110 protein-coding genes and 3 tRNA genes (2 of these 113 running past the window's edge) are annotated in these 113,470 nt (G+C 57.5%); 61 read left to right on the top strand and 52 right to left on the bottom strand.

Features of this window, described 5'->3' with window-relative positions; all coding sequences use genetic code 11:
• From D777_RS10950 to ribA, 6 genes are all read left to right on the top strand, one after another.
• On the top strand, window positions 1-422 hold the 3' end of the coding sequence (locus tag D777_RS10950) for a M23 family metallopeptidase (RefSeq protein ID WP_227501743.1). The gene continues 514 nt to the left of window position 1, outside the view; 422 of the gene's 936 nt are visible here — the last part of the coding sequence; the start codon falls outside the window, past its left edge; its stop codon occupies window positions 420-422.
• Between the two features lie 193 nt (window positions 423-615).
• A complete protein-coding gene (gene secA, locus D777_RS10945) occupies window positions 616-3,372 on the top strand; it encodes a preprotein translocase subunit SecA (protein WP_036131921.1) in 2,757 nt (918 codons plus the stop codon).
• Between the two features lie 109 nt (window positions 3,373-3,481).
• Window positions 3,482-4,699: a bifunctional glutamate N-acetyltransferase/amino-acid acetyltransferase ArgJ gene (argJ, locus tag D777_RS10940; protein WP_036131919.1), complete on the top strand. Its 1,218-nt coding sequence runs from the start codon at window positions 3,482-3,484 to the stop codon at window positions 4,697-4,699.
• Window positions 4,700-4,701: 2 nt separating this feature from the next.
• Complete coding sequence (locus D777_RS10935; protein WP_036131917.1) at window positions 4,702-5,673, top strand: Nudix family hydrolase; 972 nt, start codon at window positions 4,702-4,704, stop codon at window positions 5,671-5,673.
• Between the two features lie 88 nt (window positions 5,674-5,761).
• On the top strand, window positions 5,762-6,250 hold the full coding sequence (gene moaC, locus D777_RS10930) for a cyclic pyranopterin monophosphate synthase MoaC (protein ID WP_036131916.1): 489 nt from the start codon (window positions 5,762-5,764) through the stop codon (window positions 6,248-6,250).
• A gap of 51 nt (window positions 6,251-6,301) precedes the next feature.
• Window positions 6,302-6,916 (top strand): GTP cyclohydrolase II, encoded by a 615-nt coding sequence (gene ribA, locus D777_RS10925; RefSeq protein ID WP_036131913.1) that lies wholly within the window; start codon window positions 6,302-6,304, stop codon window positions 6,914-6,916.
• 66 nt (window positions 6,917-6,982) lie between these two features.
• Here ribA and dxs read toward each other — a convergent pair whose 3' ends face one another.
• From dxs to D777_RS10905, 4 genes are all read right to left on the bottom strand, one after another.
• Window positions 6,983-8,914, bottom strand: a complete 1,932-nt coding sequence (gene dxs, locus D777_RS10920; protein ID WP_036131910.1) for a 1-deoxy-D-xylulose-5-phosphate synthase — start codon at window positions 8,912-8,914, stop codon at window positions 6,983-6,985.
• A gap of 132 nt (window positions 8,915-9,046) precedes the next feature.
• Window positions 9,047-9,940 (bottom strand): (2E,6E)-farnesyl diphosphate synthase, encoded by an 894-nt coding sequence (gene ispA / locus D777_RS10915; protein ID WP_036131908.1) that lies wholly within the window; start codon window positions 9,938-9,940, stop codon window positions 9,047-9,049.
• Window positions 9,940-10,194 carry an exodeoxyribonuclease VII small subunit gene (locus D777_RS10910; RefSeq protein ID WP_036131906.1) on the bottom strand — a complete coding sequence of 85 codons (255 nt, stop codon included), beginning with the start codon at window positions 10,192-10,194 and terminating at the stop codon, window positions 9,940-9,942. The genes ispA and D777_RS10910 overlap by 1 nt, the downstream gene beginning before the upstream one ends.
• A 55-nt stretch (window positions 10,195-10,249) precedes the next feature.
• Window positions 10,250-11,023 (bottom strand): NRDE family protein, encoded by a 774-nt coding sequence (locus D777_RS10905; protein ID WP_036131903.1) that lies wholly within the window; start codon window positions 11,021-11,023, stop codon window positions 10,250-10,252.
• 88 nt (window positions 11,024-11,111) lie between these two features.
• On the opposite strand from D777_RS10905, the gene D777_RS10900 reads away from it, so the two are divergent.
• The 4 genes from D777_RS10900 (at window position 11,112) to D777_RS10885 (ending at window position 14,305) form a co-directional block, all read left to right on the top strand.
• Complete coding sequence (locus D777_RS10900; protein ID WP_036131901.1) at window positions 11,112-11,909, top strand: sulfite exporter TauE/SafE family protein; 798 nt, start codon at window positions 11,112-11,114, stop codon at window positions 11,907-11,909.
• Window positions 11,910-11,919: 10 nt separating this feature from the next.
• On the top strand, window positions 11,920-12,708 hold the full coding sequence (gene lgt / locus D777_RS10895; RefSeq protein WP_036131900.1) for a prolipoprotein diacylglyceryl transferase: 789 nt from the start codon (window positions 11,920-11,922) through the stop codon (window positions 12,706-12,708).
• Window positions 12,705-13,544 (top strand): thymidylate synthase, encoded by an 840-nt coding sequence (locus D777_RS10890; RefSeq protein WP_036131898.1) that lies wholly within the window; start codon window positions 12,705-12,707, stop codon window positions 13,542-13,544. Before lgt ends, D777_RS10890 begins: the two co-directional genes overlap by 4 nt.
• A 245-nt stretch (window positions 13,545-13,789) precedes the next feature.
• Window positions 13,790-14,305, top strand: a complete 516-nt coding sequence (locus tag D777_RS10885; protein WP_036131896.1) for a dihydrofolate reductase — start codon at window positions 13,790-13,792, stop codon at window positions 14,303-14,305.
• Here D777_RS10885 and D777_RS10880 read toward each other — a convergent pair.
• The gene (locus D777_RS10880) at window positions 14,302-15,816 is read right to left on the bottom strand and encodes a DEAD/DEAH box helicase (RefSeq protein ID WP_051669067.1); all 1,515 of its coding nucleotides are present in this window, start codon (window positions 15,814-15,816) and stop codon (window positions 14,302-14,304) included. The genes D777_RS10885 and D777_RS10880 overlap by 4 nt on opposite strands.
• A 196-nt stretch (window positions 15,817-16,012) precedes the next feature.
• Between D777_RS10880 and D777_RS10875 the strand changes: the two genes are divergently transcribed.
• A complete protein-coding gene (locus D777_RS10875; protein ID WP_036131895.1) occupies window positions 16,013-16,801 on the top strand; it encodes an acyl-CoA thioesterase in 789 nt (262 codons plus the stop codon).
• Window positions 16,802-16,833: 32 nt separating this feature from the next.
• Here the strand turns inward: D777_RS10875 and D777_RS10870 are convergent, their stop codons facing one another.
• The 3 genes from D777_RS10870 to D777_RS10860 all read right to left on the bottom strand — a co-directional run bounded on the left by D777_RS10870 (window position 16,834) and on the right by D777_RS10860 (window position 18,537).
• Window positions 16,834-17,733: a haloalkane dehalogenase gene (locus D777_RS10870; protein WP_036131892.1), complete on the bottom strand. Its 900-nt coding sequence runs from the start codon at window positions 17,731-17,733 to the stop codon at window positions 16,834-16,836.
• Window positions 17,734-17,870: 137 nt separating this feature from the next.
• On the bottom strand, window positions 17,871-18,125 hold the full coding sequence (locus D777_RS10865) for a hypothetical protein (RefSeq protein ID WP_036131890.1): 255 nt from the start codon (window positions 18,123-18,125) through the stop codon (window positions 17,871-17,873).
• Window positions 18,126-18,198: 73 nt separating this feature from the next.
• Complete coding sequence (locus D777_RS10860; RefSeq protein ID WP_036131888.1) at window positions 18,199-18,537, bottom strand: hypothetical protein; 339 nt, start codon at window positions 18,535-18,537, stop codon at window positions 18,199-18,201.
• Window positions 18,538-18,659: 122 nt separating this feature from the next.
• On the opposite strand from D777_RS10860, the gene D777_RS10855 reads away from it, so the two are divergent.
• Together D777_RS10855 and D777_RS10850 are read left to right on the top strand one after the other, a co-directional pair.
• Complete coding sequence (locus D777_RS10855; protein ID WP_036131886.1) at window positions 18,660-19,757, top strand: AI-2E family transporter; 1,098 nt, start codon at window positions 18,660-18,662, stop codon at window positions 19,755-19,757.
• Window positions 19,758-19,884: 127 nt separating this feature from the next.
• On the top strand, window positions 19,885-20,289 hold the full coding sequence (locus tag D777_RS10850; protein ID WP_036132055.1) for a peptidoglycan-binding domain-containing protein: 405 nt from the start codon (window positions 19,885-19,887) through the stop codon (window positions 20,287-20,289).
• 66 nt (window positions 20,290-20,355) lie between these two features.
• Here the strand turns inward: D777_RS10850 and ilvD are convergent, their stop codons facing one another.
• A complete protein-coding gene (gene ilvD, locus D777_RS10845) occupies window positions 20,356-22,191 on the bottom strand; it encodes a dihydroxy-acid dehydratase (RefSeq protein ID WP_036132052.1) in 1,836 nt (611 codons plus the stop codon).
• 170 nt (window positions 22,192-22,361) lie between these two features.
• Between ilvD and D777_RS10840 the strand changes: the two genes are divergently transcribed.
• Together D777_RS10840 and D777_RS10835 are read left to right on the top strand one after the other, a co-directional pair.
• On the top strand, window positions 22,362-23,618 hold the full coding sequence (locus tag D777_RS10840; RefSeq protein WP_036131883.1) for an HDOD domain-containing protein: 1,257 nt from the start codon (window positions 22,362-22,364) through the stop codon (window positions 23,616-23,618).
• Window positions 23,619-23,671: 53 nt separating this feature from the next.
• The gene (locus D777_RS10835; RefSeq protein WP_081849531.1) at window positions 23,672-24,250 is read left to right on the top strand and encodes an LON peptidase substrate-binding domain-containing protein; all 579 of its coding nucleotides are present in this window, start codon (window positions 23,672-23,674) and stop codon (window positions 24,248-24,250) included.
• On the opposite strand, the gene D777_RS10830 is transcribed toward D777_RS10835, so the two are convergent.
• Genes D777_RS10830 through D777_RS10820 form a run of 3 tightly spaced genes read right to left on the bottom strand, consistent with a single transcriptional unit; the run spans window position 24,247 to window position 27,703 of the window.
• Window positions 24,247-25,695 (bottom strand): bifunctional DedA family/phosphatase PAP2 family protein, encoded by a 1,449-nt coding sequence (locus D777_RS10830; protein WP_036131881.1) that lies wholly within the window; start codon window positions 25,693-25,695, stop codon window positions 24,247-24,249. The two genes, D777_RS10835 and D777_RS10830, sit on opposite strands and share 4 nt — an antisense overlap.
• The gene (locus D777_RS10825) at window positions 25,692-26,690 is read right to left on the bottom strand and encodes a GGDEF domain-containing protein (protein ID WP_036131880.1); all 999 of its coding nucleotides are present in this window, start codon (window positions 26,688-26,690) and stop codon (window positions 25,692-25,694) included. The genes D777_RS10830 and D777_RS10825 overlap by 4 nt, the downstream gene beginning before the upstream one ends.
• The gene (locus D777_RS10820; protein WP_036131879.1) at window positions 26,687-27,703 is read right to left on the bottom strand and encodes a GGDEF domain-containing protein; all 1,017 of its coding nucleotides are present in this window, start codon (window positions 27,701-27,703) and stop codon (window positions 26,687-26,689) included. The genes D777_RS10825 and D777_RS10820 overlap by 4 nt, the downstream gene beginning before the upstream one ends.
• Window positions 27,704-27,840: 137 nt before the next feature.
• On the opposite strand from D777_RS10820, the gene D777_RS10815 reads away from it, so the two are divergent.
• The 10 genes from D777_RS10815 to lipB all read left to right on the top strand — a co-directional run bounded on the left by D777_RS10815 (window position 27,841) and on the right by lipB (window position 36,857).
• Entirely contained in the window at window positions 27,841-29,094 is a 1,254-nt protein-coding gene (locus tag D777_RS10815; RefSeq protein ID WP_036131878.1) for a glutamate-5-semialdehyde dehydrogenase, read from the top strand.
• A 5-nt stretch (window positions 29,095-29,099) separates the two neighbouring features.
• Window positions 29,100-29,750: a nicotinate-nucleotide adenylyltransferase gene (gene nadD, locus D777_RS10810; protein WP_036131875.1), complete on the top strand. Its 651-nt coding sequence runs from the start codon at window positions 29,100-29,102 to the stop codon at window positions 29,748-29,750.
• A gap of 70 nt (window positions 29,751-29,820) precedes the next feature.
• On the top strand, window positions 29,821-30,171 hold the full coding sequence (gene rsfS / locus D777_RS10805; RefSeq protein ID WP_036131873.1) for a ribosome silencing factor: 351 nt from the start codon (window positions 29,821-29,823) through the stop codon (window positions 30,169-30,171).
• Window positions 30,172-30,173: 2 nt separating this feature from the next.
• Window positions 30,174-30,644 (top strand): 23S rRNA (pseudouridine(1915)-N(3))-methyltransferase RlmH, encoded by a 471-nt coding sequence (gene rlmH / locus D777_RS10800; protein ID WP_036131871.1) that lies wholly within the window; start codon window positions 30,174-30,176, stop codon window positions 30,642-30,644.
• Window positions 30,645-30,653: 9 nt separating this feature from the next.
• Entirely contained in the window at window positions 30,654-32,549 is a 1,896-nt protein-coding gene (mrdA, locus tag D777_RS10795; RefSeq protein WP_036131868.1) for a penicillin-binding protein 2, read from the top strand.
• Window positions 32,549-33,691 carry a rod shape-determining protein RodA gene (gene rodA / locus D777_RS10790; RefSeq protein ID WP_036131866.1) on the top strand — a complete coding sequence of 381 codons (1,143 nt, stop codon included), beginning with the start codon at window positions 32,549-32,551 and terminating at the stop codon, window positions 33,689-33,691. Before mrdA ends, rodA begins: the two co-directional genes overlap by 1 nt.
• Before the next feature lie 121 nt (window positions 33,692-33,812).
• Window positions 33,813-34,694, top strand: coding sequence for a septal ring lytic transglycosylase RlpA family protein (locus tag D777_RS10785; protein ID WP_036131864.1), 882 nt, complete (start codon window positions 33,813-33,815; stop codon window positions 34,692-34,694).
• Between the two features lie 52 nt (window positions 34,695-34,746).
• Window positions 34,747-35,913, top strand: a complete 1,167-nt coding sequence (locus tag D777_RS10780; protein ID WP_036131862.1) for a D-alanyl-D-alanine carboxypeptidase family protein — start codon at window positions 34,747-34,749, stop codon at window positions 35,911-35,913.
• A 31-nt stretch (window positions 35,914-35,944) separates the two neighbouring features.
• Complete coding sequence (locus tag D777_RS10775) at window positions 35,945-36,214, top strand: HP0495 family protein (RefSeq protein WP_036131861.1); 270 nt, start codon at window positions 35,945-35,947, stop codon at window positions 36,212-36,214.
• A 4-nt stretch (window positions 36,215-36,218) separates the two neighbouring features.
• Complete coding sequence (gene lipB, locus D777_RS10770) at window positions 36,219-36,857, top strand: lipoyl(octanoyl) transferase LipB (RefSeq protein ID WP_036131859.1); 639 nt, start codon at window positions 36,219-36,221, stop codon at window positions 36,855-36,857.
• Window positions 36,858-36,862: 5 nt separating this feature from the next.
• Here lipB and D777_RS10765 read toward each other — a convergent pair whose 3' ends face one another.
• Window positions 36,863-37,960, bottom strand: a complete 1,098-nt coding sequence (locus D777_RS10765) for a GGDEF domain-containing protein (protein WP_036131857.1) — start codon at window positions 37,958-37,960, stop codon at window positions 36,863-36,865.
• A gap of 248 nt (window positions 37,961-38,208) precedes the next feature.
• On the opposite strand from D777_RS10765, the gene D777_RS10760 reads away from it, so the two are divergent.
• The gene (locus D777_RS10760; RefSeq protein WP_036131855.1) at window positions 38,209-39,648 is read left to right on the top strand and encodes an ABC1 kinase family protein; all 1,440 of its coding nucleotides are present in this window, start codon (window positions 38,209-38,211) and stop codon (window positions 39,646-39,648) included.
• Here D777_RS10760 and D777_RS10755 read toward each other — a convergent pair.
• Window positions 39,594-40,031: a YqaA family protein gene (locus D777_RS10755; RefSeq protein ID WP_036131854.1), complete on the bottom strand. Its 438-nt coding sequence runs from the start codon at window positions 40,029-40,031 to the stop codon at window positions 39,594-39,596. The genes D777_RS10760 and D777_RS10755 overlap by 55 nt on opposite strands.
• Before the next feature lie 57 nt (window positions 40,032-40,088).
• Here D777_RS10755 and D777_RS10750 point away from each other — a divergent pair, with 57 nt between their 5' ends.
• Window positions 40,089-42,215: a methyl-accepting chemotaxis protein gene (locus tag D777_RS10750; RefSeq protein ID WP_036131852.1), complete on the top strand. Its 2,127-nt coding sequence runs from the start codon at window positions 40,089-40,091 to the stop codon at window positions 42,213-42,215.
• A 113-nt stretch (window positions 42,216-42,328) separates the two neighbouring features.
• Entirely contained in the window at window positions 42,329-42,583 is a 255-nt protein-coding gene (locus D777_RS10745; RefSeq protein ID WP_036131850.1) for a GrxA family glutaredoxin, read from the top strand.
• 79 nt (window positions 42,584-42,662) lie between these two features.
• Here D777_RS10745 and D777_RS10740 read toward each other — a convergent pair whose 3' ends face one another.
• On the bottom strand, window positions 42,663-43,925 hold the full coding sequence (locus tag D777_RS10740) for a 6-phosphofructokinase (protein WP_036131849.1): 1,263 nt from the start codon (window positions 43,923-43,925) through the stop codon (window positions 42,663-42,665).
• Window positions 43,926-44,079: 154 nt separating this feature from the next.
• Between D777_RS10740 and mpl the strand changes: the two genes are divergently transcribed.
• From mpl to D777_RS10720, 4 genes are all read left to right on the top strand, one after another.
• Entirely contained in the window at window positions 44,080-45,474 is a 1,395-nt protein-coding gene (gene mpl, locus D777_RS10735; protein ID WP_036131848.1) for a UDP-N-acetylmuramate:L-alanyl-gamma-D-glutamyl-meso-diaminopimelate ligase, read from the top strand.
• Window positions 45,475-45,510: 36 nt separating this feature from the next.
• Window positions 45,511-46,149 (top strand): flavin prenyltransferase UbiX, encoded by a 639-nt coding sequence (locus D777_RS10730; RefSeq protein WP_036131847.1) that lies wholly within the window; start codon window positions 45,511-45,513, stop codon window positions 46,147-46,149.
• Between the two features lie 117 nt (window positions 46,150-46,266).
• Complete coding sequence (locus D777_RS10725; RefSeq protein WP_036131845.1) at window positions 46,267-47,406, top strand: acyl-CoA dehydrogenase family protein; 1,140 nt, start codon at window positions 46,267-46,269, stop codon at window positions 47,404-47,406.
• A gap of 162 nt (window positions 47,407-47,568) precedes the next feature.
• The gene (locus D777_RS10720; protein WP_036131843.1) at window positions 47,569-49,461 is read left to right on the top strand and encodes a hypothetical protein; all 1,893 of its coding nucleotides are present in this window, start codon (window positions 47,569-47,571) and stop codon (window positions 49,459-49,461) included.
• 110 nt (window positions 49,462-49,571) lie between these two features.
• Here the strand turns inward: D777_RS10720 and D777_RS10715 are convergent.
• Window positions 49,572-49,658, bottom strand: a tRNA-Leu gene (locus D777_RS10715).
• 256 nt (window positions 49,659-49,914) lie between these two features.
• Between D777_RS10715 and rnr the strand changes: the two genes are divergently transcribed.
• The 8 genes from rnr (at window position 49,915) to alr (ending at window position 58,153) form a co-directional block, all read left to right on the top strand.
• A complete protein-coding gene (gene rnr, locus D777_RS10710) occupies window positions 49,915-52,449 on the top strand; it encodes a ribonuclease R (protein WP_036131841.1) in 2,535 nt (844 codons plus the stop codon).
• Window positions 52,450-52,463: 14 nt separating this feature from the next.
• Entirely contained in the window at window positions 52,464-53,201 is a 738-nt protein-coding gene (gene rlmB, locus D777_RS10705; RefSeq protein WP_036131839.1) for a 23S rRNA (guanosine(2251)-2'-O)-methyltransferase RlmB, read from the top strand.
• A 243-nt stretch (window positions 53,202-53,444) separates the two neighbouring features.
• A complete protein-coding gene (gene rpsF / locus D777_RS10700; RefSeq protein WP_036131837.1) occupies window positions 53,445-53,861 on the top strand; it encodes a 30S ribosomal protein S6 in 417 nt (138 codons plus the stop codon).
• Window positions 53,862-53,885: 24 nt separating this feature from the next.
• Complete coding sequence (gene rpsR, locus D777_RS10695; RefSeq protein ID WP_036131835.1) at window positions 53,886-54,116, top strand: 30S ribosomal protein S18; 231 nt, start codon at window positions 53,886-53,888, stop codon at window positions 54,114-54,116.
• 26 nt (window positions 54,117-54,142) lie between these two features.
• Entirely contained in the window at window positions 54,143-55,009 is an 867-nt protein-coding gene (locus D777_RS10690; RefSeq protein ID WP_036131833.1) for a hypothetical protein, read from the top strand.
• A gap of 20 nt (window positions 55,010-55,029) precedes the next feature.
• On the top strand, window positions 55,030-55,476 hold the full coding sequence (gene rplI / locus D777_RS10685) for a 50S ribosomal protein L9 (protein ID WP_036131832.1): 447 nt from the start codon (window positions 55,030-55,032) through the stop codon (window positions 55,474-55,476).
• A 179-nt stretch (window positions 55,477-55,655) separates the two neighbouring features.
• Window positions 55,656-57,062 (top strand): replicative DNA helicase, encoded by a 1,407-nt coding sequence (gene dnaB / locus D777_RS10680; protein ID WP_036131830.1) that lies wholly within the window; start codon window positions 55,656-55,658, stop codon window positions 57,060-57,062.
• Entirely contained in the window at window positions 57,062-58,153 is a 1,092-nt protein-coding gene (gene alr, locus D777_RS10675; RefSeq protein ID WP_036131829.1) for an alanine racemase, read from the top strand. The genes dnaB and alr overlap by 1 nt, the downstream gene beginning before the upstream one ends.
• A 7-nt stretch (window positions 58,154-58,160) precedes the next feature.
• On the opposite strand, the gene D777_RS10670 is transcribed toward alr, so the two are convergent.
• Window positions 58,161-58,517 (bottom strand): hypothetical protein, encoded by a 357-nt coding sequence (locus D777_RS10670; protein ID WP_036131827.1) that lies wholly within the window; start codon window positions 58,515-58,517, stop codon window positions 58,161-58,163.
• Window positions 58,518-58,677: 160 nt separating this feature from the next.
• Between D777_RS10670 and D777_RS10665 the strand changes: the two genes are divergently transcribed.
• Window positions 58,678-59,556 (top strand): SDR family oxidoreductase, encoded by an 879-nt coding sequence (locus D777_RS10665; protein ID WP_036131825.1) that lies wholly within the window; start codon window positions 58,678-58,680, stop codon window positions 59,554-59,556.
• Between the two features lie 32 nt (window positions 59,557-59,588).
• Here D777_RS10665 and fnr read toward each other — a convergent pair whose 3' ends face one another.
• The 3 genes from fnr to ylqF form a co-directional block, all read right to left on the bottom strand.
• The gene (gene fnr / locus D777_RS10660) at window positions 59,589-60,341 is read right to left on the bottom strand and encodes a fumarate/nitrate reduction transcriptional regulator Fnr (RefSeq protein ID WP_036131824.1); all 753 of its coding nucleotides are present in this window, start codon (window positions 60,339-60,341) and stop codon (window positions 59,589-59,591) included.
• A gap of 140 nt (window positions 60,342-60,481) precedes the next feature.
• Complete coding sequence (gene fabB / locus D777_RS10655; protein WP_081849530.1) at window positions 60,482-61,693, bottom strand: beta-ketoacyl-ACP synthase I; 1,212 nt, start codon at window positions 61,691-61,693, stop codon at window positions 60,482-60,484.
• A 117-nt stretch (window positions 61,694-61,810) separates the two neighbouring features.
• Window positions 61,811-62,725, bottom strand: a complete 915-nt coding sequence (gene ylqF / locus D777_RS10650; protein ID WP_036131821.1) for a ribosome biogenesis GTPase YlqF — start codon at window positions 62,723-62,725, stop codon at window positions 61,811-61,813.
• 241 nt (window positions 62,726-62,966) lie between these two features.
• Here ylqF and D777_RS10645 point away from each other — a divergent pair, with 241 nt between their 5' ends.
• Window positions 62,967-63,428: a Spy/CpxP family protein refolding chaperone gene (locus D777_RS10645; RefSeq protein WP_051669066.1), complete on the top strand. Its 462-nt coding sequence runs from the start codon at window positions 62,967-62,969 to the stop codon at window positions 63,426-63,428.
• Between the two features lie 406 nt (window positions 63,429-63,834).
• Here the strand turns inward: D777_RS10645 and D777_RS10640 are convergent, their stop codons facing one another.
• The 4 genes from D777_RS10640 to D777_RS10625 form a co-directional block, all read right to left on the bottom strand.
• A complete protein-coding gene (locus D777_RS10640) occupies window positions 63,835-66,330 on the bottom strand; it encodes an efflux RND transporter permease subunit (RefSeq protein ID WP_036131818.1) in 2,496 nt (831 codons plus the stop codon).
• A 46-nt stretch (window positions 66,331-66,376) separates the two neighbouring features.
• Window positions 66,377-67,597: a methyl-accepting chemotaxis protein gene (locus tag D777_RS10635; protein ID WP_036131816.1), complete on the bottom strand. Its 1,221-nt coding sequence runs from the start codon at window positions 67,595-67,597 to the stop codon at window positions 66,377-66,379.
• Window positions 67,598-67,605: 8 nt separating this feature from the next.
• On the bottom strand, window positions 67,606-68,652 hold the full coding sequence (gene lipA, locus D777_RS10630; RefSeq protein WP_036131814.1) for a lipoyl synthase: 1,047 nt from the start codon (window positions 68,650-68,652) through the stop codon (window positions 67,606-67,608).
• Between the two features lie 131 nt (window positions 68,653-68,783).
• Complete coding sequence (locus D777_RS10625; RefSeq protein ID WP_036131813.1) at window positions 68,784-70,061, bottom strand: O-acetylhomoserine aminocarboxypropyltransferase/cysteine synthase family protein; 1,278 nt, start codon at window positions 70,059-70,061, stop codon at window positions 68,784-68,786.
• Window positions 70,062-70,213: 152 nt separating this feature from the next.
• Here D777_RS10625 and D777_RS10620 point away from each other — a divergent pair, with 152 nt between their 5' ends.
• Window positions 70,214-70,645 (top strand): hypothetical protein, encoded by a 432-nt coding sequence (locus tag D777_RS10620; RefSeq protein ID WP_036131811.1) that lies wholly within the window; start codon window positions 70,214-70,216, stop codon window positions 70,643-70,645.
• A 47-nt stretch (window positions 70,646-70,692) separates the two neighbouring features.
• On the opposite strand, the gene D777_RS10615 is transcribed toward D777_RS10620, so the two are convergent.
• The 3 genes from D777_RS10615 to D777_RS10610 form a co-directional block, all read right to left on the bottom strand.
• Complete coding sequence (locus D777_RS10615) at window positions 70,693-71,907, bottom strand: serine hydrolase domain-containing protein (protein ID WP_036131809.1); 1,215 nt, start codon at window positions 71,905-71,907, stop codon at window positions 70,693-70,695.
• A 66-nt stretch (window positions 71,908-71,973) separates the two neighbouring features.
• Window positions 71,974-72,141: a hypothetical protein gene (locus D777_RS18010; RefSeq protein WP_160171437.1), complete on the bottom strand. Its 168-nt coding sequence runs from the start codon at window positions 72,139-72,141 to the stop codon at window positions 71,974-71,976.
• A gap of 99 nt (window positions 72,142-72,240) precedes the next feature.
• Window positions 72,241-72,429, bottom strand: coding sequence for a hypothetical protein (locus D777_RS10610; RefSeq protein ID WP_051669065.1), 189 nt, complete (start codon window positions 72,427-72,429; stop codon window positions 72,241-72,243).
• Window positions 72,430-72,786: 357 nt separating this feature from the next.
• On the opposite strand from D777_RS10610, the gene D777_RS10605 reads away from it, so the two are divergent.
• The gene (locus tag D777_RS10605) at window positions 72,787-73,398 is read left to right on the top strand and encodes a type 2 periplasmic-binding domain-containing protein (RefSeq protein ID WP_051669064.1); all 612 of its coding nucleotides are present in this window, start codon (window positions 72,787-72,789) and stop codon (window positions 73,396-73,398) included.
• A 72-nt stretch (window positions 73,399-73,470) separates the two neighbouring features.
• On the opposite strand, the gene D777_RS10600 is transcribed toward D777_RS10605, so the two are convergent.
• Window positions 73,471-73,547, bottom strand: a tRNA-Met gene (locus D777_RS10600).
• 161 nt (window positions 73,548-73,708) lie between these two features.
• Here D777_RS10600 and D777_RS17670 point away from each other — a divergent pair.
• Window positions 73,709-75,286 (top strand): metallophosphoesterase family protein, encoded by a 1,578-nt coding sequence (locus D777_RS17670; protein WP_051669063.1) that lies wholly within the window; start codon window positions 73,709-73,711, stop codon window positions 75,284-75,286.
• Window positions 75,287-75,334: 48 nt separating this feature from the next.
• On the opposite strand, the gene D777_RS10590 is transcribed toward D777_RS17670, so the two are convergent.
• The 13 genes from D777_RS10590 to D777_RS10530 all read right to left on the bottom strand — a co-directional run bounded on the left by D777_RS10590 (window position 75,335) and on the right by D777_RS10530 (window position 85,223).
• Entirely contained in the window at window positions 75,335-75,742 is a 408-nt protein-coding gene (locus tag D777_RS10590) for a hypothetical protein (RefSeq protein WP_036131807.1), read from the bottom strand.
• Window positions 75,743-75,775: 33 nt separating this feature from the next.
• On the bottom strand, window positions 75,776-76,165 hold the full coding sequence (locus D777_RS10585; RefSeq protein ID WP_051669062.1) for a roadblock/LC7 domain-containing protein: 390 nt from the start codon (window positions 76,163-76,165) through the stop codon (window positions 75,776-75,778).
• A gap of 15 nt (window positions 76,166-76,180) precedes the next feature.
• A complete protein-coding gene (locus D777_RS10580; protein ID WP_036131805.1) occupies window positions 76,181-76,711 on the bottom strand; it encodes a GTP-binding protein in 531 nt (176 codons plus the stop codon).
• 10 nt (window positions 76,712-76,721) lie between these two features.
• Entirely contained in the window at window positions 76,722-77,663 is a 942-nt protein-coding gene (locus D777_RS10575) for a hypothetical protein (protein WP_036131803.1), read from the bottom strand.
• A gap of 73 nt (window positions 77,664-77,736) precedes the next feature.
• Window positions 77,737-78,096 carry a hypothetical protein gene (locus D777_RS10570; RefSeq protein WP_036131801.1) on the bottom strand — a complete coding sequence of 120 codons (360 nt, stop codon included), beginning with the start codon at window positions 78,094-78,096 and terminating at the stop codon, window positions 77,737-77,739.
• 197 nt (window positions 78,097-78,293) lie between these two features.
• On the bottom strand, window positions 78,294-79,385 hold the full coding sequence (gene ychF / locus D777_RS10565; protein WP_036131800.1) for a redox-regulated ATPase YchF: 1,092 nt from the start codon (window positions 79,383-79,385) through the stop codon (window positions 78,294-78,296).
• Window positions 79,386-79,468: 83 nt separating this feature from the next.
• Window positions 79,469-80,059, bottom strand: a complete 591-nt coding sequence (gene pth / locus D777_RS10560) for an aminoacyl-tRNA hydrolase (protein WP_036131798.1) — start codon at window positions 80,057-80,059, stop codon at window positions 79,469-79,471.
• 21 nt (window positions 80,060-80,080) lie between these two features.
• Complete coding sequence (locus tag D777_RS10555) at window positions 80,081-80,719, bottom strand: 50S ribosomal protein L25/general stress protein Ctc (protein ID WP_036131797.1); 639 nt, start codon at window positions 80,717-80,719, stop codon at window positions 80,081-80,083.
• 166 nt (window positions 80,720-80,885) lie between these two features.
• Window positions 80,886-81,836 carry a ribose-phosphate pyrophosphokinase gene (locus D777_RS10550; RefSeq protein WP_036132037.1) on the bottom strand — a complete coding sequence of 317 codons (951 nt, stop codon included), beginning with the start codon at window positions 81,834-81,836 and terminating at the stop codon, window positions 80,886-80,888.
• A gap of 52 nt (window positions 81,837-81,888) precedes the next feature.
• Window positions 81,889-81,963 (bottom strand) — tRNA-Gln (locus tag D777_RS10545).
• A gap of 19 nt (window positions 81,964-81,982) precedes the next feature.
• Window positions 81,983-82,843, bottom strand: coding sequence for a 4-(cytidine 5'-diphospho)-2-C-methyl-D-erythritol kinase (gene ispE / locus D777_RS10540; protein ID WP_036131795.1), 861 nt, complete (start codon window positions 82,841-82,843; stop codon window positions 81,983-81,985).
• The gene (gene lolB / locus D777_RS10535) at window positions 82,843-83,481 is read right to left on the bottom strand and encodes a lipoprotein insertase outer membrane protein LolB (protein ID WP_036131794.1); all 639 of its coding nucleotides are present in this window, start codon (window positions 83,479-83,481) and stop codon (window positions 82,843-82,845) included. Before lolB ends, ispE begins: the two co-directional genes overlap by 1 nt.
• Window positions 83,481-85,223: a tetratricopeptide repeat protein gene (locus D777_RS10530; protein ID WP_036131792.1), complete on the bottom strand. Its 1,743-nt coding sequence runs from the start codon at window positions 85,221-85,223 to the stop codon at window positions 83,481-83,483. Before D777_RS10530 ends, lolB begins: the two co-directional genes overlap by 1 nt.
• A gap of 237 nt (window positions 85,224-85,460) precedes the next feature.
• On the opposite strand from D777_RS10530, the gene hemA reads away from it, so the two are divergent.
• From hemA to D777_RS10510, 4 genes are read left to right on the top strand one after another with little or no spacing between them, the layout of a single operon-like run.
• On the top strand, window positions 85,461-86,750 hold the full coding sequence (gene hemA / locus D777_RS10525) for a glutamyl-tRNA reductase (protein WP_036132034.1): 1,290 nt from the start codon (window positions 85,461-85,463) through the stop codon (window positions 86,748-86,750).
• On the top strand, window positions 86,747-87,835 hold the full coding sequence (prfA, locus tag D777_RS10520; RefSeq protein ID WP_036131791.1) for a peptide chain release factor 1: 1,089 nt from the start codon (window positions 86,747-86,749) through the stop codon (window positions 87,833-87,835). Before hemA ends, prfA begins: the two co-directional genes overlap by 4 nt.
• Window positions 87,825-88,676 carry a peptide chain release factor N(5)-glutamine methyltransferase gene (gene prmC / locus D777_RS10515; RefSeq protein ID WP_036131790.1) on the top strand — a complete coding sequence of 284 codons (852 nt, stop codon included), beginning with the start codon at window positions 87,825-87,827 and terminating at the stop codon, window positions 88,674-88,676. The genes prfA and prmC overlap by 11 nt, the downstream gene beginning before the upstream one ends.
• Window positions 88,677-88,691: 15 nt before the next feature.
• A complete protein-coding gene (locus tag D777_RS10510) occupies window positions 88,692-89,444 on the top strand; it encodes a molybdopterin-synthase adenylyltransferase MoeB (protein WP_036131788.1) in 753 nt (250 codons plus the stop codon).
• Between the two features lie 219 nt (window positions 89,445-89,663).
• Here the strand turns inward: D777_RS10510 and phrB are convergent, their stop codons facing one another.
• The gene (phrB, locus tag D777_RS10505; protein WP_036131785.1) at window positions 89,664-91,070 is read right to left on the bottom strand and encodes a deoxyribodipyrimidine photo-lyase; all 1,407 of its coding nucleotides are present in this window, start codon (window positions 91,068-91,070) and stop codon (window positions 89,664-89,666) included.
• A gap of 154 nt (window positions 91,071-91,224) precedes the next feature.
• Between phrB and D777_RS10500 the strand changes: the two genes are divergently transcribed.
• The 10 genes from D777_RS10500 (at window position 91,225) to D777_RS10455 (ending at window position 102,570) form a co-directional block, all read left to right on the top strand.
• Entirely contained in the window at window positions 91,225-92,034 is an 810-nt protein-coding gene (locus D777_RS10500; protein WP_036132032.1) for a hypothetical protein, read from the top strand.
• A 51-nt stretch (window positions 92,035-92,085) separates the two neighbouring features.
• Window positions 92,086-92,946, top strand: coding sequence for a mechanosensitive ion channel family protein (locus D777_RS10495; RefSeq protein WP_036132030.1), 861 nt, complete (start codon window positions 92,086-92,088; stop codon window positions 92,944-92,946).
• On the top strand, window positions 92,933-93,424 hold the full coding sequence (locus tag D777_RS10490) for an ATP-dependent zinc protease family protein (protein WP_201443366.1): 492 nt from the start codon (window positions 92,933-92,935) through the stop codon (window positions 93,422-93,424). Before D777_RS10495 ends, D777_RS10490 begins: the two co-directional genes overlap by 14 nt.
• Window positions 93,421-94,326 (top strand): 30S ribosomal protein S6--L-glutamate ligase, encoded by a 906-nt coding sequence (rimK, locus tag D777_RS10485; protein ID WP_036131782.1) that lies wholly within the window; start codon window positions 93,421-93,423, stop codon window positions 94,324-94,326. The genes D777_RS10490 and rimK overlap by 4 nt, the downstream gene beginning before the upstream one ends.
• 3 nt (window positions 94,327-94,329) lie before the next feature.
• A complete protein-coding gene (locus D777_RS10480) occupies window positions 94,330-95,394 on the top strand; it encodes a succinylglutamate desuccinylase/aspartoacylase family protein (RefSeq protein WP_036131780.1) in 1,065 nt (354 codons plus the stop codon).
• A gap of 21 nt (window positions 95,395-95,415) precedes the next feature.
• Window positions 95,416-95,841, top strand: a complete 426-nt coding sequence (locus D777_RS10475) for a secondary thiamine-phosphate synthase enzyme YjbQ (RefSeq protein ID WP_036131779.1) — start codon at window positions 95,416-95,418, stop codon at window positions 95,839-95,841.
• A gap of 223 nt (window positions 95,842-96,064) precedes the next feature.
• Entirely contained in the window at window positions 96,065-97,045 is a 981-nt protein-coding gene (locus tag D777_RS10470; protein WP_036131778.1) for a TAXI family TRAP transporter solute-binding subunit, read from the top strand.
• A gap of 103 nt (window positions 97,046-97,148) precedes the next feature.
• Window positions 97,149-99,305: a TRAP transporter permease gene (locus tag D777_RS10465; RefSeq protein ID WP_036131776.1), complete on the top strand. Its 2,157-nt coding sequence runs from the start codon at window positions 97,149-97,151 to the stop codon at window positions 99,303-99,305.
• Between the two features lie 101 nt (window positions 99,306-99,406).
• On the top strand, window positions 99,407-101,221 hold the full coding sequence (locus D777_RS10460) for a sensor histidine kinase (RefSeq protein WP_036131774.1): 1,815 nt from the start codon (window positions 99,407-99,409) through the stop codon (window positions 101,219-101,221).
• Window positions 101,218-102,570 carry a sigma-54-dependent transcriptional regulator gene (locus tag D777_RS10455; RefSeq protein ID WP_036131772.1) on the top strand — a complete coding sequence of 451 codons (1,353 nt, stop codon included), beginning with the start codon at window positions 101,218-101,220 and terminating at the stop codon, window positions 102,568-102,570. Before D777_RS10460 ends, D777_RS10455 begins: the two co-directional genes overlap by 4 nt.
• A 21-nt stretch (window positions 102,571-102,591) precedes the next feature.
• Here D777_RS10455 and D777_RS10450 read toward each other — a convergent pair whose 3' ends face one another.
• A complete protein-coding gene (locus D777_RS10450) occupies window positions 102,592-104,250 on the bottom strand; it encodes an acetolactate synthase large subunit (RefSeq protein ID WP_036131770.1) in 1,659 nt (552 codons plus the stop codon).
• 47 nt (window positions 104,251-104,297) lie between these two features.
• The gene (locus tag D777_RS10445; RefSeq protein WP_036131768.1) at window positions 104,298-105,911 is read right to left on the bottom strand and encodes an FAD-dependent oxidoreductase; all 1,614 of its coding nucleotides are present in this window, start codon (window positions 105,909-105,911) and stop codon (window positions 104,298-104,300) included.
• A 93-nt stretch (window positions 105,912-106,004) separates the two neighbouring features.
• On the opposite strand from D777_RS10445, the gene D777_RS10440 reads away from it, so the two are divergent.
• Window positions 106,005-107,018: an AraC family transcriptional regulator gene (locus tag D777_RS10440; RefSeq protein WP_036131766.1), complete on the top strand. Its 1,014-nt coding sequence runs from the start codon at window positions 106,005-106,007 to the stop codon at window positions 107,016-107,018.
• Between the two features lie 17 nt (window positions 107,019-107,035).
• Here the strand turns inward: D777_RS10440 and D777_RS10435 are convergent, their stop codons facing one another.
• The 3 genes from D777_RS10435 to D777_RS10425 all read right to left on the bottom strand — a co-directional run bounded on the left by D777_RS10435 (window position 107,036) and on the right by D777_RS10425 (window position 109,745).
• Window positions 107,036-108,421, bottom strand: coding sequence for a PhoH family protein (locus tag D777_RS10435; RefSeq protein WP_036131765.1), 1,386 nt, complete (start codon window positions 108,419-108,421; stop codon window positions 107,036-107,038).
• Window positions 108,422-108,445: 24 nt separating this feature from the next.
• Window positions 108,446-108,937: a CBS domain-containing protein gene (locus D777_RS10430; protein ID WP_036131764.1), complete on the bottom strand. Its 492-nt coding sequence runs from the start codon at window positions 108,935-108,937 to the stop codon at window positions 108,446-108,448.
• Between the two features lie 70 nt (window positions 108,938-109,007).
• Window positions 109,008-109,745: an START domain-containing protein gene (locus tag D777_RS10425; protein WP_036131761.1), complete on the bottom strand. Its 738-nt coding sequence runs from the start codon at window positions 109,743-109,745 to the stop codon at window positions 109,008-109,010.
• A 137-nt stretch (window positions 109,746-109,882) separates the two neighbouring features.
• Here D777_RS10425 and D777_RS10420 point away from each other — a divergent pair, with 137 nt between their 5' ends.
• Window positions 109,883-110,890 carry a DUF2804 domain-containing protein gene (locus D777_RS10420; protein ID WP_036132027.1) on the top strand — a complete coding sequence of 336 codons (1,008 nt, stop codon included), beginning with the start codon at window positions 109,883-109,885 and terminating at the stop codon, window positions 110,888-110,890.
• An 18-nt stretch (window positions 110,891-110,908) separates the two neighbouring features.
• Here the strand turns inward: D777_RS10420 and minE are convergent, their stop codons facing one another.
• The 5 genes from minE to D777_RS10395 all read right to left on the bottom strand — a co-directional run.
• The gene (gene minE / locus D777_RS10415) at window positions 110,909-111,160 is read right to left on the bottom strand and encodes a cell division topological specificity factor MinE (RefSeq protein ID WP_036131760.1); all 252 of its coding nucleotides are present in this window, start codon (window positions 111,158-111,160) and stop codon (window positions 110,909-110,911) included.
• Between the two features lie 3 nt (window positions 111,161-111,163).
• The gene (minD, locus tag D777_RS10410; RefSeq protein ID WP_036131758.1) at window positions 111,164-111,976 is read right to left on the bottom strand and encodes a septum site-determining protein MinD; all 813 of its coding nucleotides are present in this window, start codon (window positions 111,974-111,976) and stop codon (window positions 111,164-111,166) included.
• A gap of 69 nt (window positions 111,977-112,045) precedes the next feature.
• Window positions 112,046-112,822, bottom strand: coding sequence for a septum site-determining protein MinC (gene minC, locus D777_RS10405; RefSeq protein WP_036131756.1), 777 nt, complete (start codon window positions 112,820-112,822; stop codon window positions 112,046-112,048).
• The gene (locus tag D777_RS10400; protein ID WP_036131754.1) at window positions 112,819-113,199 is read right to left on the bottom strand and encodes a HopJ type III effector protein; all 381 of its coding nucleotides are present in this window, start codon (window positions 113,197-113,199) and stop codon (window positions 112,819-112,821) included. Before D777_RS10400 ends, minC begins: the two co-directional genes overlap by 4 nt.
• Window positions 113,199-113,470: the 3' portion of a DUF1244 domain-containing protein gene (locus D777_RS10395; RefSeq protein WP_036131751.1), read on the bottom strand. It continues 7 nt past the right edge of the window; only the last 272 of its 279 coding nucleotides appear in the window; the start codon falls outside the window, past its right edge; its stop codon occupies window positions 113,199-113,201. The genes D777_RS10400 and D777_RS10395 overlap by 1 nt, the downstream gene beginning before the upstream one ends.

The following is a 113,470-nucleotide window of genomic DNA, read 5'->3' as shown; positions in this document are numbered from 1 at the left end:
AGAAAAAACTCGAGGAAGAAATGTACGTCGAAGGACGTCCGATCACCTGGGGGTGGTTGTCTTCCAAATACGGTTACCGCTCAGACCCGTTTACCGGCAAGCGCACCTGGCATGATGGTGTGGATTTGGCGGGTAAAGAGGGCAGCGATATTATTTCTGTTGCTGGCGGCGTTGTGACCTGGGCGGGAGAGCGGTACGGGTACGGTAACCTGGTCGAGATTGACCATGGTGATGGTCTCGTGACCCGTTATGGTCACTGCAAGACCGTAAAGGTCAAGGTTGGTGACATTGTTCAGAAAGGTCAGGTGGTTGCTCTTATGGGCAGCACCGGGCGTTCTACCGGGCCTCATGTCCACTTTGAGGTTAAAAAAGACGGTCGCTCCAAGGATCCCGTAAAGTACATCGCACGCTCCAGCCGTTAACCGCTCGTTCCCGACTTCAGTCCGATTTCCGGTCCAGTTATCTGCGTCAGTGCACAGGCCTTGTGCGCTGATGGCGGATCGTCACATCAACAGGTTATCGTAAATCCGGTCGCTGTGACCCCTGCCTTTTGTCCTGTCGCTAAATAAGGTTAGAATGCCTTCCTCCTCCTTTTAACCAAAGAAGCAGTGGTCTATGTTCACAAAGCTTGCAACCAAGATGTTCGGCAGTAAGAACGCCAGAGAAATCAAGCGAATGCGCAAAGTCGTATTGCGTGTTAATGAGCTCGAAGAGCAGTTTGGAAATCTGTCCGACACTGAGTTGCAAGGCAAGACCGCTGAATTCCGTCGCCGTCTCGATGAGGGTGAAACCCTGGATGCCATCCTGCCTGAAGCCTTTGCGACGGTGCGAGAGGCCGGTCGCCGGGTCATGGGTATGCGGCATTACGACGTCCAGCTGATCGGTGGTATCACCCTGCACGAAGGCCGGATCGCGGAAATGAAAACCGGTGAGGGGAAAACACTGGTTGCAACGGCGGCGGTGTACCTCAATGCGCTTTCCGGTAAGGGCGTGCACGTTGTTACTGTCAACGACTACCTGGCTCGCCGGGACGCAGACTGGATGGGCAAACTCTATCGGTTCCTTGGTCTTCAGGTTGGCGTGGTTGCGTCTGGCCAGCCTCCGGAAGAGAAGCGGGCGGCTTATCAGGCTGACATCACCTACGGCACTAACAACGAGTTCGGGTTCGATTACCTGCGGGACAATATGGCGTTCAGTACCGAGGACAAGGTACAGCGCGGCCTGAACTTCGCGATTGTCGATGAGGTGGATTCCATCCTGATCGATGAAGCGCGGACACCGCTGATCATTTCCGGCGCAGCTGAGGACAGCTCGAAGCTCTATCAGGCCATCAACGGCCTGATCCCGAATCTGGAAAAGGGCGAAGTGCCGGAAGAGGGCGAACCGACGGGCGACTTCACCATTGACGAGAAATCGCGTCAGGTAGAACTCACGGAAGCTGGTCACGAGAAAGTTGAGGAGTTACTGCTTGGCCAGGGGCTGCTTGGCGAAGGCGAGAGCCTGTACTCCGCAACTAACCTGAGCCTGCTTCATCACGTGCATTCTGCGCTGCGGGCCCATCACCTGTTCCAGAAAGATGTGGATTACATCGTTCAGGGCGGCCAGGTTGTCATTGTCGACGAACATACCGGCCGTACCATGCCCGGGCGTCGCTGGAGCGAAGGGCTGCACCAGGCGGTGGAAGCAAAAGAAGGCGTCAAGATCCAGGCCGAGAGCCAGACTCTGGCTTCCACGACATTCCAGAATTATTTCCGTCTGTATGAGAAACTGGCCGGCATGACCGGTACTGCCGATACCGAAGCGTTCGAATTTCGTCAGATCTATGCCCTGGACGTCGTTGTTATTCCGCCGAACAAGCCGATCCAGCGCATCGATTACAACGACCTGGTATATCTGACCCAGGAAGAGAAGTTCCACGCGATCATAGACGAAATCAAGGATGTGACGACCGAAGGGCGTCCGATTCTGGTGGGTACTGCATCCATTGAAGCCTCCGAGTTGCTGTCTATGCTGCTCAAGAAGGCCCGCATCGATCATAAGATTCTGAACGCCAAGCAGCATGAATCCGAAGCACTGATCATCGCCCAGGCAGGGCGGCCAGGCGCTGTCACTATCGCGACCAACATGGCGGGCCGTGGTACCGATATAGTGCTCGGTGGTAACTGGGAATACGAAGTGGCTGCCATGGAGAATCCTTCCGAGGAAGAAGTGGCGCGCATCAAGGCGGAGTGGACGGAACGCCACAATCAGGTGCTTGAAAACGGTGGTCTTCACATCATTGGTACCGAGCGCCATGAATCCCGACGGATTGATAACCAGCTACGTGGGCGTGCCGGTCGTCAGGGGGATCCGGGGTCTTCGCGCTTCTTCCTGTCGCTGGAAGATAATCTGATGCGGATCTTTGCGCCTGAGCGGGTCAAGAACCTGATGCAGGCCATGGGGATGAAGAAGGGGGAGGCCATTGAGCACCGCATGGTCACCAACGCCATCGAAAAGTCCCAGCGCAAGGTTGAAGGTCGTAACTTCGATATGCGTAAGACGTTGCTTGAGTACGACGACGTTGCCAACGATCAGCGTACCGTCATCTACGATCAGCGTAACGAAGTCATGGCGTCTGAGGACGTTTCCGAGATGGTCGACACTATCCGTGCCGATGTCGTAGAGAACCTCGTCAGCGAGTACATCCCGCCTCAGAGCATGCCGGAGCAGTGGGATGTTGCCGGCCTTGAATCTCAGCTGCAGTCGGAGATGGCCATTGATCTACCGATTCAGCAATGGCTGGATGAGGACAAGAATCTTTACGAAGAGAGCCTGCGCGAAAAGATTCTTGAGGCTATCGTCTCTACTTACCGCAGTAAGGAAGAGATTGCCGGTGCTGAGTCCATGCGCAAGTTCGAAAAGCAGGTCTTCCTGCAGGTGCTGGATACACTCTGGAAAGAGCACCTGTCGAATATGGATCATCTTCGCCGCGGTATTCACCTGCGTGGTTATGCCCAGAAGAACCCGAAGCAGGAATACAAGCGTGAGGCCTTCAATCTGTTTGAAGACATGCTGGATGCCATGAAGCGTGATGTCACTCGCATCCTGTGCCACGTTCGCGTCCAGAGCCAGGAAGAAATGGAAGAGGTGGAGCGCCGCCGCAAGCAGGCCCTTGAGCAGGAGCTGTCCCGTGCCCGTATGCGTCACGACGAAACCAGTGCCACAGCCCAGAGTCAGGGTGAAGGTGGTTCTGGGCAGGGTGAGGGCCAGGGAGGTCAGCAACAGGCTACCCCGGAAACCTTTGTTCGACAGGAGCGAAAGGTTGGCCGGAACGAACCCTGTCCTTGCGGGTCTGGCAAGAAGTATAAGCAGTGTCATGGCAAGGTCTCCTGATCACCTGACACTGCCCTGACATTCAAGACCCGCAACCCGTTTATATGGGCTGCGGGTTTTTCCGTTCTAGAATCGCCATATTCTGGCGTTGTTATTGAGGAGTCGCAGCATGGCGGTAGGTCCTGGAACCTTACCTGAGTTTTTCCCGGTTGCTGGCGTACGGTTAGGCATTGCCAGTGCTGGCATCAAGAAACCGGGTCGCAAGGACATCGTGATATTCGAGTTGGCCCCGGAAAGCCGGGTTGCCGGTATTTTTACCCGCAACCAGTTTTGTGCGGCGCCGGTTACTTTGAGTCGCAAACATCTGTCGGTATGTGCACCGCGTTATTTGCTGGTCAACACCGGCAATGCCAACGCCGGTACCGGTCAGCAGGGCATGGCCGATGCCGTGAGCTGTTGTCAGGCGCTGGCGGAGAAAGCCGGTGTTGCCGCCGAAGCCATTCTGCCATTTTCAACGGGTGTGATCGGTGAGCCGTTGCCAGTCGGTAAGATCGTTGCCGCTTTGCCCGACGCATTGGAGAGCACCTCTGAAGTGCGCTGGGCGGAAGCCGCAAGCGGTATCATGACCACGGATACTCGGCCCAAGGGGGCGACGTGTCAGCTGGATCTGGACGGGCACACCGTGACCATTTCCGGCATCAGCAAGGGCGCAGGCATGATTCGCCCGAATATGGCGACGATGCTCGGATTTATTGCGACCGATGCCTGTATTGAACCTGAACTTCTGCAGACCCTGGCCTCCGAGCTGGGTGAGGGATCCTTCAATCGCATTACCATCGACGGAGATACCTCCACCAACGATGCTTGCATGCTGATTGCCAGTGGCCAGTACAATGGCCCGGAGATCACTGCCACTAGCCCGGCGCTGCCGAAATTGCGGGAGGCGTTGCGGGCGATCTATCTGGAACTGGCCCATGCCATTGTTCGCGATGGCGAGGGTGCTACCAAGTTCGTCACCATTGAAGTGATCGGTGCCAGGGATCAGCAGGAAGCTCTTGATGTGGCGTACACCGTTGCCCATTCACCACTGGTCAAAACCGCGCTTTATGCCTCGGACCCCAACTGGGGGCGGATTCTCGCCGCTGTTGGCCGGGCTGGTGTACCGGATCTTGATCTGGCCGCGCTGGAAATCTTCCTTGGCGACGTGTGCCTGGTGCGCAATGGTGGTCGCGCAGAGGACTACTCCGAAGAACGCGGACAGGCGGTGATGGACGGTGAGGAAATTACCATCGCCATCGATCTGAAGCGTGGGGATGTTGCCGAGACGGTCTGGACCTGTGATTTCTCCCACGACTACGTCACCATCAACGCTGAGTACCGAACCTGATCATGGCCATAGGCGAAACAACTGTGCCGGAGGTTCACGTTGCGGTTGCAGTGATTGTCCGCGAGGGGCGTATCCTGATTGCCCGGCGTCCGGATCATGTGCACCAAGGCGGTTTGCTGGAGTTCCCTGGGGGCAAGGTTGAGCCTGGAGAGACGGTGCAACAGGCTCTTGTCCGCGAGATTGCCGAGGAAACCGGTCTGGAGGTCCCTGAGGCCTCCCTGGCGCCGGTTATCGGCATCCGGCATGACTATGGTGATAAGCGGGTTTTCCTGGATGTCTGGCGCACCTCAGGCGCTCAGGGGGAGGCTCACGGACGCGAAGGTCAGCCGATTGACTGGTTGCTGCCTGAGTGTCTCGAGGATTCCGCATTCCCGGCCGCCAATCGGCCGATCATCCGGGCTATCCGGTTGCCCAGGGTGATGCCGGTGACCGGAGCCATGAGTAGTGTGAGCGAAGGCCTGAGCTTGTTCGCCGGAGCGCTGGACGCCGAGGCTCACCCGCTTGTTGTTTTGCGGGCGCCTCATTTGCCCGCGTCTGACTATCGGGATCTGGCCAGCGGGGCCTTATCCGCCGCAGGGTCATGTGGTGTGGGTGTCATCGTGCATGGCAGCCCCGATGTGTTCTCTGGGACTCCCGGTGCTGCGGGCCTACACCTGCCCTGGCGCGAAGCGGAAATGCTCGAGGCTCGCCCGGTGCCTTCTGAGGCATGGTTCGGAGTCTCGTGTCATGATTCGTCCGAGGTGGCCCATGCTGTGGCGATTGGTGCGGACTACGTGACCCTCGGGCCGGTGGCGCGAACCCGGTCGCACCCGGGAGTGGCTGGGATGGGGTGGTCAGAGTTTTCTGATATCGTCGCCTGGGCGCCGATCCCCGTGTATGGCTTGGGCGGTCTTGGTCCTGATGATGTGGCCGATGCCATCGAAGCGGGCGGACAGGGTATCGCCGGCATCAGCTTCTGGTGGCCGGCAAACTGATGATTGTCAGCGTCTCGGGATGCCCCCATCTGGTATGCTTACGACGCTGTTACAGTGTGTTTTCAATGCTGAGAAACCAGGAGACGCCGTGAGCAAGCTGACTCATCTGGATGACAAGGGCGAGGCCCGGATGGTGGACGTGACGGACAAAGACGTCACGGAGCGGGAAGCGCGCGCCGAAGCGACGATTCGTATGGCGCCCGCGACCCTGAAGATGATCATTGAAGGGGAGCATCCGAAAGGCGACGTGCTGGCGGTTGCCCGAATTGCCGGGATTATGGCCGCCAAGAAAACCCACGAGCTGATTCCTTTGTGCCATTCCCTGAATCTGACGTCTGTAAAAGTGGAGCTGTCCGCGGGGGAAGATGACGCCTCCGTACATATCCTGACACGGTGCAAGTTGTCTGGTCAGACGGGCGTCGAGATGGAGGCCCTGACGGCGGCCAGTGTTGCGGCTCTGACGCTCTATGACATGTGCAAGGCGGTTGATCGTGGCATGGAGATTGACGGTGTCCGTCTGTTGGAGAAGAAGGGCGGTCGGAGTGGTCATTGGGTTGCCGGGACTACGCCTGAATGACGGCCTCGTGCTAGAATGCGCGCCCGATAGATTGAACCTCGAGGAATCACTGTGGCTGTTCGTTACATCCAGACCTGCCGGTTGCCGACCCCGTTCGGGGTGTTTGACATGCACGGTTTTGAAGAGCCGGATACCGGGAAGGAGCATGTAGCCCTTACTCTGGGAGATCTGGACAGTAACGAGCCGATACTTGCTCGAACCCATTCCGAGTGCCTCACCGGCGATGCGCTCTACAGCATGCGCTGCGATTGTGGCTATCAGTTGGAGGAAGCATTGCGCAGCATAGCCCGTGAAGGCCGGGGTATTCTCATGTACCTTCGCCAGGAAGGGCGGGGCATCGGGCTGCTGAACAAGATTCGCGCCTATCACCTCCAGGATCAGGGGGCGGACACGGTGGAAGCTAATGAGCGTCTTGGATTCGCGGCCGATTTGCGGGACTACAGCATGTGCAAGGATATGCTGGACCACCTCGGCATCAAAAGCCTACGGCTGATGACCAATAATCCCCGCAAGGTCAAAGCACTGTCCTCCTATGGCATTGATATCGCAGAGCGTGTACCGCTCCATGTCGGACGTAACCCTCATAATGAGCATTACCTCAATACCAAGCAAAGCAAGCTTGGTCACTGGCTGGAAACGCATCAGGACGATGATCCGGCAGAGTGAGTGCCCCGGAGAATGAAAAAAGCCCGCTTCCAGGCGGGCTTTTTTTATCGCTGAGCCAGACTATGGTTATTTGACAGCTTTCAGTGTCTGGTGCCGAAGGCGCTCCAGTCTGGACTTTATGGAATGCCGGATTCCGCCGGCGTCCAGTCCGCAGTCATGGAGCAGTTCTGCGTGCTTGCCGTGGTCGACAAAAGCATCCGGCAGTCCCAGCTGCAGTACCGGCATGCTCACACCGCGGGCGTTCAGGAATTCGGTTACCGCACTGCCTGCGCCTCCGGCGATGGTGTTTTCTTCCAGAGTGACCAGCAGATCGTGTCCCTCTGCCATGGCCAGCACCAGTTCTTCATCGAGTGGTTTGACGAAGCGCATATCAACCACCGTTGCACCCAGGGCTTCAGCGGCCTCGAGGGCCGGAGTCAGCAAAGTGCCGAAATTCAGAATGACGGTCTCGCTGCCATCCCTCACTTTGCGCCCCTTGCCGATCGGCAGCGGGGTAAGCTCTTTGATGATTTCTGATCCTGGCCCGGTGCCACGGGGGTAGCGCACAGCGGCTGGCCCATCGAACATCATGCCGGTATGCAGCAGCTGACGGGTTTCGTTTTCGTCAGAGGGCGTCATGATGACCATATTTGGAATGCAGCGCAGATAGCTGATATCGAACGCGCCGGCATGGGTGGGGCCGTCTTCGCCCACCAGGCCTGCCCGGTCGATGGCAAATAGAACATCGAGATCCTGAATCGCCACATCGTGTATCAGTTGATCGTAGCCGCGCTGCAGGAACGTGGAATAAATCGCGACGACCGGTTTGGCACCGTCGCAGGCAAGGCCGGCCGCAAGGGTAACCGAATGTTGCTCTGCAATGGCGACATCAAAATAGCGGTCCGGGAAACGTTCCGAGAACGCCAGCAGGTCCGATCCCTCACACATGGCCGGGGTGATGCCCACGACGCGGTCGTCCAGCTCCGCTGCGTCACAGAGCCACTGACCAAAGACATTGGCATACTTGGGCTTGGCTGGTGGTGGGCTGACTGGTTCGGGCTTGCTCGGCGGAACCGGTTCAATCTTGTTGATGGCGTGGTAGCCGATCGGATCCGCCTCTGCCGGCGCAAAGCCCTTGCCCTTGGTGGTGACAACGTGCAGGAACTGGGGACCTTCCAATTCGCGGATGTTCTCCAGCGTTTCTACCAACAACGGCAGGTCGTGGCCGTCAATGGGCCCGATGTAGTTGAATCCGAGCTCCTCGAACAGTGTTCCCGGGGCAATCATGCCCTTGAAGTGTTCTTCCGTTTTCTTGGCCAGGGCCATTAGGTGGGGTTTGCCCTGAAGCACCTTCTTGCTGCTGTCGCGCACCTGGTTGTACGTGCGGCTGGAAAGCAGTTTGGCGAAGTAGTTCGAGAGGCCGCCGACGTTGCGCGAGATCGACATGTCGTTATCGTTCAGAACCACCAGCATATTGGCGTGCAGATGGCCGGCGTGATTGAGTGCCTCAAAGGCCATGCCCGCAGTCATGGCGCCGTCACCGATCACCGCAATGCTGTTGCGGTCGCTGTTCTGCATTCGGGCTGCGAGGGCCATGCCGAGGGCGGCACTGATGGAGGTGCTTGAGTGACCAACGCCAAAGGTGTCGTATTCGCTCTCGGCCCGTTTCGGGAAACCGGCCAGGCCCCCTTTGCGGCGGATGCTGCCCATTTTCTCACGGCGCCCGGTAAGGATCTTGTGCGGGTAGGCCTGGTGGCCCACGTCCCAGATCAGGCGATCTTCCGGGGTGTTGAAGACATAGTGCAGGGCGATGGTCAGCTCGAGGACGCCGAGGCCGGCACCGAAGTGCCCGCCGGTCTGGCCGACGGACCATAGCAGAAACGACCGAAGCTCCCGTGCCAGTTGAGTAAGCTGCTCTGCAGGCAGCTCTCTAAGCTGGGCCGGTGAATCAATCCGGTCCAGCAACGGGGTATTTGGCCGTTGGGACGGGATTTCCTTGAATATATAAGTGTCCTGCATTGACTCGGGTCTTTTCCGGAAAGTTCGATAATCTGCTGGCATTATAAGGGAACAGGCAAGGCTGTTTCACACTCAATGGGCCAGTTGTTGCAAGATTGTAAAGGCCAGTGTGCGCCCTTACGGCGTGGTGGTTCAATGGGTTCGTTCTACGACATAGTCCGCCATGGCGCGCAAGGGGCCGGCTTCAGGGCCAAACCCGGCAAGGCTTTCGTGGGCGCTGGCCAGCAGCTGCTTCAGGTGAGCTCTGGCGCCGTCGATTCCGAGCAGCGCCGGGTAGGTCGGTTTGTCACGAGCCGCGTCCGAGCCCTGGGGCTTGCCGATGACCTCGGTGTCGCCCTCAATGTCCAGCAGATCATCCTGAACCTGGAAGGCCAGTCCCAGTGCCCGGGCGTAATTGCTCAAAGCAGCGAGGGTGGTTTCGCTCACGTTCGGTGATGTCAAAGCGCCCATGCGGACCGAGGCTTCGATCAGAGCACCGGTTTTATGACGGTGCATGGTTTCGAGTTCCGAGAGCGTTAGTGTCTTGCCGACGGATTCCAGGTCGATCGCCTGGCCGCCAACCATGCCGGCGTGGCCGCTCGCCATGGCCAATTCCCGGACCATGGCAAGACGGGCGCTTTCGGTGACCGATGCATTGTCGGCCAGGCAATGGAAGGCGAGCGCTTGCAGGGCATCTCCGGCCAGAATGGCAGTAGCTTCATCGAAGGCGATGTGCGCCGTTGGGCGGCCTCGGCGAAGGTCGTCATCGTCCATCGCCGGAAGATCATCGTGGATCAGTGAATAGGCGTGTACAAGCTCCACCGAACACGCTGGTGCCAACGCTGCGTCGCTGCTGCCGACCACCTTTGCGGCGGCCATGCACAGTGCCGGGCGGATGCGTTTGCCGCCCCCAAGGACGCTGTATCTCATGGCTTCCTGCAAGCGATCTGATGCGGAAGTCTGGTCAATACAACGGTCGAGCTCGGCATCGACCTGAGCCCTGCAGTGTTCCAGAAAGTCTAGGGCCTGTTGGTGCTGTTCGGTCATCAGTCGGCATCGTCCGGAGAAAACGGGCGGGTTTCCAGGGAGCCGTCGCTGGTCTTGATCAGTTCCTCGACTCGTTGTTCTGCACTCTTGAGTGCCTGCTGGCACTCCCGGGTCAGTTTGACGCCCCGCTCGAATGCAGACAGAGACTGTTCGAGGGAGAGCTCACCCTGTTCGAGGTCCCGAACCAGCTTTTCCAGCTCATCGAGCGACTTCTCAAAATCGGCAATGGATGTCGTGCCTTGTTCGCCGGCCATCTGGCGTCCTCCGATCAGGTGGCAGAATTTCGCGGATTATACCAGAGCTTCCCGGCTATCGCTGCCAGTGAAAGTGTTGGCAGTCACCCTTTTGCGCATTCGGTCCCCAACTCTGTTCGCTGACCTGAATATCACCGATTCGGGAAACTGTGACGATAGTGGTGGCCCGAGTGCCATAGTGCTCGCCGGTAATGAACGGTGACGAGAGGAAGCGTTCGGTCTCGAGGCCGACACCGGTATCGGGGAGCATGCGATCCGGTGCTGGCGTGGTGTCCTGAAGCAGCTGTATCAAACTCTGGTGGAGATCGTTCGCGTCCGTACCTGCGGCCTGCACAGCCTCGCCTACGTGTGCCCTGAGGCGGAGAAGCTTGGGCCAGGGTGTCTGAAGCAGGTGGTTGCTGAGCCCATATAGCCCCCGGTGAATGTGTCGTCCGGGGTGCGCATCCCGGTTGCTGTAGTACCAGCCGTCGGTTTCCTCGAGGCGAACAAGGTTGAAGCCCGAATACTCTCCTGCATCCGCGGAAAACTCTGCCGAAAGGTTTTCAGGTTGCTGTTGCAGGGCTCTGAGCGGAAGTTCGCCGCGGCTGCGCGAGCCGGCCTCCGGGGTGCCTTCCCGAACGTTAGTCACCGCGCTGACAATGCCTTCCCGGGAAACCGCTAACCAGGTACCACCAGACAGAAGATCTCTGCCCGCAAGAATGTCCTGCCCGTTGTCTAATCTCCACCAATCCATGCTGGCAGTCGGTCGCTTGAAAAATTCATCGCGGTTGGCAGCCACCACCAGGGGGAAATGTGGACTCTGTCCCAGAGAAAAAGCGATCAGGCACATGGGTGGTCGGGGGCTCCGGCAGTTAATGAAGTTGGCGATCTCGGTGTGTATCATACCAGCCTTGTTTTACTCGGGGTGTGGCTCGGCTATGACACTGATCTACGTATTTGCTTCCTACCTGGCATTGGGCGCCCTGGCTGGCACCGTCGCTGGACTGTTCGGGATAGGCGGTGGCCTGATTATTGTCCCGGTGTTGATTTTCAGCTTCGCTCTGCAGGGTGTGAGTCCGGAAGTTGCGGCTCACGTCGCGGTTGGAACGTCGCTGGCAACCATTGTCTTTACGTCGATCAGCTCGATTCGTTCACATAACGCTCGCGGTGCCGTGCGCTGGGAACTGTTCCGGCCGATGACGGTCGGTATTGTCGTGGGTGCGGTGCTGGGTGCCTGGTCTGCGTCGCTGATGAGCGGGCAGACCCTGAAGCTGGTCATCGGTGTATTTGCCATCCTGGTGGCATTGAAGATGATTACCGGGGCCAACCCGAAACCGGGGCGCGATGTGCCCGGGGGTGCGGGTCTCACCGCTGCGGGTGGTGGCATCGGCTGGGCATCGGCCATATTCGGAATCGGGGGCGGAACCATCACGGTGCCTTATCTCAGCTGGTGTAACGTGCGTATGCAGGAGGCGGTGGCCACCTCGGCGGCTTGCGGCCTTCCGATCGCCATTGCGGGTGCTCTGGGTAATATGTGGACTGGCTGGGGGCACGCGAACCTCCCCGAATACAGTCTGGGCTTTATCTACCTCCCGGCACTTCTGGGCATCATCCTGACCAGCGTTCCGTTTGCCAAAGTTGGCGCGGCATTAGCTCACCGGTTGGACGCCATCGTGTTGAAACGAACATTCGCTATCATTCTGATCATCGTGGGACTCCGTTTCCTTTTGAGCTGAGAGGTTATTGATGCTGCAGCATCCGCAGATTGATCCCGTGGCCATATCCGTCGGGCCACTGAAAATACACTGGTATGGACTCACGTATTTGGTGGGCTTTGTTGCCGGCTGGTGGCTGGGGCGGGTTCGGGCCCGAAAACCGGGTTCCCCGATTACCGAGGAACAGATGGGAGACTTGCTCTTCTATCTGGCCCTGGGCGTGATTCTTGGTGGCCGTTTTGGCTACGTCGTGTTTTATAATTTTGGTACCTTCCTGGCCGACCCGCTCTGGCTGTTCCGGGTATGGGAGGGTGGTATGTCGTTTCACGGGGGCCTGCTCGGTGTCATGTTTGCCATGTGGTGGTATGGCCGCAAACTCAATGTCGGGTTCTGGCGCATTGCCGACTTCGTCGCCCCACTGGTACCGGTGGGGCTCGGCGCGGGGCGTATCGGAAACTTTATTAACGGTGAACTTTGGGGCAAACCAACCGATGTCCCGTGGGCCATGGTGTTCCCCCAGGCTCCGGATGCGCTGGCACGACATCCCTCTCAGCTCTATCAGTTTGCCCTTGAGGGCGTGGCCCTGTTTGCGATCCTGTGGTGGTTCTCGTCAAAACCCCGGCCCCGCATGGCGGTGTCTGGTTTGTTCCTGATCGCCTACGGTATCTTCCGGTTTTTGGTGGAATTCGTTCGTCAGCCTGATGCCCAGCTCGGATACCTCGCTTTCGATTGGCTCACCATGGGGCAGGTGCTGTCTGCCCCCATGATTCTGGCCGGCGTGGCCCTTATGTTTATTGCTTACCGGAGAAATGCGGCATGAAAGCCTATCTCGATCTGATGCGGGACGTTGTCGACAACGGATTCGATAAAGGCGACCGGACGGGCGTGGGCACCCGATCGGTCTTTGGTCGTCAGGTTCGCTTCAACCTGCAGGATGGCTTCCCCCTCGTCACCACCAAGAAAGTGCACCTGCGAAGTATTATTTACGAACTGCTATGGTTCCTTCGAGGATCAACCGATAACAATTGGCTGAAAGAGCGCAAGGTGTCGATCTGGAACGAATGGGCACTGGAGGATGGTGACCTGGGGCCGATCTATGGCAAACAGTGGCGAAGCTGGCAGTGCCAGGACGGACGAGTGGTTGATCAGATTTCAGAAGTTGTCGATCAGATCCGCAACAAGCCGAACTCCCGTCGCCTTATCGTTTCCGCCTGGAATCCTGCGGAGTTGCCGGACGAGTCGATCAGCCCCCAGGACAATGTGAGGGATGGTAGGATGGCCCTGGCGCCCTGCCACTGCCTGTTCCAGTTCTACGTTGCGGATGGCAAACTTTCCTGTCAGCTGTATCAGCGGAGCGCGGATCTGTTTCTGGGCGTGCCTTTCAATATTGCATCCTACGCATTGTTGACTCACATGATTGCGCAGCAATGCGATCTGGATGTGGGCGAGTTTGTTCACACCTTTGGCGACTGCCACCTGTACCAGAACCACCTCACCGATGACATCGTGTTCGAGCAGCTCAAGCGCGAGCCGAGGGCTTTGCCTAAACTCGTTATCCAGCGTAAGCCGGCATCGATATTCGAGTACGAGCTGGAAGATTTCGAGTTCGAAGGGTATGAACCTTACCCTGTGATCAAGGCGCCTATCGCTATTTGATCTCAGTGTTCGGGGGGCGGAGAGGTGACGCAGGGGTTCGAATGCCTAAGATGAGAGTGTTCGTTGGCTCTGGAGCTCTTTTGGAGCAGCGGACTGCAGAAGATTATTAGCGAGGGGTGGGGCGCACTTTCAAAACTGTGCGTAGCCATGGATGGCGAAGCTCAAGCGTCACATGGACGTGCCGAAGGAGCGGGTTTTGAAAGTGCGCCCCACCTCTCGCCAACTCCAGAGCTAAAGGCCTAGAAATGAGGAAAGCACTGATCGTAGCCATGTCCCGGAACCGGGTCATCGGTCGGAACAACAAGCTCCCATGGTATCTCCCGGGAGACCTGCGGTATTTCAAGCAAGCCACCATGGGTAAACCCATCATCATGGGCAGAAAAACCTGGGACTCCATCGGGCGCCCCTTGCCGGGCCGTATGAACGTGGTGATTTCCCGCAATCCGGAATGGGATGCGCCAGCCGGCACGGTTGCAGCTAAGTCCCTGGACGAGGCGTTAATCAAAGCCCAGGCTCAGGCCGAGCTGGAAGGTGGGGATGAGGTGATGGTGATCGGCGGTGGGCAGATCTACTCAGAGGTCCTGCCAATTGTGGATCGCATGTACATCACCCAGGTTCACGCGGAAGTGGATGGGGATGCGTATTTCCCGGAAGTGAACTGGGATGAGTGGGAGGAAATCGGACGGGAGGATTTCTCCGCGTCCGATAATAATCCATACGACTACAGCTTTGTCGTTTACCAGCGTGCCGGCACCGCTTAGCGGGCCGGACGCTTACTGGGGGGCTTTCCGCCTTTATTGGCCGGACGGCCACCTTTCGGGCCCTTCCTGGGGCCTCCTTTTCCGTCTTTCCTGAACCCGCCCTTGCCGGGGGGGCCTTTGCGGAAATTTTTCTTGCCCGGAGGCCCACGGCGATCCCGATTGGGACGGGTAGAGAGTTCCGGCAGAGCCTCTGGTGTTTCCAGGGGCAGGGATCCCGGCTGAGCCGTTTCAAGCCAGCAAGCCAGGGCGCCGGCGATCATCGCCATGTCCATGTCGTTACGTTCAGCGACCTCATCCAGAAGGGACATCGCTTTGGCTAGCTTGCGATCCTCGGCAAATCCCATCAGTTGTGTTTCGAACTGTTCCACCCGGAGCTTCTGGAGGTCGGCCGGTGAGGGCAGTTGGTACGGCTCCATCGGCGAATTGGTAGCTCGCTCAAGGGTCCGAAGCCAGCTGCGCTCGCGCGGGGTAACCAGAAGAATTGCTTTGCCGGTCCGGCCTGCACGGCCTGTGCGGCCAACCCGGTGGATGTAGGCTTCGGTGTCGTAGGGTACGTCGTAGTTAATGACGTGGGTGATTCTCGGAACGTCCAGGCCTCGAGCGGCAACATCCGTGGCGATCACGATGTCTTTTTTGCCCTGCTTCAGGTCTTCAACGGTCTGTTCCCGCTGGCGCTGGTTCAGGTCGCCATTCAGCGGAGCAACGGCATGGCCGCGGGCAGACAGTTTTTCGGCCAGCAGGGTCGTTTCAGCCTTGGTGCGCACAAAGATGATGGACGCGTCAAACGGTTCCACTTCCAGGATGCGGGTCAGGGCATCCAGTTTGCGTTCCGCGTAAACCGGTAATACAAACTGGGAGATGCGCTCTACCGTGCGGGTCTCGCTCTCGATTTTGACTTCGGTGGCGTCCTTAAGGTAGGTCTGGGCAACCTTCTTGATTTGCGGAGGCATGGTGGCCGAGAACAGGGCACGTTGGCAGTTCTCCGGGGTTTTCGCCAGGATGGCTTCCACGTCGTCAATAAAGCCCATGCGCAACATCTCATCGGCTTCATCAAGAACCAGTGCTTTCAGGTTGTTGAGCTTCAGTGTGCCTTTGCGCAGGTGATCCAGCATGCGGCCCGGGGTGCCGACAATGACCTGAGCACCGCGTTTGAGGCCGCGGATCTGTGGGCCGAAGTCCTGACCGCCGTAGATGGGCAGAACGTGGAACTGAGAGAACTTTGCGGCGTAACTGGTGAAAGCTTCAGCGACCTGGATTGCCAGTTCCCGTGTGGGCGCAAGCACCAGAATCTGGGGCTCGCGGGCAGAGGCGTCTATCCGGCTCAGCAGGGGCAGGGCAAAAGCGGCTGTTTTACCGGTACCGGTCTGTGCAACGCCCAGCAAGTGGTTGCCATCCAGCAGTGCGGGGATGGATTTGGCCTGTATAGGGGACGGTTTTTCGTAGCCAATCGCGGTAACGGCTTCCAGGACGGACGAATCCAGCCCCAGCTCGGCAAAGGAAAGTTCTGACATTGATTCACTCGGAATTCGGGGGGTAATGCACTGCCAGGCAATGCGTGATAACGGGTATTATAGCCATTTTATTGCTGCTTTAATATGCAAAATCCAGTCAGTGCTGTAGGTAGTTGCCGGTGAATCAGAATTGCACTGTCGGGATTTCTGGGGCAGGCTTTGGTGTTTCGCATAGGTTGCTAACAGGAAATCAGAGATGACCTTCGATCAGTTGTTGTCCGTAGTGCGGTCAGGCGAGCCGGTTAACATTCCAGGTACATGGGGGCAGGGGCGTGCCAGCTTTGGTGGGCTGGTGGCTGGCCTCGCGTTCGAGAAAATGGCCGCTCTCGTCGCGCCTGGCAGGCCCATGCGCTCCCTGCAGGTTTCGTTTGTCGGCCCAGTTGAGCCGGACGTTCCGGCGACGCTTGAAGCCGAGATTCTACGGGAGGGTAAGGCCGTCAGTCAGGTGCAGGGGCGAATTATCCAGAATGGGGAGCCCCGGCTGGTGTGTCTCGGAAGTTTTGGTGGTGATCGCGAGTCAGCGGTTATGGTTGACCCCCTGCCGGCCCCCGAGGCACAAGCGGTTGAGGTCTGTCAGGAGCTGCCTTACATCAAGGGAATGACACCGGAGTTTACCCAGCATATTGAAATGCGTTGGGCCTTTGGCCACTTTCCCTTCAGTGGTAAAGGGGGGCGCGAGATGGGGGGCTGGATGCAGTTTCGTGAGGTGCCGGAAGCGTTCACCGATTCTCATATCGTAGCCCTGATTGATGCCTGGCCTCCGGCAGTCCTGCCGCACCTTAAAGACCGTGCGCCAGCCAGTTCTCTGAGCTGGGCTCTGGATATCGTGCACCCAAGGCCGAAGCTGGAGCCGGGGGACTGGCTACTTTACAGGGCATCGATTGATCAGGCTGGCGCCGGGTATGGGCATACCCAAGCGGGTATCTGGACGGCCAGTGGTGAGCTGGTGGCACTGAGCCGGCAGACCGTGACTGTATTCGGATAGGGGTGATCAGGTCCGAAACGAAATGGCGGCCTTCAGGCCGCCATTTCTGTTTTCAGGGCATCAATAATGGTTCGGGCAAATGCCTCGGGCGAATCTTCCTGAAGGAAGTGGCCTCCACGTAACGTAATGTGCGGTTGGCCATGAGCTCCGGGAATGCGCCTTTGCATATAGCGATCACCACCACGGGTAATCGGGTCCCCGGCACTGAAGCAGGTGATGAAAGGCTTTCTCCACTTTTCAAGAACCCGCCATGCCGCTTTGTTGGCCTCGCTTGCCGGATCTTCCGGAGAGACCGGAACCAACTTTGGAAAGGCCCGGGCTCCTGCTTTGTATTCGGCGGTCGGGAACGGCGCTTCGTAGGCCGCGAGCTCGGCTTTGGATAACGTTCGCTCGGTGCCGATCTGAACGATGCGGCCGACCGGAAACCAGGGGCTATGAGTGGCGAAGGCCTTCCATAACGAGAAGACGGTTGGAACCCGTGTCTCACCCGTGGGAAGCATTCCGTTACCGACGATAATCCGACTGAAACGTTGGGGGTGCTCTGCGGCCAGACGGAGCCCCAGCAGGGATCCCCAGTTCTGGCAAACCAGCGTGATGTTGCGCAGATCCAACGTCTCCAGCCAGTGTGCCAGCCAGGTCAAATGACGATCATAGCTGTAGTCGTCGACGGAGGCTGGCTTGTCGGATTTTCCGAAGCCGATGAGATCGGGAGCCAGAACACGGTAACCTGCCTGGCTGACGAGCGGGATCATATGCCGGTATAGATAGGACCAGGAGGGCTCGCCATGCAGCATGAGCACCGGAGTACCCGTTGCTGGCCCCTCGTCCACGTAATGCATCCTCAGGTTGGGGGCAACGTCCAGATAATTGGGTGCAAAGGGGTAATCCGGTAGACCGGTAAAGCGGGCTTCATCGGTTCTCAGAATACGCATGCCATCGACTGTCCTGACTGATTGGTTGCGTGATTGTCGGGGAAGAGTGTTCCCCTGATGCAATCGTCAAGTGTCAGGATAAATCAGATGGAAATCTGCTGTGTTTGAGTTGCGTAACAGAGCGTAGTCGCTTTGAATCAGGACGCGATTTCGAACAGTCTTTCGGGGTTTTCAATGCGTGACATGGCATTATCGCAGCAATTGACGGCACCGCAGTCGTCGGCAGAGCAGAGACCGATGGTCTGACATTCGATGTCCTGATGTTGGTCACCGGTATTACGGAAAATCCGGGTTCTCGAGAGAATTGACTGGCAATGCCCACACAGCAGTGTTGGTACGGCACTGCCTTCAGCCAATTGGGCGACGTAGTATTGTTGTTGGGTCTTGGTCATAAGCATCCTCCTTGTTGATCCAACATAAGGGCCGACTATGACAATTCAAAGTCGGGACAGTTCCCTATACGGACTATTGATCCGGATCGACCACTGGACGACGGTTTGAGCGTTTGTCATCCCAGTCGAGTTCTTTCGGGTCATACCATCCAATGGCATCGAGAACCCGTTCCCGGGTCCTCGGTGAAAGTGTTGGCCAGAGCTCCTGGAAGTCCTCCAGGCCGAGATCACGGAGCCTCTGTTGTTTGCTCCGCAAGCGATTGATGGTTCGAGGCAATTGCAATGCCTCACCGAGTTGGCCTGGCACAAGTACGTCCTGCCCCATGACTTTGCGCCGATGGGTGCGGGCAGCCAGAACCTTTTGTAATTCAATGGCTGCGTCGAGCGCTGTGTCTTCGGTAAAGGTTTCCACTTGCGTACGTGTGACCTAGTTTATCGCTGATCAATAACCCACCACTATAACCTGAACAAGGCTACAGAGGCCATGTCGTCGTGTTAGGCTAGCAGCCTCTCTGTTTGAACTGTCGGGATCTTATGTACGCAAAACTTGAAACACGGACTTTTCTTGCAATGCTGGTCGGGGTTTCGCTGGCGTTTATTTTGCTCATGAAGCCATTTTTTGGCCCGATTTTCTGGGCTGTTGCCATTGCACTTATCTTTCATCCGGTGCAACAGCTGCTGGTGCGTAAGCTTGGGGAGCGGCCGAACATCAACGCTCTGATTACCCTGTTCATCTGCATGGTGATTGTCGTGGTTCCGGTTTTGATACTGGTGACATCGCTGATTGCCGAGGGCGTTGCACTGTACCAGCAGATTCAGGATGGGGAGCTTAGGCCTGGGGAGTACATTGATCGGGTCAACCAGTCTTTTCCTGCCATCCAGTCGTTCCTTTCCCAGTTTGATATTAACTTTGCCGAACTCCGCGACAAGGCGGTGAGTTTCTTTGTGGGAGGCAGTCAGTTCCTCGCCAAAAAAGCCGTTGGCGTTGGTCAGAACACCTTCCAGTTTTTTCTGGGGCTTGCCCTGATGGTTTACCTGGCGTTTTTCCTGCTACGAGATGGCAGCAAGCTGGTGGATTTGTTGATCAAGGCGTTGCCCCTTGGCGATGAGAGGGAGCGACTGCTGTTTGCGAAATTTGCCGAAGTGACTCGCGCAACGGTAAAGGGCAATCTGCTCATTGCCATTATCCAGGGCGCACTGGGCGGCCTGATCTTCTGGATTCTGGGGATTACCGGTGCGTTGCTCTGGGGGGTCGTCATGGCCATCGTGTCCCTGTTGCCCGCAGTGGGCGCTGCGCTGGTCTGGGTACCGGCGGCCATATACCTGGCTGCGGTGGGGGATGTCATAGAAGCCGGCGTGCTGACGGTGTTTGGTGTTGTGGTTATCGGGCTGGCTGACAACCTGCTCCGGCCGGTTCTGGTCGGTCGTGATACCAAGTTGCCCGATTACATCGTCCTGTTGTCCACCCTGGGCGGTATTGTGATGTTTGGTGTCAATGGGTTTGTCATGGGGCCGCTGGTGGCTGCCCTGTTTATGGCCTTCTGGGGCATTTTTATCCGCGAGTTCGGTCATGAGGACCATCGCGTTCAGCGTCCGGAATCCGGCCCTCAAGATCCAGACGCCGAATCTTGATCACTTCCGCTCTGCGTAAAGTGTGATAGGCTTTTCATTGTTTGCCCTCATATGTGGAGATAGGCACCACCCAATAACAAAGAGAACAGATATCAGAGCGATATCAGGAGTCATGCAGGTGAGTACCATGAGAAAAGCGACCAGCCATCTGGGCCGACTTGTCATCGCAGCCGGCACCGCGGCCATGCTCGGGCTCGCGCCCACCGCGTATGCCAATGAAACCGTTGCACTCAAGAATGCGCTGTACGGGGCTGGGTACAACATCACAAACGTCAGCTCTCAGATGGATGATGCCACCCGCGCTCAGTTGACCAAATTTCAGAAGGATCATGGTCTTCAGGCGAGTGGAATCCTGGATGAAGAGACCAAGAAAGCGCTGGGCATGATTTCCGTCCAGGTTGCAGCTGCGGCCAAACCCAAATCTGATGCGGCGCCCGCAAAGGCGGAGCCGGCAGCCCAGGCCGAGCCGCAGAAAGCGGATGATGACGGGGCGATTGAGGAAGACGAAGACGGCGGCTGGAGTCTCTGGTAACGCGGTCATAGCAATAAAAAAGCCCGCCGAGGTTCTCCCCGGCGGGCTTTTTTGTATGGGGCAGGTTTAATCCAGCTTGCTGAGATCCCGCACCGCACCTTTGTCGGCGCTGGTGGCCAGCAAGGCATACGCCTTGAGCGCCGCGGAGACTTTCCGGTCTCTCGGCAGGTCCGGCTTCCAGCCTTTGGCATCGCGTGCCTCGCGGCGCTGGTCGAGCTCCGATTGCTCCAGTTTTACATTTATGGAACGGTTCGGAATGTCGATGAGAATGGTGTCGCCATCCTCAATCAGGCCAATGGCGCCGCCGGCCGCAGCTTCCGGGGACACGTGCCCGATTGACAGTCCGGAGGTTCCGCCAGAGAAGCGGCCGTCTGTCAGTAGTGCGCACTCCTTGCCCAGCCCCTTGGATTTCAGGTAGCTGGTCGGGTAGAGCATCTCCTGCATGCCGGGGCCGCCGCGGGGACCTTCGTAGCGAATAATCACAACCTCACCGGGCTTGACCTCGTCGTTGAGAATGCCTGCAACGGCAGCGTCCTGGCTTTCGAACACCCGAGCCTTGCCCTCAAACACATAGATGCTTTCATCGACACCGGCCGTCTTGACGACACAGCCTTCCAGAGCGATGTTGCCGTATAGAACAGCCAGGCCACCCTCCGAGGAGTAGGCGTGCTCAACGGAGCGAATGCAACCGTTTTCCCGGTCGCCATCCAGGCTCGGCCACCGTGTACTCTGACTGAAGGCTGTCTGGGTCGGGATGCCGGCGGGGCCGGCCTTGTAGACTTCGACGACCTCCGGTGTCGGAGCGCGCATGATGTCCCAGGTCTCAAGGGCTTCCTTCATGGTCTTGCTGTGAACCGTAGGCAAGTCTGTGTTGATCAACCCGCCGCGTTCCAGTTCGCCGAGGATGCCCATGATGCCACCGGCCCGGTGAACGTCTTCCATGTGGTATTTGGGGGAGTTCGGAGCCACTTTACAGAGTTGGGGCACATGCCTGGACAGCTTGTCGATGTCCGCCATGGTGAAGTCCACGCCGCCTTCCTGAGCCGCTGCCAGCAAGTGCAGGATGGTGTTGGTGGAACCGCCCATGGCGATGTCCATGGTCATGGCATTCTCGAACGCCGCCATGGACGCGATGCTGCGGGGCAGCACGCTGGCGTCATTGCCCTCGTAATAGCGACGGGCGTTCTCCACAATCTGACGACCGGCTTTCAGAAACAGTTGCTCGCGATCGGCATGGGTCGCCAGCAGGGAGCCGTTGCCGGGCAGAGACAGGCCGATGGCCTCCGTCAGACAGTTCATGGAATTGGCTGTGAACATGCCGGAACAGGAACCACAGGTCGGGCAGGCGCTACGCTCGTATTCCTCGACCTGCTCGTCACTGGCGTTGGGATCGGCAGCAATGACCATAGCGTCGACCAGGTCCAGTTTATGCTCGGATAGCTTGGTCTTGCCGGCTTCCATCGGGCCGCCGGAAACAAAGATGGTCGGGATGTTCAGGCGCATGGCGGCCATGAGCATGCCGGGGGTGATTTTGTCGCAGTTGGAAATGCACACCAAGGCATCGGCGCAATGAGCGTTCACCATGTACTCCACGGAATCGGCAATGATTTCCCGCGAAGGCAGGGAATACAGCATGCCGTCGTGACCCATGGCGATGCCATCGTCCACGGCAATGGTGTTGAATTCCTTGGCGACGCCGCCGGCCTCTTCAATTTCGCGGCAGACCAGCTGACCCAGATCTTTCAGATGCACGTGTCCGGGAACAAACTGGGTGAATGAATTGGCAACCGCGATGATCGGTTTGCCGAAATCGTCATTCTTCATACCGGTCGCCCGCCAGAGGGCGCGGGCGCCAGCCATGTTGCGACCTGCGGTGGAAGTCCGAGAGCGATACTGAGGCATGATGTTCTGGTCTCTCTTTGTTACCTGATAGTGAATGTCACGCGTATTGATAACAACAGAGGATACCAGATTCGACTCCCGGCGCATGGTTGTTTTGCCGGTCGATGTTTACAATGTTTAACAGAGTCTCTGAATTATTCCCGGATTTGTGTCAGACAAGGAGATTGCCTATGGCCGGCGAGGACAGCCTGCCCATTAATCGGTTGAAAGAGTTTCAGCCGCTGAATCGGTTAACCGAGGATCAACTGGTGTTGCTGTCCAGCAGGGCCGAGCGAAGGTCTCACGGGCCAGGACAGCGAGTGATTGAGCGAGGTGTGCGCGACGGGCAGGAGTTTTTTCTGGTCAGTGGTGAAGTCGAACTTGAGGCGATTGATGGTCGAAAGTCAGTGGTAACGGCAGAAACCGAAAAAGCCTTACATCCACTGGCCCGCCTGCAGCCCCGCATGTACGACGTGATTGCGGTCAAGCCGAGTGAATTTCTGGTGGTTGAGCAGGATGTTCTTAATCAGATGTTGCGCACTGCACCGGTAAGTCAGGTGGAGATGGACTCTGCAGAGGCGTTCGGGTCCGAGGAAACGGAAGAGCATCATCTGTTGATGGAATTCTACGCGGAGCTCCGTTCCAACCAGGTAAAGCTGCCGAGCGTTCCGGATGTGGCCTGGAAAGTGCGCCGAACCGTTGATCGGGAAGACTCGACGGCCGACCAGGTGGCGAGTGCGATCTCAGCCGATCCGGCAATGGCAGCAAAGCTCGTGCGAGCTTGTAACAGCCCGCTTTACCGCGGTTTCAGCGACGTTCGGAACGTCCGCGAGGCCGTGGTTCGTCTGGGGATGCGAACCACCCGACAGCTGGTGACGGTGTTTTCAATGAGGGAAGTCTTCAAAACCCGTCAGGCCTCGCTCCAGAGAGAGATGGAAAAGCTATGGGATCATTCCCGGGAAATGGCGGCCCTGTGTTGGGTTCTGGCCGATCACGCCACCAAACTCAATCCCGAGGAAGCTCTGCTGGCCGGGTTGCTCCATGATATCGGCGTGGTTCCGATCCTGGTACAGGCGGAGCATCACGTTAATCTGTTTGCCGACGACGCCAACCTTCAGCATGCTATCAGGGAACTGCGGGGCGATGTTGGTACGGCGGTGCTGGAGAATTGGTCTTTCCCTCCGGCATTTGTTGAGGCCGTCCGACACGCGGAGGACTGGAATTACGAATGTCGGGAGCCTGACCCCCAGCTCGTGGATGTGGTTATCGTCGCCCAATTGCATTCTATGATCGGTTCCAGTCAAAATGACAGGTTGCCGTCCTTTGACGAAGTGCCAGCCTACCGCAGGCTGGGTGAGCTGGAGCTGAATGCCTCCCGTAGCTTGCAGGTGCTGTCGGAAGCGCGGGCCCGGGTTGAAGAAGTTCAGCAGCTACTTTCGATCCGATAATAACTGGCGCAGCCAGAAAACCTGGAGTCTGCTAAGCGGTGACTGTCCCTGATATGAATGTGCCACTCTTCCCCCTGAATTCCATCGTCCTTCCGAGGGGGAGGATCCCTCTGCAGCTTTTTGAACCACGCTACATCGACATGCTCACGCGGTGCATGAAGGAAGATCGGGGGTTCGTTGTCGTGCTGCTCAGGGATGGCGCCGAGACAGGCCATACGGCCGAGTTTTACGACATTGGTACCTATGTGCGCATCATTGATTTCCAGCAACTGGAGAACGGTTTGCTGGGCATCACTGTCGAGGGCGCTGCCAAAGTGTCTGTTGTGCGCAGCTGGCAGCAGGATGATGGCCTGAACGTGGGCGATGTTGAAGTCCTGCTGGATGAGGCAGAGAGCGATATCCCGGAACGCTTTGGCGAGCTGCCCTCCGTCTTGAGGGCATTGTTCAAACATCCGGTTATCCAGGACCTGGAAATGGATGTGGACTATGAGGACGCCCGACAGGTTGGGTGGCGCTTGACGGAGCTGTTGCCGTTGGACAAGGAGGAGAAGCAGCGTCTGGTTGAGCTTCAGGATCCGCTGGAGCGCCTGAACCGCCTACAGGATCTGCTGGAAGCACTTGAAGAAGGTTAGAGCAGGCGGTAGCTGGCCACAGCCTCCGGCCATGTTGAATAGATGTAGTTGGCGGTGAACATCAGCCATAACACGGTCGCCGCCAGAGTGACCGGGTCAGGTGCCACCGGTATCCTGTCAAAGCGGCTGTAGCTGGCCCGGATTCCCCCGGTGATGGCCAGTCCCAGCAGTATCCCCCCGATGATGTCCGTAAACCAGTGTACCCCCAGATACAGGCGGCTAATCGCCACCGGTAGCAATGGCAGGGACAAAATTACGTAGGCCTGCCAGCGCTTCCGGTTGTGGGTTTCCCCGGCGATAAAGCTGGCCAATAGCGTTACGAATACCGTGATGCCAGCGGTATGGCCGCTGGGAAACGCGCCGGATGAAGGTGGTTGCACCACTTCGTCTGGCCGGGGTACCGCAAGTCCCGCCTTCAGGAGCCACACCAGCAGAACCGTGAGTGCCGCAGCAACAAGCATGTGGGCGGCGGCGGCATAGTAACCACGGAAACTGAGCACCAGTGTTGCCAGGCCAGCGGCAGTGATCAGCACGGGCGGGTCACCCAGCAGGGTGAAGAATAAGGCCGGCCCGTCCAGCAATGGTTGGCGGAGCTGCTCGAACCACTGCTGCGCCAGCAGGTTGAAGGGTTCCAGCAGGTGAGTCTGCGTGGCCAGTTGGCCCCAGAATAACAGGAGCCCGGCAGATCCCAGAGCAAGCATGAATGAGGCTAATGGGAATTCCCCATCACGGGAAGGTCGGCTATTCGAATAAAGCCGCCAGAACCGGTGAGTTGCATCGTATTTTGCCATCCACCGCTGAACCCAGGTGTACACCCTGCCGCCGTCCCCCAACCCCAGTTGAAACCGGAACAGGAGGAGGTAAACCAGCACCAGGGCGGCCAGGCTGACGCCGACAACCGGGTAAAAATGGGCGGGAGGGCGGATTTCCGAGGCCAGAGCGCTGCCCACGAGAAACCCCGGAAGAATGTAGGCCGGCGCCCAGCCAATGGCCGACGCAATGTTGAAGGCCAGGAAACGGCGCCAGGGCATCCAGAGTGCACCCGCAATCAGCGGGATCACGGGGCGGATTGGACCAATGAAACGCCCGATAACGACGCTCTTGCCGCCGTGTGTCTGGAAAAATCGCTGGCCTTTGGCGATCAAAACCGGGTAGCGGCTCAGGGGCCATACCGAGTCCAGGCGGTCGTTCAGCAGGCGACCGAGGGCGAAGCTCACGGAATCGCCGGTGATGGCGCCCAGTCCGGCCCAGAATAGGGCTTCTGGCAGCGGCATGCCCGTCTGGCCAGCGAGGGCTGCAACCGCGAAAAGGATGGCGACGCCGGGAACAATAATGCCCGCAATGGCCAGGGACTCGACAAATGCGGTTGCAAAGAGTGCCGTCGCCAGCCACCCCGGATGCGACCCCAGCCACGAGGACAGCTCGGTTAGCCAGGCAGAACTCATGCGGAGATCGGTGCTCCCGGACTGAACCAGGCGGAATCCGCACCCTTGCGTCGGGCCTCTTCCATTGCATCATGGGCGCGCTTGCGAAGGCTGTCGGTCCGGGTGTCGCCGGCGCCCCGACTTGTGCAGCCCAGGCTGACAGTTGTTTTTCCTGTTACGTGCCAATCGTGCTCGGCAATGGTTCTTCTGATCCGTTCAGCAATCACCCTTACACCTTCTTCCGGGGTGAACGGCAGGATCAGGAAAAACTCGGAGTTATTCAGTGTGTACAGGGTATCGCCAGCCCGGATGACGCCGAACAGATGCTCGGTCATAGCGCGAAACAGAGTTTGCAGTCCGGCCTTGCCATGCAGGTCTTCCACCTGGTCAGCGTAGTCGATCCCAAGATTGATGACGGATAAAGGATGGCCAGTGGCAATGGCACGGCTGATCTCTTTTTGCAGTGTCTCATCAAGAAAGCGAGCATTATGGGCGCCCGTGACTGGATCGGTGATCGCCAGATCTTCCGCAGATTGGGCCATGTTGTCGTAATGCCAGGCGTAGAGAGAGGCCGCCGTCAGCAACAGTAGCAGACCCGAAATAATGATGACGGCATCCGCATAGGGCTGTCTGCCGATAATCAGTGCCGACGTTGGGAGCAGTAATAACAACGACAGGGTGACACCCTGGCGAAGGGGCAGTATCAAAAGGTTCAGTACCAGCAATGGCATGATCCAGTGGCTGACATCCGGGTTGTCCAGGGTAGCCATGGCGGCGACAAGACCGCTGTTCAGACCGATCAGGATGATCAGGTGGCCGGGCGCAGACAACTGATGGCGTCTGCAGATGAAGGTGTAGACGTTGCCGGCCAATGTCAGTGCCGCCATGCCACAGGCCAGATAGAAAAGGTCGTAGAAGCCGTATCGCAGGTTCTGGAGCGCCAGAACCGCAATGAACAGGGTTGCCAGAGCATAGGCAGCGCTGTGTGTCAGGGTTCGCAGCCGTGTCTCGGTCATGAAGCGGGTCCTTCGGCCGGGGTATTTTGCTGTGTTGCAGGCTGGGTCCATGCGCTGTAGGCCTGGCTGCGATTCCCGCCTTGTTGCTGGGCGCGCCTGAGGGCGTTGGCGGCGCTTTGTTGCAGGCTCTGGGCATCATCGCCGATGTTGAGGCCGGCGATGCCGGTGCTGACCGTCAGATCCATGCCATGGGATTCCATCAAGGTGCCAAGGCCCTGGCGTATGACCTCGGCGCGAGTCACTGCGTCGCCGGTGGAAATGCCGGGCAGGATCACAAGAAACTGGAGGTCGGCGACGCGGTAGTAGGTGTCGAAATCCCGGATTTGGGAATGCAGATATCGGCCAATGCGGGGCAGAATGGAACGGATGTCTGCGTCGGGGTCATTATCGCTAAGGTGCGTATCCAATCCGATCATGATGACGGACATGTCAGTGCCTTCACGTTCGCTGCGCTGGATTTCCTTGTGAAGGTCCGCGGAGAGGTATTCCCGGCTGGCTGCCTGGGTCAATTCATCTGTCCGGCGCAGAGGGGCCAGCTGGCGGGTTTTGTATTCACGCAGAAAGATCAGAACCATCGACAACAGAAAAGTCAGCAGCAGTGCGCTGAGCATCTGATGACGGCCTGCCAGCCCCGTCGCCCATTGCACGGCAACGATGGCCAGGAACACGATGATCAGGGTCACCGTCGCGGCCATGCCAATAGGTAGCAAAGCGAAGGCTACCAAGGGCACAACATAGAGCCAGTGGGTGAGTGTCCATGGTCCGGTCCAGAAACTGGTCAGGAGCAGCAGCAGCATTGCCAGGAAGAATAGTTGCTGGATACGAGGCCAGGGGCTTTTCCTGCGGCTGGCATGAAAGGTGCGACCGGAAATGACAATGCCGGCGGCGGCGGCTGCTATGGCCGATACCAGAGGCTCGCCAAGCAGGGCGCTTGTGGCGGCGACGGCGATCAACACAATGAAGCCGGAGCGCGATAATCTGCTTAACAGGAATTTTTCGGCCAGTTGGGCCATGGTGTCCTTCCTTTTTTCTTTCCCTAACTATGGCACATCGCAGCGGTATAATATCCGTTTGGGGTGCGTACTTGAAACGGGAAAGGTAAAGTTAGGCCCTTATTTCCGAATTCTATTCGAACACACGAAGGTAAATGATGGATATTGCAGCTTACATGTCCGAGGTAGGGCAGCAGGCTCGGGCAGCGGCGACCCTGGTGGCGCGCTCAACCACGGCGGTCAGAAACAAGGCTCTGTTGGCGACGGCGGAGATGCTGGATCAATCCAGGTCAGAACTGGTTGCCGCTAACGCCAAGGATCTGCAGAAGGGGCGAGAGAATGGTCTCGATGATGCCATGCTGGATCGCCTTGAGCTGACACCTCAGCGCATCGACACTATGATTGAGGGGTTGCGGCAGGTGGCTTCGCTGCCGGATCCGATCGGTGAGATCACCGACATGACCTACCGTCCCTCCGGAATCCAGGTGGGCAAGATGCGTGTTCCGCTCGGAGTGATCGGCATCATCTATGAGTCGCGCCCCAACGTGACCGTTGAAGCCGCGAGTCTTTGCCTGAAGTCAGGCAACGCCACGATTCTTCGTGGCGGCTCCGAGTCCATTAACTCGAACCAGGCGATTGCCGGATGCATCGCCCGCGGGCTGGCAGAAGCCGGTCTGCCGGAAACGGCTGTCCAGGTGGTTGAGACGACTGACCGTGCAGCCGTGGGTGAGCTGATTACCATGCCCCAGTATGTGGACGTCATTGTCCCACGGGGTGGCAAGGGCCTGATCGAACGCATCAGCAATGATGCCAAGGTGCCCGTGATCAAGCATCTGGATGGTGTCTGCCATGTCTATGTGGACAGTCATGCCGATCCCGAGAAGGCGCTGAGTGTTGCCGTGAACGCCAAGACCCACCGGTATGGTACCTGCAACACCATGGAAACCCTGTTGGTAGACCAGGAAATCGCCGAAGATATCCTGCCCCTGCTGGCGTCGGCCTTTGTCGAAAAAGGCGTGGAGTTGCGCGGTTGCGAACAGACCCGGGCAATCATCAGCGCCGTTGAGGCCACGGAAGCTGATTGGGAGGCCGAATATCTGGCGCCCATTCTGGCGGTTCGCGTGGTTGAGGGCCTTGACGGCGCCATCGAACACATCAATCAGTACAGCTCCCAGCACACCGACAGCATCATTACCGAGAACTACACCCGCGCTCGCCGTTTTCTGACCGAGGTGGATTCGAGTTCTGTGATGGTTAACGCCTCTACCCGATTTGCCGACGGCTTCGAGTATGGTCTGGGTGCCGAGATCGGTATCTCCACGGACAAGATCCATGCCCGTGGACCGGTTGGTCTGGAAGGGTTGACCTCCCAGAAGTACGTGGTTTTCGGTGATGGGCATATCCGGAACTGAGATCCATGCACGTAATCTACGGCGGCACCTTTGATCCCATTCATCACGGCCACCTCCGGCTGGCGCTGGAGATCAGCGACAGGCTCGGGGTGGCGGGCATCAACCTGGTGCCCTGCCATATACCGCCGCATCGCGGCGATACGGGGGCTGCGTCCGAGCAACGCCTCCGTCTGATCGAGCTGGCTATTGCCGGCGAGCCCCGGCTTGCGGTTGATAACCGGGAGTTAAGACGGGCGGGTGCTTCCTACACCGCGGATACGCTTCGGCAGCTGCGCCAGGAGCTGGGTGACGATGAACCTTTGGTTATGGTTGTAGGCACGGACGCGTTTGCAGGCTTTGACCGTTGGCGTGACTGGCAGCAAATTCCGGATCTCGCGCACGTTGTCGTGGTGCGGCGTCCCGGCCCTGGTCTGGATCCTTCCGGGCAGCCGGCCTCGTTGCTGGCGTCGCGCGCAGCCCCTGATGCGGCGGCTCTGCATCGACAGCCCTGCGGCCTGTTTCTTGAGCTCGACCCGCCGTTGCTGGATATCTCGGCAACCGGGATTCGGGAACGCATTGCCGATGGTCGCTCGCCGCGGTATCTGATGCCGGATTCGGTCTGGGACGATATTCGTCGTTCAGGTCTCTACGGTGCCTGCCCTGAGGGGAACTTTTAGTGCTACAATCGCGTCTGAATATGACTTTTCGGGCGGCCATCCTGGCCGATGCCCGTCCAACAGGGTAATTATGCAGGCAGAGCAACTGAAAGAACTGGTCGTCAACGCACTTGAAGACGTCAAAGCACAAGATATCAGCGTGATTGACGTCCGCGACCGCACCAGTGTCACCGACTTCATGGTTCTCGCATCCGGAACCTCAAACCGTCACGTCAAATCCCTGGCCGATTCCGTGGTGTCTGATGCCAAGGATCAGGGTGTTCGAGCGAGCAATGTCGAAGGCGGCACTGCCAGTGACTGGATTCTGGTGGATCTGGGCGATGTGGTCGTCCACGTCATGATGCCCGCAACCCGGGAGTTCTACGACCTGGAGCGCTTCTGGCGCGATGCCCCGGATCTCGGTGCTGCGGGCAGCGAGTAATCATGCGGCTTCGTCTGATCTGCGTGGGGCAGAAGATGCCCGACTGGGTCAGTGCAGGGTATAACGAATACGCTCGCCGTATGCCGCCAGAGCTTCCTATGGATCTGGTGGAAATTCCCATGGCACACCGGGGCAAGAACCCGGACATTCCCAGGCTTATGCAACGTGAGAGCGACGCCATTTTGGCGGCAACCGGCCCGAAAGACCGAGTGGTTGCTCTGGAAGTAGGTGGTCGCGCGTGGTCGACAGAAAAGCTGGCCGGTCAGCTTGAGAGCTGGCAGCTGGACGGCCGGGATGTGAATTTTCTCGTCGGCGGTCCGGATGGGCTGGCGGATGCCTGTCGCCAGCGAGCGGATCAACAGTGGTCCTTGTCTCCGCTGACCCTGCCGCACCCACTGGTACGCATACTTCTTGCCGAGCAGCTGTACCGGGCCTGGTCAATTACCCGTAATCACCCGTATCACCGGGCATAGGACGCGACAATGCCGTGGGGTGAATTCAAGGACACCGCAGCAGAGCGACGCCTGTTCCAGCGCCGGGCGTCCGTGATGGTGGTCTTCGTCGTGTTGTTGCTCAGTGGCCTGGTTGGGCGCATGTACCAACTCCAGGTAGTCGAACACGACATCTACACGACCTTATCCGATAAAAACCGCGTTCAGGTGCAGTCAGTACCGCCTCCGCGTGGTCTTGTCTATGATCGAAACCACGAGCTGCTCGCTGAGAATCGCCCGGTTTTCAGTGTGACGTTGGTGCCCGAGCGAGTGGAAGGGATCGATCGCACTCTTGAAGAGCTTGTCAGGATCCTTGATGTGTCTGAGGAGGATCTGGACCGCTTCCATCGACGGCTTCAGGAACCCCGTCGCCCCTACCAGGAAATCCCGCTTCGCTATGATCTGAATGAGCAGGAAATAGCCCGTCTGGCCGTGCATCGCCATGAACTTCCCGGTGTGGAGGTCAAGGCGGAGCTGGTGCGTTATTACCCGCACAGCGAGTTAACGGCCCATGCCCTCGGCTTTGTGGGACGGATAAATCGGGAGGAGTTGCAACGGATTGATCCGGTGAACTATGCCGGCACCAACTACATCGGCAAATCGGGCATTGAGCGATTCTACGAAGAAGTATTGCACGGGCAAGTTGGCTACCAACACGTTGAAACCAATGCACGGGGTCGGACGCTGCGGGTTCTGGAGAGGGAAAACCCGGTGCCCGGTGAGGACCTCCAGTTGCACCTCGACCTGCGGCTTCAGCAAAAGGCCTATGAGCTGCTGGACGGACGTCGCGGGGCAATCGTTGCGATCGAGCCCAGCACGGGCGGCATCCTGGCCCTGGCCAGTGTGCCCGGATTCGACAGCAACAAGTTTGTCACCGGTATTAGCGTCAAGGATTATCGGGAGTTGAGCGAGAGCAGGGATAAACCCCTGTTTAATCGTGCACTGCGGGGGCAATACCCGCCGGGATCCACGATGAAACCCATGTTGGCAATTGCCGCTCTGGATAGCGGAGCAACCACTCGCGACCACACTATCTGGGACCCCGGGTATTTCCAGCTCAACGATGCGGGGCGCCGTTATCGCGACTGGAAACGCACCGGTCACGGGTGGGTTGACCTGATGGATGCCATGGCCGAATCCTGCGATGTGTATTTCTACGAGGTCGCTGTGAAGATGGGTGTGGATACCATGTACAGCTACTTGTCGCGGTTTGGCTTCGGTGAAGATGCGGCACTGGATGTGTCCGGTGCGCTGGACGGCTTGCTGCCATCCCGGGACTGGAAGCAGGCAACCCGCAACGAACCCTGGTATCCGGGGGACTCGGTCAATCTGGGGATCGGGCAAGGATTTATGCTGGCTACACCGCTGCAGCTGGCCACCGCCACCTCTCTGATCGCCAACCGGGGCATCTGGGTCGAGCCCCGGCTACTGAAGAACATCGACGGTGATACGCCGGTCGAACAGTTTTTGCCCGACACGACCCATGAGCCCCTGAAGCTCAAGAACCCTGGCGACTGGGACTACGTTGTTGAGACTATGGCGGAAGTCATGCACGGCCGCCGGGGTACTGCTCGCAGGGCTGGAGCCAATGCACCCTATCGCATGGCGGGCAAGACCGGTACGGCGCAGGTCTTCAGCCTGGCGGAAGACGAAGAATATGATGCCGATGAGATCCGGGAACGGCTGCGTGATCACGCATTGTTTGTGGGTTTCGCGCCCGTGGATAATCCCGAGATTGCTGTTGCCGTGATCGTCGAGAATGGCGGCGGCGGCAGCAGCACAGCAGCTCCGGTAGCCCGGGCATTGTTTGATGCCTGGCTACTGGAATTTCCGGAAGCCGAACAGAATCAGACCGTAGGTCGGGTGGATCATGGGGAGCAGAACTGATGCCGTTGGGTGACATGCTAAGCCCGTCCTCCGCACAGCCGCTGGGGCGCCCCCGAGGTATCTGGTCGACACTTCACCTTGACCCGGTGCTGCTGTTCCTGTTGTTGGCGCTTGTGTCCGGTGGGCTGTTCGTCCTATATAGTGGTGCAGACCGTAACATTGAAGTGGTCAAGGCCCAGGGTATCCGGCTAAGTGTCGCTTTTGTGGTCATGTTCGTGTTTGCCCAGTTGGATCCGGGGGTGTTCCGACGCTGGGCACCTTGGCTCTATGCCGTGGGGCTGGTTGCCCTATTGGCGGTTCTCCTTGTGGGGGTTGGCGCCAAGGGCGCACAGCGCTGGCTGGCGCTACCCGGCCTGCCGAGATTTCAGCCATCTGAGTTGATGAAGCTGGTGGTTCCCATGATGGCGGCCTGGTACCTGTCGCGGCATTTCCTGCCCCCAAGATTCCGTCATGTGGTTGTGGGCTTGGGGATCGTATTGTTACCGATGGCGATGATCATCAAGCAGCCTGACCTGGGCACGTCGCTGTTGGTGGGATTGGCGGGGCTGTTTGTGGTTTTCTTTGCCGGCATCAGCTGGAAGCTGATTGCCGCATTCGCGGCCATGGTGTCTGTTTCTGCGCCCATGATGTGGTTTTTCGTCATGCGTGACTACCAGAAACAGCGCGTGCTGACTCTGTTGGACCCCCAGAGTGATCCACTTGGCGCTGGCTGGAACATCATACAGAGCAAAACGGCCATCGGTTCCGGAGGCCTGGAGGGCAAGGGCTGGCTTCAGGGGACCCAGTCACACCTGGAGTTTCTGCCGGAAAGTCATACCGATTTTATTGTCGCCGTGCTGGCCGAGGAATTCGGTTTCGTCGGTATGGTGATACTGATGACCGTCTATTTTCTGATTATCCTGAGATGTCTGTATATCGCATCGACCGCTCAGGACTCGTTCAACCGTTTGCTGGCTGGCGCGCTGACGATGACCTTTTTCATCTACATTTTCGTGAATGTGGGCATGGTGAGCGGGTTGCTGCCGGTTGTCGGCGTGCCGCTGCCATTGATCAGTTACGGCGGAACCTCCAGTGTCACCCTCATGGCCGCCTTCGGTGTGCTGATGTCGATTCACACCCATCGGCGTATGATTGGCGCCTGATCGTGCAATCGTGGCCTGCCGGTAATGGTGATTATCCGTTATAACCCGTTACAATGAAGATTGTGCCGGTCATAAACGGCTCGGACACTGGTATGCACAAGAGGTGGTCTGCGTAGTGGACATGAAAAATCCGATAGTCTGGTTACTGGTCCTGATGGTATCGCTCGGCGGCTGTGCATCATCACCGGATGTTGACCACTCTGCCCGATACACGTTGAGCCAGGACCGGGCACCAGCGGGCGACTTCGATGCTTCCGGACTTTCCGATGCGCTCCCGGTGTACGAGGAGCCCCGAAGGGCAGGGAACAAGTCTCCCTACAAGGTGTGGGGCAAGACTTACAACGTGCTCAGTAGCAATGAAGGCTACGTTGCCCGTGGAACGGCCAGTTGGTATGGGGAAAAATTCCACGGCCACAAGACGTCCAACGGCGAAGTGTTTGACATGTACACCATGAGTGCTGCGCACAAGTCACTGCGAATCCCCGGCTACGCGCGTGTCACAAACCTGGATAATGGCCGCTCGGTGATTGTCCGGGTCAATGATCGTGGTCCTTTCCATGGTGACCGTCTGATTGATCTTTCCTACGCCGCCGCCAAGAAGTTGGGCTATCAGTCCCGGGGGACGGCGAGGGTAGAGGTGGCCGCGATTACTGTCCGTCCGGATGGAACCATGACCCTGGCGGGCCAGCCGTTTCGACCCGAAGAGATGGAAGCACCTGTCGAAAGCGGCGTGGTGGCCAGTGGCAATATGAGTGGCGACAACGAGGCCCTGTTTGTTCAGCTTGGTTCGTTCTCGAGCCGCGATCCGGCCGAACAGATGCTGAGTAGAGTCCGGGCGGTACTTGAAAATCCCATGCGGGTGCGGGCCATAGATACCGCATCTGGTCGTTTCCATCGGGTTCAGGTTGGCCCGTTCGCTAACGAAGATAGTGCCAGGCGCACTCAGAGTCTGTTGGAGGCGCGGGGATTTCCGCAAACGATCCTGCTGACGGACACACACTGACAACCTGCTAGATACACGATAAAAGACACACACCTGACGAATGAATGGACCCATGGCCTTTAAATCCCTGTTTCGCTCTTTTTCCGTAACCTTTGCCCTGGTTGTTCTGCTGGCCGGTAAAGTGATGGCGCAATCTGTGCTGATTCCCTCTCCGCCGCAGATCGCGGGTAGCTCCTATGTCCTGATGGATCCGAAGAGCGGCCGTATCATCATCGAAGAGAACAGCCATGAGCGCCTGCCGCCGGCCAGTCTCACCAAAATGATGACGGCATACATCGTAGAGCGTGAGCTTGACGAGGGTCGTATTTCCCTGACAGACATGGTGCCTATCAGCGTCAAGGCATGGAAGACGGAGGGGTCTCGTACCTTTGTCCGCGAGGGCACATCCGTGCCGGTAGAGACACTGCTCAAAGGGGTCATCATTCAGTCCGGAAACGATGCCTCAGTGGCGCTGGCCGAGTTTATCGCTGGCAGCGAAGGTGCCTTCGTCGACATCATGAACCAGCAGGCCCAGATTCTGGGCATGAAGGGAACCCATTTCGTCAACGCGACCGGGCTGCCATCGCCTGAACACTTTTCGACGGCCTACGACCTGGCGCTTCTGGCCCGGGCGATCATTAATGATTATCCGGACAACTACTCGATCTACGCGCAGAAGCATTTCACTTATAACAACATCCGTCAGCCCAACCGGAACAGTTTGCTGTGGCGGGATGACAGTGTGGATGGATTGAAAACCGGGCACACGGAAGAAGCCGGATACTGTCTGGTTGCCTCCGCCAAGCGCAACGACACCCGCTTCATTGGTGTGGTCATGGGGACCAGCAGTTCTGAGGCCCGGGCCCAGGAAGTCCAGAAGATGTTGAACTATGGCTTCCGCTACTACGAAAGCGAGCGCCTGTTTCGCTCCGGGCAGGAGTTGATTGAAGCCAAGGTCTGGGGTGGTCAGTCGGATCAGCTGTCTGTTGGTATGCCTGAGGATGTTTACGTGACCATCCCCCGAGGGTCACGGGATGACCTTGAATCCAGTGTTGACCTTGATTCTGTGATTAAAGCACCCATCAAGGTCGGAGACGAGCTTGGCCGGGTCAAGGTGTCGCTGAATGGTGAGGTTTTGGTCGATCAGCCGGTTCTCGCCCTGACGGAAATCCCGGAGGGTGGTTTGTTCAAACGCATCTGGGATGCCATCAAGCTCTTTTTCGTTCAGTTGTTTCAGTAAGGGTGGCTCTGGTCACCGGGAGTAATGCGGTATGAGTGAGCCGAAAGCACCAAAAATTGAGTTTCCCTGTGACTATGTCATCAAGGTTATCGGTAACGCTGCCCCGGATTTTACGGAATTCGTGGTAGAGGTCGTCGAACAGCACGCCCCGGGCATCTGTGAGGCGGATATTTCGGTCAATGACAGCTCCAAGGGCCGCTTCTCATCGGTTCAGCTCAAGATCGTTGCTACCGGTGAGGATCAGTTGAAAGCGCTGTTTGAAGAGCTCAAGGCCAGCGGTCGCGTTCATATGGTGCTCTGAGACCATGCCAGACCTGATCGTCCGTTCTCTAGGCCAGCAGCCTTATGCCGAAACCTGGGAGGCGATGAAAACGTTCACCGCCGAACGGGACAAGTCGGTCACCGACGAATTGTGGTGTTTAGAGCATCCCCGGGTATATACCCAGGGGCAAGCTGGTAAGGCCGAACATATCCTGGCGCCGGGAGATATCCCAGTGATCCAGGTGGATCGAGGGGGGCAGGTGACCTATCACGGCCCTGGTCAGTTGGTGGTGTACCTGATGATCGATCTTGGCCGTCGGAAACTGGGTGTGCGAGCGTTGGTCGATGCCATAGAGCAGGGCATTGTGGGAGCGCTTGCAGAATTGCGCATCGACGCTGCGCCTCGAGCCGACGCGCCCGGCGTATACGTAGGTGAGAGCAAGATAGCCTCTCTCGGGCTACGGGTGCGTCGGGGGTGCTCCTTCCACGGCCTGGCGTTGAACGTGGATATGGACATGGAGCCGTTCCGACGCATCAATCCGTGCGGTTATGCCGGCATGGCGATGAGTCAGGTGGCGGACTACGTGCCCGGCGTCACGCTGGGTGATGTCGAACAAAAACTGGTTGCCCAGCTTGTTACCAAGCTGGGTGATTCGGCGGTGGAGTATCGCCAGGGCTGGTAATTGGCTCAGGCAGCATTGTCTGCATCGCCGTAATGGCACACCTGATTCCTACCGGCCTTCTTGGCTGCGTAGAGAGCTTCATCTGCCCGTTGCAGCAGGCGGTCGATGGACTCGCCTTCCCGGGTCGTTGCGACACCGACACTGATTGTTGCCTGAAGCGTTTGGTCATCCAATGGGATCGATGATGCTTCAATCGCCAGTCTTATGCGATTTGCCATCTTGAAGGCTTCGTTTTCGCCGGTTTCGGGCAGCAATACCAGATACTCCTCTCCACCCCAGCGGGCAACGGTATCCACCTTCCGGCATTGTTCCCTCAGCGTCCGTGCCACCAGAATGATCAGTTGATCGCCAATGTGGTGACCGTGGGTATCGTTTACCTGTTTGAACAGATCGATATCCATCAGCAGTACGGAGAAGGCCCGTCCGTTACGCTGGTACCGGTCATACTCTCCTTCCAGCTGTTCCAGGCCTTCGCGGCGATTGGCGAGGCCCGTCAGGGCGTCGTGTTTTGCTGCGTGTTCAAAGTCCGCTGCCAGTTTCAGTAGCCCGAGTTTACTGCGTCGTCGGCTCTGGTCGAGGATGTAGCACGTGGTCATTTCGAAGGCCAGGGCGATAATCATGGTGAGTCTAAAGCTGGTACTGTATGGCGCATCAAATATGAGATCGCCCAGGGGGCTAAACAGAACGACAATCCCTGCCAGCCCGCCGGCACAGGCAGTCACTCCGACCCTGGATTCACTGATGTAGAAGACAATGGGCGGGTAAGCGAATAGCCAGAGTATGGCAGAGCCATCCTCAACGGCGTACACAGCTAGATAAGTAAATAGCACCGTTATCAGGGCTATAAACCCGCGCCTTTGCAGGGACTTGCTGCTGGTGAGCCAATAGAGCAATGCGTTGACGCTCAACAGAACGGCAAAAGTCAGCAGCAGAGGGGGCGTAATCGGGTCATTTTGCATGGTGTCCGAACGCCAGGCGAAAAATACCAGCAAGGGGGCAGCGCACGCCGTGAGCCAGTTAATCAGAACCGGAACGGGAATTTCTCCCTTCACCCGGAACTGGGAGAGCTTTGTGTCCGGTGTCTTTCGCTTCGTCTGTGGCATGACCAATTCTTGTAAAGTCTATATGTGATTGTTCTTGTTAGAAATCAATACTAGACGGCTTTTAGCTCTTACACTGTATCGAATCGTAATGAGACGCTACAGAACGTGTAACGCTTACAGGCTAAGAGCACATTGGCCCGGAGGCCGGCGAATCCGGGTCGAAACAGTGAGGTTAGGTCGTTAGAGTATCCGTATAATGAATAGACTTGCCGGTGACGGTAAATTTCCCATGAGCAGACAGGACCTTCATGTCTTCCAGACGATCAGGTAATACAGTCTCCCGCATCAAGACTGGCAGCTTTGAACGCCGGCTCAGCCTGACTCGTGCCGGATTGTTTGCCGGCAGTCGCATGGCTTCCCATATGGCAACGAACTGGTTTTCCAGCAAGGACAAGCGGGAGCAGCGTCATCGCGCGATGTTGTCCAATCAGGCCCGTTTTCTGGTGGATGAGCTGGGAAAGCTCAAGGGGAGTGTCGTCAAGATCGGCCAGGTCATGGCGCTGTATGGGGAGCACTTCCTGCCGGATGAGGTTACAGAAGCACTTCATACCCTTGAAGATCAGACCACGTCACTCGAGTGGCCCGCCATCGAAAAAGTCCTGAAGGACGAACTGGGTAGTGAGCGTCTCCGGGAGCTGGACATTGACCCTGAGCCTCTGGGGGCTGCGTCGCTGGGTCAGGTCCACCGGGCGGTGCGCAAACGCGACGGGCTGGAATTGGTGCTCAAGGTGCAATATCCGGGGGTTGCTGATGCCGTCGACAGTGACTTGAATGCCGTTGCCCAGTTGTTGAAGATTGCGCGGCTGGTGAGCTTCGGGCCCGAGTTCAATGACTGGCTGGAAGAAGTTCGGGAAATGATGCACCGGGAAGTGGATTACCGGTTGGAAGCGCGCACTACTGAAAAGTTCCGTGCCATGTTGGCGGATGACCCACGGTTTATCGTGCCCCGGGTCTTAACGGAGTACTCAACCGCGCATGTGATTGCGTCTACCTATGAGCACGGCCATTCAGTCAGTGCTCCCGCGGTCAGGGATTTGCCCCTGGAGCGTCGCAGTGCGCTCGGCGAGGCGGCCCTGGAGTTGTTTTTCCGGGAACTGTTCGTCTGGGGCGAAATTCAGACCGACCCCAACTTTGGCAATTACCGCATTCGAATTGCTGGCGAAGAGGGTGAGGATCCCGGTTATGACCGAATCGTCCTGCTTGATTTCGGCGCTGTACAGGCCTACTCCGACGAGTTTCTGGCTCCGGTCAAACAGATGATCCGTGCCAGCTACGAGCAGGACCTGAGTGCGGTCGTGGATGGTGGTGTCCAACTCAAGTTCATGAGCCTTGAATGGCCCCGGGAGGTCCTGGACAAGTTTGGCAGCGTTTGTATGTCGGTGCTTGAACCGCTGGCCAAAGATCAGGGGCAGTGGCCGGATTATGCCGTCAATAGCCACGGACAATATCGCTGGAAGCAGAGCGATTTGCCCTCACGTGTTGCCCGACAGGCGGCTAGATCCGCGATCAGCCGGTATTTCCGTGTGCCGCCCAAGGAGTTTGTGTTCCTGAACCGTAAACTGATCGGTGTCTACACCTTCATTGCTGTTCTGCACTCCGAGTTCAATGGTGAGCCGTTGTTGAAGAAGTACCTTTATGGCGACACCGCGCCAGAGGCTTCAACCACCAACCACAACACAAAGGCGTAGCGTAGGCCTTTGCCGATTGCCACCAGGATCACGAAGTTGAGCCAGGGCACTCGCATGATGCCGCCTACGAGCGTCAGCGCGTCCCCTCCCAGGGGAAGCCAGCCGAGCAACAGGGACCACTGACCATATCTGTTGAAACGGTTCCGCGCCTTGTGCAGTTGCAGGTCACTGACCGGGAACCAGCGTTTGTGCTTGAATCTGTCCACTTGCCGCCCGATGATGCCATTCACGACCGATCCCAGCGTATTTCCCAGCGTCGCCCAGAACCACAGCCAGAACAGGCTTAGCCCCTGAGTCGCCAGGGATCCCAGCATAATCTCTGAATAGGCTGGCAGCAGTGTCGCAGCGGCAAAGGCTGTCGCAAACAGCGTCAGGTAGGCCAAAATCTTCTCCGTACTCTAGTATTATCACAACGAGATTCAGAAAAGGTCAGGTTGTTCATGAAAGGCATGTCGCTACGTTTCAAACTCTATGCCCTCGTTATTTCCCTGCTTCTGCTGCTAGGCGTTAGCGTTGTCATTACCGCCCAGGTGTCCCTGGGTACCATGGAACAGAGGCTCTCTTCTCAAGTTCGTAGCACGGTGAAGGCCACTGTGATTGATCAGCTCAGTGCTACCGCCGGCAAGTACGGTGAGCTGGTCAAAGGCCTCCTCGAGAAAGCCTACCAGACCCCGGAGCTGGTTCGCAGCGTTATTAGCCGGAATATCAGCGCCGGCAGTTCGGGCAGGATCAGCCGCCGGGATCTTCAGGAGACCATCGGCAACATCCTGGAGGAACATCCCCACCTGAGTTCCATCTACGCGCAGTTCGAGCCGGATGCCTACGACGGCCAGGATCGCTACTTTACCGGCGGGGTGGAAGCGCACAGCAGCGACGAAGGTACGCTGGAAATCTACTTTTATCGCGATCCGGACGGCAAGGTGATTTTCAGCCGAACCGAGGACCCCTCAACCAAGTACCTGGATGAACGTAACGAGTTCGGGATTCGTGAGGCCGAGTGGTATCTGTGTTCGCGGGACAAGCTCAAACCCTGCCTTATGGAGCCCTACGAGTATGAGATTGAGGAAGGCTACTCCGAGCTGATGACCAGCCTGGTTGTGCCGATTTTGAGTAACAAATCGTTTGCCGGGGTGGTGGGTGTTGATATCAACCTGTCTACCCTGCAGGCCACTATTGCCAGAGTCAGCCAGGCGCTTTTCGACGGGCAATCCCGGGTCACGTTGTTGAGTGAAAAAGGCCTCATCGCCGCATCCAGCCATTATCAGGACAAGCTGGGACGTCCTTTCCGCGAGGCCAAGCCTGATTTGGGGGCGGAATTGCAGGCCCTGCATAAGGAGAGTGGCAGTTTTGATGACGGGGGCACCCTGGCGGTGTCATACCCGGTTAACGTCGGCTTGCCGGGTGCCCAGTGGTCATTGCTGATTGAGCTTCCGCGGGAGGCTGCCCTGGCGAGCGTGAATGAAATCACCACCTTGCTGGCCGATGAAGTGGCGGCTACCGCGACCCGACAAACGCTCGTAGGGGCTGTCGTCGTACTGGTGGCGATCGGGCTACTGGTGTTGCTGGTACGTTCGGTGACACGCCCTCTGGACGAAATACGGGACCGCATGAGAAACCTCGCCAGCGCGGAGGGGGATCTGACCCGTGAGCTGACGATTGACACCCACGCCGAGCTGATTGAGCTCGCCGGTGGGTTTAATGCCTTCCTGGCCCGGCTTAGGGAGATGGTGAATGACCTGAAGAATGTAAATGGGCAGGTGCGTGAACAAGCCAGTGATGTCGGCTTGATTGCACGGGAAACTGACGACCAGACCTATCGCCAGCATCAGGATATTGACAGCGTGGTGACGGCGATGAATGAAATGTCCGCGGCGGCCGGGGAAGTGGCCGGCTTTGCGGGAGAAGCGGCAGAGAATGCTCGTGCGGCTAGTGACGGTATCCGCTTTACGCAGGAGACGCTCACCGTCGCCCTCAAAGGAGTGGATGCTCTGGCCGGAGACATGGAGCAGGCCAGCTCCGCCATTGGTGAGGTGGAGCAGCGAAGCGAAGAAATCAACCGCATCCTGGAGGTGATCCGGGGAATCGCCGAACAGACCAACCTGCTGGCGTTGAATGCCGCGATCGAGGCTGCCAGGGCTGGAGAACAGGGGCGGGGATTTGCTGTGGTCGCGGATGAGGTGCGAACGCTGGCATCGAAGACCCGTGAGTCCACCGACGAGATCAGTGAAATGATTGAGCGACTGAAGGGCGATGTCGGGGTTGCCGTGAATGTGATTGGAAGTGGGGTAGAGCGGGCAACCACCGCCGTCGATGGTACCCGCGAAGCGGACCACTCCCTGGCAACCGTAGTGGAACGCATTGCAACCATCGTTGAACACGTGACCCAGGTGGCCACCGCGGCCGAGGAGCAAAGCTCGGTAAGCGAGGAAATTAACCGCAACCTCACCCAGATAGGCGATGCCGCGAATGACCTGCGGGAACTTGCCCAGCGGGTTCGCCAGAGCGGTGAATCGCTGGACGGGCAGGTTCAGGTTCTGGACCGCGAGTTGGGTCGCCTGAAAACCTGACCTATGAGCACCATCGGAAGCTTCAATTTCCAATCGTGGCCTGGCATGCGATCATGTTGACCAGTTTCAAACTTAATTTGTCAGCATAGTACGCCAGTGGGCGGGAGGACGTTATGGAGCAGGTCACCATCTATGGCCGGTCAAGTTGTGGGTTCTGTATTCGCGCGAAGCAACTCTGTGAGGTGAAGGGCATGCCTTATCAGTGGATCGACATGGTGGCAGAAAACCTGACCAAGGACGATATTGCTGCCAAGATCGGTCGCCCGGTTTACACGGTTCCGCAGATCCTTGTCGGTGATCAGTACATTGGCGGCTGTGACGAGTTCATGAGCTGGGTGCGTGCCCAGGAAGCGGCAGCGTCAAACTGACGCCGATTTGCCGGCTCGCTAAACGGCATAAAAAAACGCCCGGGGCCATGGCCACCGGGCGTTTTCGGTTTGGGCGAACTCAGAGCTCGAACGGTGTTCTCAGCTTCTTCTCGACCAGTTCGTTCTTCAGCTTGGCCACCTTGGGCAGGCCATTTTCAAACGGCGGGAAGCTCTCGCCTGCAATCAGGGGCGCCAGGTAAGTGCGGCAGTCCTGGGTAATACCGAAGCCGTCATCCGTGATGTAGTGAATCGGCATCTTCTTCTCCTGGTTCGCCACTTCACTTAGAGGTGCCTCGCCAATTTTCCACTGGTACGGGCTGGCCTGCTCGCGAACGATGGTCGGCATCAGTGCCTGCTTGCCTTCAAGAGCCATTTCAACTGCGGCTTTACCAACGGCGTAAGCCTGTTCAACATCCGTAGCGGAGGCGATGTGCCGGGCACTCCGCTGCAGGTAGTCAGCGACGGCCCAGTGATACTTGTGGCCGAGGGCCTGCTTGACCATGTTGGCCAGGGCTGGCGCAACACCGCCAAGCTGGGTGTGGCCGAATGCGTCTTTCGCGCCGGCATCGGCGAGGAAACGACCATCTTCATACTGGGCACCTTCGGAGGCAACCACGACGCAGTAGCCGTATTCCTTAACGCAATGATCGACACGGGCCAGGAAGGCTTCGCGGTCAAACGGGATTTCCGGGAACAGAATGATGTGTGGAGGCTCGCCCTCGGTCTGACCCGCCAGACCGCCGGCTGCTGCAATCCAGCCAGCGTGACGGCCCATGACTTCCAGAATGAACACCTTGGTGGACGTATCGCACATGGACTTGATGTCCAGGCTTGCTTCCAGGGTGGAGGTGGCAATGTACTTGGCGACTGAGCCAAAGCCCGGACAGCAGTCGGTGAAGGGCAGATCGTTATCGACGGTCTTGGGGACACCGATACAGGTAATCGGATAACCCATCTTGTCAGCGATCTGTGACACCTTATAGGCGGTGTCCTGGGAGTCGCCGCCGCCGTTGTAGAAGAAATAGCCGATATCGTGGGCCCGGAAAACTTCGATCAGGCGCTCATACTCTCGGCGATTTTCGGAAATGTTCTTCAGCTTGTGACGGCAGGAGCCGAACGCACCGCCCGGGGTGTGGAGCAGCGCCCGGATATCGTCATCGCTTTCCAGGCTGGTATCGATCAGCTCCTCTTTGAGAGCACCGATAATGCCGTTATGGCCGGCATACACTTTGCCAATGCGGTCCGGATGCTTGCGTGCGGTCTCAATGACACCGCAGGCACTGGCGTTGATGACGGCGGTAACACCGCCGGATTGGGCGTAAAATGCGTTCTTGATGGCCATCTCAGGCACGAGCCTCCTGCTGATTCGACGTTGGCGCTGATGATACGCCAAACTGGTCTGATTTTCATGAGCAGGATTGCGGATGGAAGTCCCCTTGACGACCTGCGGGGGATAGGGGAGGCTTGGCAGGTTTTAAATCAGAGGTCGTTGCCGAATGCACATACATATTCTGGGGATCTGTGGCACCTTCATGGGGAGCCTTGCGGTATTGGCTCGGGAGCTTGGTCACACCGTGACCGGGTCGGACCAGGGGGTCTACCCACCCATGAGCACGCAGCTGGAGTCGCAGGGCATCAGTCTCATGGAAGGTTATAGCGCTGATCACCTGGAGCCGGCACCGGACCTGGTGCTGATCGGTAATGCCATGTCCCGGGGCAATCCCGAGGTGGAGGCGGTTCTTAACCGCAACATCGATTACATGTCCGGGCCGGAGTGGCTGTCGCGGGAAGTGCTTCGCCACCGCTGGGTGCTTGCCGTTGCCGGGACCCACGGCAAGACAACCACCACCTCGATGCTGCTCTGGATCCTGGAACAGGCCGGGTTTGATGCTGGCTATCTTGTCGGTGGTGTGCCCCGGGATTTTCCGGTGTCGGCGCGACTGGGCAGCAGCGACTTTTTTGTCATTGAGGCTGACGAATACGACAGCGCCTTTTTCGACAAGCGTTCCAAGTTTGTTCATTACCGCCCACACACCCTGATTATGAACAACCTGGAGTTCGATCACGCCGATATCTTCGAAAATGTCGAAGCGATCGAGCGGCAGTTTCATCATCTGGTTCGGACAGTGCCCTCCAAGGGGCTGATCATTCGGCCGGCAGTCGATGCTCACCTTGATCGGGCTCTGGAACTGGGCTGCTGGAGCCCTGTGCAGGATACGGCCATCGGCAGTGAGACGACCCGGGTGGCGGACTGGCGGGCTGAGCTACTGTCCGAGGACGGTAGCCGCTTTATGGTCATTCATCATGAGCAGCCCGTAGCCACACTGACATGGGATCAGACCGGACTGCACAATGTTCGCAATGCGCTGGCCGCCATTGCTGCGGCGCGTCATGTGGGTGTCACTCCAGATCATGCGGTGGCAGCGTTGTGTCGGTTCTCCGGGGTCAAGCGGCGCATGGAACTGCTTGCCGATGTGGGTGGCGTGAAAGTTTATGATGATTTTGCCCACCACCCGACAGCCATTACCACGACCCTGGAAGGCTTGCGGGCCCGGGTTGGTGATGAGCCGATCCTGGCGCTGATCGAGCCTCGTTCGAACACCATGAAACAGGGGGTGCATCAGAAGACGTTGTTGGCCAGCGCGGAGGCGGCCGATCGCGTTTTGTGGGCGAACCTGAATGAGATGGACTGGCTGCCCGACCTGATCAATCAGTGGAAGTGTGGTGCATCGGACAGTGAGCGGCATCGGGTCGAGAGTTCGGTAGAGGCTCTGATCAGTCGTGTACTGGAAGACTTACCGACACCCTGCCACATTGTCATCATGAGCAACGGCGGTTTTGGTGGCATTCATGGCAAACTGGTGGCTGAACTCGAACGTACCCGTCAGTGATCAATCGGATCTCTGCCAAACAGGAAAACTGATGTCATGAGCGACACCGCCAGAACCATCAACCTTGCGTTTACCGGCGCATCCGGGGCCCAATACGGATTGCGTCTGCTCCAGTGCCTGGTTGCGGCTGGGTGCCGGGTTCATGTCATGTTCAGTCGGGCCGCCCAGGTCGTGATTGCAACTGAAACCGACCTCAAACTGCCGGGCACTCCCCCGGCCATGCAGGAGATGCTCACCGAATGGGCCGGAGCGGAGCCGGGAAAGATTCTGGTGTTTGGTCGGGAGGACTGGTTTGCGCCACCGGCTTCGGGCTCTGGCGAAAAGGCGCCGCTGGTGATTTGCCCTTGCAGCACGGGCACGCTCTCTGCGCTGGCCACCGGGGCCAGCAATAACCTGATCGAGCGGGCTGGTGATGTGGCCCTGAAAGAACGGCGACCCTTGATTCTGGTTCCGAGGGAAGCGCCGTATTCGGAGGTCCACCTGGAGAACATGCTGAAGCTTACCCGTATGGGCGCGGTCGTCATGCCTGCCAGCCCCGGGTTCTATCATAATCCCCGTTCCGTAGAAGACCTCGTCGATTTCCTGGTCGCCAGATTGCTGGATCACCTGGACATCCCTCAGGAGCTCATGCCTCGCTGGGGGCAGGATAAGGTAGAGGCGCGCCGCAAGTCATAAGCGCTGTCGGGCGTTTTGGTCAGCCCGATTGATGGTTTTCATCATTGAGCGCAACAGCGTACCGGCCGAGACTTGGTGGACGACAATCACAACACTGGTCATTCACCGAGGTTAATCATGATTCCACGTACTCTCTTCGACGCCGACCTGGAAGGTTTTCGCGATTCCGTTCGCAAGTTCCTTGAACAGGAAGCCGCCCCTTACCATGAGCAATGGGAAAAAGACGGTCAGGTCAGTCGCGAGCTCTGGCAAAAAGCCGGCGAGCTGGGGTTCCTTTGTCCGACCATGCCCGAGGAGTACGGTGGTGTTGGGGCTGATTTCCGCTACAGCGCCGTCATCATGGAGGAAATTTCCCGGGCCGGTCTGTCTGGTATTGGCTGGGGGCTTCATTCCGATATCGTTGCGCCTTATATCCTGAACTACGGCTCCGAGGAACAGAAGCAGGCATACCTGCCGAAGCTGGCCTCCGGCGAAATGATCGGCGCCATCGCCATGACAGAGCCCGGTGCCGGCTCGGATCTCCAGGGCGTGAAAACAACTGCCATCAAGCAGGGCGACCACTACCTGCTCAATGGTTCAAAAACCTTTATTACCAATGGTCAGCTGGCGGATCTGGTCGTCGTTGTTGCCAAAACCGACCCCAAAGAAGGGGCAAAAGGTACCAGCCTTCTGCTGGTGGAAACCGCATCCGAAGGGTTTGAGAAAGGCCAGAACCTGAACAAGGTTGGGATGAAGGCTCAGGACACGTCGGAGCTGTTCTTCCAGGATGTAAAGGTGCCCGCGGGCAATCTTCTCGGCTCCATGGAAGGTCAGGGTTTCTTCCAGCTAATGCAGGAGTTGCCGGCTGAGCGTCTGCAGGTGGCGCTGACCGCTGTAGCCGCAGCGGAGGCAGCCTGGCAGTGGACCCTGGACTACGTCAAAGAGCGCAAGGCATTCGACAAGCCTGTCATCGCGTTCCAGAACACCCGTTTCAAGCTGGCGGAACTCAAGGCGGAAATTACGGCGGCCAGAGTGTTTACCGATCGCTGCCTCGAGCTGCATCTGGACAAGAAGCTTGATATACCGACTGCGGCGATGCTCAAACAACACACCACCGACCTGCAGTGCAAGGTTATGGATGAGTGTGTTCAGCTCCATGGCGGTTATGGGTATATGTGGGAATACCCCATTGCCCGTGCCTGGGCCGATTCCCGTGTCCAGCGGATCTACGCCGGTACCAACGAAATCATGAAAGAGATCGTGGCTCGCTCATTCTGATCGATTTGCCAACGCGAGGGCTCCGGTGGTGGTTGGCCGCCGGGGCCTTTTAGCATGGCGTCGTTACCAAACTTTACAAATTGCCAAACCTATCAAGGTCTGGTTCTCCCACATCCCCTACAGTAGCGGCACAACCTCCAACAAGGATAACTGGTTGCCGCAATGAATCGTCTTCTTCCTCTGTCCGTTACTGTCTTTGCACTTGCCCTTGCTGGATGCGGGCAGGAATCCGATGAACTGCCGGTTGATGGCCGGGATTTTGATGGTGTCGAGTACGGTGACACTGCCCCCTACGGCGGCAAGGTTATTGATGGCTACCTGCGAAATGCCAGGGTCTGGCTGGATGTGGATGGCGACAGTCAGTACAGCCCGGGACCTCTGATCGTTGAACTGGATAATGGCAGTCAGGTCACGCTGGCCTCTGGAGAGCCTACGGCGCTCACAGGCTCGGGTGGAGTGTTCGATCTGGACGTGTCAGAACTGGTGGTGGATCCGATGGTGGGCCCGGACCTTGATCCCCGGGACTATCCACTCTATGCGGTGGCGCTGCCGGATGTCACTGTTGAAGAGTCGGCAACCGGGGATGCGCCGGTCAGTAACGCCTTCCTGATGTCTGCGCCCCCGGGCGTGCGCAATATCACCCCGCTGACAACGCTGGCTCGATATCGGGCTCTGGCCGGCCTGTTCATTGATTACACCGATGCCGGTGTCGAGGGCCTGAATCTGCTGCGGGATTATCTGCTTTCCGGGGATGATCGCGCCCACGCATACGCGCGCGCGCTTGCCAGGTTCATGGCCAGCCAATTACCTCAGGCCTATAACGATATCCTCGCAGGCCCGGGAGCCGACGGTACTGAACGATATTTGAGTCGGGAGGCAGCTTTCATCCTGGGGATTTCTCTGGTTCAGCATGCGCCGGAGATCATCGGGATTGTGGACGTCGCCGCCCAGGGCGACTATGCGTCTGTGGATGAAGACCTGCTTGAGTTGCCGGATATCCCTCTGGAGCTGAGTGATCCCGTTCTGCTGACAAGCGTCAATGTCTACGGTGAATCGGAACGTACGGGCACCTTGCCGGCGAACCGCTCTGATCTGCTTATTTCGGCCAGCCTGGCGTTTGACTATCGCGAAGACGGTCGCCTGATGTCGGTCTCCTCCGACGGTTGCCTTGCGCCGTCAATGCCAGAACTGGCGCGATTGATCAGGGTGAACGGGTATATGGCCAGGCTGGACACCCAGTGGCTCCCGTCCGTCGCTCTGTCTCCACAGAGCCGGATTACCTATGAACAGGCGGGCGTCGATGAGCGTATCGTCTTTGATTGGGATAATCGCCGTATTTACTTCGAAACGTCGACCACCTGCCATGATCATGAGGGCGTCGTGGCAGGCTCTAGCGAACTGGGTGGTAATCCGGAAATAACCTACAGCTGGAGAATGCAGGATGGAGCATTGGCTGAGCTGCAAGCCGAAATCTCCAGCCCTGGCGGTTCCAGCCTGATCCGGACACTAGCGCCAGAGACTGCAAATGCCGATTCCGGGTTCCCGGGGTATCGCGTCTCAGAAGCCGGAAACGATATCGAGTCGCTGGTCTTTTCGATGCCGGCCGCTGAATGCGTGATTGATCCTGAGGCGGTTGGCGCTGGTCAGGTGGTCAGCGCCAGCCAGGGTTATCAGTTTGCCGGGTATGAGCCTCAGCCTGCTTCGTTTGTGGATCTGGCTCTTGAGCTCGATCAGCGCACCTTTGCCTATCCGGGACAAGGTGACAGCTTTGTGGTGAATCGTATTCTGCGCTATGGGTTTCTCGACCCGGGGCTTTCGGGGCTGGCCAACGTGGACGCGGATCGCGGGTTTGAGTGGGCGCTGTATTACCCGCCCGTAGGTGGTGCCGGATTTATCGACGAGTTCCCGGGGCTGATCTCCGAGGCCTACCTCAAGAAATATTCGGGCGCACGCGCCTGCGGCCGTGAGTTTGAGGAGTCACCATCAGCGGCCTATGCGCGTGTGGAGTATGGGTATGAAAGGCTTTCCGATTACCTGGTTGGGCTGCTCCAATAGGGCAGTCCAGGCTTCCCTGAAGCCGACGAATAATGAGGCCAAGCGTAATGCTATGCTAATAAACGTGAGATAATTTGATTCGGGAAGTCGCCATTTCTTGAGGAAAGAAATGGTGCCGAGGAGAGGACTTGAACCTCCACGGGGTTGCCCCCACTAGCACCTGAAGCTAGCGTGTCTACCAATTTCACCACCTCGGCAGGTGATTTGCAGATTCGCTGTTAGGCGTTTGAAAACCTAGCGTTTCTGCCAGCGTTGAGGTGTGTCCCTCAACCGATGGCGCGTACTTTAATAATTCCGGTCGAGGGTGTCAAACACTTTTTTTGAAAAATATTGGCAGGTATTTGTGCCTATATTTTCGCCCTTGTTAGGCGAGTGGTCCCCACCAACGTTATACTCCAACCAAACGAATCAATCTGTACCCCTGTGGGTACGGTATTCAGGACAAGGATCCGAATGGTTTCCAGGAAGAAAAGTAACAGGGACCCGCACGCCAGTCGCGAGGCCCAGAAGTATGAAAACCCCATCCAGAGCCGTGAATTCATCCTCGCGCACCTGAAAGAGCGCGGCGCACCCGCCACCCACGAAACCCTGTGCTCAGAGTTGAAGCAGGACTCCCCGGAAGGGATTGAGGCTCTGCGGCGGCGTCTGATTGCCATGTGTCGGGATGGTCAGCTTATCTGTAACCGCCGGGGCGCCTATCTGCCGATTGAAGAGGCGGACCTGGTGACGGGTCGGATCATCGGCCACAAGGATGGCTTTGGCTTTCTGGTGCCTGACGACGGCGGTTCTGATCTGTTTCTGACGGCGCGCCAGATGCGGCAGGTGTTTCATGGCGATCGCGCTGCCGCCCGGGTCGACCGAGTCGATGATCGTGGCCGTCGGGAAGGGGTGATCGTCGAAGTGCTTGAGCATCGTACGCACCAGACGGTGGGCCGTTTTTTCAAGGAAAGCGGTATCGGATTTGTGGTTCCGGAGAACGCGCGCATCAATCATGAAGTGCTGGTCGCTGATGAGAATGTCGGCGACGCGCGGCACGGTCAGTATGTCGTGGTCGACATCGTCAAACAGCCGACGATCCGTACCCAGCCCACCGGTCGTGTGGTGGAGGTTCTGGGTGAGCATATGGCTCCCGGGATGGAGATTGATGTTGCTATCCGTTCCTATGACATTCCTCATAGCTGGCCGACGGCGGTGGGTGAACAGGCGGCCGCCATTCCGGAAGAAGTGGCAGAAAAAGACAAGGCCAATCGCGTGGATATCCGGGATATGCCCCTGGTGACCATCGATGGCGAGACCGCCCGGGATTTCGACGATGCCATCTATTGCGAGGCTCGTCCCCGGGGCGGCTATCGTCTTGTGGTGGCAATAGCTGACGTGTCGCATTACGTCAGGCCGGAGTCGCCGCTGGATGAAGAGGCAATACAGCGGGGCAATTCTGTGTATTTCCCGGATCACGTGGTGCCGATGCTGCCGGAAAAGCTGTCCAACGGACTGTGCTCCCTGAATCCGGATGTCGATCGTCTGTGTATGGTTGCTGATATGAGTATCAGTGCCGCTGGTAATATCAGCGGCTATACCTTTTATCAGGCGGTTATGCGCAGTCATGCCCGGCTGACCTACACCAAGGTTAGCGACATGCTGGAGCGCCCGGATTCGGAACCGGGTTATCGCCTGGCGGCGCAGTACTCGGAGTTGCTGCCGCATCTGCATGATCTATACGGGCTCTATAAGTTGTTGCGCCGGGCGCGGACAGAACGTGGGGCCATCGACTTCGAAACAACGGAAACTCAGGTCGTCTTTGACGCCGAACGCAAGATCGAAGAAATCGTGCCGGTGCATCGAAACGATGCGCATAAAATCGTCGAAGAGTGCATGCTCTGCGCCAACGTTGCCACGGCCAGGTTCCTCAAGAAGCACAGGATCCCCGCGCTCTATCGGGTCCATGAAGGGCCGTCGGAAGAGCGGCTGAATGCTGTTCGCCTGTTCCTTGGGGAATTGGGCCTGCAGCTGGGTGGGGGTGATAAGCCGTCGTCGGCGGATTATCAGGGGCTTTTGGCCCAGATCGCTGATCGACCTGATGCCAACGTCATTCAGACCGTCATGCTGCGCTCGCTAAGTCAGGCGGTGTATAGCCCGGAGCAGAGTGGGCATTTTGGCCTCGGATTCGCGAGTTATACCCATTTCACATCGCCGATTCGTCGATACCCGGATTTGATTGTTCATCGGGCCATCAAGTCCAGGATTCATAATCCTGAGGTCCAAAAGGATGTCATCACGCCTGCCGTTACAGATCCGGAGCTGGCGGAATATCCCTATGATCATGCCCGGATGGAGCAGTTGGGTGAACACGCTTCGATGACCGAGCGTCGGGCGGATGATGCCACCCGGGATGTCATGGCCTGGCTCAAATGTGAGTTCCTCAAGGACCATGTGGGCGATGAGTTCGATGGCGTCATTGCTGCGGTGGTTCCGTTCGGGTTCTTCGTGGAGCTGGCCGATGTGTACATCGAGGGGCTGGTGCACGTATCCACGCTCAGCGGCGACTATTTCCACCATGATGCGGCAAAGCACCGCCTGATCGGGGAACGTACGGCGGTGAGCTTCCGGCTCGGTGATGAGGTCCGCGTTCGCGTGGTTCGGGTCGATCTGGAGGATCGCAAGATCGATCTGGAGCTTATCAGCAAGCCCAGGCGCCGAAAGGCGGATCTCGCTGCACTTGAAGTGTCCCGGGATGAGAAGCGGGGCAAGGGTGGAGCGCGTGGCCGGGGAGGCGAAAAGTCCAAAGGGCGGAAAAAAGCGGCCAAGGCGGGTGGTAAGGAATCCCGGAAACCCGCGAAAGGCTCCAAGGCAGGCAAGTCCGGCAGTGCCAAAGCCCAGTTGGTGGCCGAGGCCGCGCGGGAAGCTGAGAAAAAGCAGAAAAAAGGTGGCAAGTCCGGAAAGGCTGCTGGAGTGAAAAAGCCGCGTAAACGCCCGGCGTCGGGTAAATAACAGGAACGAGATAAGTGTCTGGAGAGTTTGTTTTTGGTTGGCATGCGGTTGAGGCCGTACTCAAGCGGGAGCCTGAGCGGTTGCAGCAGGTCTGGATTCAGACCGGGCGTCAGGATAAGCGTGTAAATCGATTTACCGAAGCCCTGGATAACCTGGGGGTGCGCTGGAAAGTGGTGCATCGCAGAGAGTTGGATGAGCGGGTGTCCGGCGTCCATCAGGGCATTGTGGCCGCTGTCAGCGAGAGCCGGGAGTGGACAGAGGGTGACCTGCTGGCGCAGATTGCCGGAAGCGACAAAGCGCCATTTCTGTTGGTGCTTGATGGCGTGACCGACCCTCACAATCTGGGGGCCTGCATGCGTACTGCCGACGCCGTTGGGGTTCAGGCAGTTGTCGTGCCGAAGGACAAATCGGCGTCGCTGACCCCCGTCGCCCGAAAGGTCGCCTGTGGTGCTGCTGAGACGGTGCCGTTCGTGAGAGTGACAAACCTTGCGCGTTTCCTGCGGACCCTTAAGGACGAAGGCGTATGGTTGATCGGTACCGCCGGCGAGGCGAGTTCAACGCTCTATCAGGCCGACTTTACCGGCCCAGTTGCGCTGGTGATGGGCGCGGAAGGCAAGGGCATGCGCCGCCTGACCCGTGAGCACTGCGATCAGCTCATCAATATACCGATGCTGGGTCATGTGGATAGTCTTAATGTCTCGGTCGCCACCGGCGTTTGTTTGTACGAGGCATTGCGCCAGCGCCTTGGTTAAGACTTGCACAGAAGGCCCGGTGCGCCTAGAATACGCCACCCCTTTTGTATAGGGGGTGGTTTTTTATTGTCTGGATTCCAGCTGTAAAAGCCTTGTTTTTGATGGGGGCTTCAAGGTAAGTCCTTCTTGATAAAGCAAAAAAGAAACCGGCAGCGTTAGCTGCTTACTCCTTGCTTTCATGTTCGGTGAAACGGAGTTTCCGTTCTGCCAAGAAGAAAGCTGTTTAAACCGTAGGGAGAACTCATGCGTCACTACGAAATCGTATTTATGGTACACCCGGATCAGAGCGAGCAGGTGCCCGCAATGATCGAGCGTTATACCAGCGTCATCACTGAAGATGGCGGCCAGGTACATCGCCTGGAAGATTGGGGCCGTCGTCATCTGGCATACCCGATCAACAAGATTCACAAGGCTCACTACGTGCTGATGAACATCGAGTGTTCACAGGCCGCGATGGACGAGCTGACTCACAACTTCCGGTTCAACGATGCCATCATCCGTGACCTGATCCTGCGTCGCGACGAGGCCGTTACCGACCTGTCTCCGATGAAAGCTGCTGAGTCCCGTGAGGACCGTCGTTCAGGTGGAGATGATCGTCCGCGTCGTGCGCCAGAGTCTGACTCTGCGCCGAAGGCCAAGTCCCAGGACGAAGAAGAGTAATTAACCGGAGTTGAGGAGTTAGATATGGCTCGTTTTTTCAGACGTCGTAAGTTCTGTCGCTTCACGGCAGAAGGTGTTCGCGAGATCGATTACAAGGATCTGGACACCCTGAAAGGCTACATCACTGAAACCGGCAAAATCGTGCCCAGCCGCATCACCGGCACCAAAGCACGTTATCAGCGTCAGCTGGCTACCGCGATCAAGCGTGCCCGCTACCTGGCACTGCTGCCGTACTCGGACAGCCACGACAACTAAGTTACAGAAACACAGGATTTGGGACCATGCGTGCACTCGCTCAGTACGTAATGCGCGGTCCCCTGCAGGCCGGCGGGGTAGCCGCAGTAACAACTGCCTTACCTTTGCTGTTCTGGATTGGCGCAGCGGTAGTCGGCCTGGTGATTCTCAGGCTTGGCATCAGTCAGGGGTTGAACATCGGCCTCTGGGCATTGCTTCCGGCACTGGGCTGGAGCTGGTTCGGGCAGGACCCGACCGCTCTGGCGGTTTTGCTTCAGGTAATGCTGATGGCGTCTGTACTCAGAACCACGCTGTCCTGGGAAAGAGCCCTTCTTGGAGGGAGCTTTCTGGCCATTGTCACAGGGCTTTTGTTGCCTGTGGCGTATCCCGGTTTGCTGGATGATCTGGTCCAGGCCGGGGTCAGTTTTTACGAACAATACAATGCCGATGTGGCCCGCACCCTCGGGAGTGATCTGGAGCAGGTGATCCGGGACACAATGAATGCCAGTATGGCCGGAACCTATCTGGCGACCGGTATTGGCATGACAATGCTCGCCAGGGCATGGCAGGCGGGGCTATATAACCCCGGTGGATTCCGTAAGGAATTTCATGCCCTGAAACTGTCACCCGCGGTAGCGGTGGTATGTGCGGTAACCATGGTCATTGGACCGATGCTTGGTCTGAATTCCATGTTGCTGGTGTGGGCAGCGGGAACTCCGCTGTTCATGGCAAGTGTTGCTCTTGTCCACGGCATTGTCGGACGTAGAAACATGAGTGGCCAATGGCTGGTGCTGTTTTACATCGCGCTGGTGTTGCTGGGTCCAACCCTGATGATTCTGTTAGTGGTTCTGGCTTTTGTGGATAGCTGGCTGGATATCCGGAGGCGAATCAAGCCTGCCGGGCCGGCTGAATAAAGCACGAAGAGGTTAACGAGATGGAAGTTATTCTGCTCGAGAAAGTTGCAAACCTTGGCTCCCTGGGTGACAAGGTAAAGGTTAAGGCCGGTTACGGTCGTAATTTCCTGCTTCCTTATGGCAAGGCTGTACCTGCCACTGAAGCAAACCTGAAGGCGTTCGAAGAGCGTCGCGCCGAGCTGGAAAAAGCGGCTGCTGAGAAGCTGTCTGCTGCCCAGGCGCGTGCCGAAGGTCTGGAAGGTGCTTCCTTCACCATCACGTCCAAGGCTGGTGACGAAGGTAAGCTGTTCGGTTCTATCGGTGTTCGTGATATCGCTGATGCGATCACTGCCGCTGGTACCGACGTCGAGAAGAGCGAAGTTCGTCTGCCTGAAGGTCCGATCCGCGTGACCGGCGAGTACGACATCGAACTGCAACTGCACTCCGACGTAGTTGTTGCTGTCAAGCTGGCGGTTGTTGCAGAGTAAGTCTGCACAGCAATGCCAATGGCCGGTTAGCTACTAGCCTGGTCAGGCTTGAATGAAACAGGCCCGAACCGGAGACGGTTTCGGGCCTGTTGCTTTCTGGTATTCTAGTCATTCTCTCCCATTACCGGATTGATCCCCGTAAACTGTGAAACCCGTGGTATCCAGCTGAAGACGCAACTATGGCCAAACCCAATCTGAAACCCGCCAGCACTGATATTGAGACCAGCCGTATCAAGGTGCCACCGCATTCTGTGGAAGCGGAGCAGGCGGTGCTGGGTGGCCTCATGCTTGATAATCGCCGGTTTGATGAGATCTCCGAGATGATATCGGCTGCCGATTTCTATCGGCAGGATCATCGGCTCATCTTCGGCGCGGTCGAACGTTTGGCAAGTGAGAGTGAGCCGCTCGATGTCGTCACATTGGCCGAGTTCCTGGAGCGGGCGGGTGATATCGACGACGCTGGCGGGTTGTCGTATCTGGCAGAGCTGGCAGAGAAAACACCTGGCGCGGCCAATATAAGGGCCTACGCGGATATTGTCAGGGAGCGTTCGATTCTGCGGCAGCTGGTCGAGGTGTCCGGAACCATTTCGGACTCTGCGTTCAACCCCCAGGGCAGAAACAGCACCGAGATACTCGACGAGGCCGAGCGCAACGTTTTCCGGATCGCGGAATCCCGGGTCAAGGAGGGTTCCGGGCCCCAGGCAATCAATCCGATCCTCACCAAGACCCTGAGCCGAATTGAAGAGCTGTTCGAGTCCGGAGAGGCCAACACCGGCCTGACCACAGGCTTCCGGGATCTCGATGAGATGACGTCGGGTATGCAGCCGTCGGATCTGATTATCGTCGCCGGTCGACCGTCCATGGGTAAGACCACCTTCGCGATGAACCTGGTGGAGAACTCTCTGATCAGCACCGGGGAGCCGGTGCTGGTATTCAGTATGGAGATGCCGGCCGATTCACTGGCCATGCGTATGCTGTCCTCCCTGGGTCGGATCGACCAGACCAAAGTCCGTAGTGGTAAGCTCGAAGAGGACGACTGGCCGAGGCTGACATCGGCCGTCAGCCTGCTCAAGGACAAGCCCCTTTACATCGATGATACGCCCGGGCTAAGCCCCACGGAGATGCGCTCCCGTGCGCGTCGTATTGCCCGGGAGAACGACGGCAAGATCGGTCTGATCATGGTGGATTACCTTCAGCTCATGCGGGTGCCCGGCAATACCGAGGGCCGGACTGCGGAGATTTCCGAAATTTCCCGCTCATTGAAAGGTATTGCCAAGGAATTGAGTTGTCCTGTAGTGGCGCTTTCCCAGTTGAACCGGAGTCTTGAGCAGCGGCCCAACAAGCGGCCGGTCAACTCTGACCTCCGGGAATCCGGCGCGATCGAGCAGGATGCGGACGTCATCATGTTTGTCTACCGGGACGAGGTCTATAACGAGGATTCTCCGGACAAAGGCGTGGCCGAGATCATCATCGGCAAACAGCGGAACGGTCCGATCGGTACCTGCCGCCTCGCCTTCATCGGTAAGTACACCAAGTTTGAGGATCTGGCACACGGAGACTATGGCGATTATGGTGGGGATTATTGATGCCCCGCAGCACCGTAGCCCATGTTGATCTGGACGCACTGAGAAGCAACTACCGCAAGGCCTGTACTCTGGCTGGAAGTGCCAACGTCATGGCGGTTGTGAAGGCGGACGGCTATGGCCACGGCATTCGGGAAGTGGCGTCTGCATTGGCCGGAGAAACCCCGAAATTTGCAGTGGCCTGCATAGAGGAAGCGCGGGCCATTCGCGACACAGGGCTTAGCCAACCCGTGGTGCTGCTTCAGGGCATCCATACTGCGAGTGATATAGGCGAGTGTGCGGCCAACGGCTTTGAACCGGTTCTGCATTCCGATCAACAGCTGGCCTGGCTCGAACGTGCGCGCTCCGCGCCTGCGTTCTGGCTAAAGGTGAATTCCGGGATGAATCGCCTTGGCTTCTTCCCTGAGAATTTGTCGGACGTTGTTGGCCGGCTCTCCCGGCTTGAAGCATTCTCCCGTTTCTCAGGATTTGTGACTCATTTTGCCTGCGCGGATGATCCCCAGAGCCCGATGACGGCGCAGCAGACGGAGCGGTTTAAACAGGCGACATTACCGTGGCCGGGCGCAATGCGGAGTGTGGGCAATTCCGCCGCCCATTTCCTGCCTGGTCAGGAGCTATTCGATTGGAGCCGGCCTGGAATCATGTTGTACGGTGGATCTCCCATGCTGGGTAGGACGGGGCTGGAACTTGGGCTGAAACCGGTGATGTCTCTGGAGGCTCCGCTGATCACGACGCGGACGGTCCGAGCCGGTGACAGCGTTGGTTATGGTGCCGGTTGGGTCGCCACCCGTGATACGGTCATGGGTATGGTGGCAATCGGGTATGGCGATGGCTATCCCCGACACGCGGGAACCGGCACGCCGGCGGCGGTTAATGGTCGGCGTATTCAGCTAATTGGTCGGGTTTCAATGGATATGCTGGCGGTGGATCTCACCAACGCTCCGGAGGCGAAAGTGGGGGATAGGGTCGAGCTCTGGGGTAACACGGTGGGTGTCGATGAAGTAGCCCTCTGTGCGGGAACCATATCCTATGAACTGCTGACCGGCATCACCGCTCGGGTACCGAGGGCGTACCGGTCACGTTCCGAGGCCTGAGCGGGGATTACGCGGTTTCTGGCTCGTGAATGATCTCCTCGATAAAATCGAGGATGGCTGACAGGCTGCGATCATCCAGCTTCTTGAGCACCTTGTGGACCACCATCTTGCTGCCCTTGAGCATGCTGCCGATGCCCATTTTCGCCATGCCCATCATCATGCTGCTGGCGTTGAGGCGTCGCAGGGGTTCCAGGAAGAAAAAGTCGAGGCCCTCGTCGGTCATATCGACAATCAGTTCGAACAACTTGTCGATGGCCTCTTTGTCGGCCTTGCCCCGCTCACGGAGTTCGCCAACGGTGTAGAGGGCTCGGGTGCGGAGTTCATCGCGAATCGGCGCTACGATGTGGCTCTGTTGTTTCAGCATGACGTTTCCTGTTGTTGTATGCTCTTGAAAGAGTATGGCGGGGATCGAAGCCCGCGGTCAGGTTTGAGTGTTATTTTAGGGGTGACGGGCCGGAAGCCATTGGCCTGACCGGTTCCGGGCGCCCGTCACATCAGTGATATTCTGGAGGCAGTGAATCCTCGTGCATGTGCTTGTAGTCCATGATTACGGTCCTTTGGGCAAAATCCTGCTGGAGAAACTTCGCGAGACCCACTTGCAGGTCAGTCCGCTTCTGGTGAGCGACCCTGCGAGCGCGGATCTGAAAGCGCTGGAGAACTGGATCCCGGAGGACACCGATCTCATTGTCAACGCGCTCTGGCTCTCGGACCCGGAGGCGGCAGAGAGGGATCCCGAGGGCACCCACAAAGCGGCTTTTTCGCTTCCGCTGGCCATCGCTGAGTTTGCCCGTGACAGGGGCATGGCATTGTTTCAGCTGTCGTCGTGCTACGTATTTGATGGCCGTAAGCAGAGTGGCTATATCACCTCCAATCCCGGGCAGCCGGTCAATGAACTGGGCAATTGGCAGTGGGAGTGTGAGCAGGCTCTGCGCACCTTGCTGCCCAGGCACATTATCCTCAGAACCGGCTGGGGGCTTTCCCGCTTTATCCGCAAGGTGCAGAAGAGCACGGCATCGCAGTCCGCCCTGTCGCTGCCCGGAAGATGTCGTGGACAGCCCGTCACGGTCAGGGATCTGGCGCGAGTGATGACGGCTGTTGTACTGCAGCTTGATTGTGGCGCGGAAGTCTGGGGCACGTATCAATACGCCGGCGCAGAGGAAATTAATCTCTATGAACTCGGCCTGGCGATTGCCGGATTACCGGGTATCCCGGAAGGTATTCGTGTCGTTGATGATGTGCCGGAATGGGGTCAGCTGGAGCCGCTGAATACGACAATGATCTGCACCAAGATCCGGAATACGTTTGGTATCAAGCAGCAACCCTGGCGTTCAGGCCTGGTCGACGAGTTGGGAATGGCAAAGAAGCCGGAAGAGCGGGGAGTTGAGAAAGCGCCGGCCGATTAGATGGATCGGCCAGCGCGAGGATTCTGTATCTATTACTGACAGCCTTGCCGCGAGAAGTCTCGGGTCACCATCTGCAGCGCTTCCACGTCCAGCAGTTCCACTTCACGGCCACGAGCTTTGATGATGCCCTGGTTCTGGAAGCGGGTGAAGACCCGGCTGACTGTTTCGACGGCCAGGCCCAGAAAGTTTGCAATGTCGTTGCGAGGCATGGGCAGGCTGAAGTTGGTGCCTGACATGCGGCGGCGTTGAAAACGACTGGACAGTGACAGCAGCAAGGCTGCAATGCGTTCTTCCGCCGTATTCTTGCTCAGTAGCATGGTCAGCTGATGGCTGTTCTGGATCTCCTGGCTCATCAGGTGATACATGTGATGTTGCAGGCCCGGAATCTTGCCCGTCAGGTCCTCCAGTTTTTCAACCGGGAATTCGCACACACTGGTACGTTCCAGAGCCTTGGCGGTGCAGGCGTAATGGTCGCCGCTCATGCTGTCCAGGCCGATGAGCTCACCGGGCATGAAAAAACCGGTGACCTGTTCTTCGCCACCTTCGGTGATAATCGAAGTCTTCACCGATCCGCTTTTTACCGCGAAGCAGGAGCGAAACTGCGTGCTCTGATCGAAGATATGCTCCCCGCGGTTGAAGATTCGGCCTTGCTGGACGATGTCTTCCAGTCGCTCCAGGTCATTGTCCTCAATCGCCAGAGGCAGGCACAGGTTGCTCAGGCTGCACTGTTGGCAGGACGCTTTAAGGGGGGATTTGACCTGATGAAGTCGAATTGCTTGAGCCATATCAGATGCGCCGACCAAGTTGATTCATATCAATGGCATACCTTAATACGGTTCAGGAGGTTTGCCAATGATAAATAATCTAAGGATATGAACTTATTTTAGCGCGCCGAGCGAAATTCCTTCGCCCGACGCGTGCTGAGTTACTGAAGTTTCTCGAAAATCAGTGAGGCGTTGGTTCCGCCGAAGCCAAAGCTGTTGGACATGACCGTTGAAAGGTCAGCCTCTCGGGCTTCCGGTCCCACAATGGGTAGGTCGCCAATTTTCTCGTCCACGTCGCCAAGATTTGCGGTTCCGGCCATGAAGCCATTCTGCAGCATCAGTAGCGAGTAGATGGCTTCGTGCACGCCAGCCGCACCGAGGGAGTGACCTGAGAGAGACTTGGTCGAGGAGATGGCCGGCACGTCGCTGCCAAACGTTTCCCGCACCGCGCCCATCTCGGCCACGTCACCCACCGGGGTGCTGGTGCCGTGAGCGTTAATGTACTGAACCTTGCCCCTGATGGTGGCCATGGCCTGCTTCATACAGCGCTGGGCACCTTCGCCGGATGGCGCAACCATGTCATAGCCATCGGATGTGGCGCCGTAGCCTGTGAGTTCGGCGATGATGTTGGCACCGCGCTTTTTCGCATGCTCCAGCTCTTCCAGCACCAGCATGCCGCCGCCGCCAGCGATGACAAAACCGTCGCGGCCGCTGTCAAACGGGCGTGACGCGGTTTCCGGCGCCTCGTTGTACTTGGTTGACAGTGCGCCCATGGCATCGAACATCATGGTCAGGCTCCAGTCTTCTTCCTCGCCGCCGCCGGCGAACACGATATCCTGCTTTCCGGACTGAATCTGCTCCATGGCGTGGCCGATACAGTGGGCGCTGGTCGCGCAGGCAGAAGACATGGAATAGTTCACGCCGCGGATCTTGTAGGCGGTGGCAAGGCAGGCTGAGACCGTGCTGGTCATGATTCTGGGCACCATGTACGGCCCGATGCGTTTGACACCTTTCTCGCGCATGGTATCGGTGGCTTCCACCTGGCTCGAGCAAGACGCGCCGCCTGATCCGGCGATCAGACCGGTGCGATCATTGGAAATCAGGTCTTCGGTGAGCCCGGCCTGGGCAATGGCCTGTTCCATGGACAGGTAGCTGTACATGGCCGAGGGCCCCATGAATCGACGGATCTTGCGGTCGATGACAGACGTGTCTACATCCGGTGAGCCAGCGATCTGACTGCGAAAGCCCATCTCCTTGTAGCTTTCGTTGTAACGAATTCCGGAGCGGCCGGTTTTCAGACTCTCCAGAACCTCATCCACTGAGTTCCCCAGACAGGACACAATGCCCATTCCCGTGACGACAACGCGTCTCATACCTTCCTCCTGTGGCAGGCGTGGAATCGCCTTACCCTGTGATCAATGACATCGATCAACAGTGTATGCGCTTTCAATCCATCACGGTATTTGACCTTGGTAAGGTCCCGGGCCGGGTCAGGCCTTGCGCTTGCCCTTGCCGGCTTCCTTGCGAGCGGCTTTTTCTGCCTCGATCTTTTCTGCTTCCCGGGCCTCCTGCTCCACCATGTCCGGTGTTTCCAGGGACATCGGCCCCAGAGTGCCATTGCGGAACTCGTTGAGAAGAACCTCGGAGACCTTGTGAAGATCGGGAATGCCGCCCCGGGCAAAGAAGCGTCGTTTTGCGGCGATGGCATCCATCAGGGCAAGGCCATCTACTGGCAGCTGGTCAAGGCCATAGCGAGCCTTTACCTGCTCCGGGTAGGCCTGGATCAGGTAGTCTGCTTCGAACAGTGCCACGTCCTCGAAATCAAGCACCGCGCTGCGGATGGCGCCGGTAATAGCCAGTCGGTATCCGCACGCTTCCGGAGAGAGTTTGGGCCAGAGAAAGCCCGGGGTGTCATACAACAGAATGTTGTCCGGCAGCTTGATGGCCTGTTGGGCACGAGTCACTGCTGGCTCGTTACCGGTCTTGGCGACAGGGCGGCCGGCAAGGGTATTGATAATGGTGGATTTGCCGACATTCGGGATGCCGAGAATCATCACTCGCAGGGCACTTTTCTGTCGATCGTGGTCCGGCGTCATCTCCTCGGCCAGCTTGAGAATGCCCATGGCTTCATTGCGCTGGTTGTGGGTGAGGGTTATGGTCCGCACCCCGCGTTCCCGCTCCAGCCATTCCTGCCATTGCTCGGTGATCGCGGGATCGGCCAGGTCGCGTTTGTTGAGCACCCGGATCAATGGCGTGTCCCCGCGCAGCGTCGGTACCAGCGGGTTTTCACTGCTGAAAGGAATCCGCGCGTCCAGCACCTCAATGATGAGGTCCATCTGCGGCATGACCTTCTTGATCTCCTTTCGGGCCTTGTGCATGTGCCCTGGAAACCAGTTAATCGCCATCTCATTTACTCCGGATGTGTATGAACCGCGTCATTATGAAGTGGAATGACCAAACTTTCACATTTGTTTGATCCCGCCGGTGCGGCGGCTCGAACGGGGATGAGATGAGAAGTATGTACAAAATAAAGGGTCATCGGGGTGAAAAATGGTGGTGTGATGCTTTAGGGTGTACGGACTGAATGCGTAAACCAATACATTCCGGTGGTTATTGGAAGTAGCCACCTCGTTGATGGAGAACTTTATGAAGCTCGCAAAACTGTTCGGTACTGCCCTCGTTGCCCTGAGCCTGTCTGCTCCTGCACTGGCACAGCAGGCGTCTGGTGGGCAGCCGGATCAGGTGGATCAACTGGCCCAGATGGTCGGGTTGTCTGATGATCAGCAAAAGGAAATTCGCGGCATCATTGAAGAGATGCAGGGTCAGATCGGCGAACTGCGTCAGGAAGCTCGCGGGCTTCAGCAGGAAATGCAGGCTGAGATCAAGCCGGATTACGACGAAGATAGCATTCGCGAGAAGGCCGAGGAGCTGGGCGATGTGACGGGTGAGATTGCGGCCCTGTCTTCCCTGATGCAAGCAAAAGTCGACAGCGTGTTCACTGAAGAGCAGCGTGAAGAGCTGGATAAGCGCATGAAGCAGATGCAACAGCAAATGCAGCAACAGCGTCAGATGATGCAACAGCAGCAGATGCAGCAGCCGGCTCAGTAATTACGGTTGCTGGCATTGGTTGAAAAAGGGCTGCGCCTTCGGGCGCGGCCCTTTTTTGTTGAATGGGTCTGATTCATTTGTGCCGGCGCCGAGGGGCGAGAAGCCTTGCCAGAACCGCTACGAGCACGTCCATGTGCGCTTGTCTGCGGCCATCCGTGGCCTTCGACATTCTGGCAAGGCTTCTCGCCCCCCGGCACTCAGTAATGGTCAGCGCCTGAAAATGGTATTCAACCCATGTTGGTTCAGTAGTTCTAGCGGATTACCGCCAGAGTTTCCTGAGTAATGGTGTGGTTAATGCCCAAAAATGTTGTAGGCCAAGGATGGCCGGAAACAAGCGCACATGGACGTGCTCGTAGCGGTTTTTGGGCATTAACCACACCATTACTCAAACCCCTAAACTCTCAGGCTAGGAGCCCAGTCCAGGCCCAAACGGCCTCACCAGAACAATCAGTCTGGGCAGCAGCGTTAGCGCTCCAACCAGAGCCATGAACATGGCAAACCCGGTAAACAGCCCGAAGTAGATGGTGGGTATGAAGTTGGACAGCACCAGAATTGAGAACCCGGAGATGATCGTCAGAGAGGTGTAGAACATCGCCTGCCCGATGCTGCGGTGGCAGCGGTGCATGGTCGCCAGGTAGTCGCTGTCCTTGCTGAATTCAACCTTGAAACGGTGGATGTAGTGGATGGTGTCGTCCACAGCGATGCCTACGGTGATCGCCGCCACGGTAATGGTCATCATATCCAGCGGGATGCCCAGCCAGCCCATCAGGCCGAGCACAGAGCCAGCAGCCAGCAGGTTCGGTGCCATGCCGACCAACGCCAGTTTCAAAGACCGGAACAGCAGCAGGAACATGGCCATGATCGCCAGGAAGACCACGCCTATGGTCTTGATCTGGGAATCGAACAGGCTTTGCAGCATGTTGTTGTACATGACGGTCATGCCGGCAAACAATACCTGATCCTCCTTGTACCCCAGCTCGTTTGTCAGGTGCTGATGGATGCGGTCTAGCAGGGCCTGACGGCGCAGTTCCGGCATGGTTTCCAGAATCCGGATAGTGAAGCGGGCCTGATCGTGCTCCTCGGAGATGTAAGGCGTCAGCAGGATATCCTGAAGATCGTCCGGCACTGCGGCGGGTACGAAGGCCAATTCCAGGGCGTCGAGCGGTTCGCCCCGATTGATCTTGGCGAGGATGTCCAGTGTGGTATTGATGGAGAGCACTTTGCCGGTTTCCGGCAGGCTGTCCAGATACCGATGTACGTCCTCCAGCTTGCTCATTTTCTGGTAGGTGTACCAGGTGTCCCGATATTCCTCGTCGTCTCCACAGTCTTCGACGAATGGGTCACAACTGCTGGCAAAGGGATCGTCGCTGGCGCCGGCTCCTTCGGGTGGTTTGTCGTCAGTGATTACAACATCGAGAGGCGTTGTGCCGCCGAGTCGATCATCAATGGTGATCATGCCCTGGTGAATTTCAGTGCTGGACTTGAAGTAGTCTATGAAGCTGTTTTCCACGGTCAGTTTGTGGATACCCACAGCGCACAGAATGGCGAGTATGGCAGACCCGGTCAGCACGGTGGTGCCGTGGCGCTCGGTAAAGCGGGCGAATGCGTCGGTGAAGGGGATCCTATCTGACGCTACCCGCCGGTCCAGCGGGGGTGGCAGCAGCGCCAGCAGGGCGGGAAAAATCACGAAGGTGATCAGGAAAGCCACGGTCAGCCCCAGAGTCATCATCCAGCCAAAATCAATGACCGGACGAATGCCGCTGAAGGTCAGGGAACCAAAGGCAACGATGGTGGTGATGGCCATGTAGAAACAGGGTTTGATCATCGCCATAACGGTCTGGCGAAGTATTGTGCGCGGCTTTGCTTTCGGCTCATCGTGCTGGAATTCCCGGTAGCGGACGATCAGGTGAATCGTCAGCGACAACGTCATGATCAGTAGTAATGAGATGAAGTTGGAAGAGATAACCGTGACTGGCCATTTCGCCCATCCAAGCATGCCGATCATCAGCCAGACGGTAAAGCCACAGCACAATAACGGAACCAGTACCCAGCGCCATTGCCGGAAAATAACCGCCAGGGTCAGCAGCAGAAACGCCAACACCCCAACGCCGAACGTGGACAGATCGTTTTCGATGAAGCGGATCATGTCCGCCACGATCATCGGTACGCCACCGAGGTGAATCTCTGCGCTATCCCGGTATTGTTCAAGGATGTTCCGTACCTCCCGGATGGTGGCATCCCGCTCTTCTCCCAGGGTGGCGGTGTAGTTGATAAACGCTTCTTTTACGCGTTCAAGTTCCGCTAGTTCAGACGCTGTTGCCGTGCCGGCGTTTGCTTTTTCCCGCAGAGCATCCCGCTCGCGGAGTAGTTCGAAGTATCGATTCGGTGTGGGCAGGTTCACCTGAATGGCGGTGGTTCTTGCGTCTTCGCTGATCAGCAGGTTGGGGTAGAGCGGGTTGTCCAGAAGAGCTTTCCGGGCGGTTTCTGGCGAGACATCGTCTCCGTCCAGCGTCTTGATCTCGCTATCGACCGTGTCGAGGCTAAGGTCGGGGCTGTGGAGCAACGGGACATTGAGAATGCTGTTGGTGGATCCCACCGCGTCCACGCTCTGGAGTTCGTCTCGGAGGCTTCTGAGCCTTTCAAGGCCGGCATCGGAAAACAGTTCGTTGTTCGGCGTGTAGGTCACCACCAGGAAATCGTCCGACGTGGTGAAGCGGCGGTTAACCTCTCGATACTGTTCGAGGGAGCGATCATTCTCCAGAACCAGTGATTCGGCCGATGCGTCGAGCCGGAACTGTCCGAACTTGGCGGCAGACAGGCCCAGTAACAACCCGAAGACAGCCAGCACAAGGACGGGATGAGGAAAAATCAGGCGATCGTAGAGGGCACCGAGGCGGTTCATGACATCATAACTCTGCTGAAAACGAGAGCAGAGTGTGCCACAAACCTCAGTCGACTGTGACCTTTGAGGAGGCTTCTTCCAGGGAATCGATCAGGCGTTTCAGGCGCTGGCTCATGTCGGCGCTCTCCGCCAACTGTTTCACCATGCTCTCGGTGGTTTCGCGAATGCCCTGAACGTTGGCCAGCACATCGTCGGTACCGGCGGTCTGTTCCGCAGACACGTTGGCGATTTCCTGGTTGGTCTGGTCAATACGGCTGACCACTTCGTTGATTGCCTCAAGCGCCCGACGTCCCTCCTCGGACTCGTCGACGCAGCGGGAGGCATCCTCGGAGCTGCCGGTCATCTGTTGCACGGCGGTGTCCATCGCACTCAGTAAGCGGTCTATGGTGGACTGGATCTGATCGGTGGAATCCTGCACGCGCTGCGCCAGCTTGCGGACTTCGTCAGCCACCACGGCAAAGCCGCGGCCCTGTTCCCCGGCCCGGGCAGCTTCGATGGCGGCATTCAGCGCCAGCAGGTTGGTCTGCTCGGCGATGCCTTTGATTTCCGCCACGGCCTGGCTGATGGCGTGACTGTTCTCTGCCAGTGCCTCAACGCTGTTGGCCGAACCTTGAATGACATCGGCCAGCTGGCGGATACTGTCTGCGCTACGCGCCACTCGCTCGCTGCCATCTACCGCGGCATCTCGGGCCTCGTGGGACAGGGTCTTGGCGATGCCTGCCTGTTCGGCAATGCCGGTGAAGCTCTGCAACATGGTTTCGATCACCTGGGCCGAGCCGTCGGCGCCTGCCTGCTGGCGGCCCAGGTCATCACGGCGGGCTTCGGCGGCTTCCGTCAGTTCCCGTACTTCATCGTGAAGATGTTCAATGGCCACCTTCATGCTTTTGACCACGTTGACGGTGCGGTCCTGCATGGCATTGAAGGCGCTGGCCATCTCGCCGATCTCGTCCCTGGAATCCACTTCAGCGCGTTGGCTCAGGTTTCCGGACGACTGAACCGCTACCATGGTGTTCTTGAGGCGGTTAACGTGGCGTTCGATAAACGAAATCAGTAGCTGGGAGCCAGCCATTTCCAGGATCATCAGGATGGCAACGGTGAGGGCAAAGCCCGGGGCGGTTTCCGAAAACACCACCTGGAAGGGCTGGTCTGTCTGGCTGGCGATGACATCCATGGCATAAAGCACCAGCAGGCAGAGCACTGCGAACACGACGACATTCAGCAACCAGAATTTGTACTTCAGTCGGGCATTCAGCAGCAGGGTAAGCATAGGCAATCTCAGTCGATGGCTTTTACCGGGATCTGCATGGCGTTGGAGGTTTCCGGTACCTCCGGTACGGCCAGTCCCAGATTGTTTTTATCAAAGACCTTGTCGGCTCGATAGCTGGAACGAACCATGGGGCCGGAAGGGACTTCCATAAAGCCTTTATCCAGTCCGATATCGCGAAAACGGTTGAACTCTTCCGGTGTAACGTAACGCTCCACCGGGAGGTGATTCGGAGTCGGGCGGAGGTATTGGCCGAGGGTCAGTATGTCCACGCCAATAGCACGCAGATCGTCCATGGTTTGCAGGATTTCCTCCTCGGTTTCGCCCAGCCCCAGCATCAAGCTGGTTTTGGTGAGAACGCCTGGATTGTGCTTCTTGGCGTGTTCCAGAACGCTGAGGGTTTTCTGGTAGCCGGCCCTTGGATCGCGAACCCGGCTGGTCAGGCGCTCAACAGTCTCAACGTTCTGGGCAAAAACGTCGAGACCGGAATCGACGACCTTTTCAACATCGCTCATGACGGCATCAAAGTCGGGCGTCAGGGCTTCCACGGCAACTTCCGGTGTACGCTGCTTAATCGCCGATACACATGCGGCGTAATGAGCGGCGCCGCCGTCTTCCAAATCATCCCGGTCGACAGAGGTCAGAACGATGTAGCGAAGACCCATTAATTCCACGGATTTGGCGGTATTTTCCGGTTCGTCTTTATCCAGCCAGCCTTTCGGGTTACCGGTATCCACGGCGCAGAACTTGCAGGCCCGGGTGCATACTGAACCCATCACCATGATGGTGGCGGTGCCGTTGGTCCAGCACTCGCCGATGTTCGGGCAATGGGACTCCTGGCAGACCGTGCTCAGTTTGTGCTCGGTCACGTTGCGGCGTACCGCATCATAGCGTTCCCCACCGGGCATTCTCGCCCTCAGCCACTTGGGCTTGCGCTCAACAGGTTTGACCTCGTCGCCGTTGGAGGAGCGTTTGACGCCGTCCTTGATGGCGGAGAATCCGTGCTCGTTGCGGAATTTGGTGCCACTGGTGATGCGGGGCTTTGCGCTTTCGCTCATTGACCGGAAACTCTCATATGAAAGGTATGAAGAACCTTAAAGGTTAATCTGCAGGGCGCACAGTTACAAGGCAGGTAAGGGCAATCACGGGGGTGCCGGGCACGACATTGGTCGTACCCGGTTGATGGGCATCAAGCCTGGGACTTTTCCAGGGCCTGGGTGATGTCCGCGATGATGTCTTCGGCATTCTCAATGCCGATCGACAGGCGAACCAGGTCTTCGCTGACGCCTGCACTTTTGAGCTCATCGGGATTGAGCTGGCGGTGGGTTGTGGTGGCGGGGTGGCAGGCCAGGGATTTGGCGTCGCCGATGTTCACCAGGCGCAGGATCAGGTCCAGCGCGTCAATGAATTTAGCGCCCGCTTCGCGTCCGCCCTTGATGCCGAAACTCAGGATGCCCGAGGCCTTACCGCCGCAGATCTTGTCACAGGTGGCCTTGTAGGGGCTGTTACTCAGGGCGGCATAGTTGACCCATTCGACAGCAGGGTGATCCTGCAGGAACTGGGCAACCTTTTCCGCGTTTTCGCAATGGCGTTCCATACGCAGGGCCAGGGTTTCCATGCCCTGCATGATCAGGAATGAGTTGAATGGCGACAATGCTGCGCCGGTATTACGGAGCGGAACCACACGGCAGCGGCCGATAAACGCCGCAGCGCCCAGAGCTTCGGTGTAAACCACGCCGTGGTAGGAAGGATCCGGCTCGTTCATCATCGGGAACTTGTCAGCACTGGCCTTCCAGTCGAACTTGCCGGAGTCCACGACAATGCCGGCCACCGTTGTCCCATGACCACCGATATACTTGGTCAGTGAATGAATCACGATGTCGGCGCCATGCTCAAACGGACGGCACAGGAACGGCGTGGCAACGGTGTTGTCGACGATCAGGGGAATGCCGTGCTTGTGGGCAATATCTGCCCAGCGCTGAATATCGACCACATTACCCGCCGGGTTACCGATGGATTCGCAGAACAGGGCGCGGGTCTGGTCGTCGATGGCCTTTTCGACGGCGTCGAAATCATCGTGGGGAACCATGCGGCACTCGATGCCCTGATTGGGCAGCGAGTGAGCAAACAGGTTGTAGGTGCCGCCGTAGAGCTGGCTGGTGCTGACGATGTTGTTGCCAACCCGGCAAATGGTTTGCAGGGCATAGGTGATGGCCGCCATGCCGGATGCCACTGCCAGGGCGCCCACGCCTCCCTCCAGGGCTGTCATCCGCTCTTCCAGAACTCCGTTGGTGGGGTTCATGATGCGGGTGTAGATGTTGCCCTGCACCTTGAGGTCAAACAGGTCGGCACCATGCTGGGTGTCGTCAAAGGTGTAAGACGTGGTCTGGTAGATCGGGGTTGTCGCCGCCTTGGTAGTTGGGTCGCTTTTGTACCCGGCGTGAAGCGCGAGAGTTTCCGGTTTCATCGCTACGTTCCTTGCTGTTGGATTATTCGTTGTTGGTTCCGGAGAACGAGTATGCCACATCAGATGGAACCGGAGCACAGCCAGACGCGTCCTAGAGTCACACGATGTGTGTAACAGATACAAAAACTGATTATCGAAACAAGGAAAAGGTAATGAGACTCACCCTGATTCGCTCAACGGTCATCGCATCCAGCATTCTTCTGGCCGGCAGCCTGGTGTCTGCACCAGTTTTGGCCAAACAGGACAAGGCTGAAAAAGGCCGTCAGCAAGCTGAAGATATGGTTGAACACGGTAAGTCGAAAGCCGCTGAAGCCAAAGGAAAAGGACGGGAAGAGGCCGAGCAGATGCGAGAGCGCTCCGAGGAGGAGTCCGAGCGCGCCAGGGAAAAAATGAAGGAAGAGCGTGAGCGAGCTGACGAAGCCCGTGAGCGTGGCGAAGAAGAGATGGAGCGCGCTGGTGGCATGAATGAGGGGGGCAACCGGGATAACGAGAACCGCAAAGCGGATCCCGCCTCCAAGGGCAGTGAGCAAGGTCAGGCCCAGAAAAAGGCAAACGCCAAAGCCTGGTGGAACTTCTGGGATTAAGTCCCGGTGTTACCTGAGCATTTTGAGGCCCGCAGCAGCGGGCTTTTTCATGTCAGGGCTCCGTTGACGATCGCGCGGAGTTCCTGGCGAATCGGGTAGGACGATGATGGAATAAGCTGGGTCATGAAAATGGCAACCAGTTCTTCTTCTGGATCAATAAAGAAGTTGGTGCTTGCGAGACCGCCCCAGCCATACTCACCCACCGATCCGTTGCTGTGGGATTTCGCCACGTCGGTTTTGACGGAGAAACCGAGGCCAAAACCACTGCCCTCATAGGGTGTTTCACTGAAAGAACCGATGGACAGGGCGGGAAGATCCTTCCCTCCGGGCAGGTGATTGAGGCGCATGAACTCGAGGGTTTTGCGGCCAATAATGCGATTGCCCTGATACTCTCCGCCCTGGCAGAGCGCCTGCGCAAAACGGAAGTAGTCATCAATGGTCGAGACCAGGCCGCCTCCACCGGAGAGAAACTTCTGAGTTTTCAGGTAGCGGGAGCGCTGGGGGTCATCCTGGAGCTTCATGGTGTCGCCCGGTTGGTAAAGATAGCAGGCCGCAAACCGGTCGAGCTGATCGGGGCGGACCTGGAAGCCGGTATCCGTCATGCCGAGAGGTTCGAAAATGTGCTCTCGGAAATAATCATCCAGGGACTGGCCTGATAGCAGTTGAACCAGGTAGCCGAGTACATCTGTTGAGACCGAATAATTCCAGGCGGTGCCGGGGGAGAATTCCAGCGGCAATTCAGCCAGCTTTTCTATCAGCCGATCCAGTGTCAGGATGGAGCTACCGTCGAGTTTCAGCTGGCGGTAGGCAGCATCCACGTTTGTTCGCTCCATAAACCCGTAGGTCAGGCCCGACATATGAGTCATCAGATCCCGAATGGTCATGGCGCTGGCTGCAGGCTCGGTCTCGAACTCCGGGTAGGTACCGCCTTTATAGACACTCAGGTTGCGCCAAGAAGGAATGTACTTATGAACAGGATCGTCGAGAAGAAAGCGACCCTGCTCGTAGAGCTGCATCATCGCAATGGAGGTGATCGGCTTTGTCATCGAGTATATGCGGAACAGGGTATCCCTTTGCGTTGGCTTGTCCCTTTCAATATCCATCTTGCCCTGGGCATTTACCCAGGCCACTTGGCCTCTGCGAGCAACGAGGGTCACGGCGCCGGGTAGTTTGCCGGGGGTGATGTAGTTTTTCTCAATATGCTGCGCAAACCGCTCCAGGCGCTCGATGCACAGGCCGGCTACAACTTCGCTTTCTGACATGGCTGGGACTCCTGTTGGTTCAGTCGCGAGCTTATGACATTCCGCGATCCGATAGAAGTCGGTGCTTTAGCTGGATTTTCTGGCATTGGAGCGGACGGGCAGGCAAACCAGTGCATAGGCTGCCAGTGTCGAAACGCTCAGGAAGGCAATCTGGGGGATTGAATTGGAAATGACCAGAATGCCTGGCAGGGTAATCAGGCCTGCTGCGCCAAGCTCCAGTAATCGGTTTCTCATCTGGTGTCCGTTGAACGCTGGTGTAAAAGAAGCGGCATTCTAGCGGCACCGTGTGAACAGTAAATCCCTACTTTAGACTGAGCCGGCCGGTGGCCGTAGTCAGCTTTGGCGCCGATGCTTTCTGTTCTTGAAGTAGTCGCTGATGGATGGGTAGAAAAAAACCACCAGACACGACCAGAACATAAGCACCGAAAGCAGTGCGGCTTTCAGGCTGGCACCGGAAAAGACCAGTGCGACAGGCACGATAAGGACAGCCAGAAAAATTGAAAACGCGTGACGGGGATTCATTGTGCGATACAACCTGAATACGCAGCCAATGGACAGATTTCAATCATAGCGAATCGTCCGGCTTGTAACTGTCAAAGGTTGTGTAATTTGATGGTTATCTTGTAGTTCCTGTTACGTTTGATGTCCCTGATTCTGAAAGTTATCAAGTAATATTTTCTGGTTACTACCGGGAAACCGCAGTCTGAGCTACGCTTTTACTGAGCGGGACTTGTGAGCCCCTAACCTTCGCCATTACCTTCAAACTTTTGAACCCGAATGATATCTACTGCGTTGCGCGTCGCCGTCGTCATTCTCTCATTTGTCATGTCCTCGGGGACCCAGGCAGGCGCAGAGTTGCGCGTGGGAGTAGGCTTGGGAATGGAAGAGGTTGTAGGAACGTCCAAAGGTCAGATTTCGGGCATATTGGCACCGATTTACCGTTGTGTCTTTGATAAAGCAAATGTCGATGCCCGGTTTGTGTCGGTGCCTGTTAAGCGGGGCCTGCAGTACCTTCGCTCGGATCAGATCTCAGTGCTATTGCCCCTTGCCAGGAATGCCAAACGTGATGGCATGGCAACGTTCGCTGGAACGCTGTTCGAAGCGGAGTATGTGTTTGTTTCGTACAAGCCCCTGCTGGCAGTGGAAGGCACGCCGGGCCTGCGGTACGCGATTCCCAGAAGTTTCATCGGGCGCCAGTTCATCCCGGATGAAAGTGCGAACATTCAGGAAGTCACCGAGTGGCAGCAGTTGGTGGCGTTGCTTGCCCATGGCCGGGTGGACGTTGCCATTATACCTGAGCCAATGGTTGAGCCTCTGTTTGGCGCACAGGCTGAACAAATCTACAGTCGGACTGCAGGACGCCTGCCGGTGTCGATGTATCTCTCGGATGCTACTGAGCAGAGCGGACTTGCGGAGCGCATACGGAGGTCTGTAGAGCTTTGCCGTGTGGATGGCCCGATACAGCGCGGTCGGCTTACAGATGGCGGATGAAGCCAAAGTGGTACATTGAGGTTGTCAACCAACAAAAAAGGGTTACAGCGTGAACTGTAACCCTTTGAAATCTGGTAGCAAGGGGCGGAGTCGAACCGCCGACCCCAGCATTATGAGTGCTGTGCTCTAACCAACTGAGCTACCTTGCCATGGCTTCATCAATGGAAGCGGCGCGTATGATATGTTTGGGGTGCTATGGTGTCAAGAGGATCCGCTCGTTTTCCTTGGATTATTTGCGTGCGATGGCCCTGGCATTGTGAAAAGGCCAACAAAACAAAAGGGTGCAGTATTTTGGTGGTAGCTCCTTTCTATGTTTGAAAACCTCAGAACCGCTGACATTGAATTGGTGCCCCCTGCGTTTGCGCAAGCGCCCTCAGCCGCGCGTATACGAGAGATCATTCTCTCGGGCTTCAAAGCGCTGGAGCACGGCAAGCGATTCACCGGGAAGCCTGGCACCCTGATCTTTGAGGCGGATGGAGAGATCGTCAAGATTCACGCGGCGGTCGAGATGGCAGAGATTCAGGCCCGACAACGTGCGGAATTCAATGCCAGGCATGAGAGCGAGCTCGGGATCTATCATCCCTCCAAGGCGTGGTTTGTTGTAAAGACTGGTAACCGTTGTTGGATGGGCAATGTCATGCAGGTACTCCAGCCCCTGCACATGCTCATGGTCCCCTCCGAGCTCGCCAGAGCTCTGGACCTCCTGGATCAGTATTTCTCCATCTATATCGGTTTCATGAAGAATCAGGAGAGGGTGCTTGATCCCGGGCTATCAAACTTCGCGGTGGATGAGGAAGGGCGTGTCTTTTACCTGGATGACGATATCTATGGCTGGGATGGCTTTTCCAGCCTTACCCAAACGATCGGTGTGTGGTTCCGACAACTGACGGATTTTCCAGAAGAGTTTTTTGGCTCCCTCGGCACCATAGTCGGGAAGTGGCTCTCTGTTTACTACCCGGACTCGGAGTGGGCCGACATCGTATCGGAACAGGTTCGAGGTGTCTTCGTCGCCAATGCTGATCAGTCTTTGAGGCAGGAAAGATTTCTCCGCGCACTGGCTGATGTTAAATACGGAAAACAGGCAGCCGAAGACGCCCCTCCCGCCCTTTATGCTGTTCCCCAGGATGCGCAGCAGTACATCTCTGCAGGTCAGGGTAAGGTGGCTATTCTGGCAGACATTCACTCCAATCTCCCTGCGCTGGAGTGTGCTCTGGCCGAACTGGACCGGCGAGCGATTTCAAGAGTACTGATACTGGGTGATCTGGTGGGTTATGGGCCTCATCCTTCGGCGTGCATCGAGCTCCTGAGATCGCGGGATTTTGCCATTATCAGGGGCAACCATGACCACGCAGCTGCCGTTGGAAAAGCCGCTGGCGGATTCTCGGCCGGGGCAAGGTGGGTTATAGACTGGACTGTACAACGCCTGAGCAAGGCCGAACGTCAGTGGTTGGGCAGTTTGCCGCTGTATCTGGACGGTGACGGTTGGCTGGCGGTGCATGGAGCCCCTCAGGATAGAACATTCATGAATGGCTATGTCTATCGGATGACCTATGAGGATAACCTTCAGAACTTAAAGGACCGAGATATCCAGTATTGCTTCCATGGACATACCCATGTGGCAGGGGTCTATTACGATAAAGGCAAGTTGAACGGCCACTCGGTGGCGGATCACTTTGCGCTGGAGAATGTGGATCGAAGCCTGATCTGTCCAGGGTCGATCGGTCAGCCCCGGGGGGGGAAGGTTGGTCTTGAGTTTGCTGTTCTGGATACTGGATCGTTTGAAATCGATTTTCTTAACCTCGATTATGATCCTTCGTCAGTGATCGAGGAGATGAACCGGGAGGGGTTTCCAGGGCAGTTAAGTAGCCGATTGTTGATTGGAAAATAGGAACACCGGGCCAGGCTTTGCCTAAACCCGGAGACCGCGTGTGTCAGCTCAGGGGCAGAGTGGGGCTACCTTCGGCAGTGCACTGCGCAGAGCGGCCCATCCCATACCGAGGTTAGCCTTGCGGCCGGTAATCAGCACCATCAGGGAGTTGGGTTTGCCGGGCACGATCGACATGAAATGATAGGTTTTTTCAGTGCTCATCTGTACTTCCTGAACCAGACGATTGACCTCGGTACCGCGCTGCGAGGCAATCAGATTCTCGACCGTACTTACCGTTTTACCTCGGAACATATCCACGGCAGCTGCAGCGACCGCATCCAGGTAGCTCTGGGTAAAGTAGGGCACGTTATGGGCGACGGAAAGCAGTAGCCCGGACTCGAGATCAACAACTGCGGCACCAAGAGCATCGCCGACCTCACTCACCATGTTTTCACAGATTTCGTTCAGAGTTGCCATGTTTCTCGTTCTCTCTCGTTGAGTCGTTTTTATTTAACGTAAGTGCGCAGCCAGCTTTTCCGCTGCATTTCTACTGACGCTGTGTAACATGCCCAAGTTGGCGTTGGTTGTTGCGATGACGCTCAGAATGAGCTTGTCCTTGATCTTCAGCGTCAGAATGTAACCGTCGCTGTTCTCGACGATGACATACCGGCATCGCTGTTGTTGTGCCTCAACAGCAATGGTTTCTCCCAGCGCCAGGATGGAACTCATCATGGCGGACAGTTTGGAAGCGGGCATTTCCTTGAGGAAATGTTTGGAGACGTCATGCCCATCAACGGTGGAAATCAGGATTCCGTAGATGGCATCGCTGGTATCCAGCATCTGTTGGAACATGTCCTGGCAAAATGCTTCGCTTCGTTCTGAAAACTTGTATTGGCTCATGGTGTTGAATCTTTCCTATCGGGAAAACTCAAGTGTGGAAACAAGTGCATTGATCAGCAGGGCGACATCCTCCCGTTCGCGAATATCCACGTCGAGGATGGGGAAAACGCGGTCATTTGATTCGAGGCACTCATAGAACTCGGTTAACTCCGGTGCATCTGGTTCGGAGGTTCTTGTGATTCCGACCACGACGCCCGTCCTTTCGATGAAGTCTGAAAAATTCTCCAAGTACATTTTCAAATCGTCGATGGGATCCGGGCGGCTGCAGTCGACAAGAATGATCAAGCCCAGTCCACCCTCTACAAGAATCTTCCACATGAATTCAAAACGGCGCTGCCCGGGCGTTCCGTAGAGGAATACCTTTTCTCCGCTCTCCAGGGTGATCTCGCCGAAGTCCATGGCAACTGTTGTCTCATCCTTGACGGATGAAAGGTCGTCCGTTGTGCGGGTATCCGTCCTCACGGGCGGGGTTTCGCTTATGGCTTCGATCGCTGTGGTCTTGCCGGCGCCCGGTGGCCCGGTGATGATCAGTTTGATTTCAGGCACGGATAAAACCTCATCTCGGTTTCCTGGTCAGGCGGTTTCGAATCATGTCAAAAAGCCCTTTGGACGGAGGTTCTGGGCGGTTTGGAGTGTCGTCCTCTGTGTCGGTGCTGACCGCGCGAATGGAGATCGCCTTGGCGAGATAGGCTCCGTTGATAAACCTTATGATGTCGCTATCCGGAATGCCGGACTTGGCCACCACTTCGTCAATGGTTGCGCCAGACTTTCTGCTCAGTATGGCGCTGAGTGTCATCGCCTGGGGCTCAAGCTTTGCAAGATCTGCTGGCGGCCAATGATGGAGTTTGAAGCGGCTGCCGGCGTGAAGATTTCCAATCAGTTCGCCACCGGACAGTTTCATCCCCACCAACCACTGGAGTGACGGCATCGGTTGCCAATCATCCTCGTGGCCCTGAGGCTCTTCCGGGGCAAGGGTTGTGATGGCTTTTTCTGGCGATACGAGAAGTTCTGCCAGGGAAAGTGAGCCTCGGATTGAGTAACGGCAAGAGGAAAGGTCGATTACGCAGCTTGAGTCTCTTGAGGAAACCCTGAGTAAGGTTGCTTTACCGGCGCTGATAAGATCGAGGATGCCGGCGGTATCGCCGGCTGTGTTGCCAGTATTGTTTGTGTAGGGTATTTCACCCCGGGTCAGACGTGACTCGACGGAATTAAATACGGAAATCAGGTTGGCGGCGCGCAGCGGCTTCTGGATTCGCAGACGCGACGTGTCGGAGGTGTTGCTGTTGGAGTACTCAATCGCAACGCCATTACGGGCTTCGATCTCGTCAATGACGTTGCGGGGGTCGGAGAGGTTGTCGGTGTCGACGATGACAACATCGCTCTCGCCTTCCTCTGAGTAGGTCCAGTCATCGCTGGTCCTGGAGATCATAAGATCGACCAGTGACCGGAGCACCAGTTGATCTTTATCGGTCAGTCCTTTGCAGGAGAGAGTCTTCAAGATCCGCCTCCTTGATGAAGACGCCCAGTGGGCCGTTCCTGTCTGGCTTCAGGCACCAGGCGCTTTTCCGGTTTTACAGCGAGGAAAGGTCTAGCGATTTCTCGACGTTCTTTGTGATCATTCTGGCCATGCCGAGATTGCCCTTGGCTTTGTCCAGCACGACATAGAGGAAGATTGCATCGTTGCTGTTCAGGAGGCGTATCAGGTGATATTGGTCATCCAGCGTAATCAGGATGTCTTCAATATTCCCTGAGATACCAAGGGCTGACATGGTCTTGCGCTTGGCGCGAACCACTTCAGTATTGCCTGCAGCAGCGGTATCAAGGTCAAACTTGTCGCCGCCTTCCTTGCCCATCAAAAGGCCGGATTCACTGTCGACCAGGCAGCCACCAACAAAGCCTTCGATCTCTTTCAGTCCTGAAATGTCCGCCATTTATCTCTCCAAATGAGTTTAGGTGCCAGCAAAGAATTTGCTGTCTCTGTGAAAAACATTAGGAGCGAAATTGATCTGCATCAAATAGTGGATCGTAAAGAATTGTTTGTTTTTTTGTACCGTGAGGAATCTGTTGCGCAGGGAAGGGAGGGGATAGGCCTCAACCGAGAGCAGGTTGAGGCCAGTTGCGAGAGGGATTACACGTTGAATCGGAAGTGGATTACGTCGCCGTCCTGAACGATGTAATCTTTGCCCTCCAGGCGCCACTTGCCGGCTTCTTTGGCACCGGCTTCGCCATTGCACGCGACGAAATCGTCGTAGCCGACTACTTCAGCCCGGATGAAACCGCGTTCAAAGTCGGTATGAATCACCCCGGCCGCCTGTGGAGCCGTTGCGCCAATCTTGACGGTCCAGGCGCGGACTTCCTTTACACCAGCGGTAAAGTAGGTCTGAAGTCCCAGTAGCCCGTAACCGGCGCGGATAACGCGGTCGAGGCCGGGCTCTTCCATGCCCATTTCGTCGAGGAACATGGATTTTTCGTCGTCTTCCAGTTCTGAAATCTCGGCTTCAAGCTTGTTGCAGATGGGCACCACAACGGCGTTCTCGGAGGCTGCGATTTCCCGCACGGTATCCAGGTGAGGGTTATTCTCGAAGCCGTCTTCGTTCACATTGGCAATGTACATGGTCGGCTTCACCGTCAACAGGCACAGCTCCCGGATCAGAGTCATCTGATCCTTGTCGAGATCCATGCTCCGTACCGGCTTGCCTTCGTTCAGAACGGGCAGCAGTGTTTCGAACATGGCCAATTGTGCCTTGGCGTCCTTGTCGCCGCTTTTGGCAACACGCTGAACCCGTTTGATCGCTTTTTCGACGGTGTCCAGGTCGGCCAGTGCCAGCTCGGTATTGATCACCTCGATGTCGGAGGCCGGGTTTACCTTGTTGGCAACGTGAATCACGTTGTCATCTTCAAAGCAACGGACGACATGGGCAATGGCGTCGGTCTGACGGATGTTGGCGAGGAACTGGTTGCCCAGGCCTTCACCTTTGGATGCGCCCTCTACCAGGCCGGCGATGTCCACGAATTCCATGGACGTCGGAATGGTGCGTTCCGGTTTTACAATCTCGGCCAGCTTGTTGAGGCGAGGATCCGGCATGGCGACAACGCCTGCATTGGGCTCAATGGTGCAGAACGGAAAGTTCTCGGCACCAATGCCAGACTTGGTAAGCGCGTTGAACAGGGTGGATTTGCCGACGTTGGGAAGGCCGACGATGCCGCAGTTAAATCCCATGGAATGCCTCTGCTGGTACTGAAAATTTGGGCGCGATTATACCGGGGTATCGGGGATGGTGCGAGTAAGGGGTTATGCCCTTCTCAGGCGGTGGGTTTGAAACTGTGCAGGCGGTTCATGGCGGCAGCCAGTTTGCCGTTGGCGGCGTCAGGGAGAACCCGAATCACTTCATCAAACACCGCGTTGAGTTCCTCGGTCTCCTGTTTGCCCAGGCGGCCCAGTACAAATCCGGTGACTTTGCGGCTATCGCCGGGATGGCCGATGCCGAGGCGCAGGCGCTGAAAGGCGTTGGTGCCCAGGTGAGCGATGGTGTCGCGCAGACCGTTGTGGCCGCCATGGCCGCCGCCTTTTTTCAGCTTTGCGGTGCCAGGGGGCAGGTCGAGCTCATCATGAGCCACGAGGATCTGTTCGGGAGAGATCTTGAAGAAGTCCGCGAGCGCCTTGATGGACAGGCCGCTGCGATTCATGAAGGTTGTGGGGTTCAGGAGGTGCAGGTCCAAGCCCTGCCAGTGAATGCGGGCGTACAGCCCATGGTATTTCTTTTCCGGGCGGAGCGTCTGACCCGCTTGGCGGGCCAGAGCTTCGACGAAAAGGGCGCCGGCGTTGTGGCGGGTATTTTCGTAGTCGGAGCCTGGATTGCCCAGCCCGACCACCATAACAATATCCTGTGCCATTCGCCGGTGCTCCCGCAGCGATTATTCCTCGCCGCCTTCCTCTTCTTCGCCTTCCTCGGCATCATCTGCCTTGGCGCCTTTCGGCTTGTGGATCGACAGTACCGGCAGATCGTGGTCTTCGCCCTGCTGCAGAGCAGCAATGCGAACACCTTCAGGCAGTGCGATGTCGCTCAGGTGGATAACCTGATCCATCTCAACGTCAGTCAGGTCGATTTCCAGGAACTCAGGCAGATTCTGCGGACGACATACAACTTCAACTTCCGTCATCTGGTGAGAAACAACGCCACCGTGGGTCTTGACGGCCGGTGCGGTGTCTTCGTTCAGGAAGTGCAGCGGTACGTTAACGTGAATGTCGTGATCCTTGTCGACGCGCTGGAAGTCGGCGTGGCTAAGGATGGGCTTGTACGGGTGACGCTGCAGGTCCTTCAGGATAACGCTCTCTTTCTTGCCAGCGATATCGATGGTCAGGACGTGCGAGAAAAACGCCTCGTTCTCCAGAGCTTTTTTCAGCTCGTTGTGCCAGATGGCGATCGGAGTCGCTTCAGCGTTACCACCGTAGATGATGGCCGGGATTTTCTTCTCTTCGCGACGCAGGCGGCGGCTCGCACCTCTCCCCTGATCGTCACGAGGAAATGCTTCGATTACAAATTCCTGAGACATGGTATTAACCTCAATCTTCATCCGAGAGGCCCGCGACCAGGCTTTGGCTCAGATGATATTTCTGAAAAGCCGGATTTTCCGGCTGACGAAAAGAGTCGGGAGCCTGATGGGGCTCCCGACTCGGTAACTGCCTGTCTTGCCTGAAGTTTAGAGCCGTATTGGCTCCTCAGGCATTCTCGAACATGGCACTGATAGATTCTTCGTTGCTCACGCGACGAATGGACTCGGCCATCAGGCCAGCCATTCCGAGGACGCGGATTCTATCACATTTCTTCACTTTGTCACTCACCGGAATGGTGTCGCAGACAACCAGTTCATCCAGTTCGGACGCATTGATGTTTTCGATCGCCGGGCCCGACAGCACTGGGTGGGTGATGTAGGCGACGACCCGAGCTGCGCCGTGCTCTTTCAGGGCATTTGCAGCTTTGCAGAGTGTGCCGGCCGTATCGATGATGTCATCGACCAGGATGCAGGTTTTGTCTCGAACGTCGCCGATAATATGCATAACCTGTGAGACATTGGCTTTCGGGCGGCGCTTGTCGATGATGGCCAGGTCGGCATCGTCTAGCTTCTTGGCAACGGCGCGGGCGCGAACAACGCCGCCGACATCGGGAGAAACCACGATGAAGTTTTCAAAGCGCTGCTTTTCGATGTCTTCGAGCATGACCGGGGTGGCATAGATGTTGTCCACCGGAATGTCGAAAAAGCCTTGGATCTGGTCCGCGTGCAGGTCTACCGTCAGTACGCGGTCAACGCCGATGCTGGAAATCATGTCAGCAACTACTTTAGCGCTGATGGCTACCCGGGTTGAGCGAACGCGACGATCCTGGCGGGCGTAACCGTAGTAAGGGATTACGGCGGTCACTCGTGTAGCGGAAGCACGGCGAAGTGCATCGGCCATCACGATGAGTTCCATCAGATTGTCGTTGGTGGGGTAGCAGGTGGGCTGAATGATGAAAACATCATGGCCACGAACATTCTCGTTGATCTCGACGGTGGTTTCGCCGTCGCTGAAGCGGCCTACAGTGGCCTGACCCATGGGAATGTGGAGTTTCTGGGCGATAGCTTTGGCAAGGTCAGGGTTGGCATTGCCAGCGAAAATCATCAGTTTGGACACGACGGCATCCTTCTCAATATCGGCGTTTGATTCGGAAGAAGCGGGAGAAAGGTGGCTGGGGTGGCAGGATTCGAACCTGCGCATGACGGGATCAAAACCCGTTGCCTTACCACTTGGCGACACCCCAGTATCGTGCTTTTTTGGCATCATTCCAGCTCTGTTAGCTTTTGGTGTAGAGGCGATATGTTCACCCCTTTAGCTACGAACCCCGTGATGCCGGAGGGTTTGCTTTCCCAGATAATCCGGGCTGCGGATTCTGTCGGGAAACGTCCAAAAATGCAAGCCCCGGTTCCGGTTAATCTTGCAGGTCCGAATTGTGACAGCCATTCCAGGCTCTGGTTAACCTCAGGATACAGTCTCCGAACTACATCCTCACAGTCGTTTCGGTACCTCGAGGCGTCTCCCTCAAAAGCGGGCGCTATTGTGATTCTCGGGGTGTTCCTTGTCAACCCTTCCTCGGAAAAAATCTTGCCAGTGTTTATCTCGCAATCAGGTTTCAGCACAACGAACCAGTCTTCGGGTGGGTTCGCCGGTGTCAGTTGCTCTCCAACCCCTTCGCCGAACGCAGAATGGCCTCGCACAAAGACGGGCACATCCGCGCCCAATGTCAGGCCTATATCGGCGAGTTCGTCCGTGTTCAGTCCTGTTTTCCAGATGTGGTTCAGAGCCAGAAGAGTGGTTGCTGCATTGGAGCTTCCGCCACCCAGTCCGCCGCCCATGGGAAGCCGCTTGTTGATCCGGATGCTGATCCCGGGTGTTGGGCTGGTTGTTCTGTTCTCAATCGCGCGGGCAGCTTTGATGATCAGGTTGTCCTCGTCTTCCACCCCCGGGAGGGAATCCTCAAGCCATGCTCCAGACTTGTCCCGGGCCGGGGTGAACGTGATGTCATCGCCGTAGTCGAGGAACTGAAACAGAGTTTGCAGTTCGTGAAAGCCGTCTGGACGCCGGCCCACAATGTGGAGGAACAGGTTGAGTTTTGCCGGCGAGGGTAGGGTGAGGCTGTTCATTAATCTGACGCCTCGCCGTTCCACTCGCTAACGACCAGTCTTACCCGCTTGTCCCCTTTCAGTGCGGTAATCCGTGCGGGCAGGGCGGGGTAGCCCGAAAGGAACTGCTGCCAGCGGTCGTAGCGAATTTCCCATCCGGCCTGTCGGATCATTGCCAGTTGTTCGCTTTGATCAAATAGCAGCCGGAAGTCGTCGCCCGGAGCAGGCAGGCCCCGGATCCACCAGGTCAGGTGGTTGATGGGGAGTTGCCAGCCGGTGGCGGCCTCAACCAGAGCCTCCGGTTCGTTTGACCGGTAGGTGTCTCCGTTGGGCAAGGTGAGTTCCATAAACCCGGGCACGCCCTTCAGAGAGGTGCGGCCCATGCCTAAAAAAGCGGAAGAGAGTGCCAGGTCGTAGGCTTCGCCGTCCTGTATCCAGTGGTTGATGATAGCGCTACCGCTGTCGGAAGGCTGTTTGACGGCGAGCTTGCCGATCAGGCGCCAGTGCTGGAAGGTACTGAGAGTCTCTGAGCGGCCTGCCCACCCGGCGGGAGGCTGGTCGGTCATGCCGTCCGGGAGTGGCTCCACCTGGATGGTGGTGCAGGCGCCTAACAGGGTGATGATTGGCAGGATCAGCCAGAGGCGTGCGCGCTGCCGCATTAAAGGTCTCCGCCATCGGTCAGGCGTTTGATGGTCTCCAGCAGAATGTCGTGTTCGGCATCCTGCTCAAGTCCTTTCTTCCAGATGATGCGTGCCTGTTCCTCGGCGCCGGACATCCAGAGTGCTTCGCCATAGTGGGCGGCCACTTCAGGATCTGGATACGCCGCCCAGGCCCGTGACAGATAATCCAGGGCGGGCTTGATCCTGCCTTCCCGGAACAGGACCCATCCCATGCTGTCGAGAATGGCCGGGTTCTCCGGGTCCAGGGAAAGGGCCTGCTGGATATAGCCTCGGGCTTCTTCCAGTCGATCGCTCCGGGTGGCGAGGATGTAGCCCAGTGCATTCAGGGCGATGGCGTTGCGCGGATCCTCGGCAACGATCTTCTTCAGATCCTCTTCCGCTTTTTCAGGCTGCCCCATGCTGTCCAGTAGCATTGCCCGGGCATAGCGGATCTGGACGTTGCCAGGGTATGCCTCCAGAGCGGTGCTGGTTGTTTCAAGTACGTCTTGCTGGCGGTCCTGGTCGATGAGCAGGTTGACTTCCAGGAGCCAGAAGCTCTCCGCTTTCGCCGGGTTGGTTTCGCGCAGGTGTCTAATCTCCGCAAGGGCTTCCTCGAGTTTCCCCTGCTCCGCCCGAAGTTCGCTGGCGCGGGCCAGAGAAGGCAGGTAGTACGAGCCTTCCTTGACCTGGCGGTAAAAGCCGATGGCATTGTCCGGGTTGCCGGCTTCGTCCTCGATGCGGCCGAGGTAATAGTTCGCTTCGTTGGTGTGGTGTCCTTGCTCTGTCAGATTCGTCAGCTCTTCTCTGGCCAGGTCGACCTGGTCGTTTTCCAGCGCCACCAGAGCGTGAGACAGGCGCAGGCCTGGCACGTTGGGGAAGCGCTTGACCAGACGTGCGAATTCGTCCTGGGCAGCCTGTAATTCGCCTTCTCCAATCAGCATCCGACCATAGAGTGTTCCCATGGAGCGATTTGCCGGGAACTGGCGGGTATTGATCATCAGGTAATCGAGAGCCTGTGGTTTGTTGCCCAGCTGATAGAGCAGGTCGCCTTTCAGGATAATTCCGGGCTGGAAGTTTGCGTGGTTGTCCAGTAGCGGCTCAAGTCGGTCGAGGGCGGCTTGCGGGTCGCCGGTTACTTTTTCCAGCAGAGCGATGCTGTATTCCAGTTCGGGTGTATCCGGGTGCCGGTCGGCTGTCTTCTTATAGAGAGACAACAGCTCTTTTTGCTGTTCCGGTGGCAGATTGCCAGCCATGGCCGCCAGACTGTCAAAATCTGCGTCGCCGCCTTCATCCATGATCGTTTCCATGTGCTGAAGGGCAGTTTCCAGATCATTGGCTTTCACGGCCTGGATAGCCGACACGCGGTGTGCCTGAAGGTTGCCGGGGTCGACTTCCAGCCAGAGCTCGGCCAGTTGGCGCTGGGCATTGTCGCCGTTCAGGGACTGGGCGATGCGCATGGCTCGTTCGATAACGCTGGTGTCCCGGGATTTCTGTGCGGCTTTCAAGTAATTCACCAGCGTAACGTCAAACCGGCCGCGCTGGGCTGCAATTTCACCCGACAGCAGTAGGTAGAGGACCTCAGGTTCAAAATCGGCGTATTCGATGGGTTTGTCGACATCGTTGGCGACAGGCTGAGAGGGTACTTCGGTGTCCGGAGCTTGTTGGGAGCCAGAGAGGTTGGCGCAACCTGACAATGTCAGGCCAAGCAGGCAGGTCACCCAAAACGGTGCGGATTTATACATGCAACTTCCCGTGATCTGTCGACTAAGCATCAGAGTCGGCCTTGTCAAAGCTCGATTAATTGAGCTGAGTCGGGTCATCTCCCTGGCCGGTTCCCTATAATGGCATAAGCGTCTGATATTGCCCAACCTGTCCGCACTTGCCGAAGGGATCAGGGTTTTGGGTGGCGGGCGCTGTCGCTGGCCGTTAAAATGACGGAAATTTCAGGTACGTCTATATAAAGGTTGCAGAACCAAGACATGGCATTGGTCACACTGGGAATCAATCACCGCACGGCTCCGGTGGAGTTGCGGGAGAGAATCGCATTTACTCCTGAGCGGATGTCCGAAGCCTTCGCGGAGTTGCGTGTTGCTTCTGGCGCCAGTGAAGCCGCCATTCTGTCGACCTGTAACCGGACTGAGTTGTACCTGGCCGGCGACGATGATTGTGCGCCCATGGTGTTGCGCTGGTTGGCCGGATTCCATGATCTGGATGCCGGTGAGTTGGAGGAAGCGGTATACGTGCATCGCGATGGCGATGCCGTTCGTCACATGATGCGGGTTGCTGCGGGGCTCGACTCCATGGTACTCGGCGAACCCCAGATTCTTGGTCAGCTCAAGGACGCCTATTCACTGTCGCGGGAATTCGGCGCCAGTGGCGGCTTCCTTTCCCGTTTGTTTGAGCAGACGTTTTCCGTGGCCAAGCGCGTCCGTACCCAGACGGCCATCGGAGAGAACCCGGTGTCAGTGGCATATGCGGCCGTCAGCATGGCCCACCACATCTTTGCGGATATGTCCCGTAACAAGGCGCTCCTCATCGGTGCAGGGAAAACCATCGAACTGGTGGCCCGGCACCTGGCAGATGCAGGCGTCAAGGATTTTCTGGTTGCCAACCGGACCCTCGAGAGGGCGCATACCCTGGCCTCATCCTATGGCGGCAAGGGTATTCTTTTGAATGAAATTCCGGACTATCTCCACGATGTGGACATCATTATCTCGTCAACAGCCAGCCCGCTGCCGATTCTCGGTAAGGGGGCGGTTGAGCGGGCGCTGAAGAAGAGAAAGCATCGGCCTTACTTTATGGTTGATATTGCGGTACCTCGCGACATTGAGCCCGAGGTTTCCTCGTTGGCAGACGTCTATCTGTACACTGTGGACGACCTGCGCCAGGTGATTGAAGAGAACATCCGGTCCCGGGAAGGCGCTGCACGGGAAGCCGAGAACCTGGTGACGGCTGGTGTTCAGGACTTCCTGAACCAGCTGCGCGCCCTGGACGCGGTGTCCACGCTCAAGCAGTTCCGTCAACGCGCGGAATCACTGCGGGATACGGAGACGGAAAAGGCCCTGCGCAGCCTGCGTAACGGTGCCGATCCTGAAACGGTTTTGCGTAGCCTGGCCCGTGGCCTCACCAATAAACTCCTGCATGAACCTTCGGTACAGGTTCGCAAGGCAACCACCGAAGGGCGCCCCGAGGTGACCGAATGGCTGCGTGAGCTGCACCAGCTGGATGCACTGGAAGCCGACGAGCCTACCACCCCGGAAAAAATATGAAACCATCGATCCAATCCCGCCTCGAGCAGTTGGTTGACCGCTTCGAGGAGGTCAGCGCGTTGCTCAGCGACGCTTCCGTCATTTCCGATCAAACCAAATTCCGTGATCTTTCCCGCGAATTCTCGGAAATTGAGCCCATTGTTCAGTGCTTTCAGTCCTGGCGTCAGTCCCTGGATGATATTGAAGCGGCTAAAGAGTTGGCCAATGACAGCGATGCCGACATGCGCGCGATGGCGGAAGATGAGCTCAATGAGGCCCGCCAGAAAAACGAAGAGCTGGATGAGGAATTGCAGCGGCTGATGCTGCCGAAGGATCCTAACGACAGTAAAAGTGTTTTCCTCGAGGTCCGTGCGGGAACCGGAGGTGACGAAGCAGCTATCTTTGCCGGTGATCTGTTCCGTATGTACAGCCGTTACGCGGAAAGCCACCGCTGGCAGGTTGAAGTGCTCAGTGAGAGCGAAGGTGAGCACGGCGGTTATAAAGAGGTGATTGCCCGGGTTGCCGGTGACGGCGTCTACGGAGCGTTCAAGTTTGAATCTGGTGCTCACCGTGTACAGCGGGTGCCGGAGACCGAATCCCAGGGCCGTATTCATACGTCAGCTTGTACGGTTGCGATCATGCCGGAGGCGGACGAGGCGGAGGCCGTCGACATCAACAAGGCGGACCTGCGGGTGGACACGTTCCGATCCTCCGGGGCCGGTGGTCAGCACGTTAACAAGACGGACTCGGCGATCCGCATCACCCACCTGCCTACGGGCATTGTGGTGGAGTGTCAGGAAGAGCGCTCGCAGCACAAAAACCGGGCAAAGGCCATGAGCCTGTTGGCTTCACGGCTCCAGAATGCGGAAACCGAGCGTCAGCAGAAGGCCGTTGCGGAAACGCGCAAAAGCCTGGTGGGCAGTGGCGACCGTTCGGAACGTATCCGGACTTATAACTTTCCCCAAGGGCGGGTGACCGACCACCGGATCAACCTGACCCTCTACAAGCTCGACGAAGTGATTGCCGGTGATCTGGACGCGGTAATTGTGCCGCTCCAACAGGAGCATCAGGCGGAACTTCTGGCATCCCTTGCCGATGAGCACTGATTCCCCCAAAACCTGCGAAGCACTGCTGAAGGACGCTGCCAGCCGGATTCAGAGCGAGAGTGCACGGCTGGATGCCGAGTTGTTGCTGAGCCATGTGAGTGGCCTGAGCCGAACCAGTTTTCGTGCCTGGCCGGAGCGTGAAATTGATGCCGGTCAGGTGGAAGCGTTTGAGAAACTCGTTTCGCGTCGTGTGGAAGGGCAGCCGGTTGCTTATCTGCTGGGCCATCAGGAATTCTGGTCGCTGCCCCTGAATGTCAGTTCAGCTACGCTGATTCCCCGTCCTGATACCGAGTGTCTGGTCGAAACCGCGGTTGATCTTCCGCTTCCGGCGGACGCCCGGGTGTTGGATCTCGGCACGGGCACAGGGGCCATCGCTCTGGCGCTCGCCAGTGAGCACCCGCAATGGGCTGTATCCGCGTGTGACTGTGTGGATGAGGCCGTGGAGTTGGCACGGGAGAATGCCCTGGCTCTGGGGCTGACGGTGTCAGTGGTCAAGAGCAGCTGGTTCTCTGGCCTCAAACCTGTCCGATTCGATCTGATTGTTTCCAATCCGCCTTACATCGCCAGCGGTGATCACCATCTGAGCGAGGGCGATGTGCGTTTTGAGCCGGCCTCCGCACTGGTTTCCGGCACCGATGGCCTGGATGATATCCGTCTGATCATAGAGCAGGCGCCTGATTGGCTGAATGAGGGTGGTTGGCTTTTGATTGAGCATGGCTTTGAGCAGGCTGCCTCTGTTCGTTCCTTGATGACCGCGAGAGGATTTGAGGCGGTCGAGAGTCGCAGAGACTATGGTAACTGTGATCGAATGACGCTGGGGTGCTGGCGTTCTGCCTCATAAAGCCGGGAGATGACTATGCTGAGTGATGACGAACTACTGCGATACAGCCGTCAGATTCTGATGCCCAGGTTTGATGTTGCCGGGCAGGAAAAGCTCAAATCTGCCCGTGTACTGGTTGTTGGCGCAGGTGGGCTAGGCTGCCCTGTGGCTCTCTATCTCGGCGCCGCTGGGGTGGGACGTCTTACTCTTGTGGATGACGATGCGGTGGAGATGGCTAACCTGCAGCGGCAGATTGGCTTCGATCAGGATCAGCTCGGGCAGTCCAAGGCAGAGGCGCTCGCTGCTCGCATTCTGCGTATCAATCCCCTGATTTCGGTTGAGGCGGTTAACCGACGTCTTGATGGTGAGGAACTCGCTCGCCAGGTCGGGCAGGCAACGCTTGTTGTCGATTGCACCGACAACTTCAATACCCGGTTTGCCTTGAATCGCGCCTGTGTGGCGGCAAAGGTGCCTCTGGTGTCGGGTGCCGCGATCCGGGGTGAGGGGCAGGTGTCAGTGTATGATCAGCGGGTTGAGAGTAGCCCGTGTTATCACTGTTTGTACCCGGAGCAGGGGAATGAAGATCTGACCTGTTCGCAGGCGGGGGTGATTGCGCCATTGGTGGGTATGATCGGGTCGGTTCAGGCAATGGAGGCGATCAAGGTGATTTCCGGGGTTGGCGCGCCGTTGGTGGGGCGGCTGTTGATTCTGGATGCTTGGGAGATGCAGTGGCGGGAGATGAAACTTGCCCGGGATCCTGGGTGTCCTGTTTGTTCTGTTAGTACGTAGTTTAGGTGCTGGCAGGGTAAGGAAAGGATGGTCCAAAACCCGCTCCTTCGGCCCCCCTTCGGGGTCCAGCCTGCAATCACAGATTGCAGTCGTTCGGCTGTCGCATGAAGCTTCGCTTCATAAACGCTCGGCCTCACCCTTGTGGCGCTTGAGCTTCGCCATCCATGGCTTCGCACAGTTTTGGGCCGCCCGACCCTGATCCTGCTTCTTGCCTTTCTGTTAAACCTCTTTTAACGCCTGAAACCTGGCAATTGCTTCCTTTCTGCTTTCCTTCAGGTCCACTATCGGACGTGGATAACCCTTTGGAATAACTCCGCTTTTGGCGCTCGGGTCGTGGATTCGTTTGTTGTCCAGTTTGGTCAACTCGGGTACCCAGTGGCGGATGAATTCTCCCTTCGGATCGAACCGCTCGCTCTGGGTTGCGGGGTTGAACACGCGGAAGTAGGGCGCGGCGTCGGTGCCGGTTGAGGCGCTCCATTGCCAGCCGCCGTTGTTTGACGCCAGAAAGCCGTCCACCAGTTTCGACATGAAATAGGCCTCGCCAAGGCGCCAGTCGATGAACAGGTTTTTGGTGAGGAACATGGCGGTGATCATCCGTAACCGGTTGTGCATCCAGCCAGTGTGGTTGAGTTGGCGCATGGCGGCGTCGACGATGGGGATGCCGGTGTTGCCGGTTTTCCAGGCTTCAAGGTGGTCATCCGGAGAGTTCCATGTCAGGGCTTCGGTTTCCGGTTTGAACGCCCGGTTCATGCTTACCCTCGGATAGTGATAGAGGATGTGGATGTAGAAGTCCCGCCAGGCGATTTCATTGGTCCAGGTGGCGAAGCCTTCCTGGTTGCCACCTTGCCCCTGGGCCTCCCGTGCGGCGGTCAGGCATTGGCGGCCAGATAAAACGCCGTTTGCCAGGTAAGCCGAGAGTTGGCTGGTGCCGTCGACGGCGGGGAAGTCGCGTTGTTCTTTATAGCGTCCACATTCTTCACTCAGGAAACTCTGTAGCCGCCGATGCGCCGCGTCTTCTCCTGTGTCTAACAGCGGTGACGGGGCATCTGTGAAAGCGGCTGGAATGTCCTCGATCTGCTCTGGTTTCAGAGGCTCGCCTTGGGGAGCAGGTATCGGGTAGACGGTTGGCTGTGTTTCCTCAATCCAGGCACGCCAGCGGCGGGAGAACGGCGTGAAGACGGAATAGGGTTCCTGTTGCTGGGTGAGGATGTCTCCCACCGGAGCAACCGTCTGGTCCCGATATTTGCGCACTGACAGGCCCAGAGAGGCCAGTCGTTGCTTCAGGTTTTTATCCCGCTGTCGTTCGTTTACGCCGTACTCTTCGTTGAAGTGGAGCTCCGTGACACCCAGCTCTTTGCAGAGGTTTTCGATGTGGTCGATGCTGTCGGCAAAGCGAGAAGCCGTCAGGAAGGTCATGGGGATGCCCAGTTTGGCCAGTTCGGTCGCGAGGGCGTTGGCATGGGCGATGACAAAATGCACCCGGGCGGGTGACCAATCGTGCTCCTGCCACTGGTCAGGCGTGACAACAAAACAGGCCGAGACGGGCTGACCACTGCCGCAGGCCGCCGTCAGTGCCGGATTGTCGGCCAGACGCAGGTCATTCCGGAACCACACCAGTTGTGTCATTTCATACCTCGGATCTGTTGGCGTTGCCCCTATACGGGTAAATACAGGGCGTTCTCTCAATAAAATCACCAGTTTGCATATTCGCTGAGGTGCCGTGATTGGATTATAGTTACTCGAAATGGCCGGCACGACAGTAAGGAGCAATGTGGCGACTATTGATTCTGGCGCAGATGCCGTAAGAGACGGTATCTGGGCTCACTCCTATACCCTGGATTCCGGACAGACCCAGTTCCACCAACTGGGGCACGTACGGTTGTGGGTCACCCTTCTCGATCTTGAGTGGCAGATTCGTCATGAGACGCTGGACCTGGATACGGATCCGGTGAGCTGGACGGAGACGGTCGGGCACGCCCTGCCATCGGCTGATGTCCCCCTGCAGCGCTTTATCAGAACGGGATCGACCGGTGAGGTCAGGTTCGTGCCTGCACTGGCACCGTTGCCCACGGTGATTCGTCCCTACCAGCCTTTGACCATCCCTGCCGGTGGGCGGTGTGTGATCTATGTGGGTACGCTGGTCTGGATGAAGGTCTTTGCTGGCGGGAGCGACACCATGCTGACCGAGATTCCGCTGGCGGAATCCTCCATGACGTGGGTTGGGCGAAATACTATGGAGGGGGAGTTGTGCTACGCCTCCCCCAGTTTCGCACGGTTGGTTCTGGATGCGGTGCCGAAGCGTCCCTGGCGGGCGGTCACGCCGGTGACCATCGTCAACGGTCGGGATGAACCCCTGTTGCTTGAACGTTTCAGCCTGCCCACGCCTTTGCTGTCCTTGCACCTCAATGCATTGGGCCAGCTCTGGACGCCGGGGGTAACAGTCGAGTGTGAAACGGATATGAGTTCCGCAAGCCTTCGTGTGGACTCCACGCTGCTGCCCGCAGCCGGTGAGTGTCGTCTCGTAGGCGAGGCTCGCGAGCCGGTTGTCCGGGGGCGTCTGGTTCGCGCTTTTGATCGCATGTTTGGATAAACCGTCCGGAAAGGAGTCGGTGCTTTGCTTGAAGAAATGGAAGCAGGTGTGATGTCGGTCTTCACCGATATCGCCTGGGCTCAGTGGATCAGTGCCGGGTTCCTGATCATCCTCGGGGTTGTGTTGGCCTCTCTTGCTGCGAGGAGTGTCTCCCGGTTTTTGGCCAAGCGGACGTCCCGCCACCACACGGTCATGATGCGGCGCCTGGTGTTCTACATCATCGTGCTGCTGTTTGTGATCGCGGCGTTGAGGGAGGCCGGGTTTTCCCTGGACGTGGTGCTCGGGGCTGCGGGCATACTGACGGTTGCCATCGGTTTCGCTTCCCAGACGTCTGCATCGAATATGATCAGTGGGCTGTTTTTGCTGGTTGAGAAACCGTTCGAGATTGGTGACTTCATTGAGGTGGAGGCGGTCATCGGTGAGGTGGTCGGGATTGATATGCTCAGCGTAAAGCTTCGTACGCCAGACAATCTGTACGTGCGGATTCCCAATGAGACGCTGATCAAGTCCAAGGTGGTGAATCGCTCCCGATTCCCCATTCGGCGGCTCGACCTGTCGGTGGGGATTGCCTACGCTGAAGATGTAGAGCGGGTTGAAAATCTGCTTCTGGCATTGGCAGACAAAAATCCACTTTGCCTGGAAGAGCCGAAGTCATTTGTATTGGTGACGGCATTCGGGCCGTCGTCTGTCGATCTCCAATTCTCGTTCTGGGTAGCCAAAGACAAGCTGCTGGAAGGTCGTAGCAGCATGATGGTTGATATCAAGAAATCACTGGACCGGGAGGGCATCGAGATTCCGTTCCCTCATACCAGTGTGTACGCCGGTAGCCACTCTGAACCCTTCAAGGTGCAGTTGATGGGGCCGGGAATGGCGGCTGAAAAGGATGATCCGGATGGAAATGAAGAACGCTGATAGCAGCCATACCACTGCCGAGCCAGTGGGCAACACCAGGTTGCCGCTTGGTTGGCGGGAATGGGTCTCTTTGCCGGAACTGGGCATTGAGCGTATCAAGGCCAAGGTCGATACCGGGGCCCGCACTTCCTGTATGCATGCATTCCGTACCGAACCCTACACGCAAGATGGCGAGCGGCGAGTCCGTTTCTGGGTGCACCCGGTGCAGAATGATATGCATCAGATCGTGGAGTGTGATGCCCGGGTATTGGATGAGCGCAATGTATCTGACTCCGGAGGCCACCGGGAATTGCGCCTGGTGATCGAAGCAAACGTAGTGATTGCCGATCAGACCTGGCCGATTGAAATGACTCTGACTAATCGTGATTCCATGCGATTTCGCATGCTGCTCGGGCGTACAGCCATGTCCGGGCGCGCCGTTGTTCACCCTGAAGCTTCCTATCTGGCCGGAGAGCCGGCCCTGAGGACTGAAAAATGAAGATTGCGGTTCTGTCGCGAAACAAAAACCTGTATTCCACCCGTCGGCTGGTGGAAGAGGGGATTAACCGCGGCCATGAGGTTCACGTTATTGATTGCCTTCACTGTTCCATGAACATCACCTCTGCCAAGCCACAGATTCATTATCATGAAGAGGTTCTGGAAGGGTTTGATGTGGTGATTCCCCGGATTGGTGCCTCGGTGACCTTCTACGGCACCGCGGTTCTGCGCCAGTTTGAAATGATGGGTGTATTCCCGGTGAACGAGTCGGTGGCGATTACTCGTGCCCGGGACAAGCTGCGTTCGCTTCAGTTGTTGGCCCGTAAGGGTGTTGGAATGCCTGTGACTGGCTTTGCCAACAAACCGGATAACGTGCCCGAGTTGCTTAAGATGGTTGGCGGTGCGCCGGTGGTTATTAAGCTGCTGCAGGGCACGCAGGGGATCGGCGTCGTACTCGCCGAGACTCGTAAGGCTGCAGAGAGTGTCATTGAGGCCTTTATGGGCTTGAAGGCAGACATCCTGGTGCAGGAATTCATCAAAGAGGCCGGCGGCGCAGATATTCGCTGCTTCGTGATCGGCGATAAGGTCATCGCGGCGATGAAACGTCAGGGAGCGGAAGGGGAGTTTCGTTCCAATCTTCATCGCGGAGGTAGTGCGTCCCTGGTTCGGATTACTCCGGAGGAGCGTCGCACGGCGGTAACGGCCGCCAAGTCCATGGGGCTGAATGTGGCCGGTGTCGACCTGTTGCGTTCGAGCCGCGGGCCGCTGGTGATGGAGGTGAATTCCTCCCCGGGGCTGGAAGGGATTGAGAATGCCACCGGCAAGAATGTGGCCGGTATGATTATTAACTGGACCGAGAAAAACCAGAAGCCCTGGAAGACCCGGACCAAGGGAAAGGGCTGATCGATGGCACGCGCCCCGTTTGAAATTGCGGGTACTCAGGTAAAACCGGGGACCCGGGAAACCATAGAGGTTCCGGTTGCCAAGCTCTATACCCACACCCCGCTGCACATCCCTGTGGAGGTTGTACACGGCCGCAGGGATGGCCCGGTATTGATGGTTTGTGGCGCCATTCACGGTGATGAGATCAATGGCGTTGAGATTGTGCGCCGGGTGCTCAAGAATTCTGCTCTGAGACATCTCCGTGGAACGCTTGTGGCGGTTCCCATTGTTAATATTTTCGGTTTCGTGCAACGCACCCGCTATCTGCCCGACCGTCGCGACCTGAACCGCTGTTTTCCCGGTAGTGAGTCGGGTTCCCTGGGTGGGCGGATCGCTTACCTACTGCGGACCCAGATCATGGAAAAGGTCACGCACATCATCGACCTGCACACCGGAGCGATTCATCGTTTCAACCTGCCTCAGATACGGGCAGAGCTGAAGAATCCGGAAACCGTGAGAATGGCGGAAGCTTTCGGCGCTCCGGTGATCCTCAATGCGGGTCTCCGTGAGGGCAGTTTGAGGGCCTATGCGGACTCTTTGGATGTTCCGGTCATTACCTTCGAGGGTGGCGAAGCGCTGCGCTTTGATGACGTTGTGATCAGCAGTGGTGTCAAAGGTGTGATGCGAGTCATGCGGGCGCTTGAGATGGTGCCGGTTAAAAAAGGGCCCAAGGCACCGAAGAAACGCTCCGAAACTGCCGCCAACTCGCAATGGGTCAGGGCGGATCTCGATGGCATCATGAGACCCGTCGCCAGCCTGGGGCAGAAGGTGCGGAAAGGGCAGAAGCTGGCGATGGTGGCGGATCCGTTTGGTGAATCCGAAACCGCGGTGGTGTCACCCTGTTCCGGAATCGTGATTTGTGTGAACAACCTGCCGCTGGTAAACGAGGGTGAGGCGATCTATCACATTGCCAGGTTTGATGAACTGAGCGAGGCGGAGAAAGCGATGGATTACTTCCGGAGCTCGCTGGAAGCTGAGGTGACTGAAGCCGTCGTGCCGGTTCACCCCTGGGACGAACTGCAGAAATGAAATCTACCAACTGGAGTAGTCATGATCTGGGACAGAACCACGATTGAACTGGCCCCTTTGCCCAGGGGGTTCCACCTGGTGACGAATGAGGTTCTGGCCCAGGCGCCGGATCTGACCAACTGTGAGGTGGGGTTGCTGCACCTGTTCATTCAGCACACGTCCGCCTCGCTGACTGTGAATGAAAATGCCGATCCGGACGTTCGCGGTGATCTTGAGCGGCATTTCAATGTGATGGCACCGGAGCATGCGCCCCACTATGACCATGTCATGGAGGGGCCGGATGATATGCCGGCGCACATCAAAAGTGTGATGATCGGGCCCTCCCTGACATTACCGGTCAGTCATGGGCACTTGGCCCTCGGCACCTGGCAGGGCATTTACCTCTGCGAGCACCGGGACAACGCCGGTAGTCGCAGGATTGTTGCAACCCTGCAGGGGCGCTGGTAGCTGACATTGCCTACATTCAGGTGTGAAATTCCACCCATCGCCGTTTCATGATGGGTGGAATTTTACCCATTTATGCTCTCCGAATACCCTGAAATTCGCCGATCTATCTGTTTATAAACAGTTTTCAAGAACTGGTCTGCTCCTTGCTCCTCTCTTCGTCACCGAGGCCTCCCAGGGCTTCGTCGAGCACCCAACAAACAAAATGACACGGGGAGCATTCTCTATGAAAACCCAAGCCGTAATGGCGGCGGCCTTCGCCTCCACTCTCGTTATTGCCAACCCGGCAGCTGCTCAGGATCGTTCCGGATGGCCGGAAAGTTTCACCGTTGGTACCGCCAGTCAGGGCGGCACCTATTTCGCATATGGTTCCGGTTGGGCGAACTATGTTGCGGAGAACCTGGGGGTATCCGGTGGTGCTGAAATCACGGGCGGTCCGATGCAGAACATGGCTCTGGTCCACACCGGTGACCTGCAGTTTGGCCTGACCACCATGGGCCCTGCCCGTGAGTCCAAAGATGGTGAAAGCCCGCTTGCACCGGGAATGAAGATGGATAACGTCTGTGCCATGTTCCCGATGTACGAGACCCCGTTCTCCGTGACTGCTCTGGCCAGCTCCGGCATCAAGTCTATTGCTGACATTCCCGACGATGCCACCATCGGTTTCGGACCGGCCGGTTCCACATCCGACACCTACTTCCCCCGCATGATGGAAGCCCTCGGCGTTAACTTCGAACGCCGCAACGGCAGCTGGTCTGACCTGGGCGGTCAGCTTCAGGACGGCCTGATCGATGTGGTCGCCTTCGCAGCCGGTATCCCCATCCCGGCCGTCAGTCAGCTGGAGGTCCAGACCGAGGTAAATATCATCGGTATGAACGACGCGGAAGCCGGGAAGATCACCGACAGCTTCCCGGTCTCCGAATTCATCATTCCGGCAACCACCTACCAGTCTCTGGAAGAGCCATCCCGCGTGGTATCCATGTGGAACTTTGCCATGGCGAACTGCGACATGCCTGAGAGCTTTGTGTATGAAATCACCAAGCTGACCATGGAGCACAACGACAAGATGGTCTCCATCCACAAGGCTGCCCGTAACTCCGTGCCGGAGAACTACAGCAAGAACAATGTCCTGCCGTGGCATCCGGGGGCCGCTCGTTGGTTTAACGAGAACGGTTACGAGATCGACGAAAGCATGATCAAGCAGTAATCCGAGAACCGGGGGGCTGCTGTGCCAGCCCTCCACAATCTGACCGGTTCAACTGTGCGTCCGGTTCGCCCACTGAACGGATGCTTTGCAAGCAGGTTCTATCATGACAACACAACAACATCCTGATGATGATCACATGCTCGCCCACAATGTGGACGAGGAGCCGGTTGAGGGTAACCGCCGGCTGTTCGAAGGCGGGTTGCTCAAATTTGTCACGCTGCTGGCCATTGGCTATTCAGCGTTCCACCTGTACACCCTGAATATCGCGCCTCTGGAAACCTGGTCTTTCCGAATTGTCCACATTGCAGGTGCCCTGATACTGGGCTTTATCCTCTTTGCCGGAGCCCGTTTTGTTTCCAGTGAAGAAGGTCCGGCGCGTCACCGCTGGACGACCTGGATCAGTGCTGCCGCCATGCTGCCGGCTCTGTATGCGCTGTACCAGACGTTTGCTTTTTACCAGTTGCTCCAGGGTGGCACCATGCGGGTACCCGCAGACCTGGAAACCTGGCACTTCGGCTGGCCGCTGCTGGCCGCAACGGGTATCAGTATCGTTATGACCTGGTTCCACCAGCGCGAGCGCTCGGCGTTCAGCGTGCCTGATCTGGTCCTCGTTATCTGCTCTGTGGCTGTCGCTGCGTATTTCCTTGTGGTCTACAACACCGCCATGCGCATGTCGACCGGCACCTCCTTCGCGCCGATCGGAATCTCCTTTGCGGCCGTCGCTGGTACTGCGCTTATTATGGAAATGACGCGTCGTGTCGCGGGCATGGCGCTGGTCGTGATCGGGCTGGTATTTCTGGTCTACGTTTTTGCTGGCCCTTATCTGCCGGGGTTTCTCGGTTACCCGGGGCTGTCCGTCCAGCGCTTCTTCAGCCAGGTATACACTGATGCCGGCATTCTTGGGCCGACGACCGCGGTTTCGTCGACCTACATTATCCTGTTCATCATCTTTGCGGCTTTCCTGCAGGCGTCGAAAGTGGGCGATTATTTCGTAAACTTTGCGTTTGCTGCTGCGGGCCGCTCCCGGGGTGGTCCTGCGAAGGTGTCGATTTTTGCGTCCGGCCTCATGGGCATGATCAACGGCACCAGTGCCGGTAACGTGGTGTCGACAGGTTCTCTGACAATTCCTTTGATGAAGCGAGTTGGTTACAGCAAGCAATCCGCGGGTGCCGTGGAAGCGGCTGCGTCTACCGGTGGTCAGATTATGCCCCCGATTATGGGCGCCGGTGCATTTATCATGGCCGAAATCACGGGTATTCCTTACACCGATATCGCGATTGCCGCCATTATCCCGGCGATTCTCTACTTTGCGTCCGTGTTCTTCATGGTGGACTTTGAGGCCAAGAAGCTGGGTATGCGTGGCATGCGTTCGGATGAACTGCCAAGCCTGAAGAAACTGGCCAAGCAGGCATACCTTTTTGTGCCGATACTTATCCTTATCGTAGCGTTGTTCCAGGGCTATTCCGTGATCCGGGCTGGTACATTGGCAACGATTTCTGCCGCAGTCGTCAGCTGGATTTCCCCCAACAAAATGGGCATCCGCCAGATTCTGCATGCCCTTGAAATTGCGGCGCTGATGTCTATCCAGATTATCGTTGTGTGTGCCGCTGCCGGCGTTATCGTTGGTGTTATTTCGCTGACAGGCGTCGGTGCCCGTTTCTCTGTCCTGCTGCTGGATGTCGCCGCACACAGTCACCTGCTGGCGTTGGTGTTCGCGATGTTTATTTCCATTCTTCTTGGGATGGGAATGCCGACCACGGCCGCCTATGCGGTTGCGGCGTCGGTGGTGGCACCCGGCCTCGTCCAGTTGGGCATTGAGCCGTTGACGGCACACTTCTTCGTGTTCTACTTCGCCGTGGTCTCCGCGATCACCCCGCCCGTGGCTCTGGCCTCCTATGCGGCGGCGGGTATTTCCGGTGCTAATGCGATGGAGACGTCTGTCGCATCGTTCCGCATCGGAATCGCGGCCTTCATCGTGCCGTTCATGTTCTTCTACAACAGCGCGTTGTTGATGGAGGGCGAATGGTTCGAGATCGCAGTCTCTCTGGTGACAGCAACCTTTGGGGTATATCTGCTGTCGGCTGGTGTGCTGGGCTGGTTTGCGCGGTCTGCGGCGCCATGGATGACCCGGATCCTGCTGATTGTGTCGGCCCTTCTGATGATTGAAGGTGGAGGCTGGACAGACCTGACCGGGGTGGCCCTGGCGGTACTGGCCTTCTTCATGCAGCGCCAGAAGGCGCCGGGCCTCTCGACAGCCTGATCCCTCCAATGACCGGAGCCGGGGAGGTATCCGCCTGATGGCGGTTGTTCTCCCCGGCACCCGGCGCTACGCTAACATGCTTTATGCAGGAACCGGGTTCTATGTCTCACCGGATTGGCTCGTTAGCATTATTGTTGGTTACCCTGGTGCTGTCCTGGATACTGGGGGGCTGGGTCGGTTACCGGCAAGTTGAGCAGGAGAGTCTTGAGGAGTCCTTCCGCTATCGCCAGCTTGTGGCCAATGAACTCAACCGCTACCTGCCCATTCCTGAATTAATGGCTGAGCATCCTCTGCTCGCCCAGGCCCTGAGTGCGCCTGACAAGCCAGACCTCATCCTTCAGGCCAATGAAGAAATGCAGCGTATGGCGACGATTGTCGGAAGTTCCGACGTCTATCTGATGGACGTGAATGGTCTGACGATCGCCGCGAACAACTACCAGCAGCCTGACAGCTTTGTCGGCAGCCGCTATGCCTTCAGACCGTATTTTTCGGACGCGATGGAATCCGGTGGCTCTGCGATCTACTTTGCGCTGGGGATGATGTCGGGTGTTCGGGGGCTGTATTTTTCGCACCCTGTGCGCGGTAACGATGGCACAATCCTCGGGGTAATCGCCGTGAAAGTCCTGGTTCATGAGCTGGAATCCCAGTGGCACCGGCCTGCATCCCTCCGAGAGGCTGAAATGGTGGTTCTTGATCAGGCTGGTATCAGCTTCCTGGCCAGTAAACCCGGTTGGCTCTACCGGGACTTTGTCTCACAGCGGGATGTGGCGGTTTCCGAGGCGTCGCGCCAGCGCTATCCGGACCGGGAGCTCAAGCCGATGAATATCACAGAGATTGGTCAGCCGTGGGGGTTAACTGCTCAATCCCGAACTGTACGGATCCTGGATGATGACGGCTCGGAGGACTATCTCAGTGTCCGGACGCCTTTGCCGAAGCTGGACTGGACCTTGCAGGTCATGGTGAGCACGCGCACGGTGGTATGGACTCGTCTGGCGTTTGTCATCGGTGGCCTGACGGTATTTTTGGGTGGCTTCCTCGCCTGGCTTTATCTGCGCGAGCGCTACCGTCGGGAGGCGGAGCTGGCGTTGCGGGGAGAACAGCTTGAGCGTCGTGTTGCCGAGCGTACCGTGGATCTGGAGCGCACGAATGCGCAGCTGGTTGAGGAAATAAAAGAACGTGAGCGTGCCCAGAATGAGTTGCGGGAAACGCAGCAGGAACTGATTCAGGCAGCCAAGCTGGCAGTCCTCGGGCAGATGTCTGCCGGCTTGAACCATGAGATGAATCAGCCTCTGACGGCAATCCAGACCTACGCACGGAACAGCCGGCGTTTTCTGGAAAAGGGCGCCTCCGAGATGGTGGATGAGAACCTGACGGAAATCATTTCCCTGTGCAATAAGATGGCAGAACTGACCCGGCAGTTTAAAGTCTTTGCGAGAAAATCAGAGGCGCCTCCGTCCGAAGTGGATTTGCGTCAGCCCGTGGATGCGGCGCTGAAGATCATTGCTGCTCAGGAGCACAGTGAGGATGTATCCATTGAATGGCTCAGGCCAGAGCACGCCGCCATGTGCCATGGTGACCTGATCCGTATTGAGCAGGTGGTGGTGAATCTCCTGGCCAATGCGTTGCAGGCGGTTGAGGGAAGTGAAAACCCGGAAGTGAGGATCACACTGGACGACCGGGGTGACGCCTGGCATTGCCGGGTTCAGGACAATGGCTCAGGCCTGCCGGCGGATACCGAGCAGATTTTCGAACCGTTCTTTACCACCAAGTCCGTCAAACAGGGGCTTGGTCTGGGCTTGTCGATATCGCGACAGATTGTGGATGCCCTGGGGGGGCGGCTTACAGGCCATAATAGGAAAGATGGCCCGGGCGCCGAATTTGAATTGATCCTGAAGAAGCGGGAGATCTCCGAATGACAGAGCCAGCGGTACTTTTCGTGGACGATGATCCTCATATCCGCAAAGCCATTGCCCAGACCCTGGCGCTGGAAGAGTTACCCGTTATCTGCTTTGAAGCGGCCGAAGATGCCCTTCGAACGATCAGTCAGGACTTTGATGGTGTTGTTCTCTGTGACTACAACATGCCGGGCATGGATGGGCTGGAACTCCTGGAACAAGTTCAGGCACTGGACGAAGCAATTCCGGTGATCATTCTCACTGGGCAGGGTGACATCAGCACAGCAGTGTCTGCCATGCAGAAGGGTGCCTATGATTTTATCGAGAAACCGTTTGACCACGACGAGCTGATCGAGCTGTTACGACACGCACTGGAGAAGCGTCAGCTGGCCTTGGAGAACCGTCGCCTGAAAGCGCAACTGCGGCAGCTCGCCAGACCTGGCCCCCGGATTCTCGGGGAATCGGTGACCATGCAGAAAGTGATGGCTACCATTGATCCCATTCTCGATATTTCTGCCAACATTCTGCTTTATGGTGAAACCGGTTCCGGTAAAGATGCTCTGGCGCGATACATACACGAGAACAGTCGGCGCAGTGCCCATAACTTTGTGGCTATCAACTGCGGCGCCGTGCCAGAGAATCTGATTGAAAGTGAGCTCTTTGGTCATGAGGCAGGTGCCTTCACGGGGGCCGAAAAGCGCCGGATTGGCAAGATCGAGCATGCGCACCAGGGGACTCTGTTTCTGGATGAGGTGGAAAGCATGCCCATGCCTCTGCAGGTCAAACTGCTTCGGGTGCTGGAGGAACAAAAGGTCGAACGCCTCGGGAGCAATCAGGTGCAGGACGTCGATGTCCGGATTATCGCGGCGACCAAGGCCGATCTGAAGGAGCTCAGCGACAGCGGGGAGTTCCGGTCTGATCTTTATTACCGCCTGAATGTGGTGAACGTGAATATTCCTCCCCTAAGAGAGCGAAAGGAGGATATTCCGGTGCTGTTCCACCACTTTGTGCTCATTGCCGCGGCTCGATACGATCGGGAAAGTATCCCGCTTGATGCCGGGCAGGCGGCCAGGCTGATGCAACATTCCTGGCCGGGTAACGTCCGGGAGTTAAGGAATCTTGCCGAGCGATACGTGTTGCTGGGGCCGGCGGCTCTCGATGAGACCGGCGCCGAAGAGGCGGACAATGTATCCGCTCGAAGAACGCTGACAGAAATGATGGACGGCTTTGAACGCTCCGCCATCATCAGTGCCCTGAATGCCTGCCAAGGTAGTATCAAGGACACCATGGTTCAGTTGGGCATTGCCCGTAAGACCCTCTATGACAAAATGAAAAAGCACGGGCTGGACAAAGCTCAGTTCAAGGACTGAGCGCTGGCCGGCCCGCTCAATTCAGGGCGCAATCTTCTTCTTGAGCGTTTTGCTCAAAGGCCGAGGCAGGCTCGGAAGGGTCCGTAGCAGCCAGGGCAGAATCTTGCGCTTCACACCGTTCAGGGACTCAGGTACCACCGCTTCAATCAGATGAGGGCCTGGGTTCGTCAGGGCGTAATCCAGTGCTTTGGCCATCTCCTCTCCTGTGCTGACCCGAATGGCGTGGACACCCATGCCCTGGGCAAGGCGGGAGAAATCAATGACAGGTCCACTGATATCCAGTTGTGATTTGGCTTTGTCGCCCGCTTCCTCAGCACCTACCCGCTCCAGCTCGACGTTGAGGATAGAGTAGGAGGCATTATTGAAAATAATACTCGTGACGTTGAGGTTTTCCCGGGCCATGGTCCAGAGCGCCTGGTTTGTATACATGGCCGTGCCGTCACCGATCAGGGCAATCACCGGCCGATCGGGGCAGGCAACCGCGGCGCCGACGGCATTGGGCAGACCCTGACCGATCGCGCCGCCGGTCAGGGTCAGCAGATCATGTTTCGGGGCGCCGGCGGTGAGAGCGTTGAGCATCAGGCCGGATGTGATTGCTTCGTCGACGATAATGGCGTCCTCAGGCATCAGGTGTCCCACCGCCTTGCAGACTTTTTCGGCGGTGAGCTTTCCACGCGGTGGCCCCGGGCGAGCGGCTGGCTGGACGGCGGGGGTGGCATTTTCCGCACCCAGCATTTCGGCCAGTCGGCTCAGGCTGGCTGTACTGTCCTGGTCTGGCGAGGCCAGGGTGTGGACCTTGCAGGTGTCCGGTACCAGGTAGCTTTCCTTGCCGGGGTAGGCGAAGAATGAAACCGGCGCCTTGGCATCGACCAGAATCAGGTGGTCGAATTCCGACAATTGTAAAGTCGCCAGTTCGGCGAGGTAGGCGATGCGCTCGACAGGTGGCAACCCGGCCCCGCGTTCAATGCGCGTTGGGAACGTTTCTGCAAACAGAGTTGTGCCGTTGTGGGCGGCAATTCTCGCGGCAGCCATCAGGGTAGGTTTACGCAGGGCCTGTCCTCCCAGCAGGAGGGCGGTTTTACCGCCGCTGCGAATGGCCTCGGCAGCGTTTTTAATCGTGGCGTCATCGGCGGTCGGTGCGGGCTTCGACTCCGGCGCCTTACAGGGCGTACCGCCTTCGCTCCAGGATACATCCGCCGGCAGTATCAGCGTGGCCACCTGTCCAGGCAGGCCACGCGCTGCGGTCACGGCATCGGCGGCGTCCTGGCAGAGTTCGCCGGTGCTGGCAGACGTGCGAACAAAGCCGGGCGACACGTTGCGGGCGACGGTTTCGATGTCTGACTGTAGTTGGGCATCGTATGGCACGTGATAGGTGGCGTGGTCGCCAACAATGTTGACGACTGGCACTTTCCCCTTGCGGGCATTGTGCAGGTTGGCCAGACCGTTACCCAGGCCACAGCCCAGGTGCAGCAGCGTCGCGGCGGGTTTGCCCGCCATACGGGCATAGCCATCGGCGGCGCCGGTGGCGACGCCCTCGAACAGGGCCAGCACCGCGCGCATATTCGGTTCACTGTCCAGGGCCGCGACAAAATGCATCTCGCTGGTGCCGGGGTTGGTAAAACAGACCTCCACGCCAGAATCCACCAGTGTTTTCATGAGGGCTTGTGCGCCGTTTGTCATTGTTGTTCTCCAGCCGTTTGAGTGTGGTGTTGAAATCGGATCATTCTTCAGTCTCCCGAAAGGATATTCCGGGCGGCGGCCCGGGCGGTCAGGATGCAACCGGGGAGAAAGGTACCTTCCAGGGAGCGTTTGCCATTGCTGCCACCGCCGCCAAAGCCGGCGGCTTCGCCAACACAGTAAAGCCCGGGAACGGGCCGGCCGTGGCTGTCCAGTACCCGGCTCTGCAGGTCAGTCTGCAGGCCGCCGAGGCTCTTTCGGGTGGTCAGCTGCATGTGAATGGCGATAAAGGGACCCGCTCCCGGCTTTTGCAGGGGCGCCGGTTTACAGGTTCGCAATCGGTCAGGGCCCCACTGCCGGGCGTGGCGGATCATCCGGATCTGTGGGTCATTGTTCAGTTGCTGGCCTTTGCTGAAATTGGCGTCAAAGGCGTCTGCAGTGGCCTGGAGCCTGGTCGGGTCGATGTCCATGGAGCAGGTCAGTGCATTCATTTTCGCCGCCAGTCCTTCCAGGGTATCGTCCACAAGGAAGTGAGCGCTCTCGTGCTCCATCTGCTTTACCAGAGGTTTGTTGCCCAGCAGGAGCTCCTTCAGAAAGAGTGGGAACTGTTTGTCGCGAATACGGGCGTTGTGCTCGGCACCCGAAATGGCGAATTCCTTGAGTGCGATCCGTCGATTCAGCAGGTGCCAGGTCCAGGGCTTTTCTTGCCTTGCGACCTGTTGGCAAAGCCAGTGAGTATCAAATCCGGTTACCAGCGGCTCGGGCCCGATGCGCTCGCCACGATGGTTCAGCCAAAGGGCTGACTTGCAGGGAATACTGGACAGGCCGTGCCCCTCAAAATGTGGGTAGGGATGAGGGAAACCGGCGGCGTAGTTCCACATCTCGCCGGCATGGGTAATATTGGCGTCGAGGTGGTCTTCTGCCCAGTGATGGAGTTTTCCATCGGCAAACGGATGGGCGCCGTTGAGCATGGTCTCGGGCCGGGGGCGTTCTGATGGCCAGTTTTGCCGGCACTCCCGGTGATCGCCGTTGATTCCTCCCATGGCGAGAACGACCACCGGTGCCTGTAGTCGCACGGTTGCGCCGGTGGTTTCGTCGATGGCCATTGCCCCGGAAAGGCTGCCAGAGGTCTGCTCAAGCTCGGTAACCCGGTGTTGGTGAAGCATGGTCAGGCGCCCGTTGCTGTCTGCCTCGTGCAGTGCGGACGTCAGGCGTCGGACAAGCTCCCGGGATGTACCCCAGACAATGTGGTAGCGGGGGACGCTGTTGCCATCGCCAAACCGGCCGCGCTCGACCCAGTTCACCGCCGGCATGAACTTGATGCCTTCATTTCGTAGCCAGTCATACACATCAATGCGGCAGTTCTCGACGTAGTAGCGAGCCCATTTCAAAGGCAATGTGTCGCCGGGTTGCAGTTCTCCGAACCGTATCCAGTCCTGCAGCGCCAATTCGGGGGAGTCCGGGATATTCATGCGCTGCTGCAGTGGCGTATCCACCAGCGCCATGCCACCAAATGCCCACCGTGCCAGCCCACCGAAACGATCGGGGGTGTCGCTGTCCACAATGGTGACCGACTTGCCGGCCCGAAGGGCTTCCAGAGCTGTCACTATGCCCGCGAGTCCGCCACCGACCACGAGTATGTCTGAGGAGTAGGATTCTGCCATTGGAAGCCCCTGAGTCCATGGTGTGTTCTGTTTGTTTGAGTAGACGATATAACGCTATGATCAAATCTGAATTGACCTTAAAGGACAGCTAGATTGACGTTAGAGGCCACCGTATCCATGGGCTGGGTAAATACGGTCATTGATGCCGCCCGACAGTTGGGAATAGACCAAGAGCGCCTGTTCAGTGAGGCGGGTATTTCCCTTGAGGCTCTGGCTCGCGACCGCTGGCCCATAGACTTCATTACCCGGCTTTGGCATGCCGCCGAAAAGTGTACAGGTGACCCCGGTTTCGGGCTCAAGGTTGGATCGGGAGTCAGGCCGGCAAACATTGATGTGGTCGGCTTTGCCATGCAATCGGCGGCAACCCTGCGGGAGGCGATTGGGCTGGTGCAAAAATACCAGCGCCTGATATCTGATGGTGGGCGTTTTCAGATACTGACAGGCAGCCGTGGGGCCTGGATCGTCTACCATCCGCGTCAGGGCCGGCTGGCCTTCAGCCCGCAGCAGATAGAGGCGGTGCTGGCGGCGGTGGTAAGCTTCTCAAGCTGGGTACTGGGCGAGCGGGTTTGCCCAATGCGGGTACAGTTCAGTCATGCTCGTCTCGGTCCTCTGGCGGGTTATCGTGATGTGTTTGCTAGCCCCGTAGACTTTGAGCAGGCCTTCAGTGGTTTGCTGGTTGAAAACGACATATTGGACCGGCCATTACCCCAGGTTGATCCAGGACTGGCCGAGATGCACAAACGGTACAGCGCAGGGCGATTGGCGGAGCTTGAGCAATCCAGTATCTCCGCACCGGATCTCAGGCAGTGGCTGGTGGCCCGTATCGGACAGCAGGTGCCGAGGCGGGCGGATGCGGCGAAGGTGCTTGGCCTCAGTGAGCGTACACTGGCGCGCCGGCTTCGGGAGCAGGGTGTGACGTTCAACGGTCTTGTGGATGATGTCCGGCGGGAGCTGGCGCTTGAGGCGGTTAGCCAGGCGAGACAACCGCTGGCGGAGATCGCCCAATCGTTGGGGTTTGCTGAGGCCAGTACTTTCTATCGTGCATTCCAGCGTTGGACGGGACAGCCCCCCGCCCGTTGGCGGAGGGAACGGGCGGGCCGCTCCTGAGCGGCCCCCGGGAGGGATTACAGGTTGGCTTCTGCGTATTGGGCCAGAACAGAGCGCGGAACACCCTGGAGGTGAATGTGACCACCGTGGCGGAACTTCTTGAAGCGTTCTGTCATGTAGGTCAGCCCGGAGCTCAGGGAGCTCAGGTAAGGTGTGTCGATCTGCGCCAGGTTACCCAGGCAGATAACCTTTGATCCGTTGCCGGCACGGGTAATGATGGTTTTGATCTGGTGCGGCGTCAGGTTCTGGGATTCGTCGATGATGATCAGGCTGTGCTGGAAGCTGCGGCCGCGTATGTAGTTCATCGACTTGAAGTGCAGTGGCACCTTGCTCAGGATGTAGTCGACGCTGGCGGTCATGTTTTCGTCGTCCTCGTGCAGCGCTTCGAGGTTGTCCACGATAGCGCCGAGCCAGGGCTCCATTTTTTCCGCCTCGGTTCCGGGCAGGAAACCAATATCTTCATCCAGCCCCTGAGTGGAGCGGGTGGCGATAATGCGCTTGTAGAGCTTGCTGGCCACGGTCATCTCGATGCAGGCGGCCAGGGCCAGGATGGTCTTGCCCGAGCCAGCGGAACCGGTCAGGTTGACCAGATGAATGTCCGGATCCAGCAGCAGGTTCAGGGCCATGGCCTGATAGATATCCCGGGGCACGAGGCCCCAGACTTCTTCATTCATCAGATCATGCTGATGCAGATCCCGGATGACGATCTGGGTGTCGCTGATGTCCGATACCTTGCCAACAAAACCCTGCTCATCAATGACGAACTCGTTGATATTGAGTTTGGCCAGCTCACCCTCACGTTTGAGGATGTGTTCTGTTACACCTTCCCGCTGAACGGTTTCCACCTTCTCGATGGTGTCCCAGAAGGAATTCGGGAATTCCTTGTAGCCGGTGGGCAGCAGGTCGATATCGTCCAGCAGCTGGTCGTTATGGTAGTCCTGAGCTTCCACCCCGAAACCTCGGGCCTTGAGGCGCATGTTGATGTCTTTACTGACCAGGATGATGTCCCGCGACTTGTGCTTCTCCTGAAGCGCGGCCAGGGTATTGATGATTTTGTTGTCGTTCAGGTGTTCGGGCAGGGAGTGGGATTCCACATGCTGCGCGCTCATCAGAATGAGCAGCTTGCCCAGAGGTTCCGCTTTTTGGGCTCTGACGATCGGCACACCCTTTTCGATCTCCTTTGGTGACGCGTCTCCCAGAAGCTTGTCGATATTGCGAATAGCCTGCCGGCAGTCGGCCGCAACCGCCTGCTTACCGGATTTCAGGTTGTCGAGTTCTTCCAGGACGGTCATCGGAATGATGACATCGTGTTCTTCAAAGTTCAGGAGGGCGTTCGGATCGTGAATGAGGACGTTGGTGTCGAGGACGTACATCTTCTTGCGAGCTTGCGGTGCTCTGGGCATAGGGCGCGCTACCTCTCTGGTGGCTCAGTCGTTGCCGGCGCAGCGGTTGGCCAGCTGCTGGTCTGAGATCAATTTCAACATATCGTAAGTCGTTATGATACCGGTAATTTTGGCGTCCCGTTTTACGAATATCCGGTGCAGATGTTCGCGCATCATAATGTCGGCAATCTCTTTTACCGGCGTCTGTTCATCGACTGAGAGAACGATGGGCGTCATGATATCCCGGACCTCTACAGGGACCTTGCCCATTTCCTCGAAGATCACCATGCGGAGACGCCTGGCGTCGGCTTCTTCTTCGGGGGTCAATTCCGCATCAAAGGCCGAACGGTTGGCGTTCCAGCGAAACTCGGTGATGTCCTTGAGGGTGGCGATGCCAACGATGTCGCCGTTGTCATCCGTCACCGGGCTGCCGGTGATTTCGTTGTCGGTCAGGAAGCGCGCCAGGCGATCCATGGTCCAGGATTGGGGTACTGCCTTAATGCTGGGGGTCATGATCTCGTAAGCGAGAACGGTCATCGAGCGGAGCCTGCCTTTGATAAGTCCTTTTGCTAAAGCTTAGCCTTTCATGGGGATGGCGTCATCCCCTCTAGCTGCCTGACTGTGTTACACCGACCAGATTTCCGGACGCATCATACTTCAGTTCAAAACCCTGGTAGCGCTCTTTGCTCGCGACGTCTTCCAGTGACTGCATCGACTTGATGGGAATATCCACCAATAGCGAATTCACCAGCCACCCCGGCAAGGCGCCGTTGGGGTCCGTGTGCTGAATCCAGATCATCCGGGTTTTCTCGCCCTCCGGGATAAAGCGGTAGAGCGTGTCGGAACGATCAACCCGGACCCGGTTCCCACTCTCTGCCCGCAGGTCTGGCGTCGCGTTGAGATCCATCACGACCTCGCCGCTCGCCTTGTCACCATGGGTGCGGATGCGCAGCACATAATCCCGGTCTGTGACCGGCCAGGGCATGTCGTTGACCGAATAGGCGTAGCGGTCGTGAAAGTCACCCTTACCAAAGGCATAGGATTCAGAACAGTTGTGAACCCACTCGACGCAGGACTCAGGATTGATCATGACCGCCATGAGGTTCTGGAGAGGCACATTAAGCAGGGCGACAGCCTTGAAGGCCTTGAAGCTGGAGTCTTCTTGCTCAATGGTATAAACGCGGATATTGTCGGCTTCTTTCCGCAACTCCCAGCCTTCGGCCAGTTCACCGGGTAACTCAGCGCCGATGCTGGCAGTGGCCAGGGCTGAAAGCAGTAATGTGAGGATCGCCTGGCGGCATGATGTGCCTCGACCGGTAAAGCGGTGGGCCATGGTGTTTCTCATACGGTACACTTCCCTGAAATTAGTGGCCCGAGTCTAACATGTGGAGTTGCCGGTGATGGCCACGTAAACAGGGGATTGTGAACCAGGTACCTCCCGGGTTTGCCGTTCCCGACAATTGGCCTGAACTGACGACCAACATGACAATAAAAAAGCTGATCAATTCGAACGGACAACCCATCACGGGTGTGCTGGAGCAGGAAGTTGAGGAAATCAATTTCCAGGACTATGACCTGCGTACCGTGATGGATCGCCCTCGCTCACGACTTGCCCGCCGCTGGCGTTTTAACCAGTTCCAGTTCATCAGTGTCCAGGCCCCAGGTTGGGTATTCGGTATGGCGCTGGTGGACCTGAAACTTGTTGGCAATGGCTTCTTCTACCTGTATGACTTTGAGAGTGGAGACCTTCTTGAGCAGTCCTTTATCCAGCCCCTGGCAAGGAAAACCAGGATCGAGCCGAAGCCGGAGAGTGGGAGTGCGTTTTTCTCCAAAGGCGCCGTCTCGGTAGAGATCACGCCAGCGGTTGGAGGGCGTCACGTGTCGCTCGTCGCACCGGGTGGAGTGCACGTTGATCTTGAGTTGATGGAAGATCTCGATCCACTTCGTCTGGTCTCCCGGGCGGGTTACAACGGTTGGGTGTTCACCCGTAAGTCCGCCGGCCTTCCTGTGCAGGGTGATATTCGCTGGGGCGACCGGGTCTGGCGAAGTGATGGGGTGGCCCTTGGCTCGATAGACTGGAGTTGCGGGTTCATGCGTCGGGAAACAGCATGGAACTGGGCCTGCATAGCTGGCAAGCTCGCTGATGGCCGGGCTCTGGGGTTGAATCTTGCCGCCGGAGTGAATGAAACGGGCGTGAACGAGAATGCCCTCTGGCTGGATGGCCGCTGCATCAAGCTGGGCGCCGCCAGATTCTGTTTTGACCGCTATCAGCCAGGCAACGATTGGACGGTTTCAACGGAAGATGGCCGGGTAGATCTGCGTTTCTCGCCGTCAGGCGTGAGGCGGGAAAAGCTGAACGCGCTGGTGCTGGCGTCCAATTTTCGACAGTTCATCGGCACATTTGAAGGATACGTTGTCGATAACGAGGGCAAAACGGTGAGGGTCGATGGCCTGCGAGGACTGATGGAAGATCACTTCGCCCGCTGGTGAGCGGGCGAAGTGCGGGACTTAGCGCTCTGGCAGCGTGACGTTCAGCTCAAGTACCGAACAGCTGTCATTACGGTCGACTTCCACCTGAACCATGTCATCGCTGATCTGGACATACTTGCGGATAACCTCAAGCAACTCCTGCTGGAGCTTCGGCAGATAATCCGGCTGATCCCGCTGGCCGCGTTCGTGCGCCACGATGATCTGCAGACGCTCCTTGGCGACGTTGGCGGAGTTCTTTTTCTTGCCTTTGAAGTAATCGAGGAAACTCATCCCTTAGCCCCCCTTGAACATCCGTGAGAAAAAGCCTTTCTTCTGCGATGTCATGAAGCGGTGTTCCCGCTCTTCACCCAGAAGTCTCGCCACGGCATCGTCATAGGCCTGCCCGGCATCGCTGTCTTCCTCAAGAATCACGGGGACGCCCTGGTTGGATGCGTTCAGCACAATCTGGCTTTCCGGGATGACACCCAGAAGCGGGATGGCGAGAATTTCTTCGACATCACCGACGGACAGCATTTCACCTTTCTCCACGCGATCCGGGTTGTAGCGGGTCAACAGCAGGTGCTCCTTGACCGGATCCTGGCCCATTTCCGCACGCCGGGATTTGCTTTGCAGAATGCCCAGAATACGGTCAGAGTCACGAACCGAGGACACTTCGGGATTGGTGACCACGACTGCCTCATCGGCGTAGTAAAGGGCCATCTGAGCACCGTGCTCAATGCCAGCGGGGGAGTCGCAGACGATATAGTCGAAGGTTTCCGAGAGTTCGTTGATCACCTGCTCGACACCATCCTTGGTCAGCGCCTCTTTTTCCCGAGTCTGGGAGGCTGGCAGGATGTAGAGTGTGTCGACCCGTTTATCACGGATCAGGGCCTGGTTAAGGGTGGCTTCGCCCTGGATCACGTTGACGAAGTCGTACACAACACGGCGTTCGCAGTTCATGATCAGGTCGAGGTTGCGCAGGCCCACGTCAAAGTCGATGACCACGGTCTTGTGGCCGCGCTTGGCAAGGCCCGTGCTGATGGAAGCGCTGGTGGTTGTCTTACCAACGCCGCCTTTTCCTGAAGTAACGACAATAATTCTAGCCAAGGTTACATTCCTGTTTCGCGGTGGATTCGTCGTGTCTGCCGAATAATCCGGTCGAGTTGTTATATACCATCAGGCCTTGTCCAGTGGCGTTACCACCAGCAGGTCGTCCCTGAGCTGGATTTGCACAGCACTTTTCCAGCCATTGTCCTGAAGATCTTCGGAGATTTTATAGTGTCCGGCGATGGACACAAGCTCCGCCTCCAGCGATTGGCAGAAAACTCTTGCGCTTTCGGCACCGTGAATGCCCGCCAGTGCGCGGCCTCTCAGTGGGCCATAGACATGAATATTGCCCGCCGCCAGAACTTCAGCGCCAGCCTGCACCGGTGCCAGAATGATCAAATCACCTTCCGGCGCGTAGATTTGCTGTCCGGAGCGAACGGGCTGGCTGATGATCCTTGCCGGTGCGGGAGCCGGCCCCTGAGGCATGGCCTCAGTCTGACCGCTGCTCGCAGGCTCGGCTTTGGTCTCGGGTTCCGGGGCTGGAGAGGCTTCTTCGGAGGCCTTGTCACGCTGACTGCTGCCTGGAAGCAGGGCCAGCGACGCGCCTCTGGCCAGTCGGCGCTGATCCTCGTTACCCCCGCGCACGCCGACCACGTGGATGTTGTGGCGGCGGCAGGTCCCGATCATGCTGAAAAAATCGAGTTCGCTGTCCAGCCCCTCGTATTTTTCCATGCTGATGATGACCGGAATATCCTTGAAGAACCCCGGGGCCTGGCTGATTTTGTCCCGTAGCGTTGCCTCGAACTCGTCCTTGTCAAAGTAATACAACTCAATGGCCGTCATGGAGAGGTTGGCGCTCTTGAGCTGAAAACCCTGTTTTACCCCGGCGGTGGCGGTATCGGTCATGAATGGGTCTCTTCCAAAGGGTTGGGGGTAGGGCGCAGCCGTAGGGGCTCGCTCTCGAACGTTATGCCGGACCAGCCCGTGCTGATGAACTGACGGATGTTGGCGTGGCTGTCGCCGGCCGGGTCGCCGAGCACCTGCTGATAGTGCTGTGCAAACAACTTCAGGGTGTCGCCTTCTGACAGGTTGCAATGACGTCCCAGAGCGAACACCCGGCAGGACCCGGCGTTCTCGCCGGCGGCATTGTTCAGATGGCCGTTACGAAAGCCGGCAGGTTGGTACTCGAAGTACCGGTCGATCAGTGCCAGGGTGTCATCAAAGCTGGCGTGGCCGGCTTCCAGGGACGACAGGTGGATGCGAACCGCCTCGTTGATATTCATTATTTGTGTTCCTGCTTGGGGCCGCTCTGATACAGACTCTTCCATTCCTCGTAGGGCATGCCGTAGATCTCCTCGCGGGCCTCCGGATCGGAAATCTCGAAGCCTCGTTCACCGGCTTCTGCCCGGTACCATTTTGACAGGCAGTTGCGGCAGAAGCCTGCCAGATTCATCAGATCGATATTCTGCACATCGGTGTTGTCGCGGAGATGGTTTACCAGGCGACGGAATGCCGCGGCTTCGATTTCTGTCCGGGACGATTCGGGAATGGGGT

Origin of the sequence: Marinobacter nitratireducens (genome assembly GCF_000708045.1) — a bacterium.
GTDB lineage: Bacteria > Pseudomonadota > Gammaproteobacteria > Pseudomonadales > Oleiphilaceae > Marinobacter > Marinobacter nitratireducens.
The sequence above is the reverse complement of the archived record's forward strand: the minus strand, read 5'-3'. Positions and strand labels throughout refer to the sequence as shown.

Bases quoted from the DNA above. Each gene is read 5' to 3' on its own strand.
- rpsR (WP_036131835.1), top strand. From the start codon at position 53,886: ATGGCTCGTTTTTTCAGACGTCGTAAGTTCTGTCGCTTCACGGCAGAA.
- D777_RS17670 (WP_051669063.1), top strand. From the start codon at position 73,709: ATGTTTGAAAACCTCAGAACCGCTGACATTGAATTGGTGCCCCCTGCG.
- D777_RS10400 (WP_036131754.1), bottom strand. From the start codon at position 113,199: ATGAATATCAACGAGGCGGTTCGCATCCACCTGTCGTCCCTGGAAGCC.
- rpsF (WP_036131837.1), top strand. From the start codon at position 53,445: ATGCGTCACTACGAAATCGTATTTATGGTACACCCGGATCAGAGCGAG.
- D777_RS10590 (WP_036131807.1), bottom strand. From the start codon at position 75,742: ATGGCAACTCTGAACGAAATCTGTGAAAACATGGTGAGTGAGGTCGGC.
- lipA (WP_036131814.1), bottom strand. From the start codon at position 68,652: ATGAGCGAAAGCGCAAAGCCCCGCATCACCAGTGGCACCAAATTCCGC.
- D777_RS10425 (WP_036131761.1), bottom strand. From the start codon at position 109,745: ATGAGAAACACCATGGCCCACCGCTTTACCGGTCGAGGCACATCATGC.
- D777_RS10910 (WP_036131906.1), bottom strand. From the start codon at position 10,194: ATGGCCGGCGAACAAGGCACGACATCCATTGCCGATTTTGAGAAGTCG.
- prfA (WP_036131791.1), top strand. From the start codon at position 86,747: ATGAAACCATCGATCCAATCCCGCCTCGAGCAGTTGGTTGACCGCTTC.
- ilvD (WP_036132052.1), bottom strand. From the start codon at position 22,191: ATGCCTCAGTATCGCTCTCGGACTTCCACCGCAGGTCGCAACATGGCT.
- D777_RS10730 (WP_036131847.1), top strand. From the start codon at position 45,511: ATGAGCGACACCGCCAGAACCATCAACCTTGCGTTTACCGGCGCATCC.
- ispA (WP_036131908.1), bottom strand. From the start codon at position 9,940: ATGACCGAACAGCACCAACAGGCCCTAGACTTTCTGGAACACTGCAGG.
- D777_RS10785 (WP_036131864.1), top strand. From the start codon at position 33,813: ATGAAAAATCCGATAGTCTGGTTACTGGTCCTGATGGTATCGCTCGGC.
- D777_RS10495 (WP_036132030.1), top strand. From the start codon at position 92,086: ATGTCGGTCTTCACCGATATCGCCTGGGCTCAGTGGATCAGTGCCGGG.
- D777_RS10745 (WP_036131850.1), top strand. From the start codon at position 42,329: ATGGAGCAGGTCACCATCTATGGCCGGTCAAGTTGTGGGTTCTGTATT.
- D777_RS10625 (WP_036131813.1), bottom strand. From the start codon at position 70,061: ATGAAACCGGAAACTCTCGCGCTTCACGCCGGGTACAAAAGCGACCCA.
- D777_RS10880 (WP_051669067.1), bottom strand. From the start codon at position 15,816: ATGTCAGAACTTTCCTTTGCCGAGCTGGGGCTGGATTCGTCCGTCCTG.
- prmC (WP_036131790.1), top strand. From the start codon at position 87,825: ATGAGCACTGATTCCCCCAAAACCTGCGAAGCACTGCTGAAGGACGCT.
- D777_RS10465 (WP_036131776.1), top strand. From the start codon at position 97,149: ATGACAACACAACAACATCCTGATGATGATCACATGCTCGCCCACAAT.
- D777_RS10875 (WP_036131895.1), top strand. From the start codon at position 16,013: ATGACCTTCGATCAGTTGTTGTCCGTAGTGCGGTCAGGCGAGCCGGTT.
- D777_RS10645 (WP_051669066.1), top strand. From the start codon at position 62,967: ATGAAGCTCGCAAAACTGTTCGGTACTGCCCTCGTTGCCCTGAGCCTG.
- nadD (WP_036131875.1), top strand. From the start codon at position 29,100: ATGCACGTAATCTACGGCGGCACCTTTGATCCCATTCATCACGGCCAC.
- dxs (WP_036131910.1), bottom strand. From the start codon at position 8,914: ATGCAGGACACTTATATATTCAAGGAAATCCCGTCCCAACGGCCAAAT.
- D777_RS10470 (WP_036131778.1), top strand. From the start codon at position 96,065: ATGAAAACCCAAGCCGTAATGGCGGCGGCCTTCGCCTCCACTCTCGTT.
- D777_RS10430 (WP_036131764.1), bottom strand. From the start codon at position 108,937: ATGACCGTTCTCGCTTACGAGATCATGACCCCCAGCATTAAGGCAGTA.
- lipB (WP_036131859.1), top strand. From the start codon at position 36,219: ATGCCAGACCTGATCGTCCGTTCTCTAGGCCAGCAGCCTTATGCCGAA.
- D777_RS10640 (WP_036131818.1), bottom strand. From the start codon at position 66,330: ATGAACCGCCTCGGTGCCCTCTACGATCGCCTGATTTTTCCTCATCCC.
- rodA (WP_036131866.1), top strand. From the start codon at position 32,549: ATGCCGTTGGGTGACATGCTAAGCCCGTCCTCCGCACAGCCGCTGGGG.
- D777_RS10935 (WP_036131917.1), top strand. From the start codon at position 4,702: ATGGCCATAGGCGAAACAACTGTGCCGGAGGTTCACGTTGCGGTTGCA.
- rimK (WP_036131782.1), top strand. From the start codon at position 93,421: ATGAAGATTGCGGTTCTGTCGCGAAACAAAAACCTGTATTCCACCCGT.
- D777_RS10460 (WP_036131774.1), top strand. From the start codon at position 99,407: ATGTCTCACCGGATTGGCTCGTTAGCATTATTGTTGGTTACCCTGGTG.
- D777_RS18010 (WP_160171437.1), bottom strand. From the start codon at position 72,141: ATGAGAAACCGATTACTGGAGCTTGGCGCAGCAGGCCTGATTACCCTG.
- D777_RS10780 (WP_036131862.1), top strand. From the start codon at position 34,747: ATGGCCTTTAAATCCCTGTTTCGCTCTTTTTCCGTAACCTTTGCCCTG.
- D777_RS10435 (WP_036131765.1), bottom strand. From the start codon at position 108,421: ATGCCCAGAGCACCGCAAGCTCGCAAGAAGATGTACGTCCTCGACACC.
- D777_RS10725 (WP_036131845.1), top strand. From the start codon at position 46,267: ATGATTCCACGTACTCTCTTCGACGCCGACCTGGAAGGTTTTCGCGAT.
- secA (WP_036131921.1), top strand. From the start codon at position 616: ATGTTCACAAAGCTTGCAACCAAGATGTTCGGCAGTAAGAACGCCAGA.
- D777_RS10865 (WP_036131890.1), bottom strand. From the start codon at position 18,125: ATGACCAAGACCCAACAACAATACTACGTCGCCCAATTGGCTGAAGGC.
- D777_RS10585 (WP_051669062.1), bottom strand. From the start codon at position 76,165: ATGAGCCAATACAAGTTTTCAGAACGAAGCGAAGCATTTTGCCAGGAC.
- ispE (WP_036131795.1), bottom strand. From the start codon at position 82,843: ATGAACAGCCTCACCCTACCCTCGCCGGCAAAACTCAACCTGTTCCTC.
- D777_RS10480 (WP_036131780.1), top strand. From the start codon at position 94,330: ATGGCACGCGCCCCGTTTGAAATTGCGGGTACTCAGGTAAAACCGGGG.
- argJ (WP_036131919.1), top strand. From the start codon at position 3,482: ATGGCGGTAGGTCCTGGAACCTTACCTGAGTTTTTCCCGGTTGCTGGC.
- D777_RS10905 (WP_036131903.1), bottom strand. From the start codon at position 11,023: ATGTGCCTGATCGCTTTTTCTCTGGGACAGAGTCCACATTTCCCCCTG.
- dnaB (WP_036131830.1), top strand. From the start codon at position 55,656: ATGGCCAAACCCAATCTGAAACCCGCCAGCACTGATATTGAGACCAGC.
- D777_RS10690 (WP_036131833.1), top strand. From the start codon at position 54,143: ATGCGTGCACTCGCTCAGTACGTAATGCGCGGTCCCCTGCAGGCCGGC.
- D777_RS10900 (WP_036131901.1), top strand. From the start codon at position 11,112: ATGACACTGATCTACGTATTTGCTTCCTACCTGGCATTGGGCGCCCTG.
- minE (WP_036131760.1), bottom strand. From the start codon at position 111,160: ATGAGTTTCCTCGATTACTTCAAAGGCAAGAAAAAGAACTCCGCCAAC.
- D777_RS10850 (WP_036132055.1), top strand. From the start codon at position 19,885: ATGAGAAAAGCGACCAGCCATCTGGGCCGACTTGTCATCGCAGCCGGC.
- fnr (WP_036131824.1), bottom strand. From the start codon at position 60,341: ATGGCTCAAGCAATTCGACTTCATCAGGTCAAATCCCCCCTTAAAGCG.
- lolB (WP_036131794.1), bottom strand. From the start codon at position 83,481: ATGCGGCAGCGCGCACGCCTCTGGCTGATCCTGCCAATCATCACCCTG.
- D777_RS10605 (WP_051669064.1), top strand. From the start codon at position 72,787: ATGGAAGAGGTTGTAGGAACGTCCAAAGGTCAGATTTCGGGCATATTG.
- D777_RS10890 (WP_036131898.1), top strand. From the start codon at position 12,705: ATGAAAGCCTATCTCGATCTGATGCGGGACGTTGTCGACAACGGATTC.
- D777_RS10555 (WP_036131797.1), bottom strand. From the start codon at position 80,719: ATGTCTCAGGAATTTGTAATCGAAGCATTTCCTCGTGACGATCAGGGG.
- ylqF (WP_036131821.1), bottom strand. From the start codon at position 62,725: ATGGCGATTAACTGGTTTCCAGGGCACATGCACAAGGCCCGAAAGGAG.
- D777_RS10835 (WP_081849531.1), top strand. From the start codon at position 23,672: ATGAATGTGCCACTCTTCCCCCTGAATTCCATCGTCCTTCCGAGGGGG.
- mrdA (WP_036131868.1), top strand. From the start codon at position 30,654: ATGCCGTGGGGTGAATTCAAGGACACCGCAGCAGAGCGACGCCTGTTC.
- rsfS (WP_036131873.1), top strand. From the start codon at position 29,821: ATGCAGGCAGAGCAACTGAAAGAACTGGTCGTCAACGCACTTGAAGAC.
- D777_RS10740 (WP_036131849.1), bottom strand. From the start codon at position 43,925: ATGGCCATCAAGAACGCATTTTACGCCCAATCCGGCGGTGTTACCGCC.
- D777_RS10475 (WP_036131779.1), top strand. From the start codon at position 95,416: ATGATCTGGGACAGAACCACGATTGAACTGGCCCCTTTGCCCAGGGGG.
- pth (WP_036131798.1), bottom strand. From the start codon at position 80,059: ATGGCACAGGATATTGTTATGGTGGTCGGGCTGGGCAATCCAGGCTCC.
- D777_RS10760 (WP_036131855.1), top strand. From the start codon at position 38,209: ATGTCTTCCAGACGATCAGGTAATACAGTCTCCCGCATCAAGACTGGC.
- D777_RS10670 (WP_036131827.1), bottom strand. From the start codon at position 58,517: ATGCTGAAACAACAGAGCCACATCGTAGCGCCGATTCGCGATGAACTC.
- D777_RS10870 (WP_036131892.1), bottom strand. From the start codon at position 17,733: ATGCGTATTCTGAGAACCGATGAAGCCCGCTTTACCGGTCTACCGGAT.
- hemA (WP_036132034.1), top strand. From the start codon at position 85,461: ATGGCATTGGTCACACTGGGAATCAATCACCGCACGGCTCCGGTGGAG.
- D777_RS10750 (WP_036131852.1), top strand. From the start codon at position 40,089: ATGAAAGGCATGTCGCTACGTTTCAAACTCTATGCCCTCGTTATTTCC.
- D777_RS10615 (WP_036131809.1), bottom strand. From the start codon at position 71,907: ATGTCAGAAAGCGAAGTTGTAGCCGGCCTGTGCATCGAGCGCCTGGAG.
- D777_RS10450 (WP_036131770.1), bottom strand. From the start codon at position 104,250: ATGACAAACGGCGCACAAGCCCTCATGAAAACACTGGTGGATTCTGGC.
- alr (WP_036131829.1), top strand. From the start codon at position 57,062: ATGCCCCGCAGCACCGTAGCCCATGTTGATCTGGACGCACTGAGAAGC.
- D777_RS10775 (WP_036131861.1), top strand. From the start codon at position 35,945: ATGAGTGAGCCGAAAGCACCAAAAATTGAGTTTCCCTGTGACTATGTC.
- D777_RS10455 (WP_036131772.1), top strand. From the start codon at position 101,218: ATGACAGAGCCAGCGGTACTTTTCGTGGACGATGATCCTCATATCCGC.
- rplI (WP_036131832.1), top strand. From the start codon at position 55,030: ATGGAAGTTATTCTGCTCGAGAAAGTTGCAAACCTTGGCTCCCTGGGT.
- D777_RS10765 (WP_036131857.1), bottom strand. From the start codon at position 37,960: ATGCCACAGACGAAGCGAAAGACACCGGACACAAAGCTCTCCCAGTTC.
- D777_RS10620 (WP_036131811.1), top strand. From the start codon at position 70,214: ATGAGACTCACCCTGATTCGCTCAACGGTCATCGCATCCAGCATTCTT.
- D777_RS10820 (WP_036131879.1), bottom strand. From the start codon at position 27,703: ATGGCCCAACTGGCCGAAAAATTCCTGTTAAGCAGATTATCGCGCTCC.
- D777_RS10445 (WP_036131768.1), bottom strand. From the start codon at position 105,911: ATGGCAGAATCCTACTCCTCAGACATACTCGTGGTCGGTGGCGGACTC.
- D777_RS10635 (WP_036131816.1), bottom strand. From the start codon at position 67,597: ATGCTTACCCTGCTGCTGAATGCCCGACTGAAGTACAAATTCTGGTTG.
- D777_RS10815 (WP_036131878.1), top strand. From the start codon at position 27,841: ATGGATATTGCAGCTTACATGTCCGAGGTAGGGCAGCAGGCTCGGGCA.
- D777_RS10720 (WP_036131843.1), top strand. From the start codon at position 47,569: ATGAATCGTCTTCTTCCTCTGTCCGTTACTGTCTTTGCACTTGCCCTT.
- D777_RS10610 (WP_051669065.1), bottom strand. From the start codon at position 72,429: ATGAATCCCCGTCACGCGTTTTCAATTTTTCTGGCTGTCCTTATCGTG.
- D777_RS10530 (WP_036131792.1), bottom strand. From the start codon at position 85,223: ATGTATAAATCCGCACCGTTTTGGGTGACCTGCCTGCTTGGCCTGACA.
- lgt (WP_036131900.1), top strand. From the start codon at position 11,920: ATGCTGCAGCATCCGCAGATTGATCCCGTGGCCATATCCGTCGGGCCA.
- D777_RS10570 (WP_036131801.1), bottom strand. From the start codon at position 78,096: ATGGCGGACATTTCAGGACTGAAAGAGATCGAAGGCTTTGTTGGTGGC.
- D777_RS10855 (WP_036131886.1), top strand. From the start codon at position 18,660: ATGTACGCAAAACTTGAAACACGGACTTTTCTTGCAATGCTGGTCGGG.
- D777_RS10825 (WP_036131880.1), bottom strand. From the start codon at position 26,690: ATGACCGAGACACGGCTGCGAACCCTGACACACAGCGCTGCCTATGCT.
- D777_RS10510 (WP_036131788.1), top strand. From the start codon at position 88,692: ATGCTGAGTGATGACGAACTACTGCGATACAGCCGTCAGATTCTGATG.
- minC (WP_036131756.1), bottom strand. From the start codon at position 112,822: ATGACCGATACCGCCACCGCCGGGGTAAAACAGGGTTTTCAGCTCAAG.
- rnr (WP_036131841.1), top strand. From the start codon at position 49,915: ATGGTTTCCAGGAAGAAAAGTAACAGGGACCCGCACGCCAGTCGCGAG.
- D777_RS10840 (WP_036131883.1), top strand. From the start codon at position 22,362: ATGGCCGGCGAGGACAGCCTGCCCATTAATCGGTTGAAAGAGTTTCAG.
- mpl (WP_036131848.1), top strand. From the start codon at position 44,080: ATGCACATACATATTCTGGGGATCTGTGGCACCTTCATGGGGAGCCTT.
- fabB (WP_081849530.1), bottom strand. From the start codon at position 61,693: ATGAGACGCGTTGTCGTCACGGGAATGGGCATTGTGTCCTGTCTGGGG.
- D777_RS10885 (WP_036131896.1), top strand. From the start codon at position 13,790: ATGAGGAAAGCACTGATCGTAGCCATGTCCCGGAACCGGGTCATCGGT.
- D777_RS10420 (WP_036132027.1), top strand. From the start codon at position 109,883: ATGACAATAAAAAAGCTGATCAATTCGAACGGACAACCCATCACGGGT.
- ychF (WP_036131800.1), bottom strand. From the start codon at position 79,385: ATGGGATTTAACTGCGGCATCGTCGGCCTTCCCAACGTCGGCAAATCC.
- rlmH (WP_036131871.1), top strand. From the start codon at position 30,174: ATGCGGCTTCGTCTGATCTGCGTGGGGCAGAAGATGCCCGACTGGGTC.
- phrB (WP_036131785.1), bottom strand. From the start codon at position 91,070: ATGACACAACTGGTGTGGTTCCGGAATGACCTGCGTCTGGCCGACAAT.
- D777_RS10830 (WP_036131881.1), bottom strand. From the start codon at position 25,695: ATGAGTTCTGCCTGGCTAACCGAGCTGTCCTCGTGGCTGGGGTCGCAT.
- D777_RS10490 (WP_201443366.1), top strand. From the start codon at position 92,933: ATGAAGAACGCTGATAGCAGCCATACCACTGCCGAGCCAGTGGGCAAC.